Origin of the sequence: Pelistega sp. MC2, from assembly GCF_900099475.1 — a bacterium.
Taxonomy (GTDB): Bacteria; Pseudomonadota; Gammaproteobacteria; order Burkholderiales; family Burkholderiaceae_B; genus Taylorella; species Taylorella indica.
Genome location: NZ_LT628276.1, coordinates 1 through 115,343 on the forward strand (window position 1 = coordinate 1; position 115,343 = coordinate 115,343).

At 39.2% G+C, this 115,343-nt stretch carries 106 protein-coding genes, 8 pseudogenes and 1 CRISPR repeat array (1 of these 115 running past the window's edge); of the genes and pseudogenes, 18 read left to right on the forward strand and 96 right to left on the reverse strand.

The window, feature by feature from the left end:
- From BQ4443_RS12345 to BQ4443_RS10455, 14 genes and pseudogenes are all read right to left on the reverse strand, one after another.
- On the reverse strand, positions 1-114 hold a 114-nt coding region (locus BQ4443_RS12345; protein WP_143000602.1), incomplete at its 3' end, for a helix-turn-helix domain-containing protein.
- A gap of 180 nt (positions 115-294) precedes the next feature.
- Positions 295-498, reverse strand: a pseudogene (locus BQ4443_RS12255) (transposase domain-containing protein); the annotation flags it as partial.
- Positions 499-681: 183 nt separating this feature from the next.
- The gene (locus BQ4443_RS10400; RefSeq protein WP_071058994.1) at positions 682-1,239 is read right to left on the reverse strand and encodes an IS66 family transposase; all 558 of its coding nucleotides are present in this window, start codon (positions 1,237-1,239) and stop codon (positions 682-684) included.
- 81 nt (positions 1,240-1,320) lie between these two features.
- Positions 1,321-2,079 carry an IS66 family transposase gene (locus BQ4443_RS10405; protein ID WP_256331008.1) on the reverse strand — a complete coding sequence of 253 codons (759 nt, stop codon included), beginning with the start codon at positions 2,077-2,079 and terminating at the stop codon, positions 1,321-1,323.
- Positions 2,080-2,178: 99 nt separating this feature from the next.
- The gene (locus BQ4443_RS10410; RefSeq protein WP_023953100.1) at positions 2,179-2,616 is read right to left on the reverse strand and encodes a F0F1 ATP synthase subunit epsilon; all 438 of its coding nucleotides are present in this window, start codon (positions 2,614-2,616) and stop codon (positions 2,179-2,181) included.
- Positions 2,617-2,628: 12 nt separating this feature from the next.
- Entirely contained in the window at positions 2,629-4,029 is a 1,401-nt protein-coding gene (gene atpD / locus BQ4443_RS10415) for a F0F1 ATP synthase subunit beta (protein ID WP_023953098.1), read from the reverse strand.
- 42 nt (positions 4,030-4,071) lie between these two features.
- Positions 4,072-4,980, reverse strand: coding sequence for a F0F1 ATP synthase subunit gamma (atpG, locus tag BQ4443_RS10420; RefSeq protein WP_071058996.1), 909 nt, complete (start codon positions 4,978-4,980; stop codon positions 4,072-4,074).
- 67 nt (positions 4,981-5,047) lie between these two features.
- Positions 5,048-6,589 (reverse strand): F0F1 ATP synthase subunit alpha, encoded by a 1,542-nt coding sequence (atpA, locus tag BQ4443_RS10425; protein ID WP_023953094.1) that lies wholly within the window; start codon positions 6,587-6,589, stop codon positions 5,048-5,050.
- A gap of 36 nt (positions 6,590-6,625) precedes the next feature.
- Positions 6,626-7,165, reverse strand: a complete 540-nt coding sequence (locus BQ4443_RS10430; RefSeq protein WP_023953092.1) for a F0F1 ATP synthase subunit delta — start codon at positions 7,163-7,165, stop codon at positions 6,626-6,628.
- Positions 7,166-7,177: 12 nt separating this feature from the next.
- A complete protein-coding gene (locus BQ4443_RS10435) occupies positions 7,178-7,648 on the reverse strand; it encodes a F0F1 ATP synthase subunit B (protein ID WP_023953090.1) in 471 nt (156 codons plus the stop codon).
- 152 nt (positions 7,649-7,800) lie between these two features.
- Positions 7,801-8,043: a F0F1 ATP synthase subunit C gene (gene atpE, locus BQ4443_RS10440; protein WP_023953087.1), complete on the reverse strand. Its 243-nt coding sequence runs from the start codon at positions 8,041-8,043 to the stop codon at positions 7,801-7,803.
- 130 nt (positions 8,044-8,173) lie between these two features.
- Positions 8,174-9,061 carry a F0F1 ATP synthase subunit A gene (gene atpB / locus BQ4443_RS10445; protein WP_071058998.1) on the reverse strand — a complete coding sequence of 296 codons (888 nt, stop codon included), beginning with the start codon at positions 9,059-9,061 and terminating at the stop codon, positions 8,174-8,176.
- 59 nt (positions 9,062-9,120) lie between these two features.
- On the reverse strand, positions 9,121-9,531 hold the full coding sequence (locus tag BQ4443_RS10450) for an ATP synthase subunit I (protein ID WP_023953085.1): 411 nt from the start codon (positions 9,529-9,531) through the stop codon (positions 9,121-9,123).
- A 145-nt stretch (positions 9,532-9,676) separates the two neighbouring features.
- Positions 9,677-10,456 (reverse strand): enoyl-CoA hydratase, encoded by a 780-nt coding sequence (locus BQ4443_RS10455; RefSeq protein WP_023953084.1) that lies wholly within the window; start codon positions 10,454-10,456, stop codon positions 9,677-9,679.
- A gap of 154 nt (positions 10,457-10,610) precedes the next feature.
- Between BQ4443_RS10455 and BQ4443_RS10460 the strand changes: the two genes are divergently transcribed.
- Positions 10,611-12,371, forward strand: a complete 1,761-nt coding sequence (locus BQ4443_RS10460; RefSeq protein ID WP_071059000.1) for a M61 family metallopeptidase — start codon at positions 10,611-10,613, stop codon at positions 12,369-12,371.
- A gap of 31 nt (positions 12,372-12,402) precedes the next feature.
- On the opposite strand, the gene BQ4443_RS10465 is transcribed toward BQ4443_RS10460, so the two are convergent.
- The 4 genes from BQ4443_RS10465 to gpmA are packed head-to-tail and all read right to left on the reverse strand — an operon-like array spanning position 12,403 to position 17,111.
- Positions 12,403-13,146 carry a HesA/MoeB/ThiF family protein gene (locus BQ4443_RS10465; protein ID WP_071059002.1) on the reverse strand — a complete coding sequence of 248 codons (744 nt, stop codon included), beginning with the start codon at positions 13,144-13,146 and terminating at the stop codon, positions 12,403-12,405.
- Positions 13,147-13,152: 6 nt separating this feature from the next.
- Complete coding sequence (locus tag BQ4443_RS10470) at positions 13,153-14,748, reverse strand: S41 family peptidase (protein ID WP_071059004.1); 1,596 nt, start codon at positions 14,746-14,748, stop codon at positions 13,153-13,155.
- 12 nt (positions 14,749-14,760) lie between these two features.
- Positions 14,761-16,362: a murein hydrolase activator EnvC family protein gene (locus BQ4443_RS10475; protein ID WP_083331924.1), complete on the reverse strand. Its 1,602-nt coding sequence runs from the start codon at positions 16,360-16,362 to the stop codon at positions 14,761-14,763.
- Between the two features lie 2 nt (positions 16,363-16,364).
- Positions 16,365-17,111, reverse strand: coding sequence for a 2,3-diphosphoglycerate-dependent phosphoglycerate mutase (gene gpmA / locus BQ4443_RS10480; protein WP_071059006.1), 747 nt, complete (start codon positions 17,109-17,111; stop codon positions 16,365-16,367).
- Between the two features lie 119 nt (positions 17,112-17,230).
- On the opposite strand from gpmA, the gene BQ4443_RS10485 reads away from it, so the two are divergent.
- From BQ4443_RS10485 to BQ4443_RS10505, 5 genes are read left to right on the forward strand one after another with little or no spacing between them, the layout of a single operon-like run.
- Positions 17,231-17,653, forward strand: coding sequence for a rhodanese-like domain-containing protein (locus BQ4443_RS10485; RefSeq protein ID WP_071059008.1), 423 nt, complete (start codon positions 17,231-17,233; stop codon positions 17,651-17,653).
- 28 nt (positions 17,654-17,681) lie between these two features.
- The gene (gene grxC, locus BQ4443_RS10490; RefSeq protein WP_071059010.1) at positions 17,682-17,942 is read left to right on the forward strand and encodes a glutaredoxin 3; all 261 of its coding nucleotides are present in this window, start codon (positions 17,682-17,684) and stop codon (positions 17,940-17,942) included.
- A 30-nt stretch (positions 17,943-17,972) separates the two neighbouring features.
- A complete protein-coding gene (secB, locus tag BQ4443_RS10495) occupies positions 17,973-18,458 on the forward strand; it encodes a protein-export chaperone SecB (RefSeq protein WP_071059012.1) in 486 nt (161 codons plus the stop codon).
- A gap of 1 nt (position 18,459) precedes the next feature.
- A complete protein-coding gene (locus BQ4443_RS10500) occupies positions 18,460-19,500 on the forward strand; it encodes an NAD(P)H-dependent glycerol-3-phosphate dehydrogenase (protein ID WP_071059014.1) in 1,041 nt (346 codons plus the stop codon).
- A 16-nt stretch (positions 19,501-19,516) separates the two neighbouring features.
- Entirely contained in the window at positions 19,517-20,707 is a 1,191-nt protein-coding gene (locus tag BQ4443_RS10505) for an amino acid aminotransferase (RefSeq protein ID WP_071059016.1), read from the forward strand.
- A gap of 286 nt (positions 20,708-20,993) precedes the next feature.
- Here the strand turns inward: BQ4443_RS10505 and BQ4443_RS10510 are convergent, their stop codons facing one another.
- The 32 genes and pseudogenes from BQ4443_RS10510 to BQ4443_RS12810 all read right to left on the reverse strand — a co-directional run bounded on the left by BQ4443_RS10510 (position 20,994) and on the right by BQ4443_RS12810 (position 47,378).
- Positions 20,994-21,773, reverse strand: a complete 780-nt coding sequence (locus tag BQ4443_RS10510; protein WP_071059018.1) for a hypothetical protein — start codon at positions 21,771-21,773, stop codon at positions 20,994-20,996.
- Between the two features lie 142 nt (positions 21,774-21,915).
- Positions 21,916-22,401 (reverse strand): hypothetical protein, encoded by a 486-nt coding sequence (locus tag BQ4443_RS10515; protein ID WP_071059020.1) that lies wholly within the window; start codon positions 22,399-22,401, stop codon positions 21,916-21,918.
- 47 nt (positions 22,402-22,448) lie between these two features.
- Positions 22,449-23,198 carry a hypothetical protein gene (locus BQ4443_RS10520; protein ID WP_071059022.1) on the reverse strand — a complete coding sequence of 250 codons (750 nt, stop codon included), beginning with the start codon at positions 23,196-23,198 and terminating at the stop codon, positions 22,449-22,451.
- 123 nt (positions 23,199-23,321) lie between these two features.
- On the reverse strand, positions 23,322-24,059 hold the full coding sequence (locus BQ4443_RS10525; protein ID WP_071059025.1) for a DUF3540 domain-containing protein: 738 nt from the start codon (positions 24,057-24,059) through the stop codon (positions 23,322-23,324).
- Positions 24,044-25,174: a pentapeptide repeat-containing protein gene (locus BQ4443_RS10530; RefSeq protein ID WP_083331925.1), complete on the reverse strand. Its 1,131-nt coding sequence runs from the start codon at positions 25,172-25,174 to the stop codon at positions 24,044-24,046. Before BQ4443_RS10530 ends, BQ4443_RS10525 begins: the two co-directional genes overlap by 16 nt.
- Complete coding sequence (locus tag BQ4443_RS10535; RefSeq protein WP_071059027.1) at positions 25,174-28,008, reverse strand: DUF2169 domain-containing protein; 2,835 nt, start codon at positions 28,006-28,008, stop codon at positions 25,174-25,176. The genes BQ4443_RS10530 and BQ4443_RS10535 overlap by 1 nt, the downstream gene beginning before the upstream one ends.
- Positions 28,009-28,085: 77 nt before the next feature.
- On the reverse strand, positions 28,086-28,469 hold the full coding sequence (locus tag BQ4443_RS10540) for a PAAR-like domain-containing protein (protein WP_071059028.1): 384 nt from the start codon (positions 28,467-28,469) through the stop codon (positions 28,086-28,088).
- A gap of 73 nt (positions 28,470-28,542) precedes the next feature.
- Complete coding sequence (locus tag BQ4443_RS10545) at positions 28,543-29,331, reverse strand: hypothetical protein (RefSeq protein ID WP_071059029.1); 789 nt, start codon at positions 29,329-29,331, stop codon at positions 28,543-28,545.
- Positions 29,332-29,503: 172 nt separating this feature from the next.
- On the reverse strand, positions 29,504-31,936 hold the full coding sequence (locus BQ4443_RS10550) for a type VI secretion system Vgr family protein (protein WP_071059030.1): 2,433 nt from the start codon (positions 31,934-31,936) through the stop codon (positions 29,504-29,506).
- A 261-nt stretch (positions 31,937-32,197) separates the two neighbouring features.
- Positions 32,198-33,121, reverse strand: a complete 924-nt coding sequence (locus tag BQ4443_RS10555) for a hypothetical protein (RefSeq protein ID WP_071059031.1) — start codon at positions 33,119-33,121, stop codon at positions 32,198-32,200.
- 324 nt (positions 33,122-33,445) lie between these two features.
- Complete coding sequence (locus BQ4443_RS10560; RefSeq protein ID WP_371128787.1) at positions 33,446-34,738, reverse strand: RHS repeat domain-containing protein; 1,293 nt, start codon at positions 34,736-34,738, stop codon at positions 33,446-33,448.
- A 71-nt stretch (positions 34,739-34,809) separates the two neighbouring features.
- Positions 34,810-35,304, reverse strand: a complete 495-nt coding sequence (locus tag BQ4443_RS10565) for a DUF2750 domain-containing protein (RefSeq protein ID WP_176752472.1) — start codon at positions 35,302-35,304, stop codon at positions 34,810-34,812.
- Positions 35,288-35,764: pseudogene (locus tag BQ4443_RS12705) on the reverse strand (polymorphic toxin type 8 domain-containing protein); the annotation flags it as partial. The gene BQ4443_RS10565 and the pseudogene BQ4443_RS12705, both read right to left, overlap by 17 nt.
- A gap of 200 nt (positions 35,765-35,964) precedes the next feature.
- A complete protein-coding gene (locus BQ4443_RS10575; protein WP_071059034.1) occupies positions 35,965-36,555 on the reverse strand; it encodes a DUF8184 family protein in 591 nt (196 codons plus the stop codon).
- A gap of 39 nt (positions 36,556-36,594) precedes the next feature.
- Positions 36,595-38,145, reverse strand: a pseudogene (locus BQ4443_RS10580) (RHS repeat domain-containing protein); the annotation flags it as partial.
- A gap of 84 nt (positions 38,146-38,229) precedes the next feature.
- Positions 38,230-38,703 (reverse strand): SMI1/KNR4 family protein, encoded by a 474-nt coding sequence (locus BQ4443_RS10585; RefSeq protein WP_071059036.1) that lies wholly within the window; start codon positions 38,701-38,703, stop codon positions 38,230-38,232.
- On the reverse strand, positions 38,696-38,956 hold the full coding sequence (locus BQ4443_RS12480; protein ID WP_176752473.1) for an HNH/ENDO VII family nuclease: 261 nt from the start codon (positions 38,954-38,956) through the stop codon (positions 38,696-38,698). Before BQ4443_RS12480 ends, BQ4443_RS10585 begins: the two co-directional genes overlap by 8 nt.
- Before the next feature lie 88 nt (positions 38,957-39,044).
- On the reverse strand, positions 39,045-39,701 hold the full coding sequence (locus BQ4443_RS10595; RefSeq protein ID WP_071059038.1) for an imm11 family protein: 657 nt from the start codon (positions 39,699-39,701) through the stop codon (positions 39,045-39,047).
- A complete protein-coding gene (locus BQ4443_RS12800; protein ID WP_071059285.1) occupies positions 39,698-40,042 on the reverse strand; it encodes an AHH domain-containing protein in 345 nt (114 codons plus the stop codon). Before BQ4443_RS12800 ends, BQ4443_RS10595 begins: the two co-directional genes overlap by 4 nt.
- A 45-nt stretch (positions 40,043-40,087) precedes the next feature.
- Positions 40,088-40,204: pseudogene (locus tag BQ4443_RS12805) on the reverse strand (RHS repeat-associated core domain-containing protein); the annotation flags it as partial.
- Between the two features lie 117 nt (positions 40,205-40,321).
- Entirely contained in the window at positions 40,322-41,167 is an 846-nt protein-coding gene (locus BQ4443_RS10605) for a YwqG family protein (RefSeq protein ID WP_023949579.1), read from the reverse strand.
- Positions 41,168-41,202: 35 nt separating this feature from the next.
- Positions 41,203-41,373 carry a hypothetical protein gene (locus BQ4443_RS12485; protein WP_176752474.1) on the reverse strand — a complete coding sequence of 57 codons (171 nt, stop codon included), beginning with the start codon at positions 41,371-41,373 and terminating at the stop codon, positions 41,203-41,205.
- A gap of 48 nt (positions 41,374-41,421) precedes the next feature.
- Complete coding sequence (locus BQ4443_RS10610; RefSeq protein ID WP_071059039.1) at positions 41,422-41,706, reverse strand: hypothetical protein; 285 nt, start codon at positions 41,704-41,706, stop codon at positions 41,422-41,424.
- A 28-nt stretch (positions 41,707-41,734) separates the two neighbouring features.
- A complete protein-coding gene (locus BQ4443_RS12350; protein ID WP_143000605.1) occupies positions 41,735-41,935 on the reverse strand; it encodes a hypothetical protein in 201 nt (66 codons plus the stop codon).
- Positions 41,916-42,308, reverse strand: a complete 393-nt coding sequence (locus BQ4443_RS10615; protein WP_023949748.1) for a hypothetical protein — start codon at positions 42,306-42,308, stop codon at positions 41,916-41,918. Before BQ4443_RS10615 ends, BQ4443_RS12350 begins: the two co-directional genes overlap by 20 nt.
- Before the next feature lie 812 nt (positions 42,309-43,120).
- On the reverse strand, positions 43,121-43,669 hold the full coding sequence (locus BQ4443_RS10625) for a hypothetical protein (RefSeq protein WP_023949751.1): 549 nt from the start codon (positions 43,667-43,669) through the stop codon (positions 43,121-43,123).
- 18 nt (positions 43,670-43,687) lie between these two features.
- Complete coding sequence (locus BQ4443_RS10630) at positions 43,688-44,047, reverse strand: AHH domain-containing protein (RefSeq protein ID WP_071059041.1); 360 nt, start codon at positions 44,045-44,047, stop codon at positions 43,688-43,690.
- Positions 44,048-44,190: 143 nt separating this feature from the next.
- Complete coding sequence (locus tag BQ4443_RS10635) at positions 44,191-45,003, reverse strand: hypothetical protein (RefSeq protein WP_071059042.1); 813 nt, start codon at positions 45,001-45,003, stop codon at positions 44,191-44,193.
- Positions 45,004-45,051: 48 nt separating this feature from the next.
- A pseudogene (locus BQ4443_RS10640) lies at positions 45,052-45,339 on the reverse strand (hypothetical protein); the annotation flags it as partial.
- 167 nt (positions 45,340-45,506) lie between these two features.
- Positions 45,507-45,926, reverse strand: coding sequence for a hypothetical protein (locus BQ4443_RS10645; protein ID WP_143000607.1), 420 nt, complete (start codon positions 45,924-45,926; stop codon positions 45,507-45,509).
- 13 nt (positions 45,927-45,939) lie between these two features.
- On the reverse strand, positions 45,940-46,326 hold the full coding sequence (locus BQ4443_RS10650) for a hypothetical protein (RefSeq protein ID WP_048767591.1): 387 nt from the start codon (positions 46,324-46,326) through the stop codon (positions 45,940-45,942).
- Between the two features lie 20 nt (positions 46,327-46,346).
- The gene (locus BQ4443_RS12810) at positions 46,347-47,378 is read right to left on the reverse strand and encodes an RHS repeat domain-containing protein (RefSeq protein ID WP_371128788.1); all 1,032 of its coding nucleotides are present in this window, start codon (positions 47,376-47,378) and stop codon (positions 46,347-46,349) included.
- 278 nt (positions 47,379-47,656) lie between these two features.
- Here BQ4443_RS12810 and BQ4443_RS10660 point away from each other — a divergent pair.
- From BQ4443_RS10660 to BQ4443_RS12710, 4 genes and pseudogenes are all read left to right on the forward strand, one after another.
- Positions 47,657-47,968: pseudogene (locus BQ4443_RS10660) on the forward strand (transposase); the annotation flags it as partial.
- Between the two features lie 78 nt (positions 47,969-48,046).
- Positions 48,047-48,439, forward strand: coding sequence for an IS66 family insertion sequence element accessory protein TnpB (tnpB, locus tag BQ4443_RS10665; RefSeq protein WP_083331814.1), 393 nt, complete (start codon positions 48,047-48,049; stop codon positions 48,437-48,439).
- 275 nt (positions 48,440-48,714) lie between these two features.
- A complete protein-coding gene (locus tag BQ4443_RS10670; RefSeq protein WP_256331036.1) occupies positions 48,715-49,152 on the forward strand; it encodes an IS66 family transposase zinc-finger binding domain-containing protein in 438 nt (145 codons plus the stop codon).
- Positions 49,142-49,624: pseudogene (locus BQ4443_RS12710) on the forward strand (transposase); the annotation flags it as partial. The gene BQ4443_RS10670 and the pseudogene BQ4443_RS12710, both read left to right, overlap by 11 nt.
- 67 nt (positions 49,625-49,691) lie before the next feature.
- On the opposite strand, the gene BQ4443_RS10675 reads toward BQ4443_RS12710, so the two are convergent.
- The 26 genes and pseudogenes from BQ4443_RS10675 to tssJ all read right to left on the reverse strand — a co-directional run bounded on the left by BQ4443_RS10675 (position 49,692) and on the right by tssJ (position 87,395).
- Complete coding sequence (locus tag BQ4443_RS10675; protein WP_071059047.1) at positions 49,692-50,111, reverse strand: Imm44 family immunity protein; 420 nt, start codon at positions 50,109-50,111, stop codon at positions 49,692-49,694.
- A gap of 177 nt (positions 50,112-50,288) precedes the next feature.
- Complete coding sequence (locus BQ4443_RS10680; RefSeq protein ID WP_071059048.1) at positions 50,289-50,591, reverse strand: hypothetical protein; 303 nt, start codon at positions 50,589-50,591, stop codon at positions 50,289-50,291.
- Positions 50,592-50,656: 65 nt separating this feature from the next.
- Positions 50,657-51,469 carry a hypothetical protein gene (locus BQ4443_RS10685; protein ID WP_071059049.1) on the reverse strand — a complete coding sequence of 271 codons (813 nt, stop codon included), beginning with the start codon at positions 51,467-51,469 and terminating at the stop codon, positions 50,657-50,659.
- 48 nt (positions 51,470-51,517) lie between these two features.
- A pseudogene (locus BQ4443_RS10690) lies at positions 51,518-52,114 on the reverse strand (RHS repeat-associated core domain-containing protein); the annotation flags it as partial.
- A gap of 8 nt (positions 52,115-52,122) precedes the next feature.
- The gene (locus tag BQ4443_RS10695; protein ID WP_071059051.1) at positions 52,123-52,551 is read right to left on the reverse strand and encodes a DUF4265 domain-containing protein; all 429 of its coding nucleotides are present in this window, start codon (positions 52,549-52,551) and stop codon (positions 52,123-52,125) included.
- Between the two features lie 9 nt (positions 52,552-52,560).
- A complete protein-coding gene (gene tssI / locus BQ4443_RS10700) occupies positions 52,561-58,575 on the reverse strand; it encodes a type VI secretion system tip protein TssI/VgrG (RefSeq protein ID WP_071059052.1) in 6,015 nt (2,004 codons plus the stop codon).
- Between the two features lie 26 nt (positions 58,576-58,601).
- A complete protein-coding gene (locus BQ4443_RS10705) occupies positions 58,602-59,663 on the reverse strand; it encodes a pentapeptide repeat-containing protein (RefSeq protein ID WP_071059053.1) in 1,062 nt (353 codons plus the stop codon).
- Positions 59,663-62,263 (reverse strand): DUF2169 family type VI secretion system accessory protein, encoded by a 2,601-nt coding sequence (locus BQ4443_RS10710; protein ID WP_071059054.1) that lies wholly within the window; start codon positions 62,261-62,263, stop codon positions 59,663-59,665. The genes BQ4443_RS10705 and BQ4443_RS10710 overlap by 1 nt, the downstream gene beginning before the upstream one ends.
- A gap of 3 nt (positions 62,264-62,266) precedes the next feature.
- On the reverse strand, positions 62,267-64,618 hold the full coding sequence (locus BQ4443_RS10715; RefSeq protein WP_071059055.1) for a type VI secretion system Vgr family protein: 2,352 nt from the start codon (positions 64,616-64,618) through the stop codon (positions 62,267-62,269).
- A gap of 9 nt (positions 64,619-64,627) precedes the next feature.
- The gene (locus BQ4443_RS10720; RefSeq protein WP_023953461.1) at positions 64,628-65,017 is read right to left on the reverse strand and encodes a DUF4150 domain-containing protein; all 390 of its coding nucleotides are present in this window, start codon (positions 65,015-65,017) and stop codon (positions 64,628-64,630) included.
- A 15-nt stretch (positions 65,018-65,032) separates the two neighbouring features.
- Positions 65,033-67,375 (reverse strand): type VI secretion system Vgr family protein, encoded by a 2,343-nt coding sequence (locus BQ4443_RS10725; RefSeq protein WP_023952843.1) that lies wholly within the window; start codon positions 67,373-67,375, stop codon positions 65,033-65,035.
- Positions 67,376-67,397: 22 nt separating this feature from the next.
- Positions 67,398-68,096: a DUF3540 domain-containing protein gene (locus tag BQ4443_RS10730; RefSeq protein WP_023952845.1), complete on the reverse strand. Its 699-nt coding sequence runs from the start codon at positions 68,094-68,096 to the stop codon at positions 67,398-67,400.
- Positions 68,097-68,103: 7 nt separating this feature from the next.
- A complete protein-coding gene (tssF, locus tag BQ4443_RS10735) occupies positions 68,104-69,972 on the reverse strand; it encodes a type VI secretion system baseplate subunit TssF (RefSeq protein ID WP_083331932.1) in 1,869 nt (622 codons plus the stop codon).
- Between the two features lie 123 nt (positions 69,973-70,095).
- A complete protein-coding gene (tssF, locus tag BQ4443_RS10740; RefSeq protein ID WP_071059057.1) occupies positions 70,096-71,982 on the reverse strand; it encodes a type VI secretion system baseplate subunit TssF in 1,887 nt (628 codons plus the stop codon).
- A gap of 2 nt (positions 71,983-71,984) precedes the next feature.
- Positions 71,985-72,527: a type VI secretion system baseplate subunit TssE gene (gene tssE, locus BQ4443_RS10745; RefSeq protein ID WP_023952854.1), complete on the reverse strand. Its 543-nt coding sequence runs from the start codon at positions 72,525-72,527 to the stop codon at positions 71,985-71,987.
- 14 nt (positions 72,528-72,541) lie between these two features.
- On the reverse strand, positions 72,542-73,354 hold the full coding sequence (locus BQ4443_RS10750; RefSeq protein ID WP_071059058.1) for a type VI secretion system accessory protein TagJ: 813 nt from the start codon (positions 73,352-73,354) through the stop codon (positions 72,542-72,544).
- A 97-nt stretch (positions 73,355-73,451) separates the two neighbouring features.
- Positions 73,452-73,937, reverse strand: a complete 486-nt coding sequence (locus tag BQ4443_RS10755) for an Hcp family type VI secretion system effector (RefSeq protein WP_023952858.1) — start codon at positions 73,935-73,937, stop codon at positions 73,452-73,454.
- A 58-nt stretch (positions 73,938-73,995) separates the two neighbouring features.
- A complete protein-coding gene (gene tssC, locus BQ4443_RS10760; protein ID WP_173391513.1) occupies positions 73,996-75,483 on the reverse strand; it encodes a type VI secretion system contractile sheath large subunit in 1,488 nt (495 codons plus the stop codon).
- 21 nt (positions 75,484-75,504) lie between these two features.
- Positions 75,505-76,056 (reverse strand): type VI secretion system contractile sheath small subunit, encoded by a 552-nt coding sequence (tssB, locus tag BQ4443_RS10765; protein WP_071059059.1) that lies wholly within the window; start codon positions 76,054-76,056, stop codon positions 75,505-75,507.
- Between the two features lie 42 nt (positions 76,057-76,098).
- A complete protein-coding gene (gene tssA / locus BQ4443_RS10770; protein ID WP_071059060.1) occupies positions 76,099-77,142 on the reverse strand; it encodes a type VI secretion system protein TssA in 1,044 nt (347 codons plus the stop codon).
- A gap of 114 nt (positions 77,143-77,256) precedes the next feature.
- Positions 77,257-79,881: a hypothetical protein gene (locus tag BQ4443_RS10775; RefSeq protein ID WP_071059061.1), complete on the reverse strand. Its 2,625-nt coding sequence runs from the start codon at positions 79,879-79,881 to the stop codon at positions 77,257-77,259.
- 9 nt (positions 79,882-79,890) lie between these two features.
- Positions 79,891-80,601 carry a type VI secretion system-associated protein TagF gene (gene tagF / locus BQ4443_RS10780; protein ID WP_023953198.1) on the reverse strand — a complete coding sequence of 237 codons (711 nt, stop codon included), beginning with the start codon at positions 80,599-80,601 and terminating at the stop codon, positions 79,891-79,893.
- A 3-nt stretch (positions 80,602-80,604) separates the two neighbouring features.
- Positions 80,605-84,234 carry a type VI secretion system membrane subunit TssM gene (gene tssM, locus BQ4443_RS10785; protein ID WP_023953196.1) on the reverse strand — a complete coding sequence of 1,210 codons (3,630 nt, stop codon included), beginning with the start codon at positions 84,232-84,234 and terminating at the stop codon, positions 80,605-80,607.
- Between the two features lie 30 nt (positions 84,235-84,264).
- On the reverse strand, positions 84,265-85,527 hold the full coding sequence (locus BQ4443_RS10790) for a DotU family type VI secretion system protein (protein ID WP_031274888.1): 1,263 nt from the start codon (positions 85,525-85,527) through the stop codon (positions 84,265-84,267).
- 5 nt (positions 85,528-85,532) lie between these two features.
- Positions 85,533-86,870, reverse strand: a complete 1,338-nt coding sequence (gene tssK / locus BQ4443_RS10795) for a type VI secretion system baseplate subunit TssK (protein WP_071059062.1) — start codon at positions 86,868-86,870, stop codon at positions 85,533-85,535.
- Between the two features lie 15 nt (positions 86,871-86,885).
- Positions 86,886-87,395, reverse strand: a complete 510-nt coding sequence (tssJ, locus tag BQ4443_RS10800) for a type VI secretion system lipoprotein TssJ (RefSeq protein ID WP_023953190.1) — start codon at positions 87,393-87,395, stop codon at positions 86,886-86,888.
- A gap of 220 nt (positions 87,396-87,615) precedes the next feature.
- Here tssJ and BQ4443_RS10805 point away from each other — a divergent pair, with 220 nt between their 5' ends.
- Together BQ4443_RS10805 and BQ4443_RS10810 are read left to right on the forward strand one after the other, a co-directional pair.
- Complete coding sequence (locus BQ4443_RS10805) at positions 87,616-88,065, forward strand: TssQ family T6SS-associated lipoprotein (RefSeq protein ID WP_071059063.1); 450 nt, start codon at positions 87,616-87,618, stop codon at positions 88,063-88,065.
- 36 nt (positions 88,066-88,101) lie between these two features.
- Positions 88,102-88,890 carry an FHA domain-containing protein gene (locus BQ4443_RS10810; RefSeq protein WP_023953186.1) on the forward strand — a complete coding sequence of 263 codons (789 nt, stop codon included), beginning with the start codon at positions 88,102-88,104 and terminating at the stop codon, positions 88,888-88,890.
- Between the two features lie 108 nt (positions 88,891-88,998).
- Here the strand turns inward: BQ4443_RS10810 and tssH are convergent, their stop codons facing one another.
- A complete protein-coding gene (gene tssH / locus BQ4443_RS10815) occupies positions 88,999-91,620 on the reverse strand; it encodes a type VI secretion system ATPase TssH (protein ID WP_071059064.1) in 2,622 nt (873 codons plus the stop codon).
- Between the two features lie 160 nt (positions 91,621-91,780).
- On the opposite strand from tssH, the gene tssG reads away from it, so the two are divergent.
- Positions 91,781-92,806 (forward strand): type VI secretion system baseplate subunit TssG, encoded by a 1,026-nt coding sequence (tssG, locus tag BQ4443_RS10820; RefSeq protein WP_023953184.1) that lies wholly within the window; start codon positions 91,781-91,783, stop codon positions 92,804-92,806.
- A 40-nt stretch (positions 92,807-92,846) separates the two neighbouring features.
- On the opposite strand, the gene BQ4443_RS10825 is transcribed toward tssG, so the two are convergent.
- The gene (locus tag BQ4443_RS10825) at positions 92,847-93,770 is read right to left on the reverse strand and encodes a methyltransferase domain-containing protein (protein WP_023953182.1); all 924 of its coding nucleotides are present in this window, start codon (positions 93,768-93,770) and stop codon (positions 92,847-92,849) included.
- A gap of 82 nt (positions 93,771-93,852) precedes the next feature.
- Between BQ4443_RS10825 and BQ4443_RS10830 the strand changes: the two genes are divergently transcribed.
- Together BQ4443_RS10830 and BQ4443_RS10835 are read left to right on the forward strand one after the other, a co-directional pair.
- Positions 93,853-94,551 (forward strand): ComF family protein, encoded by a 699-nt coding sequence (locus tag BQ4443_RS10830; RefSeq protein ID WP_023953180.1) that lies wholly within the window; start codon positions 93,853-93,855, stop codon positions 94,549-94,551.
- Positions 94,552-94,557: 6 nt separating this feature from the next.
- The gene (locus tag BQ4443_RS10835; protein WP_071059065.1) at positions 94,558-95,028 is read left to right on the forward strand and encodes a tRNA (cytidine(34)-2'-O)-methyltransferase; all 471 of its coding nucleotides are present in this window, start codon (positions 94,558-94,560) and stop codon (positions 95,026-95,028) included.
- Positions 95,029-95,128: 100 nt separating this feature from the next.
- On the opposite strand, the gene BQ4443_RS10840 is transcribed toward BQ4443_RS10835, so the two are convergent.
- From BQ4443_RS10840 to rsmB, 6 genes are all read right to left on the reverse strand, one after another.
- Entirely contained in the window at positions 95,129-96,598 is a 1,470-nt protein-coding gene (locus tag BQ4443_RS10840; RefSeq protein ID WP_071059066.1) for a TrkH family potassium uptake protein, read from the reverse strand.
- A 9-nt stretch (positions 96,599-96,607) separates the two neighbouring features.
- A complete protein-coding gene (gene trkA, locus BQ4443_RS10845; RefSeq protein ID WP_023952576.1) occupies positions 96,608-97,984 on the reverse strand; it encodes a Trk system potassium transporter TrkA in 1,377 nt (458 codons plus the stop codon).
- 17 nt (positions 97,985-98,001) lie between these two features.
- On the reverse strand, positions 98,002-98,763 hold the full coding sequence (locus BQ4443_RS10850; protein WP_023952578.1) for a response regulator: 762 nt from the start codon (positions 98,761-98,763) through the stop codon (positions 98,002-98,004).
- Positions 98,764-98,875: 112 nt separating this feature from the next.
- Entirely contained in the window at positions 98,876-101,197 is a 2,322-nt protein-coding gene (locus BQ4443_RS10855; protein WP_071059067.1) for a sensor histidine kinase, read from the reverse strand.
- Entirely contained in the window at positions 101,152-101,706 is a 555-nt protein-coding gene (locus tag BQ4443_RS10860; RefSeq protein ID WP_176752476.1) for a DUF4390 domain-containing protein, read from the reverse strand. The genes BQ4443_RS10855 and BQ4443_RS10860 overlap by 46 nt, the downstream gene beginning before the upstream one ends.
- 85 nt (positions 101,707-101,791) lie before the next feature.
- A complete protein-coding gene (rsmB, locus tag BQ4443_RS10865) occupies positions 101,792-103,144 on the reverse strand; it encodes a 16S rRNA (cytosine(967)-C(5))-methyltransferase RsmB (protein ID WP_071059069.1) in 1,353 nt (450 codons plus the stop codon).
- A gap of 125 nt (positions 103,145-103,269) precedes the next feature.
- On the opposite strand from rsmB, the gene rimO reads away from it, so the two are divergent.
- Entirely contained in the window at positions 103,270-104,616 is a 1,347-nt protein-coding gene (rimO, locus tag BQ4443_RS10870) for a 30S ribosomal protein S12 methylthiotransferase RimO (RefSeq protein ID WP_023952586.1), read from the forward strand.
- Between the two features lie 156 nt (positions 104,617-104,772).
- On the opposite strand, the gene fmt is transcribed toward rimO, so the two are convergent.
- Positions 104,773-105,717, reverse strand: a complete 945-nt coding sequence (gene fmt / locus BQ4443_RS10875; RefSeq protein WP_023952588.1) for a methionyl-tRNA formyltransferase — start codon at positions 105,715-105,717, stop codon at positions 104,773-104,775.
- 123 nt (positions 105,718-105,840) lie between these two features.
- Between fmt and BQ4443_RS10880 the strand changes: the two genes are divergently transcribed.
- Positions 105,841-106,725: a cation diffusion facilitator family transporter gene (locus BQ4443_RS10880; protein ID WP_071059070.1), complete on the forward strand. Its 885-nt coding sequence runs from the start codon at positions 105,841-105,843 to the stop codon at positions 106,723-106,725.
- 2 nt (positions 106,726-106,727) lie between these two features.
- Here BQ4443_RS10880 and BQ4443_RS10885 read toward each other — a convergent pair whose 3' ends face one another.
- The 10 genes from BQ4443_RS10885 to cas6 all read right to left on the reverse strand — a co-directional run bounded on the left by BQ4443_RS10885 (position 106,728) and on the right by cas6 (position 113,606).
- Positions 106,728-107,204, reverse strand: coding sequence for a hypothetical protein (locus BQ4443_RS10885; RefSeq protein WP_023952592.1), 477 nt, complete (start codon positions 107,202-107,204; stop codon positions 106,728-106,730).
- 170 nt (positions 107,205-107,374) lie between these two features.
- On the reverse strand, positions 107,375-107,533 hold the full coding sequence (locus BQ4443_RS12490; RefSeq protein ID WP_176752477.1) for a hypothetical protein: 159 nt from the start codon (positions 107,531-107,533) through the stop codon (positions 107,375-107,377).
- A 98-nt stretch (positions 107,534-107,631) separates the two neighbouring features.
- Positions 107,632-108,015 carry a hypothetical protein gene (locus tag BQ4443_RS10890; protein ID WP_071059071.1) on the reverse strand — a complete coding sequence of 128 codons (384 nt, stop codon included), beginning with the start codon at positions 108,013-108,015 and terminating at the stop codon, positions 107,632-107,634.
- 240 nt (positions 108,016-108,255) lie between these two features.
- A complete protein-coding gene (locus tag BQ4443_RS10895) occupies positions 108,256-108,936 on the reverse strand; it encodes a DarT ssDNA thymidine ADP-ribosyltransferase family protein (protein WP_071059072.1) in 681 nt (226 codons plus the stop codon).
- 228 nt (positions 108,937-109,164) lie between these two features.
- Positions 109,165-109,506, reverse strand: coding sequence for a hypothetical protein (locus tag BQ4443_RS10900; RefSeq protein ID WP_071059073.1), 342 nt, complete (start codon positions 109,504-109,506; stop codon positions 109,165-109,167).
- Between the two features lie 133 nt (positions 109,507-109,639).
- A complete protein-coding gene (locus BQ4443_RS10905; RefSeq protein ID WP_071059074.1) occupies positions 109,640-109,951 on the reverse strand; it encodes a hypothetical protein in 312 nt (103 codons plus the stop codon).
- A gap of 107 nt (positions 109,952-110,058) precedes the next feature.
- Positions 110,059-110,790: a CRISPR direct-repeat array (repeat unit 36 nt; unit sequence GTCGTAATCCTCTTATGTTGAGGAATTTTTTTCCAC).
- Positions 110,791-110,918: 128 nt separating this feature from the next.
- On the reverse strand, positions 110,919-111,230 hold the full coding sequence (gene cas2 / locus BQ4443_RS10910; protein ID WP_071059075.1) for a CRISPR-associated endonuclease Cas2: 312 nt from the start codon (positions 111,228-111,230) through the stop codon (positions 110,919-110,921).
- Complete coding sequence (gene cas1, locus BQ4443_RS10915) at positions 111,230-112,210, reverse strand: CRISPR-associated endonuclease Cas1 (RefSeq protein WP_071059076.1); 981 nt, start codon at positions 112,208-112,210, stop codon at positions 111,230-111,232. The genes cas2 (BQ4443_RS10910) and cas1 overlap by 1 nt, the downstream gene beginning before the upstream one ends.
- Before the next feature lie 19 nt (positions 112,211-112,229).
- Positions 112,230-112,505: a CRISPR-associated endonuclease Cas2 gene (gene cas2, locus BQ4443_RS10920; RefSeq protein ID WP_071059077.1), complete on the reverse strand. Its 276-nt coding sequence runs from the start codon at positions 112,503-112,505 to the stop codon at positions 112,230-112,232.
- A 138-nt stretch (positions 112,506-112,643) separates the two neighbouring features.
- Positions 112,644-113,606 carry a CRISPR system precrRNA processing endoribonuclease RAMP protein Cas6 gene (gene cas6 / locus BQ4443_RS10925; protein WP_176752478.1) on the reverse strand — a complete coding sequence of 321 codons (963 nt, stop codon included), beginning with the start codon at positions 113,604-113,606 and terminating at the stop codon, positions 112,644-112,646.
- 139 nt (positions 113,607-113,745) lie between these two features.
- Here cas6 and csm6 point away from each other — a divergent pair, with 139 nt between their 5' ends.
- Entirely contained in the window at positions 113,746-114,864 is a 1,119-nt protein-coding gene (gene csm6 / locus BQ4443_RS10930) for a CRISPR-associated ring nuclease Csm6 (protein ID WP_071059078.1), read from the forward strand.
- Between the two features lie 253 nt (positions 114,865-115,117).
- Here csm6 and BQ4443_RS10935 read toward each other — a convergent pair whose 3' ends face one another.
- A protein-coding gene (locus BQ4443_RS10935; RefSeq protein WP_031274817.1) for a hydroxymethylglutaryl-CoA lyase crosses the window boundary here: on the reverse strand, positions 115,118-115,343 show its 3' end. 671 nt of this gene lie beyond the right edge of the window; only the last 226 of its 897 coding nucleotides appear in the window; its start codon lies off the right edge, out of view; its stop codon occupies positions 115,118-115,120.

The window sequence follows — 115,343 nt, forward strand, 5'->3', positions numbered from 1 at the left end:
TGTATCCCTCGATACGCCCATAATTTTGCATGCTTGCGACACATTTTTTAATTGCTCTGCTAAATTAAGCAGTCCTGCTTTATGTTTAATCACATTATTGGTAGTATGTAACATGAGAGTTTCCTTTTGTTTGTTTAAAAGATTCGCACCTCTTATTCAAACGGGAAACTCTCTTTTTGCAACTCATTTGTCAGATTTGGTCTGAACTTCTACATATTAAAGTAAGCGTCCGGTGAACTCCGATTGACTTCCGTTTTTAAACGTTCAATGCCCCGATTTTGTCGGGGCATTGTGTTAATTCTTGGTGTCGTTTGGCGCTTGCCAACGATGAGGCAGAAGCTCAGTAATGTCCTTCGCTTTCTGTGTCGGCAATCGTTCCAACACATCCTTAAGGTAAGCATAAGGGTCATGGCCATTGAGCTTAGCCGATTGAATTAACGACATCACCGCAGCCGCACGTCGACCCGCTTTCTCTGAACCTACAAAGAGCCAATTCTTGNGCGTCTTAAGATCGCCAACTCCATCTTCACTTGTTCGTAAGCGCTCAGAACACGACGATAGGCCAGATCCTTTTCTTCCACCTGTGCTGCTTTTTTTACAATCAATGCGTCTTGTTGAGCAATTAAGGCTTGTTGTTGCAGCACGAGTTCGCGCAACTGCTCAGCAGTTAACTGGGATAAATCAGAGGAAAGAAAAGCAAAAGAATTCGGCATAAGACGTAGTATGCCTTATGCCGATAAAANTCGCGAGTGGACGTATCAAATTCTCTACCGCATTATTATCCATCGGCAGTTGAGCGTCTTCCAAGAGGCGCGTCAAGGCAAGCCAATTGTTCAGGCTGTAACGAATGGCTTTGGCGATCGCCGAGTTCGGCGGCACCAGCTCAAACTGACTACGCAACCACCTTTCTAATTGCTTAAGTGCCGGCTCCATGTGGCGTTGTCGATGGGCTAATCGCTCCGGTGGACTTAAGTTCCTGGCCTCGGCCTCGTAGTGATAAAGTCGTTGGATTTGTTGTAAGGCCTGTTCAGCCACTGAGCTGCCGTTGGCTTGGTAAGTATCGTGGAATTTGCGACGCGCATGCGCCCAACATCCCCCCTCAATCACTTGCTCATCGGCAAAGAGGGCTTTATAACCGGCGTAATCATCACACATCAGACTACCGCGCCAATCGCCTAAGAATTCGCGGGCATGAGCGCCTGAGCGACCTGGCTTAAAGTCATAAATCACCGCTTTCATCTGCTCANGTAAGCGTCCGGTGAACTCCGATTGACTTCCGTTTTTAAATGTTCAATGCCCCGATTTTGTCGGGGCATTGTGTTAATTCTTGGTGTCGTTTGGCGCTTGCCAACGATGAGGCAGAAGCTCAGCAATGTCCTTCGCTTTCTGTGTCGGCAATCGTTCCAACACATCCTTAAGGTAAGCATAAGGGTCATGGCCATTGAGCTTAGCCGATTGAATTAACGACATCACCGCAGCCGCACGTCGACCCGCTTTCTCTGAACCTACAAAGAGCCAATTCTTGCGACCAATCGCGAGTGGACGTATCAAATTCTCTACCGCATTATTATCCATCGGCAGTTGAGCGTCTTCCAAGAGGCGCGTCAAGGCAAGCCAATTGTTCAGGCTGTAACGAATGGCTTTGGCGATCGCCGAGTTCGGCGGCACCAGCTCAAACTGACTACGCAACCACCTTTCTAATTGCTTAAGTGCCGGCTCCATGTGGCGTTGTCGATGGGCTAATCGCTCCGGTGGACTTAAGTTCCTGGCCTCGGCCTCGTAGTGATAAAGTCGTTGGATTTGTTGTAAGGCCTGTTCAGCCACTGAGCTGCCGTTGGCTTGGTAAATATCGTGGAATTTGCGACGCGCATGCGCCCAACATCCCCCCTCAATCACTTGCTCATCGGCAAAGAGGGCTTTATAACCGGCGTAATCATCACACATCAGACTACCGCGCCAATCGCCTAAGAATTCGCGGGCATGAGCGCCTGAGCGACCTGGCTTAAAGTCATANCATGTGTTCACCGGACGCTTACCACAAAACCTTAGTGTCGCGCAATTTAGCAGGAATGAATACATGTATTCACCGGACGCTTACTTAAATATCACCATAAACAAAACCCACATCCATTCAACACAGATGTGGGTTTGTACAATTAAATGCAACAATTACACTAATTATTGATGATGGCGTTGTTTACTTTTTGCATAGTGACGAGCCACTTGTGCTTGCGCCGCTAACATAGCCAATTCAGCTTCAACAACAGCAATTTCTTCTTTAGTCTTAGCATTACGACGAGACTCTTCAGCTTTTTCTCGAGCAGCTAACGCTTTAGCTTCATCAAGATCAGCACCACGAATCGCCGTATCAGCTAACACAGTTACTGCATATGGTTGAACCTCTAAAAGACCACCAGCCACAAAAACTAGTTCTTCCGAACCATCCACATGAACAATTTTTACTTGCCCTGGACGAATACGTGAAATCAGTGGCGTATGACCTGGAAGAATACCTAATTCACCAGATTCACCAGGTAGAACAATCATCTTTGCCTCACCAGAAAAGATAGATTCTTCTACACTGACCACGTCAACTTTAATTGATTTAGTCGACATACTTAATCCTTATTATAAGGTTTTAGCTTTCTCAAAGGCTTCGTCAATTGAACCAACCATGTAGAAGGCTTGTTCTGGTAATGCATCACACTCACCTTCAACAATCATTTTGAAACCACGGATTGTTTCAGAAAGTGGAACATATTTACCAGGAGAACCAGTAAATACTTCAGCAACGTGGAACGGTTGTGATAAGAAACGTTGAATCTTACGAGCACGTGCCACCGCTTGTTTATCTTCTGGAGATAACTCATCCATACCAAGAATAGCGATAATATCGCGTAATTCTTTATAACGTTGTAGTGTTTGTTGAACAGCACGAGCTACGTTATAGTGCTCTTCACCTACTACGTGTGGGTCTAACTGACGGCTAGTTGAATCTAGAGGGTCAACCGCTGGATAAATACCTAAAGAAGCAATATCACGTGACAATACCACAGTAGAGTCTAAGTGTAAGAACGTTGTTGCTGGAGATGGGTCTGTTAAGTCATCCGCAGGTACATAAACCGCTTGGATAGACGTAATAGAACCAGTCTTAGTTGATGTAATACGCTCTTGTAATACACCCATCTCCTCTGCTAGTGTTGGTTGGTAACCTACAGCAGATGGCATACGACCTAACAGTGCTGATACCTCAGTACCTGCAAGTGTATAACGATAGATATTATCTACGAAGAATAAAATGTCACGACCTTCGTCACGGAATTTTTCAGCCATGGTCAAACCAGTCAAGGCAACACGTAAACGGTTTCCTGGTGGTTCGTTCATTTGACCAAATACCATCGCTACCTTGTCAAGTACGTTAGACTCTTCCATTTCGTGGTAGAAGTCATTACCTTCACGAGTACGCTCACCAACACCTGCGAATACAGATAAACCTGAATGTTGCTTAGCGATGTTATTAATTAATTCCATCATGTTTACGGTTTTACCTACACCGGCACCACCGAATAGACCTACTTTACCACCTTTAGCGAATGGGCAAACTAAGTCAATTACTTTAATACCTGTTTCTAACAGTTCAACAGATGGTGATAATTCATCAAACTTAGGAGCTGCTTGGTGAATACTACGTTTCTCTTCGTGAGCGATTGGACCAGCCTCATCAATTGGGCGGCCTAATACGTCCATAATACGACCAAGTGTACCGTTACCTACTGGCACAGAGATTGGTGCATTAGTACGCTCTACTGACATACCACGACGTAAACCGTCGCTTGAACCAAGTGCAATTGTACGTACAACACCGTCACCAAGTTGTTGTTGTACTTCTAATGTTAAACCTTTTTCAGCATATCCACTTTCATTGGTGTCTGCTAGAACAAGTGCTTCATAAATATGAGGCATATTGTCGCGTGGGAACTGAATATCCACCACGGCGCCGATGCACTGAACGATGGTTCCGTTACTCATGTTGTTTCCTTACTGTTAACGCTATGAAAGTAACCGTACGGACTAAACCGCAGCGGCTCCTCCCACGATTTCTGAAATTTCTTTGGTAATTGCCGCTTGACGTGTTTTGTTGTACACCAATTGTAAATCACCAATAACCTTTTTAGCATTGTCTGATGCAGCCTTCATCGCTACCATACGAGCAGATTGCTCAGACGCCATATTCTCGGCTACTGCTTGATATACCACACCCTCAACATAGCGGTGTAGCAAACTATCAATAACCTCTTTTGCTCCTGGTTCAAAAATATAATCCCAGCTATATTCTTGTTTTGAACCTTCGTCTGCCACTAAACTACCCGCCTCTGTGTTAAACGGATCAGGCAAACCATCAGGTAATGGTAGCAAACGAACAAAAGTAGGAACTTGACGCATTGTATTAACGAAATCACTCGTCGCAATGTACAAGGCATCAATTTTGCCATTGATGTAGTCATCAAGCTGCACTTTTAGTGCACCGATTAATAATTCTAAATTTGGTTTATCACCAAGATTTACTTGCTGAGAAACTAAGTTCACACCTAAACGAGTAAGGAAGCCAACACCTTTGTTTCCAAAAGCCGTTGCTTGAACGCTAATTCCTTTTGCATTAAATTCCTTTAAGCGATTTAATACTAAACGAGTAATGTTTGTATTTAAACCACCGCATAAACCTTTATCTGTGGTTACCAGCACGATACCAACGCTCTTAACCTCTTTACGCTCTTCCAAATATGGGTGAGTGTAATCAGGGTTCGTCATCATCATGTGCATGGCAATCTCACGTACTTTTTCCGTGTATGGACGACCAGCACGCATTCTATCTTGCGCTTTACGCATTTTAGATGCTGCTACCATTTCCATCGCTTTTGTGATCTTACGTGTATTTTGTACACTTTTGATCTTAGTACGGATTTCCTTAATTCCAGCCATGTCGCTTTCCTAGGAGATTGCTAACCTAGGCATACCTAATTACTTAGGTATGCCCCACCTTGAGTCTTTAGAAAGAGCTCGATTTTTTGAAGTTCGCTAAAATATCTTTTAACGCCGCTTCATCATCTTTTGAAAGCTCTTTTGTGCTCTCGATGCGATCTACTAAGTCAGCGTGATTGTGTCTTAGTTCGTCTTTTAACGTTTTCTCGAAAGCCAATACATTGCTCACCTCTACGTCATCTAGGTAACCATTATTCACTGCATATAGTGATACAGCAAGTTCCCAAACTTTTTGTGGCTCGTATTGAGGTTGTTTTAATAATTCAACCACACGTTTACCACGTTCTAGTTGACGGCGAGTAGCTTCATCAAGATCTGATGCGAATTGAGCGAATGCCGCTAACTCTCTATACTGAGCTAAGTCAGTACGGATACCACCAGAAAGTTTTTTAACAACTTTAGTTTGTGCTGCACCACCTACACGAGAAACCGAAATACCCGCGTTAATCGCTGGACGTACACCTGCGTTAAATAAGTCTGTTTCTAGGAAGATTTGACCGTCAGTAATAGAAATCACGTTTGTCGGTACGAAAGCAGAAACGTCACCAGCTTGTGTTTCAATAATTGGCAACGCTGTTAGTGAGCCTGTTTTGCCAGTAACTTCACCATTAGTGAATTTTTCTACATATTCAGCATTTACACGAGCAGCACGCTCTAATAAACGAGAGTGTAAGTAGAATACGTCACCAGGATACGCTTCACGTCCAGGTGGGCGACGTAATAATAATGATACTTGACGATATGCCCATGCTTGTTTTGTTAAATCGTCATAAACGATTAGAGCGTCTTCACCACGATCGCGGAAGTATTCACCCATTGTACAACCAGCATAAGCAGCTAAGTATTGCATTGCTGCAGAATCAGATGCAGCAGCAGCAACAACAATTGTATACTCAAGAGCACCATGCTCTTCTAACTTACGCACAACGTTGTTGATTGTAGAAGCTTTTTGACCAATCGCAACATACACGCATTTAACACCTGTACCTTTCTGATTGATAATAGCGTCAACAGCAACAGCTGTTTTACCTGTTTGACGGTCACCAATAATCAACTCACGTTGCCCACGACCAATAGGTACCATAGAGTCAATAGACTTAATACCTGTTTGCATTGGTTGTGATACTGATTGACGCGCAATAACGCCTGGCGCTACTTTTTCAATAATATCTGTTTGTTTTGCGTTGATAGGTCCTTTACCATCAATTGGTTGACCTAATGTATTTACCACACGACCTAAAAGTTCTGGACCAACAGGCACTTCTAAAATACGACCTGTTGTTTTAACTGAGTCACCTTCAGATACGCCAGTGTAATCGCCTAGAATAACCGCACCAACTGAGTCGCGCTCTAAGTTAAGAGCTAGACCAAACACGTTGTTTGGAAATTCAAGCATTTCACCTTGCATCACATCTGATAGACCATGGATACGTGTAATACCGTCGGTTACTGAAACTACAGTACCCTGTGTACGAACATCGGCAGAAGCACCCAAGCCTTCGATTCGGCTTTTTAGCAATTCGCTGATTTCTGACGGATTGAGTTGCATATTCAAGACTCCTGAAATCCTGTTATTCTATGGCGCTTATTGAGCTGCCAATGTATCGCGCAAACGTATTAATTGTGCTTGCACGGATGTATCTAATACCTGATCACCCACGGTAACGCGTACGCCACCGATAATTGAGTTATCTACTGTTACTTCGGGCTTAAGTTTAACACCAAATTTTTTCTCTAAACCCACTAATAATTCATTAACTTGCTCATCACTTAATGCATAAGCACTAACGATTTTTGCAATAGCAGAACCTTCATGGCGATTTTTCAAAACCTCAAATTGCTCTGCGATCTCGGGTAAAGTGATTACTCGATCATTTTCGACTAATAGATCGATAAAATTTGATGCATCTGCTGGCATAGCACTTTTCACTAAACCAAGCAATAAGTCCTTGCGCTGCACCTTAGATAATCGTGGGTCAGTCATCACTTCTCTAACATCTTCATTTGAAGATATCTGAGCTAGTTCATTCAATGCAGTAGACCATTGCGAAATGGTATTTTTCGCACTAGCAGCCTCATACAAGGCTTCAGCATATGGACGAGCAATTGTTGATAATTCAGCCATGATGATCCTAGATTAAAGCTGTGCTTTAAGTTGATTTAACAACTCAGCATGGGTTTTTGCATCGACTTCACGACGAAGAATTTGCTCTGCACCTTTAACGGCAAGAGCAGCTACTTCATCACGTAAGCTACCACGTAAACGTTCTATCTCTAATTCAGCATCTTGTTTTGCTTGAGCTAGAATACGAGCACGTTCTGCTTCCGCTTCTTCGCGAGCAGCACTCACAATAGAAGTCGCTTGTTTCTCAGCTTCGACTAATCTTGATTGATTATCAGCTTTGGCTGATTGCTCAATTTGACTAATACGAGCTTGTGCTTGGGCCAAATCAGACTTACCTTTATCGGCAGCCGCTAAGCCTTCAGCAATTTTTTGTCGACGATCGTCAATTGCCTTGATTAGCGGAGGCCACACAAATTTCATTGTGAACCAAGCTAAGATGAAAAAGACAATCATCTGGAAAAAGAGCGTCGCGTTTAAATTCACGGTCGTTTCCCTTTTGCTATTGTTAAGGTGCCACTAGCACGCAACACCTGGAATTCTCTTACTGAATTGAGTGGGATGAGGACTTTTTTAGTCCTACATCACTTCATCCAGTTCACTAACCACCAAACTGATGGTAAATTTCTTGCTAGTTATTAAGCACCAAATGGGCTAGCAAACGCAAATAACATCGCAATACCAACACCGATTAGGAACGCAGCGTCGATAAGACCAGCTAACAAGAACATTTTAGTTTGTAATGCATTCATCAACTCTGGTTGACGAGCAGAAGCTTCTAAATATTTGCCTCCCATGATTCCGATACCGATGCACGCACCGATAGCACCTAAACCAATAATAAAAGCGCAAGCAAGAGCTACGAAAGCTGATGTGGCCATAACAACTCCTTGTGGTAATGAACCTAAATAAAAAAGATGAAAAAACTACTTAAATTAACTAAGACAATCAATAAATCGCCTTACCGAAGAGCCTATAGACAAAGAATACCCCGTCTATAGGCACAAACCTTTAGTGACCCTCATGCGCCTGGCCTAAATAGACCAGTGTAAGCATCATAAAAATGAATGCTTGCAACAAGATAATCAAAATATGGAAAATAGCCCAGATTGATCCCGCTAACACGTGCCCCACGCCCAAGCTAAGACTCAATGCATTAAAGCCAGTCCACGCACCACCCAACAAGGCAATAAGCATGAACACCAATTCACCCGCGAACATGTTACCAAAAAGTCGCATACCTAACGAAACGGTTTTTGCAGCATATTCAATCAAATTTAATAAAAAGTTAGCTGGAACTAATAAGATAGCGCCCACACCATGAGCATGGAATGGCGCAGTAAACAATTCTTTAACAAAATGACCACCACCTTTTACTTTGATACCATAGTAAAAAGAAAGAAGCAAAATACATAAAGACATGCCTAACGGAATATTTAAATCCGCTGTAGGAAGAATACGATGATAATACAAAGGACCATGATGATGGTGATCACCAGCTAGCCCAATCCATGAGAATACTTGAACCAACAAATCCACCGGAACCAAGTCCAGCGCATTCATAGCAACAATCCATAAGAACACTGTTAACGCCAATGGAGCAATAAATTTGCGAGACTCTGCGTTATTGACAATGCTTTTTGCTTGATCAGCAACCATTTCAACAACCATTTCAACACCAGCTTGGAATCTACCTGGAACACCATTAGTTGCTTTACGAGCAGCCAAATAAAGCACAAAAATAACAACTAATCCAGTAGCAATAGACCAAAACAAAGAGTCATAGTTAATAATACCAAAATCAGCAATATTGGTTTGCTTCTCACCTACATTATTAAAATGTACTAAATGGTGCTGAATATAATACTGCTGTGGTGATACGCCTTCTGCTGCAGCCATTTGCCCTATTCCCCCAAAGACCAATCTCTTAAAGACCAAAGATAAATTTTTAACCTTGCTTATATCTTGCGAAACATAAGCAACAATACATATGCTTTCATGACCGAAATCAAACCAAGCAACAACGCCGGCCAAACAATAAAACCAGCAGCAAACTTTGCCAGCAATACTAGTAACAGAATGGTACCAACAATTTTTATGCCCTCAGCAATAAAAAGCGTACCAGCTGATGCATCTGCATTTGCATATAACCGCATCAACATCCTCACTACCACTAATGCTGTTGGAATGAAATACGCCATCCCACCCGCAAAAGCCGATAACATAGGCAACTTACCTGAAATTAGCCCAGCCAACAGAGACACCACAATCAGCAAAGCTAATTGTGCCATCAGTATCTGCACCAGCCCTTTTGCTGCATGTGCATTCATACGAATGCGTTCTTCTGTGCTTAGCTTTACGGCTGTCAAACCAGATTCCTATGTTAACGCCTGCGTTTATTTGATCACAAAATCAATACATTAAGTGTCAAATAAGTTACACTTGATTCAAAAACTCAATCTTGTAGAGTATAGCCTGTTTCGGCCTCAAAAGCAAATATTTCAAGTAATTTCGTTACATATTTTTGAAGTTTGGCGCACGTTTTTCTACAAATGCTGACATCCCTTCTTTTTGATCCTCTAAGGCAAATGTTGCATGAAATACACGACGCTCATAAGCTAAGCCTTGCTCCAAGGTTGTTTCTAGTGCCGCATTAACACATTGCTTGGCCATCATTAGTACTGGCGAAGAGAAATTTGCCATACCGTCAGCAATCTTGATAACCTCATCCAAGAAATTCTCATTAGGCAATATCCTTGCAACTAAACCAGCACTTTCGGCTTCTTGAGCATCCATAAAACGACCTGTTAACACCAAGTCCATTGCCTTAGCTTTACCTACGGCACGAGTAAGCCGTTGAGTACCACCAAGACCAGGAATCGTACCTAGCTTAATTTCTGGCTGACCAAATTTGGCGTTTTCAGCAGCATAAATCAAATCACACATCATGGCTAATTCACAACCACCACCTAGCGCATACCCTGAGACAGCAGCGATAACGGGCTTACGAATGCTAGTCTTCATTGTCTCCCAGAAGCCACCAATATAATCAGATTTGTAAACATCCATATATGACCATTTTTGCATCGCCGAAATATCAGCACCTGCAGCAAATGCTTTTTCACTACCTGTTAGCACAATAACATGTACGTTTTCATTTTTCTCTAATGCTAACAACTCATTACTTAGGGCAAGCATAATGTCATTATTTAATGCATTTAGCACTTTAGGACGATTAAGCGTAAGAATACCTACCTTACCTTGGATAGTTGAGAGTACTAACTGTTCTGACATAATGGCCTCCGATAATTTATACACCACAAAAAGTAAACTATTTTAAATATAAATCAACAATTATTATCCCGAAAAGCATTTGACTATGCAATTAGTGAAATTCAGGATATATTCATAATATATAACCATTTTAACGATATCTTTTTTAGAAGAAATTCACATGAAAGACATTTTGTACCGTATTTTTCCTGCCGATGTAGCTGGACACCTTTTTTCTATTGAAATCCACATTAAAAAACCTGAAAAAAATGGTCAAATTCTTAGTTTGCCCACCTGGATTCCTGGTTCATATTTAGTGCGTGATTTTTCTCGTCATATTCAAAAACTCACCGCTCGTACCGATAAAAAAGTTCTGGATATTACCAAGTTAGATAACCATAGCTGGCAAATCGAAAGCACTAAGCATCCCATCACTATCTCTTATCTCGTCTATGCATGGGACTTATCTGTACGTGCTGCTCATTTAGATGAAACTCATGGTTTTTTTAATGGTAGTAGTGTGTTTTTACAAGTACATGGACAAGAAGACTCTCCTTGTTATCTGGATATTAATCCTCCTACCCACCGTCAAGACTGGAAAGTCTATACCAGCCTCCCAGAGGCAAATAAAGAAAAAGGGGGAGCAAAACATCATGGCTTTGGTTTATATGTTGCCCCAAATTACGATGCCTTAATTGACCACCCCGTCGAAATGGGGACGCCGCAGGTTATCAGTTTTGTTGTCTGTGGTGCTCGTCACGAAATGGTCTTTACGGGAATTATCCCAAATGTAGACTTAGAACGAATTGCGAGAGATACAGCCAAAATTTGTGAGTATCAAATTAAATTCTTTGAGCCTAAAACACTTCAAGCTCCCTTTTTAGACAGTAGTGACCGTTATGTATTTATGACGATGGTGACAGGAACAGATTATGGTGGACTGGAGCATCGCTCAAGCACGGCCTTAGTTGCCTCTCGTGGCGATTTGCCAGTTATTGGAAAAGAAGACATGACTGATGGTTATTGCCAATTCTTGGGTTTAATTAGTCATGAGTATTTCCACACATGGAATGTCAAACGCATAAAACCACAACGCTTTGCTCCCTACAATCTCACACAAGCGACTCCAACACCGCTATTATGGATTTTTGAAGGCTTTACTTCTTATTACGATGACTTAGTGCTCTTACGCACAGGCATCATTGATGAAACACGCTATTTAAGCCTACTCCAAAAAACGATTAACTCAGTATATACAAGTCCTGGGCGTTTAAAACAAAGTGTCGCTGAGAGCTCTTTTGACGCATGGACCAAATACTACAAGCAAGATGAAAATTCACTTAACGCCATTATCAGTTATTACACGAAAGGATCGCTAGTGGCACTAGGGTTAGACTTACTGATTCGGCATAAAACAGAAAGCAAAAAATCTCTTGATGACTTTATGCGTTTACTCTGGAAGAAATATGGACGTGACTTCTATAAAAAAGCCACGCAAAAAGGGTTAAAAGAAGAAAACGTCATTGATTTAATTCATGAAGCAACAGGAGTAAATACACAATCTTTCGTTCAACGCTATGCACTTGGAACAGAAGATATTCCATTAGATACTCTTTGGTCACCATTTAAAGTCGAACTTCAAAAAGCAAACATAGATGACAACAGCCTACAAATAAAGACCAAAAATATCAATGGTCAATGCCAAATTACACATGTCATTGAAGGGGGTAATGCCCATGTAGCTGGATTATCTGCCGGAGATATTTTGGTAGCTATTGATCATATCCGTGTTGATGGACAAAATCTAGATACATTACTCAAACGATATCGCCCAGATGATACCCTAGATATCCATGTTTTTAGACGCGATGAATTAAGACATTTTAAATGTACATTACTCACTAAAGATAGTAAGTTTATACTTAAAAAACTTTAAGCTATCACATTATTAAGCACATCAAGAACACTTATTGACACACAGTACAATAAGTGTTCTTTTTTATATCGAGATAGCGCCAATTACTTGTTTTGGCATTGAAAATGGCTAATTTCCCAACTAGCGTATCACCCTCGCCAATCAACAGTTTAATAGCTTCCACCGCTTGCATACTGCCGATTACACCCAATAATGGTGAGAAAACGCCTAATGTCGCACAATTATCAGGGGCTAGATTATCTTCAGGATCAAATAGACAGGCATAGCAAGGACTCGTAGGTTCCCTAAAATCAAAACTAGTTACCATACCTTCCCACTTTATGGCTGCTCCAGCGACTAATGGCTTTTTTAAGTCAACACAAATTTTATTAAGTACCTGACGAGTATTATAGTTATCACTACAATCCAAAACTAAATCCACCCCTTCTATCAGTGCCGTTATTTCATCTACAGATGGTCTATCAGGAAAAGTTTTTATTTGAACTAAAGGATTAAGTGCTAATAACGTTTGACGAGCAGAGTCAACTTTTTTTAAGCCTATATTGTCAGTTTTATGAATAATTTGACGCTGTAAATTACTTAATTCTACGTTATCATCATCAACCAACGTCAAATGCCCCACTCCAGCAGCGGCTAAATACATGGCAACTGGTGACCCCAAACCACCAAGCCCCAATATCAACACTTTGCTATTAGTTAAACGCTCTTGCCCTTCAAACCCAAAACCGTCCAACATGAGGTGACGTGCATAGCGCAACATGAACTCATCATTCATTTTTGCTCAATCACCTTTATGCTCAAGCACTTTATCAATAGCTTTATCCAACGCTTTTTCTGGTGTTTTATTTAAATTTGAAGAAGGCAACGAGGTAGAAGAACCTTTATCTGAGGTGTCTTTATTTTTAACACCTTTAGTCACTTCTTTAGCATCACCATTTTCATGTTTCATCCCTACTCGAGAATCTACACCATTCCCCGTAGCACCCTCTGACTGAGCTTGAATAACGCCTTGATTAACTTTTTCACCTTTCAAGAATCGAATGGCTTGCTGAAGCTGGAAATCCTGATCCGAACCAAACTCATACAGATTCTTAACATCAACAACTTTTAATTCTGTATTCTCAACAGGTTTAGTTTCCGCTTTTTTCTCAGGGACAGATTCATGCAATAAATGATCATCTAAATCCACTTCCCTTGGAGAGGAAAATAAATCCCCTTTTTCTGTATCAGACACAACTACATCAGGTGTAATGCCTGTCGCCTGAATTGAACGCCCACTAGGTGTATAGTAGCGTGCTGTTGTGAGTTTGATACCTGTCTCATCATCTATTGGCATGACAACCTGAACAGATCCTTTACCAAAACTGCGGTTACCCATAATAGTGGCTCGTTTAAAGTCTTGTAAAGCACCTGCTACAATCTCTGAGGCTGAAGCGGAACCAACATTAATTAATACCACCATTGGTACAAAGTGCAACCATGTTGGCAAGTTTTTAAGCACTGCTGTGTTTTGCAAAATATTATCTGGTATATACCGAGAAAACTCTTCTACCACCTGATTTCTAGCCTTGGTTGATACAATTGCACCTTGCGTATTTGCAAAAATCTGTACCACCCCTACCGATACATTCAACAATCCCCCAGGGTTATTCCGCAAATCCAACACCATTGCTTTCGGGGTTGTTTTAATAGACCTAATCTGTGCCACTAAGTCATTAACAGTATTTGTTTGAAATTGCGATAATCTAAAATAAGCAATATCACCCACTAACCTACTACGGACACTTTTAACTTTAATCAGCTCTCTTTTTAGATGGATATCTAATAGCTTACCTTGTCGGCTCACTTTTAATGTTACAGCTGACCCTGGCTCACCACGTAACATTTTAATGACATCACTAATATCTTTTTCTTTTGTATTAACATCATTAACACTTACCACTAAGTCTCCTGGCAATACCCCAGCCTTTGCTGCTGGTGTACCTTCAATAGGTGAAATAATTTTTATATAACCTTTGTCTTCACCAATCTCAATCCCCAAGCCACCAAACTCACCTTCCGTTTCTTCTTGTAAATCAACCATGTCTTCTTTATCAAGATAAGCCGAGTGCGGATCTAATTTGTCCACCATACCGGCTATAGCGGCATCAATTAGCTCTTTATCGCTAACAGGCTCAACATATTGATTCTTAACCAACGAAAAAGCTCGTGCAAATCGACGCAACTCTTCATAAGCTTGGGCTGGATCATGCTCAGCATCTACTGGTGTCGCTTGCAATGAATCAGGAATAGTAGTTCCTTTAACCTCTTCCTGAGCATAGACTAAGCCACTAGAGAAAAGCCCTATAATAATTATTCGATATAATCGGCTTAACATTTAATTCTCCTCTTATTGTGCTAACCATTGTAATGGATCGACAGGTCTACTGCCTTGTCTAATTTCAAAATAGACAGCAGGTTCAACTTGCCCACCAGTTGAGCCAGCCCTAGCAACAACTTGACCCGTTTTTACCGTATCACCAACGCCTTTTGACAAACTCTGGTTATAACCGTAAACGCTCATATAGCCACCGCCATGATCGACAATAATCAAATTCCCAAAACCTCTTACCCAATTAGCAAATACCACTTGACCACTTGCGACCGCCTTAACTGGTGCTCCAGCCGATGCATTAATTAAAATGCCCCGCCACACATCTCCCGTATCAGGTCGTGTCTGACCAAATCTACCCGCCAAACTACCACGGATAGGCCATGGAGATCCACGTGATAACCCTTTACTAATATCACTACTAGAAGAAGCTTCTGCACGTCTATCATCTTCCTTAGCTTTGGCTAATAATAACTGTGCCTCTCTCGCTTTCTCTTGGGCAATCCTTGCTTTTGCTCTCTCAATTTCTGCCTCTTCCGACTGTTGGCGCACCAATGTGATAGATTGTTGCGCGTGTTTTTGTTGATCAAGCGCTTCTTGAATTTTTTTCTTAGCGATTTCTTGCTCTGCTGGACTTAAGGCAAAACCAAATGCTTGCTCTGCTTTTTTAACATTCGCAGCAGCAGCTCGTTGTCTTGCTATTGCTTCCATCTGAGCTTGTCTTGCTTTCTCTTTTAATTCTTTCGCTTTTTGTAACTGTTCTTGCGCTAATTTAGCTTGTTCTTGTGCAATAGCCGCTTTTCGTTCACGCTCTGCGGCAATCAGCTTACGTCTCTCTTCTGCCTGCTTTTGTCGGCGAATTTCCGCTTGCCTTAATGCCTCTCTCTGTGTACGGATATTATTTTCAATACCAGCGATAATGCGTGTTAAACGGGCATCATCCTCTTTTAACTGACCCGCTTGTTGACGGCGCTTTTTGATATCCCCTTCGATTTTACTCAGCTTATTCTGATAACTTTGTTGCTCTTTTTCTAAGTCTTTTTTAGCTTTAGCTGCTTGACTCGCTAAATTACTCAAATTTTTCTGATGACTTTGAGCTTTCTTTTTAACGGCTGCTAAACGGTTTAACTCTTTTTTAAGATTTTCTGCTGACTTAGCGCGTGCTTTAGAAATATAGCTAAGATAAATAAAGTCGCGACTAATTTTTTGCGCATCTTTTCCTGATAACAAGGCCGCCCATGGTGATATACCACTCGTATATTGCTCTTTTAGCTGCTCCGCTAAATCATTGAGGCTTTCCTCTAGAATAGTTTGCTGTATTTTTTCTTCCTCTTTTACGTCACTTAAATCGTTTTTAGCTTCTTGCTCTTTGTCTAGCAAACTATCAAGCTTACGACTCATATCAGAAATGGCACTTTCTGATTGACGTAAATCCTCAAGGACATCTTTACGATTTGTCTCTTGTTTATTAATTTGAGTGTTAAGTTTATTAATCTGACTTTGTAGTTCGGCTCGTTGCTTTTCTACTTGTGCTTGTTGAGCATTCAGACTAGAGATAGACTGTGCGTAAACAGGCACAGTCCAACCTAACATTGTTAAAACAAAAATACAGCGTTTCACGTTTACTTAGCTTTACCTTGTGCAGCAACAGCAGCTAATGCCGCTGCAATAGCTTCCTGATCACCTAAATAATAATGACGAATTGGCTTTAAATTTTCATCCAACTCATAAACCAGTGGTTGCCCCGTTGGGATATTTAGTTTCAAAATTTCTTCTTCACTCATATCCTCTAAATACTTGATTAATGCCCTGATACTATTACCATGAGCCGTAATCAAGACTTTTTTGCCTGCTTTAATATCTGCAGCAATTTCATCATTCCAAATTGGAATCACGCGAGCCACTGTATCTTTTAAACACTCAGTACGTGGCAACTCCTCTGGTTTCAAATCTGCATAACGTGCATCAAAGCGAGGATGACGCTCATCATCCAAACTTAATGGGTTTGGTGCAATCGCATAAGCACGACGCCAAATCAGCACTTGCTCCTCACCATATTCTGCCGCCGTTTCTGCCTTATTTAACCCTTGCAAAGCACCATAGTGGCGCTCATTTAATCGCCAGCTTTTCTTCACTGGTAAATACATCATATCCATAGCATCAAGTGCTGTCCACAACGTCCGAATGGCACGTTTTAAGACAGAGACATAAGCCACATCAAATGTATAACCTTCATTTTTCAATAGCTTACCAGCATCCCAAGCTTGTTGACGACCAGTTTCGGTAATATCAACATCAGCCCAACCCGTAAAACGGTTTTCTAAGTTCCATTGGCTTTCACCATGACGCATCAACACAATTTTATACATTTTTATTTCCAAAAAAGTAAACAATTTTCGTATATTTTAGCGAACTATTCTCTATAAATCTTTAGCTACTTTATAATCACTAAATTAAGTTCAAAAATTACCCTAAATAGGACAAAGCTGTGGATTTTTTATATTATCAAAACACTATTTTTTATATTATTTTTGGCGCTATTGCTGGTTTCATGCTACTTTTTACAGCCAAAAGAGGGGCTAACGGTCAGGGTGCACTTTCAGCCAAAGAAGCCATCCAGCTTTCAAATACCGAAAAAGCTCAATTTATTGACATTCGCCCCGAAGAAGACTTTAAAAAATCATCTATACCCCAATCTAAGAATTTTCCCAAGGATAGTATCGAAAGCAAAATAGCCGATCTTCCTAAAAAACCTTTGATTCTCGTCTGCGACAAAGGCATGACAGCACAACAAACCGCTAAACTGTTAAAAAAGCAAAATGTTGAGAATGTCTATTGGATTAAAGGTGGGTTAAATGAATGGTTGAGTGAAGGTTTACCTGTTAAAAGTCGATCTTCTTCAAAAGCATAACTCTACAATGACTCTAAAGGTGACAACGATGAGTAAAGTAACGATGTACTACAAAACAACCTGCCCTTATTGTATGCGTGCAGAAAAACTGTTAAAAGAGCGGGGCGTAACAGATTTAGAAAAAATCAATATCGAAACAAATCGTGATGCTCGTGCAGAAATGATTGAGCGTTCATCAGGTCGTACCACTGTTCCTCAAATCTTTATCAACGGAACTCACGTTGGTGGCTGTGATGATATTCATGCCTTAGACGCAGAAGGCAAACTTGTACCTATGCTTTCAGCATAGTCCGACCATTTATATCTATAAGGAATTAAGATGACAACCGAAAATACAGCTCAAACACCAGCTTCAGAACAAAATCAGCAAGCTGAACAAGCGTTCGCCCTACAGCGCGTCTACTTAAAAGATGTATCATTAGAAATGCCTAATGCTCCTCACGTTTTCTTAGAGCAAGAAGCACCAAATGTAGAAATTGCTCTTAATGTTGGTGGTCAACGTCTTGCAGACACCGTGTTTGAATCAACTGTACGCGTTACCATCACAACAAAGATTGCTGATCAAGTTGTTTACTTATTAGAGACCACTCAAGCAGGTATCTTTGAAATTGCCAACTTTGATGACGGACAACTTGACCCACTATTAGGTATTGTTTGTCCTTCTATGTTATTCCCTTACCTACGTGCTAATGTTGCCGATATTATCAATCGTACGTCATTACCTCCATTGCACTTAGCGGAGGTTAATTTCCAAACACTATACGAGCAAAATATCCAAGCCGCTCAACAAGAAACAAAACAGTAATATGAAAAAAACAACCGCTGCCGATTTACGTACTCTCGTTATTGGTGCGGGCAGCTGGGGCACTGCCCTAGCTGCAGCGTCTTCTGTCAAGAGTGACACTTTATTATGGTGTCGCCATCAAGAGCAAGCTGAGTATATCAACCAGCATCATGCCAACCCACGTTATTTACGTGACCTACCTCTCCCCTCATCATTACAAGCCACTCATGATGAACAACGTGCTATCCGTTTTTTGGCAGAAATGCCCAATCAAGCACTCATTATTCTTGGCATCCCTGTCGTTGCCATGCGTGAAACGGTTGCTCATTGGTATCGGTTATTATCCGACCAACAATTAAGCCATATTCCAATTATTTGGACATGCAAAGGCTTTGAACAAAGCAGTGGTTTACTGCCTCACGAAGTGGTAAGCACTGTCAGCCGATTTCCACATTGTGGGGTATTATCGGGTCCATCATTTGCCAAAGAAGTAGTGCAACAATTACCTGTGGCGCTAACTATAGCAAGTCATAGTACAGTAGTCAAAGATCGTACGACCCAAGTATTACATAATCATTTTTGTCGTATTTACCAAAGTGATGATATTGTTGGTGTTGAAGTAGGTGGAGCCCTAAAAAATATTATCGCTATTGCCTGTGGTATTGCTGATGGCTTAGGCTTAGGGCACAATGCTCGTGCGGCACTCATTACACGTGGACTTGCCGAAATTACTCGCTTAGGTTTAGCAATGGGAGGACACGCGCAGACATTTGCTGGCTTAACAGGACTTGGAGATTTAGTGCTTACGGCAACGGGTGATTTATCACGCAATCGCCAAGTGGGGCTAGCCTTAGCAAAAGGACAAACTCTCGCCGATATCTTAGCCTCAGGGATTACGGCTGAGGGGGTTCGCAGCGCCAGAGATACCTTTTTACGAGCCCAACAACTCCATATTGATATGCCAATTACCCAAGCTGTATGTCATATACTATTTGACCACTATCCTCCGACAAAAGCTGTTCATGAGTTATTGACTAGAGAAGCAAAACCAGAAATTCGTTAAGTTACAGGAAAAGATTATGTTTGAACATATTGAGTTTTATCCAGGAGATCCCATTCTCAGCTTAGTTGAAAAATTCAATGCTGACCCTAGAGCACATAAAGTCAATCTAAGTATAGGTATTTATTTTGATGAGAATGGCAAACTACCCGTTCTTTCTAGTGTAAGAAAAGCTGAAATCGACAGAGCAAAACAAGCACACCCTCGTGGCTATTTACCCATGGAGGGTTTAGCTACCTATCGCACTGGCGTACAAAACCTTCTATTTGGTGCTGACCATCCAGCGTTAAAAGAAAATCGCATCGCTACTATCCAAACACTAGGTGGATCTGGTGCCCTAAAAATTGGGGCTGATTTCCTAAAAAAATGGTTCCCACAGTCCAAAGCCTATGTTAGTGACCCAACGTGGGATAATCATAGAAGTATTTTTGAAGGGGCTGGTTTTGATGTAGGCATATACCCATACTATGATGCAGAAAAAATTGATGTGAAATTTAAAGACATGCTAGATTTTTTTAAATCATTAGCACCACAAAGCATTCTTATTCTGCATCCTTGCTGCCATAATCCGACAGGTGTTGACCTAAGCCATGAACAATGGGATATCGTTTTACAAGTCATCAAAGACAAACAACTGATTCCATTCATGGATATTGCCTATCAAGGCTTTGGAGATGATCTTAAACAAGATACTTTTGCGATTCAAAAAGCGATTGAGCTAGGCTTATCACTCTTTATCAGCAACTCTTTCTCAAAAAATCTTTCTTTCTATGGTGAACGTGTTGGTGGTTTAAGCGTTGTATGTCCAAGCAGTGAAGAAGCTGCCCTTGTCTTTGGTCAATTAAAAGCAGGCGTCCGCCGAGTATATTCTAGCCCTCCTGCTCATGGTGGCTTTATCACCGCTCAAGTACTGAATACGCCAGAGCTATTTGCAGAGTGGGAAAGCGAAGTCGCCACTATGCGAGAGCGGATTAAACGCATGCGTCAAAAATTACACCAAGCATTAACGGCAAAACAACCAAACCGTCAGTTTGATTACTTTATTAAACAACGGGGCATGTTTAGTTATACAGGGTTAAACCCTGCTCAAGTACAACGTTTACAAGATGAATTTGCGATTTATTTAGTAGGCTCTGGACGTATGTGTGTCGCAGGACTCAATGAGTCTAATATTGACTATGTCGCGGATGCTTTTGCACAAGTCATGTAATTACACTCCTGAGATGTCACCCTTCCCCATCTGATACTTACTCGCATGGGGAAGTTTGTTAGTCTCATTCAGGGTAAAGACTAAGGTTATTTTAATTTCATACTTAAGCACTTTAAGCTCTGCCAGTGAAATATACTATCAACATATGAGGCACAACAATCATTGGTAATGCTAACCACCAGCGATTTAGAATAAAGATAAGAATACTGATAACTTCTTCCAATTAGATTTTCCAAATAATTTTATTCAAGAGACACAATACATTGAATACTATCTTTTTTAACCACTACTCTTGGCAATAATCATCACCTTCAAGCAAATCTCGATAACTACTAATCCTTGTTCCTAGCAGACTCGTCTCCTCACTTAAATCCTTGTATTGTTGCTCCTCTGCTGTTAAATCACTGCCTCTACGAATTTTTCGTTGTAATGCCGCTCTTTCAACATTGGATAAACCCGCATTCACTACTTGAAGCAATAGTTGTTCCTTTTTCCTTAACACAGTTTGTTCTTGTTCCAATTGACTCAACTTTTCCTGAATTACAGGACATATTTTTTGTCTATCTGTAGCAGATAGTTCTGCCATAAAAATGAACTCACTAGGCAAAGAAGGTAAATATTTGATGATGAAACTTTTACCTACCGATCCGGGAACCATATAAATTTTGCTAGAAGAAAAATTAGGCAAACCACCAGCCCTCTTAGAAACAGGATAAACCCCTCTAGTAGAGAATACATCTCCCGTATAACTTAATGTTTTTTGATTTCCTTCTTCAGTCTTGAAACTCGCTGTCACAAAAGATATTGGCCAACCTTCCTTGACAGAAACCACCTCTGCAATTGCTAATTTTCCATAATACTTATTCGCTAATGGTACGACTAAATGGTGGTGAAAGAAGATTAGAACAATTTGTACCAAGAAAAATAAAACAATGATTCCGCCAAGTACATTATTTACTTTTTTATCTTCTAGACTAAAAATCAAAAAAATAGTCGCCAAAAGTAATGGAAAGGACAACCACCACCGGTCATAAACAAATAAAACCAAAGTAACAATATGTTCCATCTTCACTTTCCGCTTCTGACAAAATAATAAATACCGACGGTCGATATTTTAAATATTTGATAGTAACCACATCACCCTTTATTGGTAATCGATAACTATTGCGTACAGCGCTAAAAGTTGAGTCACATTACCCTCTTATCATCTATTGCAAAATCACAAAATAACGGGGAATAGAAGGTAAATATTTCACCTTAAATTCTTGGCCAACTTTTGGATAGATACCACTCTTATAACTAGGATAAAAGTTAAATTCATCAGTCCTAAATGAGCTTTCCTGTAACTCTCCATTAGCCTTGGGATAAATGACATTTAATTTAAACACTCGCTGATTATTTCTTAACGTTGAGGTCTGCTCTTGAGAGATAACCTTCGCTAGTGCGTCAGTACCCGCATAATTAATCAAAGGACTTGTGATATGTGACCCAAATAAAAATACCACTCCTGGCAATAACACAACAAAAGCTTGAAAAAAACTCTTCCACTTTTGTCGACGCTTCCTCTCCTCTGGCGATAAATCAGGTTCAAGCTGAAAATGATGAGTTCCCCACCACCCTATCAGAAAACCAATCATCACAAATGGCCAAATTTGTTTAATTGAAAAAACAATGCTTGCAATAAGAAATGACAATTAAAAAATACCTCATTATACGCAAAGTTGCTATTTCAAACTACGACTTACTCTCGACAAAAACGGTCGCCTTGAATCAAGTCATTCTGAATAGATTGAATATTCCTATCAAGTGTAGCAAACTTTTCATTCAATACCATTAAGTGTTGCTCATCTGCTGTTAAGTCTTCCCCTCTGCGCATCTTGCGAGTAAGCTTGTCACTTTCCTCTGCCGTTAGTCCTTGATATACCTTTATTCTTAAGGGTGCAAGCTCTCCATCCAATGCCGTTTTTTGCGCCTGATAATCACTTAACTTACCTTTCAGAACAGGACAAATGGCTTGCCTCTCTGCATCTGTCAGCTCTGCCAGAAAAATAAACTCTTTCTGCTGCTTGGGCAAGTATTTAATGACAAAAATATCCCCTTTCTTGGTTGGTATATAGTAGCGACTAAATAGAGGATACACAGGACGACTATCATCCCTATAGGTAATTGTCTGCGTTATCCCCTGTTCATCCACATACTGCGCTGTCATAGCAGAAATATTGCCATATTCCTCTTGTATCATCATGGTAGTCTCAGACTTTACCACCTCAGCAATCGCCAGTTTACCGTAATGATTAATTAACGGAGTCAGAAAAAAGCTGGAAAAAACACTACTAAAAAATAGTCCAAAAACAACGATTATCCCTAAAAGTAGCCTGAAAAAAGAAAAGCTCGGTAGAAAAGTGATTAAACCACCCAACAACAGCGCTAATGGCAAAGCTAACCACCAGCGATTTAGAATAAAGATGAGGGTACTGATAATTTCTTCCAATTAAGTTTTCCAAATAATTTTATTCAAGTTCGGAATCATCTTCAATTTGTCCCATAACGAGCAATTACTCTTAGGTCTGTACCGGAAACAAAATAATACCCCCTAGGATATAATTGTCTAAGTCTATCCAACTACCATTAATTTCCCATCTGATTTTAATAACTCACGACCGTTTAACATGGTCACACTACCAGACAATTTAGCTACGGCTTCTGCAGAGTAATTAATGTTTAAAGCTTTAACACGGTCTGTTCCAGCAACAATTCTCTCAGCATTAACAACTTTCGTCGTTGATTGTTCAGCAACCATTTCAGTTGTTTGGGCACTTTGTTTGATCCTGTTTGCATCAATAGTCAAGGTAACGCCCGTCTGTTGATAAGCAACTGAGTTAATTGATGTAGTCGTACTATTAACAAAAAAATGCTGACTTGATAATTGAAATTTTTTCGTATCAAATATAACCCCTTGAGCTTTAAAAACAGTATTATCCGGCAATTTCAGTACCACTACATCACCTACCTGATTAGATTCTAAAATTGCCATAATGTAGGCTGATTTATCAGAAAATACCTGTATATGAACAATATCCCCTACACAAGGAACTTGGAGACACGAGGATGCTAACTTGACATAAAACGTTTGATTGGTCTGTGTTTCTTCGACTAAAAATCTATACGACTCGTTGTCCTGTGTTTTTATTGTTGCTTTACACGAGATAACCGCTGCTGTGACCGTTAACTCCTCACTGACATTTTTTCTTAACAAGGTCAAAAAATCATTAGAAAGCTCAAATTCAGATTCTTCTGATTGTTTATGTACATTCTCTGCTTCTTTTATTTGTTGATTTAACTCTGTAACCATAAATCCGCCTTCACTTGTTGCTTATCTTCGTCCAAAACCCCTACTTTACTACTATATCTTGTTTGATTATCTACCACGGACTGATGTCTTGAGTAATAAAAACTCACCTGACGAAAATCTGCAAGACTAATATCCGCATAGCTAAAATCAGTGTATTTCATCATCGCTTTTTGAAAATTACAATTAATAAATTGACCTCCACTCATATTGCTAAACTCCATATTCGTTTCGCTAAAATCCGATTGAAGCGCAGAGGACTCACTCAAATTGGCACCCACCATCTGAGCCCACTTAAAACTGGATTTCGCTATTTTTGCCTTTAGAAGTAACGCATAATTAAGAGATGCTGAAGTAAAATTCGTTCCATTTAGATTACAACCAATAAAGCTACATTGATCAACTTTAGCCTTAGTAAAATTAGCTCCCGCCAAATTTGACTCAGTAAATTGACTCATCGTTAAATCCATATGACTAAAATCATAATTTGCTGCCTCAGACCATAAAGCGATAATATTTTTATGCTGACAATTTTTATTCACCCATTGATTAAAATCATATTTAAATAACACTAAATGACGAGAGCAACAACCCTCGGTTTCAAACTGATGAAAAGGGTCTTCCACTTCCTGAAAAGGGTGCGTTGGAAAAGCAGCCTTATCTTCATCAGACAAGCAAATAATACTTGATGTTTCCAGATGACAATTAATCGCCTTAACTGAAAAACGCTGACAATCATTAAAGTCCATGGTATCAATGTTGCAGTCTTGATAAATAATATCCTGTAGTGTACATGCGTTAAAACCGATATCTTGAAATTGAGTAGCCTTGTATTGACAATGTTTTAAACGAGAGACATCAAACTCCACTTCTGTCAATTCACACTGCTCCCAAATACAATTGACAAAAATGCATTCACTAAAAGAACACTCTGAAAACTGACAATTCCTAAAGACCACTTGTTCAAAAATACACTCTAGAAAATCACCACCCACAATTTCACACCCCTCCCATATCATTGAGTTAATATGCATGCCCTCAACATCGGCACCATCCTCAATTTCATCTAGGATATGTTGCTGTACTAATGCTTTTGATTCATCACCCGATAACATCATCACCTCAAACTTGGTACAGTATTTGCTCTTTCCATATAGCAATCATCAAATACTGTTTGACTATCAATATCAATATAAGATAATTCAGCCGAAAAAAATGACACATGTTTAAAATAACACTCTACTGATTTGAAGCCCATCATCACCGCTTCAGCAAAATCAACATTATTCAATTTTGCATGTGACAACAGCGAACTCATCCACATAGAATCTTTGAAGGACGTATCTTTAATACTAGCGTGATTCAATGTTGTTTTAGAAAAATCATTATTTTCCATTTTTGATTGAAAAATAAAAGCGTTGTCAATCGTTAATTCACGCCATGAGGATTCTCTATCTGTACAACGCTCCAACTTCAAATCCCTAATCCTCGTACCTGCTTTAATGAATACTTTAGACATTTGACATTGGCTCATATCAAGTTTCTTAATCAATGAATCAACAATAATTGCCATTGACTCAATCTTACTTTGATCAAAACTCAAATCCTGTAATAATCCTTTGGTAAAACCAAATTGTTTTATCTCACTTTGTATAAACCGCAATTGTCTAAGTCGAGCACGTATAAAGTCGCACATTTCTAATTGCGACTCTTCAAACACGACCTGCGTATAAGTGCCAGAGTCAAAATCAGATGTTTTTATATCACACTGTTTAAACTCCGTAGTTGAGAAAATACATTTTTCCCATTCAGTACCGATAAACTGACAATTCCTGAACTGACAATACTCAAAAAAACTTTTTTCAAACTGGTTACCAATAAAACGACAATTTTCAAATTGACAATGCTTGAAATGTGTATTAATGAATTGTGCATGACTAAAATCACAACGAATAAATTGACTCTTTGCTACTGATAATTCAACTATAAGCGCCCCTTGATAGCTCTCATCCTCTGCGCTATGATCCGCTAAGCTAAAATCAAGGTTATCACTTGACAATTCGTCAGAACCACTTAAAAAAAACTGCAAAGAATCAATAGACTTACTTGAATTAATAGGCTCATCAGCAAAAAAGTCTGCAGGCATACTCATTGAAGAAGAACCTTGCATCGTTTCCAACAACTTCTTTTTTTTCTCAGCATAGAAAGCAAATGTTTGATAATGTTCATTTACTTCATTAGGAGATGCGCTTGAATTTAAGATTTGAAAATTTCTCTCGGGCAATAGATTACCACTCACTTGAAAAGCTAAAAACTGTTCCGGTGTGTATCCATGGAATAATTTCGCCATTTCTTTATTTTTTGATAACTCGGCAAGGACTTTTTCGGCTGACGCAAGATTTTCAGGCATATTCGTCAACTCATTGCGCACTTCTTTCACAAACTTAGCTTGTTCTTTTTGAGCCTGTATAAATTCAGCACGAGTCATCTTCAGGCTATCTTTATTGGCTTCTTCACGTTGTTTTTCTGCTTTTTTTATTTCTTTGCGCGCTTCACGGACTTGAGTCAATACTGATTTTTCTTGCAGTTCTCCCTCTAATTGCTTTTGATTCTCTTTTTCAAGATCAATTCCATTGTCTAACCACTGTTCTAAGTCATCCAAACTTTGAACATCTTCCCCAAAGTTCTCTTGCAAAAAAGATTTAACATCAAAATCTTCAATCTCATAACCTTCTTTTCGTAGTTCAATTATCCGCTCTTGATTGTCAGTGTATGATTGTTCAATTGGTCGTAAATCCTTGATTAAACGTTTTAATTTTTGTTTAAGCGCTATGCCTACTGGTATACGCTTTGACGGCGGTAAAAACACCTCATCAACCAACTGCCTATCTAGTGAAGCGTAATGCATGGATGTTTTATCATCCGTTCGTAACCTAAAAATTTCCTCATAATAACTCAGTGGTTTTGATCGCTCAGTATGCTCTATTGCACCCATCAATTCAGCAACAATATCATCTACAAAAAACCACCTAGGAATTTCCAAGACCCCTTCATAAATTAAAAAAGCCTTCTCTACATGAGGAAATGCCCATAAGGTTGTTAATGATAAATCAACGGAGTGTAGAAAATTCGCTTGTTTATCCTTTTCTTTGACCAAACGAACAAATGCTTTTGACACAATGGGTGGTATAGTCATCGTGCAGGTCGCTTTTTCAGGATGCATATGGATAAAAGTGGCTTGATCCCCTACCTCAAGCTGCGCTAGCCGTTGATCCATCGGCGATTGATTAAAATAGGACCAATCTACATCCTTGGCTAAACCGGGAAACTCTTCTTGTCTCCATCGCTCATCATAGCTTCCCATCAACTTGTTGCGATCAGGGTATTCAACGGGTAAGGCAGTCAGGGTAATTGGAGGAGGTTCATCTCTTTCACTACGAATAGGGTACGACGGATGCTCAATATTCGGTAAGGGCTTAACCCTTAATTGAGCCTCACCAATTTCCATATAATCACGCCCTTTCCCCTTAGGGTTTTTATCAAAATCGGCACCTCCATAGGCATTTCGCCAATTAATCGGAATTTTATCAAAAGATTCAGGCGTAGACGGCTTACCATCAATCCAATAACGATTGCCCCATATTTCTAAGGTTTTGGAAACATTGTTTAATTTAAGTTGAACTAAGGTTTTGCCTCCTTCGGCGTACTTACCATATGCATAAGCGTTAACTACAATTTCTGGTGTCTTTTTTTTTCCAATAATATCTAAAATTTCTACATCAAACTGCTGCTGACACTCCTCACCAAAGTGCTGCCACAGGTCTTGCTCTGAACATAGTGTTTGTGTTTTAAAATCAAAAAAAACAGCCCCTACTATTGATATAAAACTCTTTTTATCATAATCAAACTTACGATGAAGTAAGCTCTGAGTTAACGGCTTAATAACTCTCATAATATCAACAAAAAATAATATTAAATCCTTTTACCTACTCATCGTTAGACCAGACAGGCGTATACCAAGAAAACAAACTATGCACAAAGAACCAGCTCTTTGAAATTAACTGTAAATGCTTCTATATCCGGACAATTCATTTGATTAGTAATGCCAAAAGTGGTCACTCTCGTGGTAGGTGTACCCTTGCATATATATGTAAAGGCGCCTGCCAAACTTTTATGCTTTGCTGCAAATCGCTGCGAAACAAGACCACCGCCCACGCCTGCCGTATCGGCTAAGGTAATTGGTTTTTTACTCGCCATATTATGCTTAGGTCCACCAATTGTTAATACCTGAACTGGCACCGGCACTGTCATTAGAGCCATACCAACATTGGGATGTGGCACAGGGGGGACCGGTGTTTTGCATACATCAGGAAACCCTGCACTAATACCACCAACTTGACAACATGAAAACATAATTTCTTCCTTTATCCGATTAACTACTAGTAAAAGATAGTCTTATTACATTGAATACTATCTTTTTTAACCACTACTCTTGGCAATAATCATCACCTTCAAGCAAATCTCGATAACTACTAATCCTTGTTCCTAGCAGACTCGTCTCCTCACTTAAATCCTTGTATTGTTGCTCCTCTGCTGTTAAATCACTGCCTCTACGAATTTTTCGTTGCAATGCCGCTCTTTCAACATCGGATAAACCCGCATTCACTGCTTGAAGCAATAGTTGTTCTTTTTCCCTTAACACAGTTTGTTCTTGTTCCAATTGACTCAACTTTTCCTGAATTACAGGACATATTTTTTGTCTATCTGTAGCAGATAGTTCTGCCATAAAAATAAAAGCACTTGGCAAAGAAGGTAAATATTTGATGATAAAGCTTTGACCTACCCTACTAGGCGCAAGATACTGAACGCCATGTATCACGCTCATTTTTTTAGAGACGGGATAGACACCCCTAGAACTCAATCTATCCCACAAAATATAGTCCAATGTTTGTGTATCAGCATTTCCTGCTTCATAACTTGCACTTACAAACTCTAAATAATTCCCCATAATATTTCGGCTCTTTGAAGAAACCACTTCAGCAATTGCCAATCTTCCATAATGCTTATTAATCGACGGCACTAACAGATGATGATGAAAGAAAGCCAAAACAACTTGTATACACAATAACAAAAGAGCTATCAACAACACGAGTTTGCTCTTTTCTGATACCCAAAGCACAAACACAAATACAGCAGTCACTAGAAGTAATGGATAAGATAGCCATGCACGCTCGTAAACAAAATAAACATGACTGAGGACGTATTCAACACTCATTAAAAAACCTCTCTAATCCTTTCAATATCCACAAACTGTAATACTTCCACGCAATTAGAATAGAACTTTTGAATTCACAAAAATCTATTTTCATCAATAGTCTGAAGATTGTTTTCGTTATCTGTGCATCAGCTTTTAAATATTTGGCTACTCCGAATTTAATTTCTATCTATTAGATAATAATAGATAGAGCTTTTTTCACCTTTTTGAACATCCCCGTTTCAGCTTTAATTGCCGCTTTTTCGTTTTTTGCCACGACCTTGACCTTATTCACAAAACCCTTCACATCCTTGAGGGCAGCCTTGTGCTTATCACTCAAATACGCACCATTCTTAGCGAGGCCATTTTCTCTTTTAAAGCCAAAAATACCATGAGCCAATCCCGTTTGCTCCGTTTTGGTTGCATTAGTTGAGCCGTTATAAGTATAAAATTGATGCTTTATTTTAGCCACATCCAAAAAATTGGTGGATTTCATACTTACTTTTGGTGCCGTAAATTTAATATTTCCTGTTGCCGTTACATCCCACGACGCCCCCAACGTATCCGTTATCGCACCATCATAATTTCTTGTGCTCGTTCCCGTAACATGATCGGTTAAATTACCATTAATTGTCCTTTTAGTTGGACCATTGATGGTCTGTGTATATTGAGTTTTATATGTTTCAGTTACACCAGCAGTAACTGTTTCATCACGAGCACCTGTCACCTTAATAGTATCATTACCACCAATCGTCTCTTCATGATTACCATCAATGGTTGTTTTCTGATTACCACCAACCTTAATAGTATCATTACCACCAATCGTCTCTTCATGATTACCATCAATGGTTGTTTTCTGATTACCACCAACCTTAAAGGTATCATCAGAGGTCACTTCGATTTTTTGCGTGCCAGTCACTTTCTCTTCACGGCTCGCATTAAAATCACCTTTTTCAAAGCCGTCAATGACCGTTGTTCTACTGCTATGTACGGTACGTTCTTCGGTATTATCAACGGTTGTTTTAAGATTATTTTTAATATGCTCGGTACGATTATTTCCCACCGTAATGGTTAAATCATGCAACACATTCACAATCATATCGTACTGTGCACGTAAATCAACTAACTCTTTACCTAACTGGTCAATGAAAAGCATGTGATTTTCTGTGCTAGAGTCGCCGTACACTGACTGTGTTCTAAAGCCACTAATATTCGCTTCTGCTGGCAAATTAACTGGCGGCATATTATTTTCATTATAAACACGTCCTAAAATAATTGGACGGTCTGGATTTCCCCCAATAAAATCCACCACAACCTCATCATTAATACGAGGCAATTGCAAGCCACCAAAACCACCACCAGCCCAAGGGCTAGATACACGAATCCAACATGAGCTATTTTCATCGCTTTTACCATCTCTATCCCAATGGAATTGGACTTTTACACGACCATATTTATCCGTATAAATTTCTTGCCCTGCTGGACCCACTACTTTAGCTGTTTGTGGGCCATAAGTTTTAGGCTTAGGTGTATTTCGTTCTGCACGGAATTGAATATTTGCCGGGAAACAAGAGAATGTCGTCACAAATTTGTCTTTACGATCCGTTCCCGTAGAATATCCTGCAACAGCCATATCATGAGAGGCTTTAAAAATCAGATATTTTTTATTTTCTTTCACAAAAGGATGATTATGCAAACGGAACGTATATCCTGGGACTACTGATCGAACTGTTGTGGTCGCAGTCGCTATTTCTTTTAAATAGGCATATTCTTGTAAACGCAGCGCTGAGTAACTATCTCCATGATCTAATTCTTGATAGCCACCAATCCACTCATATACTTCAATGGTGTCTTGTTCACCATGCTTGTCACCCTGTGCCATAGCATCAAGAGAAACACTTGGCTTACGGAAATCATAATCCACTGTAGAATAAAGTGATGGCTGAGTATCACTACTACGCTGCCATTTCGTCACAATCTCTTCATTAGACTCCACATGGGATTGCTGGTCATTGTACTTAAAGACATCATACATAGGATAAGATTTATGAGCCGCCAAATCATCTGTAACGACCATCACATGATGACCTTTTTTATGCTCAAACCAATAATAGAGCCCCTCATGCTCCATCAAACGACTAATAAAATTAAACGTTGACTCATCATATTGGACACAATATTCCCATTCTCTATGACTATTAAAAAGACGCAAGTCAGCTTCAATACCATAACGATCAAATACGTCTTTTAAGATATCTGGTACGGTTTTATGTTGGTAAATTTTGTAGCTTTTATCTTTGGTTAATGCCCAAAGTTGAGGTCTCACTGTAGCCTTATAGATGTAGTACTGCGAGTTAGGCATTTCACGCCCAACTAATTCCAATTTAAAGATACGCCCATTTAAGAAACGAGGTATTTTATGATACTGCTCAATCTGAATAGAAATCTTACTTCCTATCAAAGAGTGAATATCAAGGGTTGAGGTTTTTGCAACTAACTCTACTTCAAATTCAAAAAGTGTTGAAAGACCTTCTTTTCCTTTTAGACTCAGAAAAAACAAAACACCTGGCAATGCCGTATGTGCAACGATAGGGCGATTAAAGCCTAAACTAGCTGGGATATCCATACAAAATCATTCCATAAAATTTGAGACAACTATAGTCGAACGCCAGTCACTATAACAAACTTATATGTCATCTAAATGACTGATTTATGACGATTTTTCACCAAAACAGTGAAAATATAAGGCTCTTTTATGGCTAATAGAAAGTATTTAAAGGCTTTTCAACGCTTTTTTTAATTTATCTTCTCATCATTAATTGAGTAAAAAACTAGGGTTTATCCCTATTAAATAGTCGTTTAATATTCATCAACAACAAGCAAATTTTTAAAAATCTAGCACTTTAACTACTGTCGGATTGTCTGGTAAATATAATATTTCCACTTCCCCTCGTTGTAATTTATGCAAGTCTGTCAGTAATACGATTTGTTTATAGGTTGTACTTATTTGCTGTAACTTATCATCCTCAAATGAGATAGTGAAGCTAATTTGAGGTTGTTCATTAATAAAAGTGCCCGTTTGGTGATAGTCCTCAAGTGTCGCACTGGTTTTTTTGCCATACAGAATAAGTTGATCAATGGACTGACTTCTTCCCATCCTTGATGCAAAACCCATTACGTTAAATATAAACAATGCTCCCAATGGTATTAATATCCATGGATGTAATAGACTTAAGTATTGAATACTAAACTGCCCTGATAGCATGGATGTCCAATAAGCGAATGTGACCAAGGCATAACAAAGGGTAAATAACCAGAATAACACGCCAAACATTAATGAATGGGTGCTCGTTTCGGCACCCTCAACAATTAATAGTGGATGCCCCCCCTGAGAATTTAAAAACACATCAATAACGCGACCTTTATCAAAGCGCCTCATCGTTGGCTGTGTATCCTTAAGTTCAACATAAGTCGTTACATCAGTACCTTGAAAATTAGGAAAAGACACTAAAATTTTAATCAGCTGATAATCAGATTTTTCTTGTAAAAGTATTTTGCTTAAGACTTCTGCCTTTACTTGTTTTCCATGTTGGCGAACGGACTGGCTTTGTTTAATCGCAGTTAAAGGAGCAAAAATAAACTTTTTGGCTATATATCCTAAATAAAGTAACCATGCGACGATACCGATACCTAACGCCATTTGAGCTACTAATGGTGATGAGCTCCCCCCACCAATAAGCATAACAAAAAATAGAGGGAAAATATAAATAAAAAAACAAAGATAGGCAAACCAGAAATAGGATAATTGCATGTTAATACTTATGTCTCAATAATTAAAATAAAATTTTTAAGTGCTTTCCTATATAGTCTAAATCACAATAATGACTAAAATATAACAACATCATAACAGCGTCCATCTACAAGCACATATTGATTAGTGAACTAGCTAATCTTTTCTTTATATAAATAGACCGTTATTTTACTTTAACCTAGTTTTGATAAAAACTCTGTTACTAGTAATGTATATCATGATAGTTTCATTTTAATTGTGTAAAAATTCATGATCCTGAACTACATAAAAACTTTTTTAGGTGTTAACTAATTCTTACATGCCTTGGTTGAGTTAAATCAGTAGCTAATGCACGAATTCGTTGTTGCTTGCCTGCATAACTTCTAGCCCCCACGGATCGACCCACTCCACTGGGTTCGGAGCGTATTGATAGAGGTTAATCCCTCCCATCAACCCTATCGGGTCTTGGCTGATAAAGCGACCTAGCTCTGGGTCATAATACCTAAACGTATTATAATGTAGCTCACTCTCCTCATCATAGTACTGCCCTTGGAAACGGTGGTTATTCACCACACCCTCTTTCACCTCTCTAGGCTCCACATAGGTCTCTCCCCATGCCTTGGACTCGGCCTCCCACACCACCTCTTGGGATTGGTTCAGCAATAGTTGCGGCGTGCCTATCTGGTCACACACATAGTGATATAGTTTAGGGGGAGAGGCTGAGGCTTCTCGTGGAGCCGACTCAGCCCCCCATGCCATCGGGCTAATATGCTCTGTCTCGCCTGTGCTGCTATTGATATACTGGGCTAACGGAACAAAGCTACCGTCTTCATATACGTACTGCACATCTCTGGCTAGTGCGACTCCCTGTGTCGTAGAAAGATTCGTTGCATTGGCTGTGCGCAACGGCTCTTCAGAGGCAACACTTAACCCCTCCCAGTCATACAACGTTTGGCTGACCACCCGATGATGCTCTCCCGATTCCACTCGCTTGGCTATACGTCGCCCAAACGCATCATAGAGGTACTCCGTGCGTAAGCTCTCCCGAGCTCCACCTTGCCATCCACTCTGCCGTAATTGGTTATGCGCATCCCATTGGAAGGTCTGTATCCCTTTGAGCCCCTCTTTACGCGTCATATTCCCACGCGCATCATAGCTAAAGTGTATCCCCGCTATCCCTTTTAACAGATTACCAACGACACTTGACACCCCTGACGGTAACGTACTCAATGGCGTATCACCAGACGAGCTCTGGCTAGTTTTACTTAGTATATTATGTGCCGGGTCAAAGCTAAAACGCTCCTCACCGAGTGGACCATTGGCCTTAAGCAAACGTCCGATGGGATCATACTGATAGCTAAGCTCTCCCTTACGACTATCCTTAATCCCTGTTAATCGATTGGCGCCGTCGTAGTCATAGACTCGTTGCAAGACGGTTTGTTTAACATATTTACCTGTTTGCGTATGTTGTTGACTGAGTCTGCCGGCTATATCGTACTCAGTGCTCTGCATCAAATCGTTTGCCCAGTGTCGCTTCACTTCTCGGTGATTACTATCACGCTCCACATCAATCAAGCGCTCTTTATCTAGCAACATCCCATGCAGGTGTCCTGATCCATAGCGCAGATAGTCCACCACACGACCATCGGGACGCGTCGTCGTTATCAGATTGGATAATTCGCTTGACAGACACCGTTATAGACTTGAATTCAATTATTGTTCAATGACGATATATACTCCTTTAACTCTTCTAAGTCTTTGAAATTCTTGAACTCAATATTAATTAGATTTTGCTCTAATTGCTGAATAAGGTCCTCCGCAAGTTCTAAAGAAGTTACTTCTTTACCAAACATATGTTGGTCAAAATTTACCCCTACAATTACACCATCAAAAAACATGCCTAAGCACCAATTCTCTATGAACTCTTCCAAGGGAATAACCTTAAGCTTAAAGTTTTTCCAACCCTCTTTTTTGTGATAACTAGCCAATGCTTCTGAAGACCAAACACATAAGACAGGAGCTTCATTACCCTCTTCATCTAAAAAATGTAATGAGGTACTCAAGGCACTTTCACCCTCACCCATAAGAGTAAAAACCCTTTTTGATTGAGCCACCGATTCAATAAAACTTATATATTGACCAGCAATATCGATCGCATTTTTTAGCATAAGATCACCTTTCCTATCATTAATTACATCTGACATTTCCTCCCCCTTCTTGACGAGACTTGATAATTTCATCTCTACTTTTACCCCCTGCCTTTCCAGAACCTTCACGTGGTTGTAAACCACCACCCTTATCAAATCTATGTTGAATCTTATGATTTCTTTTGAAATTTAAATCAGTGTATGTGTAATCAAAACCTTTCGCATTTTCATATCCTCGCCAATGCGCCAAATCATATCCTAGTGGCACTCTAATCCTCTTTTTAGTTCCCTTTATTCTATTTAACTCCTGTTGAATCCAACCTCTAATATGCTTTGGAGCTTTAACATCATTTAGTAAAGCTCTTAATCTCTGTTGCTTACCTGCTGTACTACGGCGCCACCCCCACGGATCGACCCACTCTACTGGGTTCGGCGCATACTGGTACACATTTATCCCTCCCATCAAGCCGATCGGGTCTTGGCTGATAAAGCGTCCTAGCTCTGGGTCATAATACTGACCTTGGAACTAGAGGTGTTAACCAGTGAGAAATATCACGATCAGCCACCGACTCAGGATAATACAGCCTACTAGGCAAAGGAATTTATCTATGCCCCATCAGCAGCATGCATTGCGTATTACGTGAGGAGACGGAAGATATCAACCCAATCCGAGTTTATGCTGAAAGTATTAAACTTTATCTGCAAATCAATTAATATCTAACTGAAAAAGCATTTTAAAATACGCTGTATCTCCGATTGGAGAAAAAAAGGATAAACAATTTGTGAATCAGTATTTATATTGACAATGATTTTGTCATTTTCTATTGAAACATTATGCACAAACACCGCCTCAGTCTCCGAAAGAGGGAACTGTCCGGAATATAAATTTCCGTTTTCTGCGCGTATAAGTTTAAAAAATTGAGGTTCTTCACTAGGAAGATAAGTTGACATCCTTAGAGCAACCAAAAAATCAGAGGTATACTCTATTGAAATGTTTGTTTTGCTTTTTTCCGTAAAAGTAAAAGCATTGACTATCTGTATTAGATTCTTTGTTAGTTTGTTTTCAAGAATGCTATTATCCTCTCCTGAGTAACGTTCACCATTACAATAAAACTCATACCCTTTTTCAGTAAGTTGAAAACCCCGAATAGGGACAACAAGCGGTTCTCCTAACGGTGATAAATTCATACCGAAGCCACCTAACTTCTTACTAAAACTAATACAATGGTGGTGATAAAAGTCAAACCCATAAGTAGGTTGAATTGCTATATATCCACTTTTAAAGTTCTCAATATCAAACGATTCCATAATAATTCCATAGTAAATAACACTCACATATTCAATATATTAGTTAGAAAATTTCTTTAATATTTCCCATGCCATATCTGATGTTTTTCTAGTACCTAAACCCTTATTTAAGAGACTGGATAAAGCCTCCTGAGCAGCGCGAAAGTTTTCCTTTGGAATTTTTAAATTTCCAATGACTTTGTTAGATCTAGTTTCGGGAATACTAACACTCTTTGCGCCACCACTAATTAAACTATCAAACATTTCTGCCCGACATTTACTACACATACCAATTGTCTGTTTTGAACCATCATCAAAAAAGCCTTCAATATTATCAATAACAACATCTTGATCTTTTAACTGCCCTTTTTCGTTCATCTTCTGTAAGTTTAAAATTTCTGAGTGTGTTTTTCTTGGATCATTTTTTAAATTACTCGTTCCTTTCTTTGTAGTAACTCGAGAAATTGCTCCAATTACTCTCCTTAGCCCCCACGGATCCACCCACTCCACAGGGTTCGGCGCATACTGGTACACATTTATCCCTCCCATCAACCCTATCGGGTCTTGGCTGATAAAGCGTCCTAGCTCTGGGTCATAATACCTAAAGGTATTGTAATGTAACGACGTCTCGGCATCATAATACTGACCTTGAAAACGATGATTATTAATCACCTGCTCATCTGCAGCAGTTCGGCTCATGACACGGGTTTCACCCCACGCCTTGGCCTCCGCTTCCCACACCACTTCCTGACCTTGGTTCATCAACAGTTGTGGGGTGCCGAGGTGATCGCACACATAATGATAAAGTTTCGGCGCTGCTTGAGTTTCTTCTGCTAACTCGGTCTGCCACCCCCGTGAGCTCAGTAGTTCCGCTTGTCCATCACTGCTATTGATGTATTGCGCCAAGGGCACAAACTGACCATCTTCGTAGAGATACTGCACATTCAAGGCCAAGGCCGGTGCATTCTGCCAATCACGTCCCGGATTGGCTGCATGTTTGCCCAGTTGCTGACCGATACGCTCTTCTGAGGCAATGGTTAAACCTTCCCAATCATAGAGTGTTTGTTCTATGACTGTGTGACGGTGTTCATCCACCACCCGCTTGGCAATCCGGCGACCAAACACATCATACAGATAATCGGTACACAGCTTAGGCTCAGTGGCACTGCTAAAGGACGTGCTACGTGTTAATTGATTGTGTGCATCCCAACTAAAGGTCTGAATGCCTTTGTGGCTTTCTTTACGGGTTAAATTAACACGGGCGTCGTAATCAAAATGATAGCCGCTAATGCGCTTGAGTAGATTACCAACCACCTTGGAGACACCACTCGGCAAGGTATTGTCCGGTGTATAGTGACTTGACTGAGCGTCGCTTTTACTTAAAAGATTATGCGCCGGGTCAAAGCTAAAACGCTCCTCACCGAGTGGACCATTGGCCTTACGCAAACGTCCAATGGGATCATACTGATAGCTTAACTTCCCTTTACGACTGTCCTTAATGCCGGTTAATTGATTGGCTCCATCATAGTGATAATCACGCTGCAGAATGCTCTGTTTAACATACTGACCCGACTGGATATGTTGTTGTGCCAAACACCCTAGTGGATCGTAACGATATTGACCGTATGATTCAAAGCATCAATGTGCGCCTATTCTCACTCCACCAGGCTATAGTAATAAGTCATTTCGATAAATTCACTCACAATAAAAAATTTCTAAAGAACTAACAACATCAGAAAAAAACGCATCAGTAAAAACAACTGTGCCTTCGTCATGTAAAAATCTAGCTATCTTATTATTGTTTCTACCATCAAAAAACAAAATATCTCCTTCATCATCTGCAAAAGCAAAAAAATTTGAAACATCACTCTTATCAAGTATACGACCACTATTCGTTTGCATTGATTTTCCCGCCCATCTCATCACTTCGAAATAAGAGCTAAGAATTCTGAACCATGGTCTTTCTTCTTTTGCATTCTGTATTTTCACCTTTTTCGAAAGAAAATCAATCCCACCGAACGCCCAGTCATCACTATTAAGCATTTCGTTCTCTGAACTCAATTCGGCTCTAACCCAACTCTTAAACCCACTCAAAAACTCAACATACTCTTCGGGAAGTGATAGTTGATATTCTTTCAAAAAATCTTGAACCAGATTTTTATTATTCACACTTGCCTCCTTTCGCTTGCATTTGTTTTAACCTTTCCTCCCAATAATTATTTCTATACTCTTCATACTGTTGTACTAATTTTTTGTCCTTCCTAAAAGACTCACCATTACCAATAAAAAAATGTAAATCGCCATGCAATTTTTGATGTAATGACGCACTGATTTCCAACATTGGCCCCGGTTCCTTACCAGACAGGTGATGTAAATTAACTTTTTGCCCATCCCACCCAAAAGGCGCTTTCCCATTAGACATCAACGTTATATTTGACTTCGTTAGCTCAAACAATGAATCATCTTGATAAACAACCCTACCCCCAAAATCAACTTTTCTCTTATTAAGGTTATATATTATTGTTGAACATAGGTGGCCAGAACTCCATTGGATCGTATTTAAAGCCATCCACCAACTCAGAAAATCTTATACCAATAATCCCTCTTTCTTCACATGCTACCTTAAATTTTTCAGTACAAACCTCTTGTTGTAATTCTTGACAAATAAAAAAATCAGGAAAATTTTCATCTTTTTTAATTGAAAACTTTTCTATTGAATCATAGACAGGTTCTTCAGGAAAAAACTCTTCAAAAAGTTGTTTACTCCTATCATTAGGATTCATCGCTATTGTATAGATTGAACTCACCTTATCTAAAAGAAACACTCTACCTTTTAAAAGTAAATAAAAATAAGCTTTTTCAGTTTTTTTTCCTTGTCGTAAAAAAATCTCCAAAGGAATAGCTCTATACTCCACCTCGTATTCATCTAATATTTTTAAAAAATTTTCTGATACATACATATGTCCTGAATAGTCTAAATTTAAACTACTCTCGTCCATTTTGAGTGAGTACTTAGATGTGATACGATATGCGTCAGGATTTGGATCATCAACATTCCATTCATGATCTCCTGTCCAGATATTATCTTTATAAAATTTTCCACCTACAAATGCAGGACAACCCTGACAAGTATCATCATATTCGATAAGAAACAATTTCTGTATCATATTAATCTCCCTCTTGAATCAGTTGCAAATCCACCATGAACAAGCCCACATCGAGCATTTTCCTGAATAGTTCTAATTGCAGCAAGTAGCGTATCATCATCCCATTGCTCTTTTCTTTTGTCCACTATATCAAGATATTTACTTATATCCTTGGTATACTGTTTATGGTTTGACCAATGCCCTGGTAACGGAGAGCCGTTACTTTTTAGTTTTTTTCCTGGTAATAAAATACCATTTGCCGCATCATCTCCATCCCAACCAATATTTTTTAACCGTGTAAATAAATCCTTATATCTTGGATCTCTAATTAGTTGCTCAGGAATCAAATGATGCGCTTGCATACCATCACCAGATACTTTCCCTAAGTTCTTCCCGAGTACTTTACTACTCCACCCCCACGGATCCACCCACTCCACTGGGTTCAGGGCATACTGATACACATTTATCCCTCCCATCAAACCTATCGGGTCTTGGCTGATAAAGCGTCCTAGCTCTGGGTTGTAGAGAAATTCGTTTCGGAGGTGATGCTTAACCCCTCCTTGCCTCACAGTGCTTAGCTAACCAACCGATGATGTTCACCCGTCTCACCATAATTACGGTTATACGAATGAAACAATCAATTAGTAAGACTGTAAAATCTGCCAAGCGTAATCAAAACGACCTGCTTTAAGGTCTTCTGCTCGAATCCAGAAATAAAGATTCCCATCATCTCCCCATTTCATATCTGTCTCTTCATTACTGGCTATCTGAAATAATAATTGCCAATCAAGTCTCCCTGGCGCCAACTCTGGCACTCGTGGATCATGGTATGCAGCAGATGAACCACAGTAAATACCATGCCTTACCAACTCACACTGCAACTCCATACCGTTTTGGATATTATTAGAGTGTCCTAAAAGCTTATTATCCACCACCAGTTCCAATGACTCCTGCAAATCCAGATAACGTTCATACTCATCATCTGATAATGTAGTCTGTATCAACTGACTACTGTATTCTGGTAAATCAATTTGATTAGAAAAAGTAAGTGTACAAGGTGTAAATCGTTTAATTCCAGCTGGACAAGGTCTAGTTTCTAAATTTTCAAATGAACCATCGTAAAAGTACACTCGGCTACCTACATAATCCTTCTGGTCAAAGCCCCATAGAAAGGCATCTACATCATAGAAAAAATACAAAATCCCATGTGTGGGTAACTTATTATCCTGATCAAATGGCGTCAAATCTGCACAATTTAGTTGCGCCACAAAATTTAACGGAGCACCGCTCTCCTCATTATTAAACCATTCCAGTTCGGCTGGCAAATCAGGATCTCCACCAAAACGTGATGCGCCAATTACCTGTTCATCACTTTCACCATTTAGTTCAATTACGATACTGTTTTTGGCATAATGTTGCATTTCTTCAAAGAGTTTAGTTAATCCTACATTTTCAAAAGCTATTTTTAAATCTTGTAAAGTATACATTTCAACATATTCCTTAATTAAACACTTATTAAGTTTTAACCACAAAGTGCATTTTCTTCAACAAACTCCATTGCACTATCACGCAACGCCTTTGTTTTTTCTGATGCAAAAATCTTTGCATTTTTAGGATCCCAGCCTCTATCTCCAACTAAAGCATCATAAATTCCTTGTTCCGTGTGTTTAGTATTTATATTAATATTATCCATTACTGATTGATTAGTAAGATTTCTCAAATTAGGATCTGTGTTCTGTAATTAAGTTATTCGTCTATGCATATCAGGTTCCAAGGCAATAGCCGGATTCTGTCTTGAAATTCCTTGACCTCGTTTCGAAATATGACCATTATTTTTTAGCCATGCATTTTGTAATAGTTCATCTGCCTCAAAACCATCACCAACATGAAGTTTGCTCTTATAAGGGGCAATACCAAACTCATTAATCCACCCCCACGTATCGACCCACTCCACCTCTTGGGCTTGGTTCAGCAACAGTTGCGGCGTGCATATCTGGTCACATACAGCATATCTGGTCACATACATAGTGATACTTGCTCTTGAACGCAACCTACTAGGTTGTAGTGATGTGTTGGGTTGTCTTGCGAGCCAAATTCTCAATAAATTTTAATGAACGACCCTCGGAAACATGTTCCAAATAAATTGTCTTAACACCACTTCGTCCTACCTTAGCAGATAATCCATAGCAATCATCAAGTATGACATAGGGAAAGGCGGTATTAATTAAGCGGTTGTTAGAAAAAAAGTGCCACATCAGCATTACCATAATCAATAATAGCAAAATCACTATGTCTAATCTTCATCCCTCTACCATGCTCTATGTCTTCTGATACCCAAAACTGAAGTCCAAACACCAAATCTTCTTCATCTAGTTCTGACAAAATATTTATACGCAATAATTGCCCTTCAACGCTAGGAAGTTCTTCTTTGATTCTAGCTTTCGCAGGGTCCAACCATATCCCTGATTGATCTATAAAATGCCATATTCTAAGTTGATTCTCCTCACTAATTGCCTGATAAGCAGAATCTAAATCATCCGAAATACTTAAAAATATTTGCTTCTTTTCCAGAGGAAAATCAATTAACATTTCAAAATCATTGCTCTCATTCAAAATTATTGACTGCATATATCACCTTTTAAATAATCAAATTGCACACGTAACTTTATTTAATTCATCTGCCATCTTTTTAGCTTCACTTGTTTCATATTTGACACCATGATAATTTTCAAATTCACTCACTGAACCACTGTGTGGGAAAGCCTCCTCCACTTGCTTGGCTATACGTCGCCCAAACGCATCATAGAGGTACTCCTACTCCGTGCGTAAGCTATCCCTTACAACTATCCTTAATCCCTGTTAACCAATTGGCAACAGTGATATCTGTATACTATCGTCATAGATAAGTACCAGACATCAGTTGGCAACCAAGCGTCTTTGATAAATTTTTGAATATTTTCAGATTTAATAAAAAAAAGGACATTGTCTGAGTTTTTATCGTAGAACAAGTAATCTTCGTTGTCAAAGTTAAACAATGAATAATAATTACATGGCAGATTCAACTGCTTTCTTAAAATAACTGTTAGACTTTTACTAAAATCCCTAACTTCATACGCAAATGGGTACAGCGCTCCAATTTTCCCTGTAATTTCATCATTATATTGAGTCCAAAACATAACAAAGTTACCATTGCTCCCATCAAAACCCAACTCCAGAAACTTTAATTTATAGTCCTCTTCGTATTTTGGCAAAACTTTACCCAATTTTTATCTAAAAATTTAATAAATTTTTCACAAATATTTGTAAGTCTTTTTTAAATTAAAAAAATTAATTTGATTTTTGCTACGGCTGTTTATTGTTTCTTTCTGGAGTCAACATTTAAAAGCACCTTGAAGAGTATGGCATTGATTAAATCCCGTTAAATCAAAAAGTTGAATAAATTATTGTTTAACCTCCCGAAAATCAATTTTTAAACCTTGATTTTCTACCTGTTGTTTAAACAACTCTGTAAATCCTACAATATTTTGTCTGGATGTGTTTTTAACACAATAAACAGTATTGTGAATCTCTTTCATAAATACTGGCGTTTCTACAAAAGGCTCATCTTCATCCCCTAACCACTCATCATATTCTGATTTCTCTTCATTTAAAATACTTTGAATGTTAATTATTTTCCCAATATAACAATTAATGATTTCATTACCTACCATTAGCTCTGCTTCAAAAAACTGCATTTCGTCTTTGAGTAGAAGATTCATTTTTTCATAAAAATCAGTAGAAAACACCAACAGACTATCTATGCTGTCATATTTATCAGTAAGTTTAATATTCTTAGTATTAAAACCTTCCTGTCCCCTAAATTTAGGCTTTGTATTTAATTCGCCTTCATCATATAAGAAATAAAATTTTATCTCCGTTCTATCGCGATTCATCAGCTCTATGTAAGCCTCTGAATTAAGCAGTTTACTGTAAATGGAATATAACTTCATTCTTGACTCCTTGTTCATTCAAATAGGGGATGCACAACTGTACTTGCCAGTATTAAATCCTTTTCTAAGTTTATTTTGAAGTGTTTTAACTTCTTCATCTATACGACCTTGTGACCATTTTTCACGAACAGCCTTATCCTGTAATCTATCGAGCATAGCCTTAACTTTTTCATTATATTCACGATGCTCTACCGTCCATCCTCTATGCAATCCTTTTTGAGGATTTGGATCTATACCTCTATTAACTGGCAGATACATCATATTTGTAGCATTATTTATTGATCTCCCAGAAGCTTGAAAGAATGGGTGGTTTCTTAAAGAGTAAGGTATTAGATGCTGTCTTTGATATCCTTGTATAGAAGGCATCCAACTTGGCATTCTTGAAAGGCCAAAAGGATCGACCCACTCCACAGGATTCGGGGCATATTGGTAGCTTAACTCACCTTTTTGTGACTATCCTTAATCCCAGTGAGACAATTAGTACCATTAATGTCTGTACACTATTGTTATAACTAACATTTCTAATCAAAAGATAAGCTCAAAGCTGGTCTTAGCACAGCAGTTCCATCCACTAAATCCCCTGATGGCATTCGCATTGCACATAAACACCAACCCCACTCATCAGCTTGCCAGGGCCAAAAATAAGCACCACCACCTTTAATCACATATTCACCTATTTTTATCTCAGCATTTTTATGATGACTATTCTTAAATAGGTCTCCACACCATTCACCAAAAAACAAACCAGATAGTCCATTTCCAGTTGCCTTCTTCATAAAAGATTGAGAGTCAAAGCTGAGCCACAAGTCTAATTCTCCAGCATCAGGTAAGCTGTTTCCAAAAGGAAATAATATATCTTTCCCTTGCTTGACAACCGCTTCCCACTCTACCTCTGAGAGAAATCTAGCTCCTATTGTATTAAGAAAATTGGCAGCACCTGAATAGTCAAAAAATGCAGGTGTATTATTGGACGAAAAAGGTTTTCCAATGATTTTATATGCTTCCACCTCTAGTATAGGATGTTCAGCCACGGCAAATAAATTGACTGCCATCTTAATAAAAGGTTTCATTTCTGAAAGTGTTATTGAAGGTTGTGGGCTAATTTTTAGAAGTCTATTATAGCAATCATCACTTAACCCTAAACCCGTCTGATGATGAAATATCACTCTGTAATTTAGGACGACTTCTCCAATAGCTTGTGAAATACGAGGATAATCGCTTGTCAGTGAAGATTCGTCAACAGTAAAAAGCCCTTTTCCTAAAGGCCGAATGAGCAGGGTTAAATATTCATTTCTTTCTAATAAACTTAATTGTTTCAAATTCTGTATATCCATCCAGTTTCCTTAACTGTTAGCCACTATGATTACTCTACAATAGACAAATCAAGTATCACAAACTCCAAATGTCCATTCATTATCAGTTGTCATATAAATTACTTTAATATCATTCTGTCTTGCAAAGCTTGACATAGCAGCTTGACAGCCTCTCCCTCCAGGATTACAAGGTGGTTTTTCCCCTAAAATTCTTAGAGTATCTCCTGGTTCTACTATATGGGAAACTTTATCCATAATTTTTCTTTCTGTATGGACAGCTAATTGTTCACTCCAGCTTAGCCTTCTACCTGGTGGTATATCACTTCCACTAAACTCAATACCATACCCTTTAACAAGTGTATTCCCGTTATCCCTTTTAACAGATTACCAACGACACTTGACACCCCTGACGGTAAGGTACTGAGAACATATCATGACCTTGAGCCGAATAACCATACTTGGCAAATCACATAGAATTACTTATAGCATTGTGGATATGCACTCTACACTTCCAACTAGCTAAGCTACCAACTTGTAATAGGTCTTTCTAAATCTTTCCAAAATTCCAGCAGGCTTTTATCAAAAAAATAAATCGTTCGTAAATCTTTCCATACCGTCATCCCTAATACTAGAAATGTCACTCTGAAATTATTCTCAATATAATCATAGCGAGACATCAAGGTATTTAATCCTTGTATTGAGTTCACAAGCACATCATTAAACATCACTTGATAATCTAGAATATTTTCTGTTATTTGAATCTGCGTTAATCGGTCATTATCAAATCGAATATAAAAATCTTGAAAATCGCTAAATGCTTTATTATTAGGTTTCGCTCTCGTTGGGATTCCTGTAAGTTTTGTGAACTCTTGAGGTGTCTCTCCAAAATGAAACACCCCGAGTCTTTTATACGGCAAGAAACACAATTGCGTATTTCTCAACACAATCATCTCCTCGTCATTTCTTAAGATTCAAATAATAATCATCATACGACTCTTCATAAAGTTCTTTGACACTCTCATCGTATACTAAAATCTCCGCAAATAACTTCCCTTTAAAATCTGGAATCAATGTTAGGTTATATTTAGGAAATACAAGAATATTGTCATCAACAAACGGGTTTTCTTCCTCTAAAAATGTCTCCAAATTATCAAAATTAATTTCTTTGTCGTTTAATTTAAAACCTTTAATATCTCGCACTGAAATTGTTACCAGAACCTGACGACCATTTTGCTCTTCGAATTCTAGATAGTATAGAGATTTATCAAATTCTGTTTTATCTATTTCCTCTTTACTTTGTCCTAACGTAATACCATCAAAACTATTTTTTTCAATATTAAACATTATATATTTCCTTTAAAATTTTAATTACAAACTTTACTATTCAATCTATTTCTTTCAGAATCACTAATATAACCTCGAGAAAATGCTTCTTCAATCATATCTGTTAAACCAGTGTTATATTTGGTTCCGAATTTCTTTTTAATATCTACAATATCCATTTCCATCGCATGAGAAAATCTACCAGAATCAATTAGTTTTGTTTGTGCCTGTCGCCAACGCCTTGCTTGGGTTAACGATCCCCAACTAGCTGTTTGTCTATGATCAGATGTTTCCATCCAAAGAGAAGGAACTATTCCCCGACTTAAATCGGAAATAGAGTTTCTTACAGCAGACCATGCAGGCATATGATTAACCTCACCTCCTTTTGCTAGTTGACGAACTAACCAATAAACACCTCCTTTAGAACTACTCCACCCCCACGGATCCACCCACTCCACCGGGTTCGGAGCGTATTGATAGAGGTTAATCCCTCCCATCAAGCCGATCGGGTCTTGGCTGATAAAGCGACCTAGCTCTGGGTCATAATACCTAAAGGTATTGTAATGTAACGACGTCTCGGCATCATAATACTGACCTTGAAAACGATGATTATTAATCACCTGCTCATCTGCAGCAGTTCGGCTCATGACACGGGTTTCACCCCACGCCTTGGCCTCCGCTTCCCACACCACTTCCTGACCTTGGTTCATCAACAGTTGTGGGGTGCCGAGGTGATCGCACACATAATGATAAAGTTTCGGCGCTGCTTGAGTTTCTTCTGCTAACTCGGTCTGCCACCCCCGTGAGCTCAGTAGTTCCGCTTGTCCATCATTGCTATTAATGTATTGCGCCAAGGGCACAAACTGACCATCTTCGTAGAGATACTGCACATTCAAGGCCAAGGCCGGTGCATTCTGCCAGTCACGTCCCGGATTGGCTGCATGTTTGCCCAGTTGCTGACCGATACGCTCTTCTGAGGCAATGGTTAAACCTTCCCAATCATAGAGTGTTTGTTCTATGACTGTGTGACGGTGTTCATCCACCACCCGCTTGGCAATCCGGCGACCAAACACATCATACAGATAATCGGTACACAGCTTAGGCTCAGTGGCACTGCTAAAGGACGTGCTACGTGTTAATTGATTGTGTGCATCCCAACTAAAGGTCTGAATGCCTTTGTGGCTTTCTTTACGGGTTAAATTAACACGGGCGTCGTAATCAAAATGATAGCCGCTAATGCGCTTGAGTAGATTACCTGTATGAACCCACAATAAAAGTTAGAACGATTTTTTAATACTGTTTCTACCTAAAATTGCTACTAAGAATGGGGTAGGTTCAGGGGGACTACAATGTCACGGATAAGGTGATTGATGAGTTGACCGAGTGGCAGAATCGCCCGCTAGACGCCATCTACCCTATTGTCTACCTGGATTGCATTGTGCTGAAGGTTAGAGAGAATCAACGCATCGTCAACAAGTTCATCTCTATCGCTCTTGGCGTCAATTTGGAAGGTCATAAGGAGCTCTTAGGGCTCTGGATTGCCCAGAGCGAGGGCTCACGCTTCTGGTTAGGCATACTAACGGAACTTAAGAATCGAGGCCTTGAGGATATCTTAATCGCTTGTGTGGACGGTCTTAAGGGCTTTCCTGAGGCGATTGAAGCGTAAGCGTCCGGTGAATACATGTATTCATTCCTGCTAAATTGCGCGACACTATGGTTTTGTGTATGTTAGGAGAAATCAATGCCGTCTTTAATGCGTATCGAGACCGCCCAACGAGTGGGAATTCAAGAGCAAGCGTCTAGCCTACTGGCACTAGATAAAATCATCCTGGTGAGTGAGGCGACAGATTTACGAGCGGGGATGGATACCTTGCGCACTAAGGCAATTCAGCGCTTTGGTCAGGTGGCACCTCACGAAGCCTATGTGTTTATGAATCGCACGCACACGCTTCTTAAATTACTCATGCACGATGCGATGGGGTCGTGGCTATGTGTTCGTCGACTACATGAAGGACGCTTTCACGGTGCAGGCTCACGGATGAATCCGGCACTGTCAGCAGAACAACTGCAGGCCTTAGCCTTGGGGCTGCCTTGGCATCGTTTAGGTGAAGCCGGTATCTATCGTTATTGTTAGTTTGATCGTGAGCTAAGTGGGGCGATCTTGTCAATTAGGTATTCTCGGGATCGCTTATTTTATCGGCATAAGGCATACTACGTCTTATGCCGAATTCTTTTGCTTTTCTTTCCTCTGATTTATCCCAGTTAACTGCTGAGCAGTTGCGCGAACTCGTGCTGCAACAACAAGCCTTAATTGCTCAACAAGACGCATTGATTGTAAAAAAAGCAGCACAGGTGGAAGAAAAGGATCTGGCCTATCGTCGTGTTCTGAGCGCTTACGAACAAGTGAAGATGGAGTTGGCGATCTTAAGACGCATCAACTTTGCTAAACGTAGCGAACAGCTCCCTGACCTACAAGCGAAACTTTTTGAAGATGACGCCCATGAGGATCTGGCTGAGCTAGAAACGATGTTAGACAACATCGGCCAGCAATTAACGTCCATGAGTGGTCAAGAGCACACACCTCGCACACCGTCTCGTATGCGTTTGCCGGCGGAATTGCCCTCGGTGGATATTCATTATACGTTGGAAAGCACGACCTGTGGTTGTGGTGCTGAGATGCGTCATCTTGGGGATGAGGTGAGTCAGAAACTGGATTATGTGCCCGGTACTTTTAGCGTGGAGAATCACATTCGTCCGAAATACGTGTGTGATTGTTGCAAGACCCTCAATCAAGCGCCGGTACCTCCTCACATCATTGATAAGGGGTTGGCAACGACCGGACTNTGAAGCCGTCTACCCTCAGACCAAGGTGCAGCTATGCATTGTGCATATGGTACGCAACACCATGCGCTTTGTGTCATGGAAAGATGCTAGAGCGGTCACTCAAGACCTCAGAGCCATATACCAAGCGGCTACGGAATCACAGGGCTTGGACGCCTTTGAGAAGAAGTGACCTAATTACGCACTAGCCGTGCAGTCGTGGCGCAACAACTGGCATCATGTGGCAACGCTCTTTGCTTATCCTGAGGACATCCGACGGGCGATCTATACCACCAACGCCATTGAGTCCCTTAACAGCGTCATTCGCAAGGCCACGAAGCGTCACAAGCTCTTCCCGAACGACGAGGCCGCCATGAAGGTGGTGTTTTTAGCCATCCATGAGGCAAGTAAACGGTGGACAAGGCCGATTAAGAACAGGCATCAAGCGTTAAATCAGTTTAGTATGGAGTTTAGGGAAAGCGTTCTGAACCACTTGTAAAAAATCAAGCTACACAAAATACCTTACACCCTCTCTTACACCCTCTGTCGTTATAAAAGACCCATCTTTAATTCTTTCTCATTTGCTTTTCTGCCTCCTGTAATGCTTCTTTTAAAACAACAATGTCCCCTTCAGCTACTTTCCAAGTTTTTTTCATTTTCGGATGTTCTAAACAACGATTTAAAGAATCTATAATCAGTTTTAAGCGTTGATTATAATCACCATCAAGAAAAGACTGATAATCAATTTTCAATCGGAACTCCAAAACTTTTCGTTTAATGCTACGTCGCACAATCTCTGGTAAGTCCATTGTCTTCATGATTGGCCCCTCCAACATAGCAATATAAGCCCAACGCCAATCTTTATAGGCATCAGAAAATTGTTTATCCTCTATATAGGAATTCACTATCTTTTCAATTCCTCTCACAATCTTACTGTACTCTTGCCCTACCGTATGTTCAGCCTCAGCAGAAGTCCATAATCTCATTCTACATTCTCCTCAATATTCACGTTATCTTACCAATCAGACTTATTTAATCGTGGTCGACATCCATCATGAGCTTTTTTATAGTTAAGTATTTCTGTGTGTTGCCATTGATGCATATCTTTTTTAGACCCTGATGTGACAACATCCATCGTTGCATTCTCCCCATTCAAGTAAGATTCAGAGTATCTTTTTTTTAGGACTTATTGTTTCACCATACTTTAAAATTTCATCAGTATCTCTATCTCTTAGTACATATCCATAAGTCGTTCTACTACATTGAAGACTATTTCTATGCTCATCTGCTTTCTGAGGCTTGGGACCCGGTTTTTTAGCAAATTGCCCTTTTTTATTAAAGTATAATTTCCTAGCTACACCCGCAACGACAGCGGTAACAATCTTGGCATACGCCAACCCCCACGGATCGACCCACTCCACAGGGTTCGGCGCATACTGGTAGCTGATCTCACCTTTTTGTGACAATCCTTAATCCCAGTGAGACAATTAGTACCATTAATGTCTGTACACTATTGTTATAACTAAAATTGCTAATCAAAAGATAAGCTCAAAGCAGGTCTTAGCACAGCGGTTCCATCCACTAAATCCCCTGATGGCATTCGCATTGCACATAAACACCAAACCCACTCATCAGCTTGCCAGGGCCAAAAATAAGCACCGCCACCTTTAATCACATATTCACCTATTTTTATCTCAGCATTTTTATGATGACTATTCTTAAATAGGTCTCCACACCATTCACCAAAAAACAAACCGGATAGTCCATTTCCAGTTGCCTTCTTCATAAAAGATTGAGAGTCAAAGCTGAGCCACAAGTCTAATTCTCCAGCATCAGGTAAGCTGTTTCCAAAAGGAAATAATATATCTTCCCCTTGCTTGACGCCCGCTTCCCACTCCACCTCTGAGAGAAATCTAGCTCCTATTGTATTAAGAAAATTGACGGCACCTGAATAGTCAAAAAATGCAGGTGTATTATTTGACGAAAAAGGTTTTCCAATAATTTTATATGCTTCCACCTCTAGTATAGGATGTTCAGCCACGGCAAATAAATTGACTTCCATCTTAATAAACGGTTTCATTTCTGAAAGTGTTATTGAAGGTTGTGGATTAATTTTTAAAAGTCTATTATAGCAATCATCACTTAACCCTAAACCCGTCTGATGATGAAATATCACTCTGTAATTTAGGACGACTTCTCCAATAGCTTGTGAAATACGAGGATAATCGCTTGTCAGTGAAGATTCGTCAACAGTAAAAAGCCCTTTCCCTAAAGGCCGAATGAGCAGGGTTAAATATTCATTTCTTTCTAATAGACTTAATTGTTTCCAATTCTGTATATCCATCCAGTTTCCTTAACTGTTAGCCACTATGATTACTCTACAATAGACAAATCAAGTATCACAAACTCCAAATGTCCATTCATTATCAGTTGTCATATAAATTACTTTAATATCATTCTGTCTTGCAAAGCTTGACATAGCAGCTTGACAGCCTCTCCCTCCAGGATTACAAGGTGGTTTTTCCCCTAAAATTCTTAGAGTATCTCCTGGTTCTACTATATGGGAAACTTTATCCATAATTTTTCTTTCTGTATGGACAGCTAATTGTTCACTCCAGCTTAGCCTTCTACCTGGTGGTATATCACTCCCACTAAACTCAATACCATACCCTTTAACCTTACCCAGACTATCAATAAGCTCCCAAATAGCCGTATGCTTCCACCCCCACGGATCGACCCACTCCACAGGATTCGGCGCATACTGGTACACATTTATCCCGCCCATCAACCCTATCGGGTCTTGGCTGATAAAGCGTCCTAGCTCGGGATCATAATACCTAAACGTATTATAATGTAGCTCACTCTCCTCATCATAGTACTGCCCTTGGAAACGATGGTTATTCACCACCCCCTCTTTTACCTCTCTCGGCTCCACATAGGTCTCTCCCCATGCCACCTCTTGGGCTTGGTTCAGCAATATAGATTGCGTTTGGGTTTTTATAAGTTTAGTTTTCCAGTTTCATAGTCAAGAATCCCTTGTTCACTCATAAGCTCTAAATACTCTAGAACAGATGCTAAGACATCCAAGTTATCAACTGATAACGCCATGAACTTTTCAGAGAATTTCTCTATTTCACACCCCAACTGAGTTAAATATTGAGATACTGTCACCACGAACTCATCGCTCCTCAGAAATATTACTCGAAGTGTGTTATTTGCAGAATTTTTTTCAACTTTTTTAAAATACAAAACATCATCTTTACGAACTGTAGATACTAAGTCGCCCAATGAAACTTCTTTTGTATAAAAAGGAATATTATCAATTTCAAATAAGCCATTCTGCAATTCCTTTGCCCATAAACTTTCTTCGTCAACGGGCGGATAATTATTCACTACTTCTAGTTTAAAAAAAATCTTCTTATCCATAATTGATACCTATTTGTTACTTTTTTCTAAGTTACATACTCTACACAATATTTGTCCGTTTTCTATCGTTCCTGAACCCCCTTTACTTTTAGGCTTAATATGATCCACGTGTGCCTCATTACTGGGAGGAGTAACTCCTTTTTTGTGTTGCTGTGCATCTATTACTTCTTGACCACAATTGGCACACTTCATAGCTCCCGCATTAGTTATTTTATTCTGCTCTTTAACTGCAGCCTTACCGGCTTTCGTAAAATCCTTGCCTGCACGTGTTCCCTGCTTTAATAACTGTCTAATAATTAGCGAAGAAATCAACCCCCACGGATCGACCCACTCCACAGGGTTCGGCGCATATTGGTACACATTTATCCCGCCCATCAACCCTATCGGGTCTTGGCTGATAAAGCGTCCTAGCTCGGGATCATAATACCTAAACGTATTATAATGTAGCTCACTCTCCTCATCATAGTACTGCCCTTGGAAACGATGGTTATTCACCACCCCCTCTTTTACCTCTCTCGGCTCCACATAGGTCTCTCCCCATGCCCTGGACTCTGCCTCCCACACCACCTCTTGGGATTGGTTCAGCAATAGTTGCGGCGTGCCTATCTGGTCACATACATAGTGATAGAGTTTAGGGGGAGTAGTGGTTAGGGCTTCTCTCGGCTCACACTCACTCGTTAGCCTCATCGGGCTAATATGCTCTGCCTCGCCTGTACTGCTATTGATATACTGGGCTAGCGGAACAAAGCTACCGTCCTCATACACATACTGTACATCTCTAGCTAGCGCGACCCCCTGTGTCGTAGAGAGACTCCTTGCATGGGCTGTACGCAACGGCTCCTCGGAGGCAATGCTTAATCCCTCCCAGTCATACAACGTTTGGCTGACCACCCGATGATGCTCACCCGCCTCCACTCGCTTGGCTATACGTCGCCCAAACGCATCATAGAGGTACACTGTGCGTAAGCTCTCCCGAGCTCCCCCTTGCCATCCACTCTGCCGTAATTGATTATGTCCATCCCATTGGAAGGTCTGTATCCCTTTGACCCCCTCTTTACGCGTCATATTCCCTCGCGCATCATAGCTAAAGTGTGTCCCCGCTATCCCTTTTAAGAGATTGCCTAATACACTTGACACCCCTGACGGTAAGGTACTCGATGGCGTGTAATCATACGAATTTTGGGTGCTCTTACTTAAGATATTATGTGCCGGGTCAAAACTAAATCGCTCTTCTCCTAATGGCCCTCTCGCCTGTAATAATCGCCCTATCGGGTCATACTGATAGCTTAGCTCTCCCTTGCGACTATCCTTAATCCCTATTAACCGATTGGCGCCGTCATAGTCATAGACTCGTTGCAAGACGGTTTGTTTGACATATTTACCTGTTTGCGTATGTTGCTGACTGAGTCGGCCGGCTATATCGTACTCAGTACTCTGCATCAAATCGTTTGCCCAGTGTCGCTTCACTTCGCGGTGATTACTATCACGCTCCACATCAATCAAACGCTCTTTATCTAGCAACATCCCATGCAGGTGACCTGACCCATAGCGCAAGTAATCCACCACACGACCGTCGGGACGCGTCGTCGTGATCAGATTGGATAATTCATCGTAGGCAAATGCCCAGTGCTTACTCACCTGATGATCAAACACCGTATAGTCGTGATCTTCGGCAATCACATTACCCAGCGCGTCTAGCGTAAACTGATGGCGGGCATGAGGGTTTTCGGCGAAAATGAGACGTCCATTCATATCATACCCATACGATCGTGTCTCATCCGCACTCATGACCTTCGTCACTCGTCCCATCACATCATACTGATAACGTATCGTTTGGTCTTCAAACGTCACCCCGTCCAAACGACCCGTTTGCTTATTCACATGATAGTGTTTTTGCTTACCATCAAACGCTTGCTCATGCACTAAACGACCCTGTGGATCGTAGGCAAATGTATAGCGGTCTTGATTCTCATTGAGTAATTGACTTAATCGACCCAGTGGATCATAACGATACGCTACCTCATGATTCAGTGCATCAATCCTCGCCTGAACCCGTCCTGCTTCGTTATAACGGTATGAGGTCGTATGGGATAAGCCATCCACAAACGTCAATAGTCGCCCCTCTTCATCATGGGTCAAATAGACGGGATTAGTACCTGAACGCTCTACTTTGGCTAACTGTCCTTTCACATCATAGGTATAGTGCTCTGTTGTGCCACTCGGCTCAATAAGTTCTATTAAGCGATCAAAGGCATCATAACGATACTGCGTAGTTTTACCCGAACAATCTCGATAGGCAGCGAGCTGACCCGTCGGCGTATACATGAGGTGTTTAACACCTCCCTTGGCATCAATAACACGCGTCACATAGCCCTGAGCCGAATAGCCATACTCGGTCACATGTCCTAAGGGGTCAGTCTCTGCTATCACCTGATGGAATTGATCATAATCACGTAACCAACGACTACCATTAGGCTCTTCTAACACGCGTAAATGATTATCTGTATCGTATGTATAGCGGATTCGACTACCGTCTGGATTGATGGTTTCAATCAGATTATCAAAGGCATCATAAACAAAGTTTGCCACTGTGCCATCTGCGTATTTAACCTGTGTAATATTATTGAATTCATCACGTTGACTAATTCGTGAGGTACCGTCACTATAATAAATGCCCAGTAAATAATTTTCTTTATTAAAGGTATATTTGGTTGTCTGCCCTAAAGCATCCGTGACATAAGTTGTCAAATTCTCTCGATCATAACGCAGGCTATATGCCATGGTGCCGTCATCTAATACCTCATAAATACAGCGAGGGACGGCACCTGTGGTATCCCAACGTAAACTCACGCCACGATTGGTTTTATCGGTATAGCGAGTGACCAAGTGCTGTTCGTATTGATAATGATTACTTGAGCCAAACTGATCCGTCGCCTGTACTAAATCCCCCTGAACATCATAGCGATACTGTGCCACAATAATTGTCTGCGGAGTATCACTTTCTGGTGTTAGTCCTTGATAACTAATCTGGGTCACACGATGATCTTGGTCATAGACAAACTGTAATTGGTAGAGTGGCGATGATAAGGTGTCAAGCTGACCTGTTTTATCATAAGCCAAGACTATTTTATTACCATTGGCATCTCGTATAGACGTGAGTCGATACACCCCTGCCATCGCTTCATAATGCTCTACCGTATGATTTTTATAACGGATTTCAATATGACCTTCTGCCACTATTTCCCAGTACAGCTCTTCTTTACGGTCATACCATACTTCATTAAGCGCTAAATTGTCTCTGCTCTCAACTAAGCGACCTAATTTATCAATATATACAAAATGATTACCATCACGATAAATATACCGTGTGTATTCAGTCAACCAACGAGGACCTAATGGGCTTAAAACCCCTGCCGTATCAAACGCATAACAGTTGGAAACATAACGACGCTCCCACGTAATAGGAATCGCATCACCTAAACTAAAATCCGTATGCTCAAATTGCTCATCACCTAGGGCATAACCAATAGATCCGTCGCCACGAGCTAATTTTTGACATTCTTTGCATTCATTATGTTTCTTCTCTGGGTTTTTATTTTGACCACTTCCATCTTTATCTTTTGGATTACCACCATCAGATCCATCGCCATCACTCTTTTTACCACCACCTTTACCATTCTTACCTTTACCGAGACTAGTTATCCATTGCTGAAAGCCTGTCTCAAGCGAAAGTCCTGTAAACTTCAGATCTGCAAAACCAGATTTATCTTCAGCACCTAGCATCTGGAAATTCAGACCTGTTGCCCCCATAGTCGCTAATTGTACATTCGTTGAGTTAGCATGAACCCCGATAGAGCATACATTTTTGGAGAGCACATCAGCTGCCATACTATCTTTCAAGGCAGTCAACGAAAGACCAACATTAACGGTTTTATCACTACTTGCCGAGACCGTCGTATCTAATAGAGACATTGTTAATAGCGTTGGTGCCTTATGCTCAATTTTATCTTTGGCATCAAAATACGCTCCCGCCGCTGGTTTAATAGAATAATCCGTTGTATCTACGGTGGTTTCACTTTGATCAGACACAACATCGTAGGTCTGTGCTTTAAAATCAATATCCCCTGTCTTTAATGATGCACCGTTCTGAATTTGGCTGACTTCTTGTCCGCCAATCGTTTCACTCACTGTACCCGTCACTTCCTCATCATCAGAAGCATCAGTATTAATATGCAAGCCTTTAACGGTATGTGTTGCCACCCCTGCAACACTGCTGGTTAAAGAACCGGTAATGGTTTCATCTACACCGTCTAAGTAGTTTTCTTCTAAATTCCCACCCACTTCTTCTGTTAATTGCGTCTGAATACTTCTCTGATGGTCACTTTCATAGGTATTCTCTCGACCAGAAGCGAGCTCAGTATCGGAGGTGCTATGAGCGGTATGCGATCTAAATCCACTAATCGCTGACACGGTATTACCGACAATCTTTTGCGTCTGGTTATTTTTCACCTGTGTATTTAAATCTTTCTCTGCTTGCAATGACAGCATCTCTTGCCCAGGGCGATCTTCAAACATTAAATGATTAGATTGACTGGTATCCCCATAACGGCTCTTGGTAAAAAAGCCACTCTTAGTCGCCTCATCAGGAAGGTTAACAGGAGGCATATTTAAATCGTTATAGACTCGTCCAATCACCACTGGTCTATCCGGTTGCCCATCAACAAAATCAACCACCACTTCTTCACCAATTCGTGGAATTTGCACGCCACCAAAACCATCTCCTGCCCACGGGGTAGAGACACGTACCCAGCAAGAGCTCTCTTCATTTTTTTTGCCCTCTCTATCCCAGTGAAACTGAATTTTAATACGTCCATATTTATCGGTATAAATTTCCTCTCCTTCTGGTCCCACTACTTGAGCAGTTTGAGGACCAGACATTTTAGGCTCTTTATGGACTCTTGGTGCTCGGTATTGTACCGTCGCCGGAATTTGTAGCGTATCAATTTCTACTAAACTCGTTTGCTCATCCGTAACATAAGATTGCACCCGAATATCATACGTTGCCTGAATCACCAGATATTTACTATTCTCTGCGGCAATAGGAAACCCTTTGAGTGTAAAGGTATAACCCGGTGCCAAATCACGCAGCCGTGTTTTAGCTATCGTATGGTGTTGTAGTGCTTGTAAAGCCTCCAAGTGCACTTGAGCATAATGTTTGGACTCGGCATAACTAGCATACCCACCAAAAGGCTCATAAATTTCTAAGTCAACCCCAAACGTATACTGCTCAGCTTTGGTCACCATTCCTCTCATATCATCGCGGGGATTTTCAAAGTTATAGTCTTGTGTACTATAACTACTAGGCGTGAGTTCTTCTATGCTATTCCATTCAAAGATATGCTGTTCAGTAGGCGTCGCTACGCCATTTTCTTCTACAAAGTGTGCTTGTGCATTCACGGCTAAGGCAGGATGACTATTTTTATGATCTGTTAATACCAGCGTATGATCATCCGCTGTATGTTTAAACCAATAGTAAATCCCCTCATGCTCCATTAAGCGACTGATAAAGTCAAAATCAGTTTCTTCGTATTGGACACAATATACCCATGTGCGATAACTTTCTAAGGTTTTGTCCTCAAACTTAATGTGATGTTCAGCTAATACTTCTTTAACAATATCTAAGGCTGATTTTTCCTGAAAAATCCGACTATTATTAACCTGCGTCAAATACCATAATTCAGGGCGTAAAGTCAGCTTGTATATATAATGTTTTTTCTCTTGATGGAATTTTTCATTGACCAACTCAACCTTGGTAATGACACCATTGAAATAACGTGACTGATGGTTATTTTCAAGAGCAATACTCGCTACCGTCCCTAACAAGCTTTCTGGCTGAATAGGCAATCTTTCTGCAACGACGGTTACCTGATAATCATAACTGTCTGATAGTTTTTCATGACCTTGTAACGATAAAAAGGCTAATTGCTGCCCAAGTACTGTTTCTATATTAGCAATACGATTCATATCATCCTCTACACTTGCTCAAGACATTAAGCGTGATATTGTTCACTCCATAACTCAGCTTCAAATAAAGCATCATCTTTTTCACGAACACCAGCTCGTTTTTTCAGCTGTTGATCGGTAGTGATTGCACGGTGAAAGCGCGTCTCCTTAAACATTGCTCCATCAAAAGAAGCCTCGCTAAGATTGGCGTAAGAAAAATCAGTAAAATAAAATTGGCAATTGTCGAAATTTGCCTTAACGGCATTCGCTTTTTGCCAAACAGATAACGACAAATTACTTTGACTAAAATCGGCCTGCTCAAAAAAGCCTTCGACAAAAATACTCTGTTCAAAATCAGCATTTTTCGCACTCAGGTGGTCTGCCTGTGCCTCTAGGAATATGGCATATTTGCCCTGTACCTCATCCATACAAACAAACGACATTTTTGCCTCATTAAACGATGCTTGCAGTAAATTGGCTTTTTTAAATGAGGCACCCGTTAAATCTGCCTCTGTAAATACACTTTGCGATAAATTCACCCCATCAAACCGATGGTGTGCCAGATTTGATTTGGTCCACACCATATTTTGTAACTCACAGTGTGAAAATAAACATGTCCTTAAATCTAACTGATAAAAAATTGATTTATATAAATTACACTGATCAAAAACCGTCTCCTCTAACTGTGTATCAGTACACACAAGTTCGGTAGCGGTTAACTGCTGAAATCTTGCCTTATAAAAGTCGCTTTTGATAAAGGCAGCTTTTTGATATACCCCATCATGAAATTGGGTACTTATAAACTGACTTTCTGACCAGCTGGTTTTAGTGATTTGACAATTGATATGGTTAACACCCGAACAATTACACTGGTTAAACAGCGTTGCATTTAATTCACATTCAATAAAACGGGCGTTTTCAAAATCACAGTCATTAAAAATACTTTCATCAAATGCATTACGGTGGAACAGTGTATTTTTTAAATTAACATTCTCAAAAATAACTCCTCGCATATCCATATGTGAAAAATCCATGCCTGAGCAATCAACATTCACTATCGTGATACCATTATCTAGCCACTCTTTTAATTGCTGTTCTGATACTCTCATCAAGTAGCCTCCCGTTGACTAGGCTCTAGTTGAGCAAGCACCATATAATTTTCATGTTCAATACAATCATCTGAGAAATGACTCAATGCTAGCTCTGTCCTAAAAAAATTCACATGTGTAAAATTAACTGCCTCAAAGACGCAACGCCCCATCAATGAGTGAGATAAGTTTGCACCAGTAAAATCCACCCGTAAAAACTTAGCTCGACCAAAAATAGACTGTGGTGTTTGTGAATGGTTAAACGCTGCATTTTTAAAAATACTAAGTGAAAAATCAGTATTATCTAAAATAGCTTCACTAAAATTTACCTGTTCAAAAATCTGTTGCCTTAATGAACTATTTTTAATATAAACCTGTGTGAAGTCATTATTTGCCAATACCTGATCTACCTTAACAGAGATAGCTTCTAACCATGACTTGGTAAATTGTGTGTGTACAATCGCCCCATCATTAATGGCTAACCGTACTATATGGCAGTCAATAAATGCACTCTTCTCAATGGAGGTATTCATAAAGGCACATTTATTCATTTGCGTCTCGGTAAACTCAACACCCACCAAAGAACTTTCTACAAATACGGTTCCTTCTAATACCCCTACATTAAACGCACTCTGTTGAAACTCACCTTGTTGAATAAAAATTTCAGAAAAATCACAATGTTTAAAATAACTGTGCTGTACTTTCAACTGCTCAATCGTCATTTTCTGGAATTGACATGACTCAAAAAGACAGTGATCCATCGTACATAAGCTAATGTTACTCATTTCAAAAGTACACTGTTCAAACTTACTTGCTGTCAATTCTGCATAACAAAGCGCACTCATATCAAAACAACAATTTTTAAATGTACTTTGTCGTAAATTAGCTTTCTTTAAAACACTGGCTTTAAAACTTACCCCATCAAACACTAAGCCACTTAAATCTGCTCCCGTTAAATCCATATGTTCTAACGGTTTCTGTTCATTGATAGCCTGTAACACCAGTTCTCTTAAGACGTTAGCTTTTGTCTTATCTTCAATGAATGTATTACCGTGTAAATGGGCACTCATTGCATAGAGCTGTTGCTGACGTTGTTGTGTTTTCTCCATTTGAACAGTATCTATACCCTCAAAAGACTCTGCGAATGTGCTTAATGCTGTCTCTTGACGACTAACATTAGCCCCATCTCCTTGGGTGATGATTTGCTTCAAATAGTCCTCACCCCCCAACAGTTCTAGGACTGTTTTGTCTTTTCCTGCCGTTCTTTTGAACCTAATCGAGGCCTCTTTCACCTCTTTTAAATGTTCTTTCATTTGCTGAAGTTGTTGCTCTCTAAGCTTCTGCTCTTCAGGTAACATCCGCATATCTACTAAAGGAGATGGCATAGGCCCAACTATTTCAGGTAAAAAATGATTAGCATCAACCCCCATAGTTGTTAGCTGCTCTCTCGCCATGGAGTACATATACTTTTGTAATTGGCTTAATTTAGTTGCTAAATGCCCTTTCATCTCACTTGTCGGAGCAATCGTATCAATCTGTACATTTTCAGGTAATAAATCTTCATCTAAATAAGCTAATAAGGCAGATTCATCATGGTTCTCTCTGGTGCGCATAAAGGACGTATAATGCGCCGCCTCTTTGGGTGAATGCTTCCATTCTACGGCTGCCAATACATGCTTAATTTCTGCACCATCCTCATACCAACAAGGCACAGAGCCTTGGAAAATCACGATATAACTTTCTAAATGAGGAATCAGCCATAATGTTTTTAACGATAAAAATACATCTCTTATTAATGGCTCTGTGGTTTCATTTTCTTGCAGTTCAATCAAACACCTTCCTCTCCACGCAGGTACAATGCCTGACCATTGAGGCTTCTCTGGATGCATATTCTTAACGTTAAACAGAGTATTATCCGTAAACTCCACCTGATCAAACCATATCTGTTCATCTTGTGCTGCATTAAACAGACTAGGATCCATATCGTCAAAAAAACCCGGGAAATCCGTTTTTTGCCATTTTTCAGTATATGACCCTACTTTAGAAAATCTGATTGGCCAGGTAATAGACTGTGCCCCAAAATTCACTGCTCTATAGATTTTCTGCCTATCAATCACTTGCTGAGTAGGATCCTCAATATTAGGCAACTCTCTGATAGCCACATTCTCTCTGAGAATGTCCTCTGCTCCTCGGCCTAAAGGATTATTCTCATAATTTCCCCCTCCATAGCTATTTGCCCAAGAAAGAGGCAGGCTTTCAAATGCAAGAGGGTTAGAAATCTTATCACCGTCAAAATAGCGGTCACCCGTCACAAGTAATTCGCGTTTTTTATCATTAACCTCTACCGCAACACGGATAGATGTTTTATCTTGTTGATGCGCTGTATAGGCATAGCCTGATACCAAAAATTCTGGATAAACTTTTGGAATACCATATTCTATAATCCCTTGTGAATCTAGATGCTCTGCCGCCACTTTCCATAACTTACTCTCAGACTCAATAACCGGTGCACCAGATTTGGTATTGACGAGTAACATTAGACTTAACCCTATGCGTGACTGACCTTTCCAACGATAGGGACGTACTAATAGACTAGAGGCAATTGACTTGGATATTTTCATAAACTATACATTCAATTTAAGTGCATACTTGTCCAATTTTTTACCATAGTGTTTTAAATCTACACCGGTAAAACTAACCGCCATACCTTCTGATACTTCTGTACGGGCAAGGATTTTTGCTTGTAGTCCTACAGCGGACATCTTAATAGCGCTCATAGCATCATTAGTTACACCCAAAGCCACCTTCACCATATTACTATCGCTTACTTTACTACTTGACTTACTATCCATAAGTGCGACACCCAATTGAAATGCCGTCACTTTTTTATTGTGAGCAGCGGCAGGTAATTTATTCTTACTAATCGTTGCTTGTTTCTCTATACTGCCTGCATTCAATACTAGCTTCGTATCAACTAAGTTTAAATATTTAGCAACAGAGCTTAAGGTAAAGGCCGATGCCGCCGTAATTTGATGAATAGGCGCAAAGAAACCCATTGCTCCAGACGTAACAATTGTCTGCAATAATCCACCAATCTCAACGTTGGAACCTGCCTCAAGCGTATTAATCTTATCGGCGGCAATCTTATCATTACGAAACGCATTAATCGTTTGCTTTATCCCTGTTGCATAGTGATGTATCGAAGGTTCTTGTGCAACTGTCAATGATTCTGTTCCTGCTGTTGTTTCTGCATTCGTACCTGTGTACTGACGATATTGGCGTTGATGTACGGTGTCTTTACTATCTCCAGCTACTTTTAGAGTATGCCCATTTTCATGCTGATACGTCGCGTTTCCTTGTACTTTTTTATCCACCTTGCCGCCAAACTTCCATTGATGAGCACCGGTAATATTTGTTGCAGATGACCCTCCTACACTATGATTGCTATCATTCTTAACCAAAAGGTCCATGTCTTTTTGAGCAACCATTTTGAGCAATTCTTGACCTAAATCATCCTCAAATAATAAAGAGTTAGCTTGATCAGGATTACCATCTTTGGTACGCGTATGAAAACCACTTTTTGTTGCTTGCTCTGGCAATTTAACTGGTGGCATATTTTCAGCATTATAAAGTCGTCCAACAACGATAGGTCTATCCGGTCTACCCCCTAAAAAGTCCACAATCACTTCTTCATTAACACGTGGAATTTGAATACCACCAAACCCACCACCAGCCCATGGATTTGAGACCCTCACCCAGCATGAACTATCCTCATTGTATTGACCATATCTATCCCAATGAAATTGGACACGAACCCGACCAAACTCATCTGTCCAAATGGTTTCCCCATCTGGCCCAACAACGCGTGCCGTCTGCGGACCATATGTATAGGGTTTGGGGGTAACGATAGGGTGTCGGTATTGCACATCAGATGGCATTAACTCTACTTGTAAGGCTAAGCGAGACTGATGATCCTCATGACTCATATAAGGAGCTTCAGCAAAATCATATGCAAGTCGAGTGATTAAGTATTGTTGATTCTGTTTACTATTTGGATGTTTCTCTAACCCTACTGTTGACCCAACCGCTAAGAAACAAGCATTTGAGGTAGCTCTCACTTTGCTACGTTGAGCATCTGCAATTTCGACCTGAATTTTTGCTAATTGTTGCCCCTCTTCTACATCAGTATAATCACCCATAGGTTTATAAATCTCAAGTGATAAGCCGTGATTATTCTGCAACCCAGACTGCTTATTGACCTCTAATGAAACACTGGGTTTATTTAGATTGTAATCAGTCGATGCGAACTGGTTACTTCCCAAGGATACAGATGGCTGCCAACGATAAAAATGTGGTTGGACATGATTCTCACCTAAGCTATTAGGGTAGAAATTAAGTGTACTCTTACCTTTTACCGCTTGGTGTGCTTGCATATTATCGGCGATTACCAAACGGTGCTCTCCATTCTCATGCTTAAACCAATAATAGAGCCCCTCATGTTCCATTAATCGACTAATAAAATTAAAATCTGTCTCATCGTACTGAACACAATATCCCCATTCTCTATACGTGCCCGTTAATTTAGTTTCTAGTTTGAATGGATAATTTTTTAAGACATCGCGAATAATTTCTATCGCGGTTTTTTCTTGATAAACTTTATAATGGTTTGTTTGGGTTGCCAACCATAGCCAAGGTCTCACAGTAGCCTCATAGCTAAAATAACGCTTTGTCTTGGTCTCTTCTGCAACTCTCTGTACCTTTGTCACAATACCGTTCAATACTTTTTGATATTGATTTTCCTTTACCTCAACGGTAATATCATGCCCCAATAATTGTTTAGTATCAAACCCACGATTCTCTACTAAAAAAGCAACCTTAAACTCAAATAATCCCGACAGGTACTCCTCACCTGTTAATGATTTAAACAAGATTTCTTCACTGACCGAAGGCGCATTAATATGAAAAATTCGATTCATTATTGACTCCTATGCCGCCAAAATACTAATATGAGGACAACTCGGAATAATCGTAAAACCAAATGTATTAATCATATTCTGAGGTCCACCTGCACACATTCGATTCGCTGGAGTACCAAACAATAATGTGGTATAGGAATTTAATACTAGCCTTCTACTTTGTGAAGCCACAGTCTGAGAAATAACTCCCAATGCAACACCTGGCAAATCACCTAAGGTCAAAGGAATGGTTGTCATCATATTATGTGCAAACGCATTATTAAATAAAATTTTGATCGCCACTGGTATCGCCGCCATAGGAAAAGCCATATCAGGTAAAGGTATGGGAACTAATGCAGGTGATTTACACACATCTGGAAAAGCAAAATCCATTCCTATCATTTGATTTGTCGCAAACATAAATGTCACCTCTCTTTATGCATTCTTAATGGTTATAGCTGTAAATTCAGCAGGACTTGCATAGGCTTTATCACTTTTTCCAACGCCTTTTAGTGCTACACCTACCGCTTCATACTTTATCAACTGAGTATCCAAGGTATTTAGACCTGCCACCACTTTGATCGCTGACAGCTCTCTTGCTGAAAGATACATACCTTCATTAGCCCCATATAAATTAATTGATGCGGTATAAGAAGTAGACACATTCTGTATATCAGCTGATTTTATAAGGGTCAAATTGATTTTATTGTTATAGTCTTCTTTAACCTGTTGAGTATTCTCATCAATGCTTGCAGGCGTGGAAACACTAATACTTGATCCTGCTGTTACTTGAGTATCTGTCTTACTTACTGCAGTAGCATCCCCCGCCGTAGTGGTAACTGTCATCGTACCCGTTTCAATTGTCTGAGGACCACCTTGTACAGTAGTACTCTGAGCACTATTTATCGTGACTGTTTCACTGCCACTCACTTTACGTGTAAAGGGTCCTGTAGCGGTACGTGTATATTCCGTTTCTACTGTTCTATCTCGACCCGCTCCATAGGTATAATCAGCCAAACCACCACTCACACTTTGTACATATCCTCTAGACATAAGGATATTTGCATTACCGGACAAAGTATGTGTTCTAGGACCGGTAACTGTTTCACTAGACGTTCCTTTAATCGTTCTAACTTGGTTAGCCTGATTAGTTTCTGTAGAGCTATCTTTGAAAATATTATCGTCATATCCACCAACAGATAAGTCAGTAGTGCCTCCATGCTCCCCGGTTTGTGTCCCTGATACAGCAAGGTCTTCATTATTTTTAACCTTAGTATTCATATCTTTTTGGGCTTGGAAACCTAACATTTCTTCATTAGGCTTATCCTGCAACCGCATAAAATTCGCGGTGGATGCATCACCAAATTTTGTGCGGGTAACAGTCCCCATTTGCGTAGCATCATCTGGGAAATTCCATGTTGGCATATTATCTGCGTTATATACCCGTCCGACTACGATGGGTCTATCGATAAACCCACCCACAAAGCCAACGATAACTTCATCATTGATACGCGGAATTTGTACACCACCAAAACCACCGCCTGCCCAAGGACTAGAGACACGCAACCAGCAAGAACTATTTTCATTTCTCTGACCTTCCCTATCCCAGTGGAATTGCACTTTGATTCGCCCATACTTATCCGTAAAGATTTCTTCTCCTCGCGTTCCTACCACTCTGGCCGTCATAGGCCCATAGGCTTTAGGCACTGGCGTAATTTTAGGATGTCGATATGGTACATCTGTGGGGATAGCCTGACATGTCATTTCAATATGAAAGTCACGCTCATCTGCTTGTGTTGATCTAGCTGACTGAGATAAATAAATGTGTGTCCCAATAATCCATAATTTATCAGGCGTATTCTCTCGGTTTTTTAAGCTAAACGTTTTGCCTGTGGCAAGCATGGCATAATTTGCTTGCACTTGAATCACATGCCCTTGCCACGCATAGCTTTCTGCCATTACTTGAACATACTTATCACCGTCACTACGCTCGAAATATCCCCCTAATGGATCATAAATTTCTAACTGCTTATTAGCTGGTTGTGTAATCGTATAATCTACATCCAGAGCTTGTGCTGATTTCTCAAAAAAGTAGTCAGCCATGGTATGTTTATTACTGAAAAACTGCTGACTTTCTTGCCAATTTTGTACAATAATTCCCTGTGGAGGTAACGACTGATCTACACTGTAATAAGGTAAGACCGACTCTCCATCAATAGGTTTATAGGCAGTAGATGAGTCTGCTAAATTGAGAATATGTTTTCCGTCTTTATGTTCAAACCAATAAAAAATACCCTCTTGCTCCATGAGTCGCGCTATAAACTGAAAATCAGTTTCATCATATTGAACACAATATGGCCAACTTCGATAGCTTTCTGATAATTGCCACTTCAACTCGAATGGATACTCAGCAACAACTTTTTTAATCATATCCGGCACAGATTGCTCTTGAAAAATACGACTATTACTTTTTTGAGAGGTATACCATAACCAAGGAGCTAACTTAACCGCATAGATATGCTCACGTTCGGTATCTGAAGAGGGCGAAACATATTCAGCACGAATAACGATGCCATTAATATAACGGGTAGCATTTTCCTGTTTTATTGTTACCGTCATAGTCGTCCCTAATAGACGCTCTAAATCTACATCTTCCTGAGGCGCAATCAATTCAATATCATAATCAAATAGTGTAGATACAGTTTCATTGCCCCTTAACTGTTTCAATGCAAAATACTGCGCACCCAAAACGGTTTGTACTTCAATATGTCTTGTCATCGCTTACCCCTACACAATATCTCTATCCCATATGGATTTGGTCACTATCCACTTTCACCAAATCTTTTGCTGTTACCATCGTATATTTAGCATGTATTCTGGCGCTATTTTCCGCCTGATAATCGAGTGTCCCTACGCGTACTTGCTCCGTCTGCTCTGTAATACGGAAAGCACGTTTACTCATATGTGAAAGTCTATCGACAATTGCCTCATAGACCTTACCTACTAATTGCACCAAACCAATAGTCGCTTTCATTTCCTTACCCACAAACTGCGTCTGTTCAACAACGCAGTGAGCTTCTTGTGCCTTAAGTGTTATTTGTGCTGACTCCATGCTGAGTAATTGCTCACTTTTAAACGTAAGCGAAGATGCTGACACTAGCACATTACCCGCGATGGCTATTTCTTGTTGGGCTGTATTGGCTTGTTCCAAAACGGCAATAACATAAGCCTGATTGATATCAGCTCCGCTAACTAACACTACATCATTCACTGCAGGCATTAGCAAACAACTTGCCGCTTTTTTTATACTGATAACAGCACCATCCAAACAGACTTCTATCGCCTGAGTTTCCTTATGAATACCCACAACTTTTGCTGCTGTGTGTATGGGGACTAATACATGCGCTCTTTCAGACTGTCCATGATGCAATAATCTTGCTAGTTCATTCTCAGCGGCTACAAATGACTGATTTACACTCTCTCTTTCTTCTCTACTCATCCCACCCTCATATAATTGGACGTCTGCCTTGTAAGACGCTTCCTTTATTAATAACACCTCTCTGGATGCTACACAGCTCTACTTGGTACGCCATTTGTTGTGATACAAACGAGCCAATAAACTGTTCTAAAACGCAACCAAACAAATATGGACTTACACCAGCAAAAAATAACTCATCCATCTCAATACGAATAACAACAACTCTAGCAATAAATATTTCACCAAGAATCGGCGAGCGATCATGAGTCGCATACATAGTCACATTCGTAATCGCCGAAATCTGTTTGGATAACAACGGGTCAGCAATGTATGTATAGATATGCAAGATATCTTTCAGTGCATCTGCGGCGTTTTTCTCATCACCTTGCTGCAAAAAATCCAAATACTGTAAATTTAAATGATTAATCAATGCCCAAGCATTACTCAATTCAGCCAATGGTGGGCGAGGTTTTGTCATCTGTCCGAGCAACTGAATAGTATCTACAGGCACATATTTATCCAGCTTAAAATCTATTTTTCTCTCTTTATTCAATTCCAAAGGAAGCCATCCATTAGTACACAAGGTATAAACATTGATATGGCTAATCTGATGTTTTTCCTGTAACGCCTCTAATTGATGAATAGTTAATTCTGTCCGACTATAATCTTGTTTTTTTTCGACACCAAACGTATAAGTATTACGTTGCGTGGTATATCCTTCCCGATTCCCTTGACGATAAGTCGCTAAGTTAGGAATATCTATTCGAGTTTTATACTTATCCTCTGAAACCCCTTCTACTTTAGTCACACTAAAGATTTCCATATGGTTCGGTCGTGAGGTGTCTGCCACTAATGGATAGTGCGGCGTTAATTGTTCAAGAAAAATATTCTTAATATCTTGTCGAAAGAGATTCACGATTGGGGTACAAAACAGTAAGAAATTATTTTTATCTAATGCCCCCTCCAGCTCTACAAATTTTTTATCTAAGAAAAAAGTAATTTTAATGGTTGATAATCCCGATTTTTCTTGTCGTTCTTTAGGGATTTTGAGTGCTTTCCGCAATCCTTTTAATTGAATAAATCTGAATTTTTCAGGTAATAAAAAATATTCGTATGCAAGACGATGCCCAATGTGCATCGTATCCGACAAGGGAAATAGAGATACATCCTTACTTATACCACCTTGCTCAATATAGTCTTTACCAAGTAAATTACTCCAGCAACTAGGCCCTTCAGCATCCTGATAAAGTATAGATACGGTATGCCCCAAAATCGCTTCTAAAATAAGACTTGCTAAATCCGTGTCACCATTGATATAAACATCCAAATTTTCTAATTTAGATAACTCATTCAATCTAACGCTTCCCGTTAAATTTAGCTGAACCGTGATAGCTTGTTTAATTTTTTTATTTTTTAATACAGGATATTTAGCAAATATTACATTCAGGTTATCAGAAACCGTCTTTGCTGATGTTACTTCGAGTGGCCATAATTTAACCGCTTGACTGGTCGTAAAGAGCACTTCTTCATCGTGCGGAAGTCGAGCACGCAAGCTAAGCCCTCTAGGAATATCTACACCTTCGTTAAGATTACCCTTTTTATTATTAATCTGAAATTGTACTAAACCCATTGAAGGCGCAACGGCTATATATTCAGGACATAACTTTTCTAAATAATGATGAGTAAACTGCGGAAACTCAGCATCCATCTTCATGTGAATGGGTGCTGTCAGAAAGCTTAGCCCTTGGAGTAGTCGCTCAACATATGGATCACTATTATCAGAAAAGCCCATGGACAAACGATTGGCAACTTTAGGGTAATTCTCAGCAAACTCCCTAGCCATCTCGTGCATGTAAACCAATTCCTGATGATAGTATTCGATAAATTTATTACTCATACAACCATTAATACTCTATCCAAAACAAACTCTTACGCTTTAACAACGCTCAATAGTAACAAGAGTGCACGCAATCTTTATGACAAGTAGACGTTAATTTGTATCTTTAAGATACAAATCACCCTAGACTGAAGGACGACCTCCACGTTGAGGTTTCCAACAAGCAATCATGCCAGACTGTAAGCTATTGAGCTGTAATTCCGTCATCATATTGATAGAGACATGCCTAGCAAAGAACTGATTAAGCACCGCCCCAAAAAGGTATGGACTAATACCAGCAAATTCATTTTCATCGACTTCTACACTAATTTTTACACCTCGACCAAACACGATAGGCCCAGGAATAGGCATACGTTGATATGTTGGGGATATCGCTATATGTTTAATACTCTGAATTTGTTTTGCTAATAATGGATCACCTAATTCAGCATAAATACTGAGAATATCTCTAATAGCCTGAGCACCCTCATCCGGACTACTATCTAATAAACTTAAATAGTTTAGACTCAAATGACTAATCAAGCGCCATGCCGTATCTCCTTTAGCTAAAGCAGCTCGAGGACGTGTTGGTAATTTGATAAAAGCAATATCCGTAATAGGAATAGAATTGTTATAGCGGAAATCTACTTTAGCACCCGTATTAAAAATTAAAGGCACGTCACGATTTGTGCACATAGCTTTAATCTCTAAACTCACAATATCTTGACTAAATGGAGGAGCATTTTTATCCACAAGAGCGATAAATACTTCACTGCCTAAATAACTAGATCTTCCCCCATCACGACTCGCTATATCAGATATTTTTCGAGGCTCACGGCGAATAGAATAATAAGCAGCCGCATTTTTATCTTCAACACCTAAAGAGTCAAACATAGGCGTAAACTCTTGGCTAGTATTCTTATCCAACATCGCTCCTTTCACAGAAAGTAAGCGATACACCTCATAATCTAGTGGTTTCGTTCGGTCAATCACTACATGATACTCATGTAAATGTGAATCGACCGTAATTCGATTGGCATTGATAGGGAATAAATTGATTACTGGTACACAATGCAATTGCAAATTTTCCTCAGTAATATTTCCCTCTAATTCATGACAAACCTTATCTAGTAAAAAAATTAATTCAAAGGTTTTGCTCTCTAGTACATCGGCATGCTTTTTAAAAACATCCTTTAATCCGTGAAGACTAAAAAACATAAATTTAGCAGGACAAGCAAAATACTCTTGCAGAATCCTATAACCATGGAATACCCTTGCATCAGCAGGTAATAAAGCTTCATCAAGACTGAACCCATCATGCGTAATATGTTGTGAATCTAGATAATCAAACCATGGTGACACTGAATCTGTCTGACGACAAATCACCCCAGCACTATGGGCAAGAATCATTTCTAACAGCTTATGGGTATAAACACTTTCACCATTTAGAAAAAACTGAATACTATCTAGGTTTTCTAAATCTTTAAGTGTTGCGCCACCCACTATTTTAAATTGCACTTTTAGTACACCACGTACCGTTTTATTATTAGTTAATGTCTTTATCGTATTAACAGGTAAGTCACCCAGTGTATTTACATATTGTGCGGAGGTAATAGTAATAGGATGAATGTTAATAGCATTACCCGTCACAAATCGACATTCTGTATTTTGAATACGTGCACGTAACAGTGTATTTTTTTCAATACAAGCACCATCACTTGCCCCTTTGGTTTTATTATTTGGCTCAAACCGAACCACGCCCATAGAAGGGGTAGGCGCTGTAAACCCAGGATACAACACTTCCAATAAATTCTGTGTAAATTGGGGAAACTCAGCATCCATTTTCATATGGATACGAGCTGTCAGGAAACTAAACCCCTCCATCAGTCTTTCGACATAAGGATCAGCCACTTCCAAGCCTTGCATTCCCAAACGTCCAGCAATTTTTGGGTATTGATTTGCAAACTCTTTACCCATCTCATGCATATAGGCTAATTCTTTATTGTAATAGTCTAAAAAGTCGTCCTGCATGCTTAGTTACCATCCTCTTTCATCTCAATATGACCAGACTCTAAATCAATTTCTGTTTTTACATAAAACTCTACTGGATATGGGTTACACCAAAGCATGCCTTTAATAATCAAAAACAGCACATTGTAATGTTCCAAGTCATGGGTTTCCTGAACACATGTCACTTCTAAATCATCAGGTAACAATCGAGGCTCAAAATTCAAAATAGCTTGTAATACTTTCTCCTCAATTTCGTGAGGATCAATCTCAGACATACGTTGACCAGCCATAGGGGTTATCCCAAAATTAATACTGGACTGTTTCACATATTCCAAGCCATCTAACTCTTTAATAGATTCTAAGTTCACTGTATTTAACAGCCACGCTAAATCTCTCAACACAGCTCTTTTAAGTTGATCGGCATTCATTATGTTGCTATCAAGGGCTTCTGTCTTTTTTTCAGGGGCGTTATCCGTTAAACGATCCAATAACACTGGCAATAACTTGTCCTCATTAGCCTGCCCGCCCTTGGATATTTGCCTAAATGCTTTATTTCTTGTATACATAAACCTATCAATGCTTAAGCATCACTTGGATGATTAAACACCATTTCTTTTATATCTAATAAGGCAACATCACCTTCATCAGTAATCAGCATTTTCTGCCCAATACCCTGATAATGATCTTCCGATAAAAGTACCCACTCTGTTCTATGACTTAGATTAGCTTGATCGTCTTGTTCGGTATAAGACACTAACGGTACGTAACGAACAGGTATAAGTCCTACTAAGGTTCGACCGTCTAATAAAAGTAACTCTACTTGTGCCCAGACTAAATCACTTAAACCCTGAGCCTGAATAAAACGAATTTTCTCGATCAATGTAAAAGGAATCCAACCATAACGACCATTATTGATAAACTCACAAATCGGACCTAAACGGCTATCCCCATCACATATCCATTCAAATGTTTTATTTTCATCTGAAAACAAGGTTAAACTGCCTGCAACTTCTGGAGCCATCTCTAACGCCTGTTGGCGTAGCATAGCAGCCTTTTCTTTGTCTTGTTCTTCTAATGCCGCCATAAGCAATGCCATCCACTCTTCTGCCTCACCAAAAATGGCTGGTCTTTCCTTACCCTGCAACACTTGCTCACGTTGACTCTCTGCATTAATAGCGCCGACATATACCAACGCAAGTGGTTGAGCTTGAGTATTCATTTCAGCACTTAATTTAATTTGTTCTACCGCCTTAGCCCAATTTCCCTGTAATGAAAATAGCTGAAATAAATACGCACGCAAATCAGCATCTTGAGGTTTTTTGCGAACTTTATCTTTTACCTCATCAAGTACTTCTTGAATAGATTTTGTCTTAAATATTTGTACATTGATCATTAAAATACCCTCAAAAAAGAGAAAAGCTAACCTAACTAATATGCTTTAGATTAGGTTAGCTCCATTTCAAACTAGCTACTTAGAGCTTTAGACTCAATTAAGCAACTGCTTTGTTTTGCTTAATGTCATAAGCAACAACAGATTCAGCACCTTTGCCACCTTTATCAGATTGCTCCCAGTACTGTTGTTTGATTTTCGCAGCTTGGAATGCATAGCTAACCATCATTGCATCACCATCTTTATCACCAGTGTATTGAACAGATGTTACTAATACATCTTCTAAAGTGATACGAGAGTATTCGATTTGTTCGCCACCAGCTTTGCAAACTGATACTTCGATTTTGCTTAGGTGTTTACCAGTTGCACAATGTTTCATTACTGCTGGAGCAGCACGATCAATACGAGCAACAATGTGTAAATCGTTGAAACTGGCTTTACCAGTACCACCGCCACCACCAGTAGCCATAGAGCCAGGTTGTGTAGCACCCCAAGCAAAAGATTCAATATCAGTCCAGTCTTTATGGTTAGAATCTTTAGATTCGCCATTAGCACCTTCGATTTTCATATACATATCAACTGCCATAATTTTTCCCCAAAAAAAAGTTAAATTAATACACTTTTACAAGTACGAAAATAATAAATTACCCTTCATTTTGTTTAAGAGAAGGTAATTTTGATACTAACCGTAAGGAAACGGTTAATCCTTCCAACTGATAATGAGGACGCAAGAAGAATTTTGCCGCATAGTAACCAGGATTATCTTCAATCTCTGTTACTTGAACCTCAGCTGCCGCTAAAGGTTTGCGTGCTTTTGTTTCTTGCGATGAGTTAATTGGGTCCCCATCAACATAGTTCATAATCCAATTATTTAGCCAACGTTCCATATCATCACGTTCACTAAATGAGCCTACTTTATCTCGCACAATACATTTCAAGTAATGGGCAAAACGACAGCAAGCAAATAAATAAGGTAATCGAGCCGCTAAGCGAGCATTAGCCGTTGCATCTGGATCATCAAATTCTGCGGGTTTTTGTAAAGATTGAGCACCAATAAAGGCAGCAAAATCAGAGTTTTTACGATGAACCAATGGCATAAAACCATTTTTAGCTAACTCAGCCTCACGTCTATCACTAATCGCAATTTCCGTTGGACACTTCATGTCCACACCACCGTCATCAGTTGGGAAGGTGTGGCAAGGTAAGTTATCTACTGCTCCACCAGACTCAACCCCACGAATAGAGGTGCACCAGCCATACTCTTTGAATGAGCGATTAATATTGGTTGCCATTGCATAAGCAGAATTTGCCCATGTATAGTGGTCATGTGATGCACTATCCGTATCCTCTTCAAAATCAAACTCATCTACAGGGTTTGTATGAGCACCATACGGTAAGCGTGCTAAGAATCTTGGCATTGTCAAGCCTAAGTAACGAGAATCATCAGATTCTCTCAAGCTTCTCCATGCCGCATATTCCGTATTACTAAAGATTTTTGTTAAATCACGTGGATTAGAAAGCTCTTGCCAACTATCCATTTGCATTACAGATGGTGATGCACCAGAGATAAATGGACAATGTGCTGCCGCACCAATACGAGCCATTTCACCTAATAATTCCACATCTGGAGGACTATGATCAAAATGATAATCACCCACAATACAACCAATTGGCTCTCCACCAAATTGACCATACTCTTCTTCATAAATACGTTTAAAGATGGGGCTTTGATCCCAAGCAACCCCTTTATGGCGTTTTAAGGTACGACCTAGTTCTTTTTTACTGATGCACATAAAACGTATTTTTAGTTGCTCATCCGTTTCTGTGTTATTTACTAGATAGTGCAAACCTCTCCAAGCACCTTCTAATTGTTGAAAATCAGCATGATGTAGAATTTGATTAATTTGATCCGATAATTTACGATCAATTTCCGCAATAATATTTTGAATAGTCGTATAAGAATCAGAGCTCATTGTCACTGCGTTTTCTAATGCTTGCGCTGCCAATGTTTTTACTGCACTCTCAACTGCTTCACGAGCCTGATCTGTTTTAGGTTTAAACTCTTTTTTCAATAAAGACGATAAACCATCGGCTTCAAGTTTGTTACTACTTAACTCTTGTTGAGCATTCATTTTAGTCATAACACATTATCCTTATTCTTCAGTATCTTGCCGCACATCTTTTACTTCTTCAGTCGGTTTAGGTGTAGCAGCTAGTGTTTTTAACAGGGCTGGATTTTCTAATAGCTGGTTAATTAAATTTTCTGCGCCTGTCTTACCATCCATATACGTCAATAAGTTAGCTAACTCAGTTCTTGCCTCTAATAATTTAGCTAAAGGCTCTACTTTTTTAGCAATATGTGCTGGATTAAAATCATCCATACTTTCAAATGTCATATCAATGCTTAATACACCTTCACCAGAGAGTGTATTGGGAACTTGAAATGCCACGCGAGGCTGTACGGCTTTCATTCTTTCATCAAAGTTATCTACATCGATATCTAAGAATTTTCTTTCACCGACATCAGCTTGCTCTTGCAATGACTTACCTGTTAAATCTGCCATCACAGCCATTACAAATGGTAATTGAACAGTACGCTCAGCACCATAAATCTCCACATCGTATTCAATCTGAACACGTGGCGCACGATTTCTAGCAATAAATTTTTGCCCACTAGTTTTTTTCTTGCGACTTAGATTTGACATTTTTTCTCCGTAGTTTTAATTTATGACTGTTCTATATAACCCTTAATCTTCTTCCTTTGGAAGCCACATATCAAATTGCTCATGGCTATTTGGCGTTAGATTTTTTAGCATTTCATAGAAATTCAAAGGAATAGTCTGCTGAACCCTTTTAATTAAAAACGGAGCTGGATGACTAGGCTCAAAAACCTCAAAATATGCACTCGCCTTCTCTAAAGCTAACATAGCATCCGCTCTGGTCTTAATTTGCACCTCACGCCAAGAAGTCACTTTTATACTCTCAGTAGCAGGAGCAGACTCTGCATCAGTAACAACATCAACCGTATTACCACTCTCTACCTGATTATCAGTAGACTCCTCATCCTCACTTGACTCTACATTCTCCAACAAACCAACCAAGGACTTGAATAACTCACTCACCCCTTTGAAATCAGGAGCCCATTCAAAACCTAATTTCTCAGCAACCAACTCTTTAATCTGCTCAAGAGCAGAGTTAACCTCTTCAATAGCTAAAACCAAAGGATCACTAGATTGCTTTCCTTGATAAAGCATTTGCCCCAAACGAACTTTACCCCCAGGAAAATCATCCGCTCTATTTCCTTCAATAATTTGTTCGGCATCTCTTAACGTTAATTTTTCGTATGATTCTGTCAAAATTAACGACTGCTTTAAACTCGGCACAATACTTTGCAAATCCACTAATGCCAGAATGGTATTCATTCTTGGCATAGGGTCTTCATACCCATCATCCTCTACGACTAGTGGATAAACAGCATCCCAAAATTCATTGAGTGCATGCCTAACAATTGTTAGCCCTTGTGCATATCCAATTATGCCTCTTTGCGCTGTCCATGCCCATGTCAAAATTGCAAGAATGCGTAAATCACAAGTTCTCGCGCATAAACTAATCGCCAAGTTTTCAACCTTCGACCAATCAGGGGCTTGAGCCTCAATAATTGTATTTCCAAATTGTTGCTCTGGTCTTAGCTGCGCCAATTGGTTTAAGCTTAAAAAATCTGCGTCATACTCAAGATTAGAGCCACAATCGGTATTACTAAATTGAGCAAATAATTCTTCAAATGTCATCATATTTAAAGCACTTTTTCAACTTGTATATATCGCTTTCCTACAAGTTATTAAAAACGTTAACAATATACAAAACTGTTATTACAGAAATGTTTCTCTTTACAATTTTTAACTATTTTAAAATTTATGAATCACTGTCGTAGTCTCTCCAGCCTTCACGGTAATGTTATATCTAACAGGCAAATCATTACCATTGTTAATCACAATACTATAGTTACCCTCTTTCAACGTAATACTATTTAACGGTGGGCTTGCTCCACGTGTTTTACCATTCACAGAAATATTGCCCCATGGATGAATCTTAAAGACTACAGTGCCTTCTTTGGCCGCTATAGCTTGAGACTTTTTATGTTTTTGTTCAGTTAATGTCCGCTCTTTGTTATTAGTCAACTCTTGTTTCTGACTCTCAAGATTTTTTTGTTTCATCTCTTTATCAGCAACCAAAGCCGTGGAACTCGTTAGCTTGTCTACGGATGTTTTTGCATTATTCGCTCGTAAGGCCTCTTGCTCCGCCTTTTCTTGCTCCGCTTGTTCTCTTGCAAGACGCTTTTTAACTTCTTCTGCTTTGATTTTGTCTGCTTTTATTTGAGCCTCAAGTTTCTCTTCCGCCTTTTGTTTTGCTGCTTCTTCATCGGCTAAGCGTTTTTCTTCTTCAGCCTTTTGTTTAGCCGCTTGTTCATCCGCTAAACGTTTTTCTTCTTCCGCCTTTTGTTTGGCTGCTTGCTCATCCGCCAAACGTTTTTCTTCTTCAGCCTTTTGTTTGGCCGCTTGCTCATCGGCTAAGTGTTTTTCTTCCTCAGCCTTTTGTTTAGCCGCTTGCTCATCCGCTAAACGTTTTTCTTCTTCCGCTTTTTGTTTCGCCACTTGCTCATCCGCTAAGCGTTTTTCTTCTTCCGCCTTTTGTTTGGCTGCTTGCTCATCCGCCAAACGTTTTTCTTCCTCAGCCTTTTGTTTGGCTGCTTGCTCATCCGCTAAACGTTTTTCTTCCTCAGCCTTTTGTTGGGCCGCTTGCTCATCCGCTAAGCGTTTTTCTTCCTCAGCCTTTTGTTTGGCCGCTTGCTCATCCGCTAAACGTTTTTCTTCTTCAGCCTTTTGCTTTGCGGCTTGCTCATCGGCTAAACGTTTTTCTTCTTCCGCCTTTTGTTGTTCTGTCTCAGACGGTTTATTAGCATCTTCTGGCTGGGCTTTATTTTCAGATGCTAATGTTGACTCTTTACTGGACATAAAAGGCAGTCCTTTTTGTATCGCATAAAGTAGTCCTCCAATGACTAGTGCCAATAAAGCAATCCAAACGGGTAGCTTAGAAGATTTATTTTTTTGATTCTTTTTTAAATAAGCTTGTTGCATTTTTAAGGCATCGAATTGCTCATCATTTTCTTCATCCTCAGATTCTTGACTTGTTGTTATTGGTTTAGCATCACTCGCTGGCTTATTTTCTGATGTTGTTGCTTGCTCAACAGTTTCCTCGCTCTCATTGGCACGTTGCAACTGTTGTTCATATAAACTTTGTTCACGACTTTTAGTGATAGATGGTGCATTTAGATTGGTATTAGTTGCGGTTTCACTAACACTCAAGCCTTCACTAAATTGTTCATTTGGTACATTCGCCCCTTTTGTACTAACTGGCGTCTCATGTCCTGTTGTTTGATTAACATTAGCAGATTGAGTAGGTACTTTATGGACCTCAGTAGGTGGGGTAGCGATTGCACTTGTTCCCTGATTCTCCCCCATAGAAAGCGTCGCTAAAATATCCGCGATATCATTATTTTCTACTTGACCATCTGTACTATCAGCTATTGGTGTTTCTGTTTCGCTATTTACTGGTACTGAACTCAGCTCTGTTGAATCTTTTGCGTGTTGTGCTAAGGTTTCTGTAGATAAAGTATCCTCTAACACGATGTTTTCATTTACACTATTCTTAACAGACTCTTCTTGTACATCATTGAGCTGCTTAGTTTCAATACCATGATAAAAATCTTTTTCTGATACAGTTGGCTCAGAAACATCAACTTTAGGCAAACTATTTTCTATTCCTGCTGTATCTGCAATAGAGTTTTCTGTATTTTCAGACGTATTCGTACCAGTAGCTATAGTAGCTCCAGCTATGGCTGCTCCAGTAGCGATTGTAGCACCACTAACCGCTGCAACATTTGTAGACTTAACCTTAACAGTTTCTTCTACCTCCACCCCTAAGAGATCAGCAAACTCAGCAAACGTATCTAGTCTATTGGCTTGCTCAATCCCCGTAGCCATATCAATTACACGTAAAGTCTGGCGATTAATCCCAACTTCTTTAAACTGACTTAATCGTGGTTGATCTTGCAAAAGACGATCAATTGCACTTTGTGGTGGTGTTTTTAGAATCAACGTCCTAATTAACATCCCTAAGCCGTAGACATCAGTTTGTTGATTTATTTGCCAAGCTGCATCATCCGTCATTAATTCAAACGCAGCGTAGTCAGGATATATAGCTGTTTGATTGGGTGTTTTAACATCACTAATACCAAAATTTGGAATAAGATGGTAGCGTCCTAGTTTATCTACGAAAACCGTGTCTAAAGACCAAACTCCATAGATTTTATGTTGTTGATATAAGGCAACTAGCTCGCCACTAATATCACTTACTAAGTCTTGGATATTTTCAATATTTACAGGATTTTTCCAGATATCAGCCTCTTTCAATGGTTGCCAAAGAGGATTCACCGTTTTCAAAATCTCTTCAAATTGTGTATTAATTGACATAAATATCACCTAACTAAATAATGTATTAAATAAACTCATATTGGGCATTCCACCATGTACAAATGACTTGTACGCTGCGCCGGTCGCTTGACTTGTCCACCAAAAACTATTTGATCCTTCTGGACGAAAAACAGCGTTTAAATCTCGCCATGTCAGCTCCGGATGATTTAAATTTTCTATCGGTGGTTTTTCATGTCCCTCATTAAGAATAGACAAAATATCACCTGCATTGTCCATTGGTTTTTCTGATGTTGCACGAGGTAACATACCCGTCATACTTAAATGAGCAGCACTCACCAGACGCTCAAACTGTTCTGGATTGCAGCCATGTGAGACAGCACTTTTTAAAGCACTTCCCAAATTTGTATAAAATCTCACTGATCCAAGTAAAATCTCTTCGTGATAGGCTTCTGGTGGAATAGACAATGTACACAACAAAGGATATAGTCGCCCCACTCTATCTCTACTCGGTGCGATACAACCTAATTGAACAGTACGACTTCCAAAATTTGCAGGAATAATAAAATTCCAGATAGGTGCATGTAAGAAATTCCTCACATTTTTCTCATCACTTTTGATTACAATCAAGCCTTGCTCTAACCATCGATGCCACCACTCCACCACATCAATAGGTAAACGTCTTTGAAAGAAGTCTCCACCCGCTGGTAACTTTCCATACCACCCTAATTTTGAAATCAACTGATCAATAGATAATGTCATAGATTAATTTTTCCCCGGGCAAGTAAACCCTCGCATTTCAGCAAGACGGAAAGGACTTTTTGCTGAATAAGAAGTGAATTCTAGTGTTACCGCCCTCCCGCCGAGATTGAATGTTGCATACACGACTTCTGGCGATTTTCCTGGACGTAATCTGGCACGATCTAGCAACCGATTAAGCGCCCAAGGACCTGAGGTACTGAGTCCAGATGTACCTACTTGCGGACTCACATTCATGGACACTTGATTGCTACCTTGTTTTCCTGGCCACTCCACTGTAATCCCAACCTGTGGTCCATGCTCATATGTCAATACTTGACCATCCACATTTAAAATAAATTGAGTAATACTGGCATCCATCTCGATAGGTTTGATAGCCACCTTAAATGATGGCTCATTTCTACCTGCCGCAAAATAAACGTCCCTAATCACACTTGCTTTTTCAAATGAGGTTAAGAATTGTGCCATTCCTCCAAGATTTCCATCAATACTTGGTTTAAAACGCCATGGCCGAGTAGACATATCAACCATATCCATTAAATTTTGTTGAAAAAAAGTATCCATCATTTGCCCAGGCGCAAAAAATCTAGCGAAATCATTAGGCGCAATATCTCTACCAGAATTAGCAAAGGGATAGCGTCCTGCTATGGCTCTACGACAAAAAGTCCCAAGCACCGCATTCACATTAGCACCGACATTTTCCTGCTGTTCTGCACTAATTTTCTTTGTAGCCGCTGACGATAGCGTATCAAGCATTCCCCCTATCACAGGAGGTAAACGTCCTGCCTCTGCTTGCATTTTTGACACTACCTCACCCGGGGGTAATGTTGTTTTGGTTCTTAAAGACGTATCAGCTGCTGTTAGATATGTATAAAATTCACCGAGTAAGGAAATCGTCCCATCAATCGGTGGCGGAACACCCTGACCACTACTCGTTGCTAACTCATGGTATTCAATAAAATGGTTATCCACCATTTCTTCTAGTTTTTCAGGCTCTGCATCCTTTCTCACTAAATTCGCTGTTTGCACTGGTCCAACAATACTCGTCAATGATGATGAAAGACCTGTAGCACTATCTTTCGCCCTATCAATAATTGATTTCTCATTATTCGTATCATTTCTTAAAAGAGTGGTTTCATTAGCCACACCTTTAATAAATTTAGTCAACGGTGAATTAGTGGAAGATAGGCTACGCACCACTTCGATACTACGCACTAATGAATCCGGCTTAATCAGAACAATATCGTCTAAATACTTATCCCACTCTTTAATGTAATCATTAAAATATAATTTACGAACATCACCTACTAGTTTTTTATCACTACCGTCAGCAAACTGTTTGTTATCAATGTTCAATACCCACGTATCGTCTTTGCGTAAACGGATAGTCTCCTCTTCAATACGTTTATTAAAAACATTCCAATAGCCATTAAAAGAATATAGTGCATTCACCCCCTCATTCAGAGGTTTTCCACTTTTCCGGGTAAAAACCGTAGGTGCTTGTACACCTCCTAGCGTCACCACAGTCACATCAGAACTCTTTGCACTAGAAAGAATACGTTTAATTCGACTATAAGCTCGTACGGAAATATCATGAGCATCTAAATTGTCTCTAACTTGTTGAATGAGCTTTTCATCCTTAGGAAAGGGAGATACAAAAATACCTTGATCTAATAAGTAATCAATATGTTTTTCTAATGACTGATACTGCTCCGTTGTAAAGTCAGGTGGCAATGTCTTACTTAAATCAACCATTAACCATGTCTTCATGTAAGAACGATCAAAATGCGATGAATCATACATCATTAGATACGCCCTTAATGCCTCATACGAGGTCTCTAAATCAGCTGGACTAACTTGCCTTAATGAGGTTTCAACTCTTCTTGCTAAACCAGGAACCAAAACATATTTGATAGTTTCGTCATAAACACTCTTAGCGGCTGAATACAGTTTATTCCCTTGGTATAAACCAAATTGATACGTCATCGGCTCATCATCGACAACAAAATTCTCTCCATCGGGCAGGGTTGAAACTTTATTTAGAAAAGGTAATAACGCTAATACATCTGAATCTTGGTTAGCTTTTATATCATCGCCAACTTTGACTACGGCAGGTATTTTGTCATTCACATAGTCAATATACTGGCTATTATTGCTATAGCTTAATCCCCAAGCAATCAACGCTAGAAGCAATGCTCCCCCTACACCACAATAGCCTAGCCATTGTATTTTGCGATAACGTTTTTCCCATTTAAGATTTAGCCCAGCTAAACCAGACTCTCTAAATACAATTTCTTGTAAAAGACTCTTTAAGAAATAACTTTTACCTTGACTACTTGGGTGCAGTTTATCTTGTGAAGAAATACCATCAATGCGTAAATATTGTTTTAATTGCGATGTTACTTTATCGAAACTCAAACCGCCTTGTGTACCACTCGTAAAATAAACACCTCGTGGAATAATCTTGGATTCAAATTTACTGACAGAGAATACATCTGCCAAAAACATTCCCAATACCATACGTAAATTCGCAAATTGTTGTGGCAATATATAAGCAGAAGCACGTTGCTCATCTGATTGATTTCGAATTAACACATCAGGCAAGGCATCAAATAAACGCTCTTGCAATAAAGTAAACTCTTTATCAAATGCTGGTAAGAATTTAAAACCAGCCTCTTGGGATTGTTCATACGGTAACGTAAAGCCCCATACTTGAGCCTGCTCTTCCAAACTTAAATCATGGAAATAAGCTTCAAATCCATGTAATAGGTCAACCTTGGTAACCATGACATAAACAGGAAAATGAATTCCGAGCTCATCTCTTAACTCTTGCAAGCGTCTTTTTAATACCAACGCATGTTGTGCTCTATCTGTCGCATTAGACCCTAATAAATCAGACACACTAACAGTCAAAATCACGCCATTAATTGGTTGGCGTGTCCGATATTTCGTTAATAAATCTAAGAATCCCTTCCACTCTTGTTCATCACCTGTAGGATCACTTTCATGTGTGGTATACCGTCCTGCTGTATCTAATAACACCGCTTCATCTGTAAACCACCAATCACAGTTTTTAGTACCACCAACGCCCTTTAAAGCCACCTTACCAAATTTTTCAGCAAGTGGAAACGTTAATCCTGAGTTAATTAATGCTGTCGTTTTACCTGAACCCGGTGCGCCAATAAACACATACCAAGGTAATTGATATAAATATTGTTTTGAAAAGTCGCCACCAAATAAGCTACGCTCTTTACCTTCAAATTTAGATTGTTTGAGTAGTTGGATAGCCTCATCGAATCGTTCTGACAGTAACTTTATTTCTGCTCTTTCTTCTTCTGGAAGTTCTTCTATTTTTTTACTGTTTTTAGATTTATGCAATTGACCTAAGAGCTGTGAATTAAGTCTCGCCTCACGCCATTTACGCCAAATAAATCGTATCAACCATATACCAAAAATGGCACTGATAACATAGATACGAATTAATTCATCCTCAAGTGGATACCATTGACCCACTGCTATTGACGGACCGATAAACCAAATCAACCAAGCCAAAATGAGAAGACCCACAAATGTCCACAAACTTCGACTAAATAAGAAACTAAAAATTCTATTGATAAAATTGACAAAAAAATTCATGTATTTGCTCTTTTACGTTAACTTATTCGCCTATTTAACTGGTGACACAAGAAGAGTAATTTCCACTCGTCTATTTTTCGCACGATTCTCTGCTGTATCATTTGGAGCAACAGGATTAGCCTCACCCTTACCCTCTGCCCTCACACGATTTTTGTTGTTAAGTCTGACTTCAAGTAATTGCTTAACCGCATCTGCTCGTGCTTGAGATAATTCCCAGTTTGATGGGAAACGCAATGTTTTGATAGGAACGTTATCACTATAACCTGAGACTAAAATATTGCCTTCTACACCATTTAAAGCATCTGCTACCCTAGATAGAACAGGGAGGTATTGCTGACGAATTTGATTAGATCCAGATTCAAACAAACCATCGCCACGTAAAATCACCACACTACGGTCAGCCTCATCTCGCACAACAAGGAGATCTTCACGAATTTCTGATGCTAAAAAATTAGCTAAACGATCTGGGACTGGTGCTTGAGAAACGATTGCTTTTTTCTCAACCAATTGAGGAGGCTGAATTTTTACAATATCTCTAAACAATGCATCAGACTTATCACCTAATGACCAAGAGAATCCCCAATATAAAAGAATACCTGCCATGAGAGCAGCTAAAGCAACTACCCATAAAGATATCGGTAACCGTTTTAACTGGTTGACAATTTCTTCCGCTTGCCAATTCAGCGATAATTTCTGTGGGTATTTCCCTCGGGTGTTATTCAGCAGCAATAGTAAACGTTGTTTCAGTGTTTCAAGTTGCGAACGCCCATTATCAATGACACGATATCTACCCTCAAACCCAAGCATTAAGCAGTAATACATGAGCTCTAGAAAATTAAGATGAGCTGGCGCATTTTGTGATAATTTGGCTAATAATTGGAAAAACTTTTCACCACCCCATGTTTCATTATGAAAAGTAACCAATAAACTTTTTCCTGACCATTGCCCATTCATACCCCATGGCGTTAAGGCACATGCCTCATCTAAGGCTGTACATAGACAATAACGAGCCCCAAGAATCGTTTCATTATTAATGCCCATGGCTTGTGCACGTAACTCAAATTGACGAATCTCATCAATCAAACGATCACGTAATAAATCAATATTTTCATGCTCTTTAGAATGACGTATTTGTGGCAATAAAGTTAGCAGAGAGTTAGCTGCTGCTACTAAAGGATTAGAGCCACTTATCACATAATCATCTGGTCGCAACTCTACTTGTTGCGCAGAATCAGGCATGGCTACCTGATTCCAAACTCCCATCTTGGAGTCCATATAATCCGAAGAGGACATTACAATCACCTATTAGTTTTTACAGCCCAAAATCTCATATCCAGACCAGGGAAATCCCCTGCTAAATGCAGTGCTAATGCGGCACTTCTCTCAAATTGTTGCCACATATCCCCTTTCTTCTCAAGGCTAAAATAGGTATAGCCCGCATGATAAGGTAGAGCAGAAGGTACCTGATCGATTTGACGTAAATGAATACCTGGTAATTGCAAATGCACCAATTCTTTCATCTTCTCTGTTGAGCCCAGTTTGACTTGCGTTGGGAATGTTTTGCGTAATATGTCATCAGGCATATCCGCCTTAACAGCCAAGATAAAGTCAGATGTCTTAAATAAGCCCTTGTCTTTAACATTACCTGTGCGTAAACCGTGTCCTTTGTCATCAAGCGGAATGACGATATAAGCATCTTCAAAGACAATATTCAGTGCATTATTCAGTTGTGACATCAAGCTTTCTAAACTTGGCTTTAAATCATCATGTACATAGACAGGAATATCATCCAAAGAAATACTCTCTGGATGGAACATTGCCATTTCAGCCACTAGCATCACTAGATGACGGAAAAATATTTCTGGGTGCAAATACTTTAATGTGTTTAAATGCTTAAACAGGATAAGATTGCGATTAATAATCCCCAAAATAATCGTTTCCACATAGGTGCTTGAACTCGTTCTATTTTTAGGGGTGATTCGCTCTGATAATTTCTCAGAACGATAACTTAATAATGAAATAACATCTTGCAAATGGTTTTTTAATGTATTCTTCACAAGGTGACAATTTAATGTTGGCTGAATATATGAGAAATTCATTAATACAGAATTATCATTTGCCCTGCCTTGGAAATCAGCGATAGGCAAGATTTCCCAGTTTGAGTCAATTTCCTGTTGAGTCAATAGGCGATAAACAGGTTTCGCAAACTGAATAGTTACTTCGTTTAATGCCACATTAGTAACATCTACCACCTCTTGTTCAACAACACGATACCTTGCCAATGAATTATCTTTTTCCTCATAATCCACTTCTTGAAGTGATGCCTTTTTAGAGGGAATAGCTAAGTAGAGCATTTGATTATTTTTCAAATTCTCTAAGGGATAACTTGCTAAATCTGTATCCTTTAGCTCAAACACAGTACCGTCAGGAAAAACGCCCGTTGCCTTAATAATATTAAATTTATTTTGTTTTAATAAATGTGTATCTATCTCTAATTCTGAAAATCCCCAATAGTAATGACCCAAGGTCTGCAACATAAGAAACTGTTGGTTGCTAAGAAGACTTTCTTGTTGTTGAAAATGTTGAGGGCGTAAAAACATCCCCTCAGTCCACAATATTTTTTTATTTTCATTCATTCTTTAATATTTCCTTTATTTTTTTGTCGGCACTACGCTTAAGCCTTGTTCACCCACCTCAAGCTGAATCCTGACTTCATCTGGTGAAAACTGCCAGAACTTATAAAAATTTGTTGTTTCCGCTTCTGGTAAATCAATCAATAATCGCCATTTTGCATTATGGATATCTCGATAACCAGCAATAATGCCTAGCATTTTGGCTTGTAAATTTCCTTCTGACTTAAACTCTTTTGTCTCTCCCGGTGATAGCACAACACTGCTTACTCCCAACATTTGATCACCCAATGCTTGTCTTGCATCTTTCTGTAAAGAGAAATAATCGCTTTGATTAAAAGCGTTAGAACTGTTTAATTCATAAACAATCACTTTGATAGGGTGTGCTTTCCCTGTTTGACCCGCATTGACATTATTCGTGGCTTTAAGCTCCAATACATACGGAACAGCCAATTTACTCTCAGTTGATGCACAAGCAACCAATAAAAAAGTACTCATACATAAAGCAATATATCTAATCCAAATTTTCATATTCTCTTTTCAAAAACTGTTGTGTATATCGAACAAAAAAAGTTATGATTTCTACCGTCAAAAAATGGTAAATATAACCATCTATAATTGAATAGGTTATGTTTTTAATTTGCGACGCCATATATGATGCGCTTAAATTAATAACTAAAAACAATCCCTTTCTTATTATTCACAATAATTGTTATAGTATCGTTACGAAAATATTACTTTGGAGTTAAAAATGAGACAAAATCGTTCACTTCTAATTGGTGTTTTAATGTCATCTCTGCTATTAGTAGGGTGTGCAAGCAAACAAATGGCGGATATCGATCCTAATTCTCCATTCAGTCCAGCTGAACAAATTATCTTAAAAGATATCAATTCAAACTTTACAGCAGCCAATTATGACAACGTCATTGATAAAGTAAATAACACACCTGAAGTCTCAACAGGGACACTTGCATTCCGCTCCGAAGCGCTTAAATACAAGGCTTTCAGTGAGTGTTTATTAGAAAAGACCAAAGATTGCGCCTCTTCTTTCAAAAAAATTCTTAAAGCCGATCCAACGTTTGAATTAGCGGACTCTGAAAAAAACCATCCTATGTGGGGCAAAGTTTTTGCGAAAGAAAAACGCATGTTAACTAGAAAATCAACTAAAGCAAAATCAAAAAAACGCGCTAAAAGAAAATAAACATTTAGTCACTAATTATTTTAAATTTTAATTATTATGCAATTATCTATTACAGATAAAAGCCATAGTGTTTCTGTTCATCAAGTAACTCCTCCTGGAGTTACTTTGGGCAGAGCAAGTACTAATCATATTGTTTTGACGGATGAGTCAAAACAAATTAGTTTGATGCAAGCCATTATCAGAGTACAAAATAGAGAAACTTTAATTTTAAAGAATATGGGCTCTCTGGAAATCCAAGTCAATCAAACATCTCTCCCTCTCGGCAAAGAGATAGTAGTACATGCTGGCGATAACATTAGAATTGGCGATTATACCTGTACAGTATCAAAATTACCCTCAGCACCAACAGTAATGCCCATGCCAAATCAACCAGCCATGACGGGGCACTATACAGCCATATCGCCTAAAAATACTGGATTTATCCCTGAAAAAACAACACCTACTCAAGCCATTGAGGAAGATATATTGGGGTTAAACAGTACTGCACCTACAACTCAGCAGCCGATTAATTACACAAAAGATATCTTTGCTGAACTACTGGGTGTTGATGCTGTTCCAATAGGTGCTTCACATGCTAATTTACATCCCTTTGAATTTAATTCAAAACTAGATAAAAATTTTCATGACCCGCTAAGCAATTTAGATACGAGAATTAGCATTGAACAAGAAAATGACCCTTTAAAAATCATCGCATCTGATGGAAATGAGCATCTAAATAAAAATATTTTCAGTAATCCAAAACCATCGACACTTAATATTGATGACTCAAGAGTCAATTTGACAGAATTAGATCGCCTATTAGATGAGATTAATCAAAAGCACTAATCATTACTAATAAAGCCTAATCAGTAATAAACTGATTAGGCTTTAAATCACGGCCACTATTCTTTAGTAATAATTTGGGTAAACTGCCCTTCTTTATATTTAAAGCTTTTATGCGTAGTGATATACAAACTCGCCGTCTTTAGCATCTAGTGTCAAAGACGTAATCTGTTCACCATTCATAGTGCTTTCTAAAATGCGATGGCTTACATTTGGCAAGACAGTATTTGTTAAAATCGCATCCACCATGCGCCCACCAGACTCCACCTCAGTACAACGATTCACAATCAATTGGACAGCCTCTGGTGAAACAGTAAACTGAATACCATGGTTTTGAAGTAAGCGTTTTTCAATGCGTGATAATTGCAACTTAACAATATTTCCTAGCATTTCATCAGACAATGGGAAATACGGCACTACCACTAGTCTACCAAGTAAGGCAGCAGGGAATGTTTTTAATAATGGTTCCCTAAGAACGGCTGTTAATCCTTCAGCATCTGGCATCAGGTCAGGATCCTTACAAACATCCATAATGCGATCAGTTCCAACATTAGAGGTCAATATAATAACTGTGTTTTTAAAATCAATATAACGACCTTCTCCATCTTCCATCCAGCCTTTATCAAAGACTTGGAAAAATATCTCATGTACATCTGGATGTGCTTTTTCTACCTCATCTAATAGCACCACACTATAGGGACGACGACGTACAGCCTCAGTTAATACACCCCCCTCACCATAACCAACATATCCTGGTGGGGCACCTTTTAGTGTGGAAACAGTATGAGCCTCTTGGAACTCACTCATATTGATAGTGATTAAATTTTGTTCACCCCCATAAAGTGATTCCGCTAATGCTAATGCCGTTTCAGTCTTACCCACACCACTCGGACCACAAAGCATGAATACGCCTACAGGTTTATTAGGATCTGTTAATTTAGCCCTAGATGTTTGAATTCTGCGTACAATAGTATCTAAACCATGACGTTGTCCAATAACACGCTTTTCTAGTGTATCAGCAAGCTGTAATACCGAATTTGCCTCATCTTTCACCATACGTCCAACAGGAATACCCGTCCAATCAGCCACAACAGAGGCAATAGCATTGGCATCAACAGACGGGAAAATCAATGGTTGATCTCCTTGTAGCACCAATAACTCTTGCTGTACCTGTTGTAATTCTTGTCTTGCTTGTTCTTTTTCTTGCTGATCTTCTAAATTCTCATCTTGAAGAATCGCTCTTAATTCAAACACTTTTTCCGTTAATTCTTTTTCTTTTTCCCATTTCTCTTGATAGACCACTAAGTCCTCTCTCAAGGCTTTAAGTTCAGCCTCTATCTCAACAAGCCTAGCCGATCTATCCATGCCTAAACGAAGCTCTCGTTCAGTAATTTGCTTTTCCGTTTCTAAATGCTCAATTCTGCGCTCTGTATCTTCTAATTCCGCTGGTTTGGCATACTGACTCACCGCAACCCGTGCACACGCTGTATCTAATAAAGCGACTGCCTTATCCGGTAATTGACGCGCAGGAATATAACGATGCGATAAACGAACAGCCGCATCAATAGCTTCATCTAGTAATAACACCTTATGATGCTTTTCTAAATAAGCACTGATACCTCGCAACATAATGATTGCCTTTTGTTCATCTGGCTCGTGTACTTGTACCACTTGGAAGCGACGCGTTAAGGCAGGATCTTTTTCAATATATTTTTTATATTCCGCCCATGTTGTTGCACCAATAGTACGTAATTGACCTCGTGCCAATACAGGTTTTAATAGATTAGCCGCATCACTCGTGCCTGCATTACCACCTGCGCCAATGAGTGTATGAATTTCATCAATAAACAACACTATTGGTTTTTCACTTGATTGCACCTCATCAATGACTTGACGCAATCGTGCTTCAAACTCCCCTTTCATACTTGCTCCTGCTTGTAATAAGCCGATATCAAGTAAGTACAGAGAAACATCTCGTAAACTTTCTGGCACATCACCTTGTGCTAGGCGCAAGGCTAAGCCCTCTACAACTGCTGTTTTACCAACACCTGCTTCACCAGTTAAAAGAGGATTATTTTGACGACGACGCATCAAAATATCAATCATTTGACGGATTTCCTCATCACGACCAGACACAGGGTCAATCTCGTGATTTCTTGCCTTCTCCGTCATATCTACCGCATATTGTTTTAATGCCGTTTGTTCTTTAGCGCCTGGGGCAACTTTTTGCTCAGATAAGCCAACGCTATCTTTTTCTTCAGCCGATCCTTTGACAATGCTTAATAACTTATCCGCAAGAACGTCTGGAATGATTTTTTTAAACTCAGCACTGATGCTATATAAAACGTTGCGTAATGAATTAGTTTTTAGAATACCTAATAATAAATAAGCACTGCGAATTCTAGCATCGCCATACTTTAGCGAACCATATACCCAAGCTCTTTCAGTAGCACTATCGATATGCTCTGACAAATCAGATACTGAACTCGCTCCAGTTGGTAGCTCACCCAAAGCAGTAACAATGCCTTCCTCTATCAAGTTAACTCTAACCTCAAAAAACTGCATGATTTTTTGCCAGTCACTATTATGTTCATGCATAATTTGATGAAACCAGTGTACTAATTCAACATAAGGATTACCGCGCAATTTACAAAATGATGTAGCCCCTTCTAATGATTTATAGAGCAAAGGATTAAGCTTCCCAAATAATTCAGTACGATTAATTTCTGACATAACAATAAACAAAAAGAAATGGATAATTTGAGAAATATACCAACAGAAGTTTATTATTTTATGACAATTATTAAACTTGTCTTATTACTAATTTTGTTACGAATATGAAATATTATTGTCTTTTTCATCTGTTAAGATAGCTTTCTTATTGAGGTTTAAGATGACGACGATAAAAAAAGAGTTACCTGAAAAATTTTGGGAAGACTTACAATCTTTTCCATACAATTACAACTTCTATCATGTCATGCGGTCAATTGATGCTTATTATCAATTGAGAAAACCTGTTGGTCGTAACAGCCAACCTAGTCATGAGCCTGTTCGTTTACGCCAAGAACCCTCCATGTCGTTTGCTCCCTCTAACCTTACCAATGTAAGTCGTAAGGACGGCAGTAATACGATTAATATTTCTTTACTTGGCTTCGGTCTATTTGGACCTAACGGTCCATTACCCCTTCATATCACGGAATATGTACGAGAGCGAATTTTTCACCACAAAGATGCAACCCTCTCTGCCTTTGCGGATATTTTTCATCATCGCTTAATCTCTCTTTTTTATAGAGCTTGGGCAAATGCACAAAGCACTATTAACATAGAGTTAAAAGACGAATCTTTTTCTCGTCACATCGCCAGTCTTATCGGATTGGGGTTTAATTCTAGTCGTAATAGGGATAGTATTGATGACTATACTAAGTTTTACTTCTCTGGGCATTTAACTCGACAAACGAGAAACCCTGAAGGACTGATTCAAATACTACGCCGTTACTTTAATATCCCTGTACGTTTACAAGAATATATTCCACAATGGATTAAGATTCCTGAACATCAACAATTTCGTCTTAATGGTGACTGTAGTTTAGGCTCTTTTGCTGTCATTGGAAGCCAAATCAAAGATGTTCAGCATAAGTTTAGATTATTGCTTGGCCCGCTCTCTCAGCAAAAATTTAATAGCTTTCTACCTAACCACGAAAACAGTCAGCAACTGATTGATTGGGTTCGTCTATATATAGGATTTGAGTTTGCATGGGATGTATGCTTAATTCTGAAGAATGAAGAAATCAAAGGTATTCAATTAGGCGATCAAAGTGCTCTTGGTTTCTCAAGTTTCTTAGGGACTCGAAAAACAGCAATTGACGACTTTAAAGAATTAATTATTGACTACGAATCTCGCCTAACACCGGCAATATAAAACTAAATACGATTGGAAGTTCATATTTCCCAATATACGTTTATATACGTCCGATACTATGGATAGAGACTCTTGTTTCTCCAGGTATATTCCCTTTTATGGTGCCACTTTTCCAGGCATGACCATACGCTACTTCTAATGTAAGGTGCAACATACCGTCAGCTTTACGCCCTTGTTCAAGACTATTTAATAGTTTCTCATACCAACCTCGCCCCTTAAGTCCATTACTTCTTTGTACACTTGGATTACCACCCAAGCTATACACATCAGCCAATAATTTTTCAGGTGTTTTATAGGTCAAGGTAATCATTTCTTGATCCATCACGGGATCTAAAAAACCATTCTCTAGCATGATGTCCCCAAAATCATGCATATCGACAAAACTCATCATTTGTGTTTTAAGATTAGCTCGAATCATTGCTTCCCTAAGCTCTATCAATGTATGAGGGCCAAAACAAGAAAACATACATAGTCCACCCACCGTTAATAGTCGACGCCATTCCTTGATGACATATTCTGGACAAGGATGCCAATGTAATGCCAAATTTGACCAGACTAATTCCGCAGACTCTGGTGCCAAACCAGTATCAGCCATATCTTTAAGTAAAAAACTTGGTTGCTTTTTAGCAATAATTTTATTAATTAATGCATTAAAACCTTTTGAACCTAAACTATTATTTGCCTCATCAATGTAGTCATGACAACTATCAACACCAATATAATGTACATTCGGATAACGTGCTTGCAAAGCCTTTACCCGATAACCAGGACCACACCCCATATCAATTAATGTATTCGGCTCTAAACGAATATATTGCAATCGCTCTAGCATGCGGTTTGCAATTTCATCCAATATAAATCTTGCCCCCTCTAATTTTTTGCGACGACTAAATTGCTGTGCTACGTGCTTAGGATTAATAGGGAGAAACTGTATAGAACTAGTAGGCATATTGGAGAAGGACATTTTTATCTTCCTAAGGTTGATAATCTGTAGCTTATCGCTTAGGCTCTATTGTAAATTTATCCTTTCATCTACGGTTGAGATAGTGAATATTTTCAATAATTTAGTTAAAGGGGTTTGTCCTCTCTGTCGAGAAAGTGCTACGCTAGGGCAGTTTTGTTACGCTTGTAAAGAAGATATTTTGGCAAGCATTCACTATCACTCTCCCCGTTGTTCCTATTGTCAACTACCTCTCAATGACAAAGGCTTGTGTGATAATTGCCACTATTACCATTTGTCGCTGACCGTATATTCTGCATTTGATTATGCACCCCCTTTAGATAGCCTAGTATTACGCTTTAAAAATAATGGACAAACCCATTTAAGCACTTGTTTTGCTCAGTTAATCTTCGAACAATTAATAAAAAAGAATCACTTGCCTGATAAGCGCACGGTACTAATACCAATTCCTAGTAAGAAAAACTCTCTTAAAAAAAGAGCGTATAATCCTGCTAGTCTATTTGCTAAAAGTCTGGCTAAGAAATTACAATGTCAACTTGATTTAAGCACTTTACGCTGTCGCCAACAAGCCAATGCCGATCAAAAAACGCTATCTCGCCTTGATCGCTTTGTAAGTAGTCGTGATCAATATTATTGTTCTCGTCGTGTTAATTACACTGACGTCATATTAATAGATGATATTTTAACGACAGGCAGTACCCTAGAAAGTGCCTCGCGTGCCTTACTTGCAGCGGGAGCACAAAATGTACAGGCAATAGTCATTGCTAGAACGATAACTACTTAATTTATTATGTTTCACATTATTTTAGTTTCTCCTGAGATGCCTGCCAATACAGGCAATATCATTCGCTTATCGGCTAATACAGGCGTACAGCTTCATTTAGTACGTCCATTTATTTTTTCCCTTGATGATAAGCGATTGCGACGTGCTGGTTTGGATTATCATGAATATGCCTCCTTAAAAGTACATGACTCATTACAAGAAGCGATTGAATCAACTGGTGCCCCTAAAAGCCGTGTTTTTGCTATTTCCACAAAAGGGAAAAAACGTATCGGAGAAATAGCATTCCAAGCAGGAGACTGTTTTATTTTTGGACGAGAAACAGCCGGATTAAAACCCGAAGAATGGGAGATTATTGGTCTAGAGGCGGCTATTCGTTTACCCATGCAAGCAAACTCTCGTAGTCTAAATCTTTCCAATGCTGTTGCTGTTACTATTTATGAAGCATGGCGACAAACTGGTTTTGAAGGTGGGATTTAGTCATATCAGCAAGCATTAAGACGTTAATGACTTATCCCTATGATAAAAAAGGGTTTTTCAATATTTCTTGAAAAACCCTTTCTTTGTTTTATCACTATTTCTACTTACGCCAATACACGGGGGCGAACATCACTAATATGGTGAATAATTCCAACCGACCAACTAGCATCATAAATGTGCATACCCAAATAGCAAAATCGTTTAAACTACCATAGCTACTCATTGGACCAACTTGCCCCACCCCCGGACCAGCATTACTGATACTTGCTAGAATAGCTGAAATTGCCGTCGCATAATCTAATCCCGCAATCAGTAATAGAGACACACCCAAAATAATTAATAATGTATAAAGAATTAGATGCAACAAAATAGCGGTTGTTACTGATTTATCGATAATTTTACCTTTCACGAGCAAAAGGAATACGCCATTAGGATGTATTAACTGTTTAAACGCAATGCCAAATTGCTTTAGCAAAATGATTATTCGAATCATTTTTACACCACCACCAGTCGATCCTGCAGAACTGGCGAAATTACTCAATACCAGCATCCAAATAGGTAAGCCAATTGGCCATAAGGAATAATCTGCATTAGCAAAACCAGTCGTTGTTGCTAATGAAATTGTATTAAAAAAACCATACCTAAAGGCTGTTGTAATATCCGTATAATAGCCCGACAAAAATAAGTAACTACTAATAATTGTCGCACTAAATAGTACTACTAGCAAAAATGGGATTGCCTCTGGGCTTCTCACATACGCTTTTAGACTTCGCTGTCTAAATGCAGTAAAGTGTGTTGCAAAATTAATGCCTGCAAATAACATAAAACAACAAGCCACCCACTCAGCTTTTGTATTATTGATATCGGCATAACCACTGGAATATGTTGAAAAGCCGCCCAATGCCATCGTAGATCCTGCATGGCACCACGCATCAAACCACTCTAAACCAGCAAGACGATAGCATATGACACATAGAAGAGAAGCGGAAATATAAATTGTATACAGTATTTTCGCCGTTCCTGCGATACGTGGCGTTAATTTTTCCTCTTTCATTGGACCAGCAACTTCCCCACGATAAACCTGGTATCCCCCCACCCCTAATAGAGGAAGTATCGCTACCGCCAACACTAAAATACCCATGCCACCAAACCAAATCAAGGTATGTCGCCAAGCATTAATTGACTTAGGCAAATGAGTTACATCTGGAATAATAGTTGCCCCTGTTGAAGTGAGACCAGACATTACTTCATAATAAGCATGGGTAAAACTTAAAGAAAAATCCCCCGGGTGATAGGGAAGCACAAATGGAATAACACCAATCAAAGGGAAACATACCCATACCATTACCACTAACAGTAAACCGTCACGTAAACGTAATTCTCTTTTGAATGGTGAGCCAATAATCACCATTAATAAACCTGCTAGGGCTGTAATACCAATAGCATAGAGGAAATTAGTTTCCCATCCATCCTGAAAAATAAGCGAAAAAATGTATGGCAACACTAAAATGAGTGACCAACACAGGGTCACTAATCCAAGGCTATGAAATATATACAATATCCGTTTCACGATTGCATCCTAGAAGAACATCGCTGAAACTTGGAACAACTTCTCAATACGTTTCATCGTTGAGCGATTTGCTGCATACACAATCACATGATCCCCTGTCGCAATGACGGTATCATTTTGAGGAATAATAATAGCCTCTTCTCGTAAAATAGCCGCAATACGCGATGAGCTCGGCAAACGAATATCCTCTACACGCTTACCAACAACAGCTGAATTATGCTCATCACCCATCACCTCAAATTCAATAACCTCTGACTCCCCTCGACGTAAACGATGTCCTCTGACAATGGCACCTTGTCTAACCTCATGCAATAGCGCCCCAATTGTTGCTTGTGACGGTGATACGGCAACATCAATCATACTGCCCTGCATTAATTCACCATATGCTTGACGAGAAATTAAGGCAATCACTTTATGAGCTCCCAAGCGTTTTGCCAATAATGAAGACATAATATTATCCTCATCATCATTGGTCACAGCGACCCAAGCATCCATGCCATCAATATTTTCGCTTAATAATAACGACTCATCCGTACCATTACCATATAAAACCAATACATTTTCAGGTAATTTGGCGGCAAGCTGCTCGCAACGTGCCTTATCTTGCTCAATAATTCGCACGTTATAACCAGCTATCGATAATGCTAATGCCAATCGTGATCCAATATTGCCTCCACCAGTAATCATTACTGAGCGAGTACGTTTTTTCTCTTTATTAAACTTTGAAATCGCCTTGACAGCCTCAGTGGTATCCATGGCTAAGACAAGTTCATCATCAACTTTAAGATTAAACAATCTATCTAAAGGTAATGACTCACCATTACGCACTAATTCTAAGATTCGCCCTCTACCTTGAGGCAAATTCAAGTGGTTTTTATCAATTTGATAATCTAATAAAGTACTACGTTTACCAATCTTAATAATCGCAATACTTACCTTACCATCAGCAAAATGTACTACTTGTAGTGCGTCAGGAAATTCAATCAAGCCCTGTAAATATTGAGTGACACTCGCTTCTGGACTAATAATAGAATCAACACCAAAATGTTCTTGTAATACCTCAGGATGTTGAGCATAATAAACGCCTCGTATACGCGAAATACAACGAGGAATATTAAAAAGATCTTTAGCTAATTTACAGGTGACTAGATTAACAGCATCTGTCGCTGCACAAGATACTAATAAGTCCGTATCCTCGGCACCTGCTTGCATTAACACGTCAGGAGAAGAAGCATCGCCATAGACTGCTTTTAAGTCAAATCTCTCCTGTAAATATCTCAACTGCTCTTTATTCGTATCAACAATCGTGATGTCGTTTTTCTCAGACACAAGATTTTCAGCTACACTAGAGCCTACACGTCCTGCACCAATTAGCAGAATTTTCATAGTAAGGAAAAGTAAAATTACGCGTTACGTTTGCGAGAAGAATCGATGCCAAGCTGTCTAAGTTTGCGATACAGATGGGTTCTCTCTAAACCAGTTTTCTCAGAAACACGAGTCATACTATGATTTTCACGTTGTAAGTGATATTCAAAATATACTCGCTCAAACTCATCTCGCGCATCTCGCAGAGGTTGATCTAAAGGAATACTACCTAAATAACCTTGACGAATAGCATCTTCTGTCGTTATTACTGTATTTGCCACAGAATTGGCAACTGGTGCTGTCACTGGCGTATTTAAGGCAGGACGATTAACACCATATCCACCCGTATTTTGTATAGGTGCTACCGATGGATTAACTTGATTGTTTGTGTAAACTGGTTGATGTACTGGCGCTTGTGGTTGAATAGAACGAATTACTGGACGCTGTAAGACCTGCTGTACAGTGGCAAGTAACTTGGCCAACGTAATAGGCTTTTCTAAGAAATCGGCTGCACCGATACGTGTTGCTTCTACGGCAGTATCAAGCGTCGCATGACCGCTCATCATAATCACTGGCATATCCAATAACCCTTGAGAACTCCACTCTCTCAATAGGCTAACACCATCTGCGTCAGGCATCCAAATATCAAGTAGAACGAGGTCCGGTCTGCTGTTTAGGCGAGCAGCACGTGCTTGAGCGACATTTTCTGCTAGCTCTACTGTATGCCCTTGCTCGTATAAAATTTCTTGCAAGAGCTCACGAATACCAATTTCATCATCTACTACCAGAATTCTGGCCATAACGCACCTACCTATCTATGGTTATTCACGCGACTACACAGACACTTAGGATAGCCAAACAATTTAACCATCCGAAAAAAGTGTTGTTTTTTTGATTATAACAAAAAGCACTTTATGAATTTTCGATAATACGTGTCAAAAGAATAGAAATCTTTGCCCCTTCTTCTTTCATATTCGATATATCAATTTTTCCATGATGCTCTTCCACAATCTTTTTCACAATTGCTAAACCTAGACCAGTTCCATGTGCTTTTGTGGTGACATATGGTTCAAAAACCTTTTGCATAATATTTGGAGGAAACCCCGGCCCTCTATCTTTGATCGTAATTAATACTGCTTTTTGATTAGGCATCAACGAATTTTCTAATACCGTTGTTTTAGTTTCTATGGTTACACCAGGCTTATCACCTTCAAGTACTAAACCCTCCATAGCATCACGAGCATTTGACAATAAATTATTAAATACTTGACGCAACTGTGTCGTATCAGCCTCGACCAAAGGCAAATTAGGATCCAACTCCAATTTAATCTGTCTATAAATCAGTTCATCCACATACCCCTCTGGTGTCCATCCATACAACACGGCAATATCGGTAATCAACTCATTCACATTAACTGATTGAAATTGTGCTGGCGGGGTACGTGCATACTCTCTAAAGTCATCCACCATTGTTTTTAAGGAGAATACTTGATTGACAATAGTATTGACTAAACGATCCAAAAATTGACTATCTGATTCATCCAGTTTTGGTGATAATTTCATCTGAATCCGCTCTGCTGATAGTTGGATAGGTGTTAGCGGGTTTTTAATTTCATGCGCCAATCGTCTTGCTACCTCACCCCATGCTACCGCTCTGTTAGCCGAGATAACCTCTGAAATATCATCAAATACCAGTAAATAATTCAAGGCATTATCAGCATTTTTTAAATGAGTCCCTCTGAGCAACAAAGTCAAATCACGAGTATGTCCTTCATCTTCTTTAAGAGATAATTCAATTTGTTCTTGCCAATATAAGCGCTCTGAATCTACAACAGCATGTGATGCAAAAGCACGCTGAATAACATTCGCAAACTCGTCCAAATTAGCTTTGGCCCCAATCGGTAACCCTATCAAATCAGACAAATCTTCATGAAGAATATTCTGTGCACCTTGGTTAACCATATTGACGGAAAAATCATGATTAAGCACAATAACACCTGTAGTCAATCCCTCAAGAACACTTTCTAAATAAAGGTTAGTGCTCTGCAATTGCAAACGACTGTTTTCAGCTTGATTACGAGCTTCTTCAAGTTGCGCCGTCATCAAGTTAAACGAGCGGCTCAATTGTCCAACCTCATCGCTTTGTTTGGGTTCAGGAATACGACGATAGTCACCTACAGCGACCGCTTGCGTTCCCTCTGCTAACGTTAATAGTGGCTCTACCATTCGTTTGGCTAGCCATAAAGCAATCCCCAGGGAAGCAAACACGGTTAATAGCAATGCCATCGTTAACGTAATTGAGAACAGTTGCCTAATCCCTTCTCTTGACAGTGCTAATTCTTCATAATTACGGTAGCCTATTTGCACCTCATTGAGATTATTGGCAAATGTTTCTGGAACCCTCTGTGTTAGTTGTAACCAATGAGGTTCATTATTCCCACTCAACGCTACCTCTAACCGATTACCTGTATAGAACAATGGCACAATTACCCGTATTTGATAATTCGGTCTATTTTGGTCTTGCCCTTCCATCAATACCTCTTCTGTATTCACATACTGACGAGAAATACGTAATTGATTGAGAACAGTAGAAGGTGGTAATTGTGGTAACAAAGAACCAAATGTAGAGGATGAAAAGGCAATTACTTTATTGCCATTCGCAGAAAAAATTAGCGCATCGGCTGTTTGGGAATCCTCACGCAATCGACTCAATGCAGACGATAATTCATTATCTGGAACATTAGTTAAATTAGTGGCTAACCGTCTAGTCGTTGTTAGCAGCTCTTCCTTCATCGTTTCTAACGAAGTTTGCCCTAAATTAAGTCCCGACTCAAGTGCGCTATCAACTTTTACATTAAACCATGACTCCACAGAGCGCGACATAAATTGTACGGATAATAGATAAATAATGACGCCAGGAATAATTGCAATCATCGCAAAAAAGAAGGCAAATCTGGATGTCAGTCTAGCACCAAATTTTTTCTTACGAATCTGTTTAACAATACCTAAAACTAAACTAATGACCCAGGCTAATAATGCCAAAGCCAGAACACCGTTTAACAACAATAAGATATCAAACTGCTCAGCAAATCGCGACGTATTTCCAGCTGAACCAATCAGCAAGGATAACAAGACAAAAATAGCCACGCCCGCAAGGAGTAACCATATGCGAAATACCCATTTCAGTACTAATTGAATTTTTTGTCTGATAAAAGAAAATCGAATTTTTTCCATGATGTTGAAAATGACCAAGCGCTACTACTATTATGAATAGCTGTTATTTGAAAGGGTCTTGCCAATAAGGACGTATCTAAACGCAACCTAATCTTGCCTATATAGTCCTGCTGTGTTGGCATTTGCTCTTTTGTCTCAATCGTCCAGTTATCAATATGCGTAATATACCGAAGTGCCTCATCAAATGAAAATGCCTTATATTCGTGTTGCTCTTGCTTAACTTTCCACTCCCTCAATAACATGTTGTACCACAATTCAGAGGTTTGCGAGGCTTCTAACTTAAGCGTATCAAACCAATAACTGTTAGGCTTATATACTTTGAAATCCAAGGTAAAAAATAATGGCATCCCTTTATTCAACGCTACTTGTAATTCTGAGCTTAATAACAACTCCATATCCAATTTAAGTGCGATGCTTTGAGGATTTACAGACTGAATCTGAATCTCTTTAAAGCGTGCTTGAGATTCATTATTCGCATTAGCAACCGTCATCCAACTGAATGATAGCATTAGCAATAAGACTATAAACGCCTTTTGAAAAGCCGATAGACTAGTTAGTACATCGTATCTATAACTGTTTCTAGTTAAGAAATTATTATTTTTTCTGGAATAATGCATAGAAAAAACCATCCTGCAATGGACGTGGATTATCAACCGTTGCCAAAGGCAATAACTGACCAGGCGCTTCTAAGCGACAAGCATCAGCAAATGTTTGCTCAATAAACTGAGCCTGCTGTTCCCCTTCTTGAGGAAAAACGGAGCAGGTGATATACAGAAAATATCCTCCAGGCTTCAATGTCTGCCAAAGATTTTTAACAATTTTTCGCTGTAGGTCTGCTGTTTTTTGAATATCGCTTTCTTGACGTAACCATTTAATATCAGGGTGCCTTCTCACAATCCCTGAAGCCGTACATGGAACATCTGCCATAATCATATCAAACAACTTACCATCCCACCATGCTGATACATCTGACACATCCTCACTAAGCAATTTCACTTTATCACTATAATGACCCAAATGTTTTAAATTTTGCTCCACACGACTTAAGCGTTTCTGATCAATATCCACGGCTGTCATATAAATATCCGCCCTTTCTAATAGATGGGCTGTTTTTCCTCCAGGCGCAGCACACGCATCTAATACCTGCATGCCATCTTTAACTGGCAACAGCGTACCTGCTAATTGTGCGCCCGCATCTTGTACAGCACATAAACCTTGCTCAAAGCCAGGAATAGCTTGAACTGGCATTGCCTTGTTTAAAATCACAGCATCTTCACCATAGAGCTGATAATCAATCCCAGACTCCGTTAATGTCTGACAAAACTCTTCTCGACGTATTTTCTTGCGATTTACTCGTAGTGTTAAAGGACCGGGCAAATTAGCCGCATTCAGCACATTCTCCCATTGAGTTGGATAACTTTTTTTAATTAACTGAATCCACCATTTAGGATAATTAAATTGACACTCCTCATCATCCTTCAACAACGACCATAGTGCATCTTCTTCTCGTACATAGCGTCGCAAGCAAGCATTTATCAAGCCTTTAAAAGCGGCAGATTTTTTGTGTAATTGGGTTGCCTTAACAGTCTCATCCACAATAGTAAACGCCTGATAAAAAGGGACTGACTCATCCAACTGATCTAACTCTAACGCTTTAGCATGTCGTTTGGGAACACTTAATAAACACAAGCTCACTAGTAATAGTGCATATACTAAGGAATTGGGCGCTTTTTTAGTCAATAGTTGCTGACTTAATTTCTGAGACGACAACAAATGGCGCATACAATAAAAACTAATTGATTGCACCGCAGATTTTTGTTCTTTAGGCACACTTTCCAAAAACTCTGTTAATGACTGACCTGCTAATACTTGCTTAACAGCATTAGACGCATGGAATAACACCTGACAGAGAGGTACTGATGGACTCGATTGATTAGAAACTAACATAAAGTAAAAGATAAGCGATGGAATACCCCTGTAGTTTAGCATTTTGCCTCAAGGACAATTTTTTGGTGCAAATTACTTGCTAAAATAATACTCACTCAATTTTATTTTCATAATGAAGGTTTTTTATGACGACTCCTGCCGCTCCTAAAGTAGGTTTTGTAAGTTTAGGTTGCTCAAAAGCACTTGTTGACTCCGAACGAATTTTGACTCAATTACGTAAAGAAGGCTATGAAATATCGCCCTCTTATGACGGTGCGGATGTTGTGGTCGTCAATACCTGTGGATTTATTGATAGCGCAAAAGCAGAGTCATTGGATGCTATTGGTGAGGCACTTGCTGAGCATGGTAAGGTTATCGTAACTGGCTGTATGGGTGTAGAAGAGGATACGATTCGTAAGGTTCACCCGAGCGTCCTCTCTGTTAGTGGTCCACAACAATATCAAGAAGTGGTGCGCGCTGTACACGAGGTTGTACCTCCAAATATAGACCATAATCCTTTTGTAGACTTAGTTCCACCACAAGGGATTAAATTAACTCCTCGCCATTATGCCTATCTCAAAATTTCTGAAGGATGTAATCATCACTGTAGCTTCTGTATTATCCCAAGTATGCGTGGCGTCCTTGTTAGTCGCCCTGTAGGGGAAGTTATGGAAGAGGCTGAGCGACTTGTTAAATCGGGTGTTAAAGAATTATTGGTTATTTCTCAAGATACCAGCGCCTATGGTGTGGACATGAAATACCGTATGGATTTTTGGGAAGGACGTCCTATCAAAACCAAAATGACATCATTAGCCGAAGCTCTAGGGCAATTGGGTGTTTGGGTGCGCTTGCATTATGTCTATCCGTATCCTAATGTGGATGAGGTTATTCCATTAATGGCAGAGGGCAAAATCCTACCTTATTTAGATATTCCTTTCCAACATGCTAGCCCAAAAATCCTAAAAGCAATGAAACGCCCTGCTTTTGAGGATAAAACCTTAGCTCGTATTAAACAATGGCGTGAAATCTGTCCAGACTTAACCATTCGCTCTACTTTTATCGTGGGTTTCCCGGGCGAAACAGAAGAGGATTTCCAATATTTATTAGATTGGCTAACTGAGGCGCAGCTTGACCGTGTAGGATGTTTTAAATATTCAGATGTAGAAGGCGCAGCCGCTAATGACCTACCTGACCAAGTCAGCGAAGAAGTGAAACAAGATCGTTGGGAACGCTTTATGGCACACCAACAAGCCATTTCTGCGGCTAGACTACAGAATAAAGTAGGTAAAGAAATTGATGTTTTAGTCGATGAGATTGACGAAGATGGCTACCCATTTGGTCGCTCTGCTGCCGACTCCCCCGAAATTGATGGGATTGTTTATTTAAATAAAGATATCAGTGTTAAGCCTGGTGATATGGTAAGAGCAATCGTCACAGAAGCTGATGAATATGATTTATATGCGGATATTCTAGCGGTGAAAGCATCTGCCTAAATAACGATAATCATATATCTTTAGTGGTCAATGTAAAAAACGAGACTTGTTATTGATTGAGCAAGTCTCGTTTTTTTAGCTTTATTTCTTTATTTTATATTTATTTGGCAAGCTTACTTTTTACGATACGATCCAATTAACGTTGGAAGACTTGATTTAGCCTTTCCAACCATTAATAAAATCTCGTGCTATTTGACGCTTACCTCCTGCTTTTTGTAATTCTTGTATACGCAACACACCATCTGCCGCGGCTACATCAATACCCTCTGCACTCATTGCCACGACAGTCCCTGGTGCTACATTTACCGTTTGATGAAGTACCTGTGCTTGCCAAACCTTAACAGGCTCATCCAATCCCGGTAAAGGCAATACCACACCTGGCACAGGATTAAACGCACGAATTTTTCGCCATAAAGTTAATACCGGTAAATCCCAAGAAAGTTTACCCTCAGACTTTTCCAATTTTGCGGCATATGTCACCCCTTCTTCTGATTGAGGAATTGGCGTCAGTTTTCCTGTACCCAATTGTTTTAATACGTCCACAATACCTTGCGCACCTAGTTGAGCCAATTGATCATGCAATTGTGCAGCTGTTTGCATATCTATTTTTTGTGTTTTTTCTAATAAAACATCACCCGTATCTAGCCCAATTGCCATTTGCATAATACCAATACCTGTTTGCTCATCACCTGCTTCAATAGCGCGTTGAATTGGAGCTGCTCCTCGCCAACGTGGCAGCAAACTTGCATGGATATTTAAACAACCATACTTAGGCAAATCTAACACCCATTGTGGCAGAATCAGACCATAAGCAGCCACTACCATCACATCTGGTTGTAACGACTCTAATACTTTCTTGGCTTGTGCTGCCTCTTCAGGATACTTACCATCTAAGCGTAAACTTAATGGTTGAATCACCTCAACACCTTGTACTAGGGCTTCTTGCTTAACAGGACTAGCCTGTAATTTCATCCCCCTACCCGCTGGTCTATCAGGCTGCGTCATCACAAGTGGAACATCAAACCCTGCATCTAAAATGGCTTTGTACGCCAAGCGTGCAAATTCAGGGGTACCTGCAAAGACTATTTTTAATGGTTTCATATGACCTCCAATTTTCTGAGAATAATTCTACATTACGATTTGCCTTTATTGACTCGTTTTCTTACTTTCTCCAATGGATTTACGGTAAATTAATAACTCATTCACTCTTTCTTAAGATTAGTCATGACGGACGCTATACTTTCAGACAAGCAAGCCGCAGCATCCCATTCAACATGGGTCAGCGTAATTGTGAATTTACTACTTAGTATTTTACAAATCGTTATTGGTATCTTTGCATCGTCCAGTAGTTTGATTTCGGACGCTATCCACTCGCTCTCCGATCTTGTATCAGACATTGCTGTTCTTATTGCGAATAAGTTTTCAAATATGCCATCAGACGATACACACCAATATGGGCATTATCGGTTTGAAAATATTGCTAGTCTTTTTATTGGCTTATTACTCATTGGTATTGGACTAAGCATGATTTGGCATGCAGGTGATCGTCTCTTTAATCATACGGACTCAGTTGCTCAAGTGCACTACTATGCTCTGATTGTGGCTGTTTTTGTAGTGGTTGCCAAAGAGCTCCTATTTCGTTATATGCTCGCCATAGGCAAACGCGTTAATTCCACTATGCTTATTACCAATGCATGGCATGCACGCTCAGATGCGCTGTCCTCTCTTATTGTTCTTTTTGCGATTGGTGCTAATTTATTAGGGATTAGTTGGGCTGATATTGTTGCCTCACTGATTGTCGGTGCAATGATTGCCCATATGGGATTAAAGTTTACCTGGAACTCTATTCATGATTTGAGTGACCATGCGGCAACCCAAGAGGAAATTAATACGTTAAGAGCCATTCTTCAAGAGACACCAGGTATTGTGTCCTTTCATGATTTCAAAACACGGAAATCAGCTGATTTTATTCATATTGATGTGCATTTGGACTTCCCGGGATCTATGAGTATTAAAGAAGCACATGATATTGCTTTATTAGCCATTAACCGTCTAAAAGCAAAAGGTAATGTACTCAGTGTCACTACACACTTCGACCCTATGCACTAACGCTAAAGCTGTCTTTGTTTAAATTGCAAAGAAATATGAGCAAAAGCAACTTGTAATTCTTGGTCTGCCCCTTGAAAAATCACCGGGCGACCTTTTTTTACAAATACCATTAACCGTTTAGAGGCCAACATCGGCACAAATTTTGCAAAAGTAACCTCTTCCCAACTCACTTCACGCTTGGTTATCCAACTTTGTTTAATACCTTGCTCACTAATAGTCGTGGTAGAAATACTCATAAAATAGGTCATTACCACCAGTGCAATAAACACAACCAACATTGTGATTCCACCAAGATTTTTGAGCTGATCAATCCCCACTCTATCTACCGTTAACACATACTGCACAACAATCAATACCAACATCACTATAGCCGCACCTTTGACCCACTTCGGCCACGCACTACCAGAAATAGGCAAGTGTCCTAGTGTCGCTTTGATTTGTGCAATTTCTGCGGAAGTAAGTGGAGTAAAAACCATCATTGTTGAGTATTCCTGAAAGAGGCTTTAGAAAAAAATAATCATACAACAAATTTACATTATGCCTCTGCTACACCAGAGCTATCTTATATTTAAAAATCAATAACAGCCCCAACAACGTTACCTACTCATTAGCAAAGTTTCTCTTGATAGGGCAATACTAAAGAATTAATTTATTGACCGTACCAAAAATCACGTTTTTTCTTAAAAATTTTTTGCTGTAATTGGCTTAAAAAATCACCTATTTTAAAGATTAATGTTGCCGAAAATGCAACAATAACAATTAGCACAACCCATGATAAAACAGGACCAAAGATAAACAGCAAAGGCATCTTCATCAACTCCTTACTTTAAATTTAAATAATATAAAATACGATCATAAGAACAGCTACACATATAGCTGGTTTACCCTTATCTGCTAAAAATACGCTTAAAACACTTCATCCTCCTCATCATCATCTGGCATAACAATCGAAATTTGAGTGCCTTTTTTATCTGGTAACGACCGAAACATAACACAGACATCTGCACCGGGTGATAAATGAATAATAGTTCTAATTGTCATCTCACCCAAGTAACTTACTTCATTGATAGGTAAATTCGCTTCCTCTAAAGCGAGTTTAACTAACCTCATGCTAATTTTTACATTACCGGTACTTCGATTATTTGAGATCATATACATCAGTGCATATTTAATTGCCTCATACGCTCTCTTTGCAGTAAGATTTGACCAATAAAACCACCATATAATCACGGCTACCCATAAAGGAGGGAAGAAAAAGGCAGCAATGACCAAAGCTATTAATACAAACATACGTTCTCCAAAACCATTATTAACACAAAATTCAGTTTTTATTTCCTTAAGTAACTTAAGCTACTAATCACTTAAGTTATAAGTATGGCAAAGAAGAACATATATTTACAGCACAACAAATTTGTCGTTATTTTAATTAATTCACTACTATTTTTGATGCCAAAATTTATTTATGCCTTGTATTACGCCTAAGAAATTTTCCTAAAACGAATAGACGAAGATTTATATTTACATAATAAATTATGCGATTTCGGGATAACCATAATTTATATCATTTACAGCCATTTCACGTACTTTTTGACGCTTCCAAAAAAACAGTGGGTTATAGGTAAACAGTCGTTTATATTCCCTATAGCGCTGACACAACTGAAGATATTGCCAATGATTTTCAGCGTTAATCCGTAAAAACTTATTCACCGATATTTGCTCCGTGAACACTAATACTTCTGCTTGCTCATCAGTAGGGTCATTATCTTGCAGATAATACGCCCTATCCTCTTTATGAAACATCTCCCTAAATGCCGAAGCAGTATGACGATTTGTGTTCTCTTTATTCATCACCTCAGTTGTACCACTTGCATTGCAAGGATAAAAAGAGCACTTTTCTTCCCACAAGATACTCGGATCTAATTCAATCACAACCCAATCACCACCTTTCTTATATCTATAATTAGAAAACATATTTTGATTGGGATGCATAACAGATAAGGAGATACTATTTGGATAGCTTGCTAACCGCTTAGGAATATTAAAATCAAATGTCAAAATTGGAGAGTCTTCTAATACCTCTCTTGTCAATAACCCATTGACAAGTATGGAGGATAAATTGGTCACAGGGGTAAAATGAACAAGCTGTCTAATACCACGTTTGTGAACAATATTTTTAATAGCTCTTGCTTTGGCTGATAAAACGTTTGTCATCACACTACTCCTTTTATGCTTAAAGGGATTCACAGTTTTCACTACAAGAGTAGTATGAGGTAATCTGACAAATTTTTATAGTCACACAAATTTGTGAGACAGGTTAGGTAATATCTGCTTGGGTAAGTGTCATCTAAAAAAGAGCACCCATTAACTAAGGAAATTTACAATCTGGGTAAATATAATAGTACTGAGATAATGATGACATCTAAAGCAATCTGGTGATTATTACTCATCATCCTCGTCAGTGGCATCTTCTATCGGACGACCCAGTGCTTTTTGGATAGCTTGATGAGTAAATACGGCGGCTTTAACATTAGGTATTACTCGTTGGCGTACATTGTCTGGCACATAGAATGGCAAGGCATTCATCTCATCATGTAATAACTCTTCTATTTCTTCATTAGTTAACTTCGTCCGTGCCATAGCTTGTACATTGGCATTTGCTTTTAAGCTTACTGCTGTCGCTGTCTCAATAATTAGATATCCCATACTGGCTAAGTACTCTGGGTCTTGCTGTGCTTCCTTTAGAAATGCTTGAAACTGTTCTATAAATGTTTGTTTGTTCATAATTCATTCCTAAGATATAAGAACTATCATTAAGCTGATTAAATGGTTAGTGAACACATACCCCACAAGCTAAATGAATAGGATTAACGATATCATTAGAGCTAGAGCTTGTGGGCAATGAAAAAGAGAGTACTTAGAAAAAAATAAAACTTAAGATAACAGGCCCTAAGAGGAGGATAGAAATAAAGATTATCATCATAATAGTGACTACAATATCTCCACCATCTTGTTTTGCCTCTTTTTCTCGAAACTCTTTGAGGAGAAGATCTACTTCTTTAATGCGTCGTTCAGTTTCATTTAGAGGTTTACCTGCTTCATTTAAAAGTTCTGACTCAGTTAAGTGTTCAATTTCTTGTGGTTCAACTGTTTTATGACGGCTAGCATTCTTATTACGACTAGCATTCGCCGCTGCCAAGACAGCGACAGTAGAAGATACGCTTAACATAGGAACCTCCCCAAAAAAGCCTACCTATACCTCATCATACACTAAAAGCACATAGACTGTTTACAAACTATTCGTTTTTTAGCGTTACTAAAAATTGACTACATAAGGTCGTAATCCTCTTATGTTCAGGGATTTTCTTTCACACAGCCAAAATCTTAGAATTCTAAGACTTTTTATATCGTAATCCTATTATACTGAGGAGTTTTCTTTCATTCAAAACTAGACTTTCTAGTTTTTTCATGGGAGGCGTAATCCTCTTGTTGAGGAATTTTTTTCCACAAGGTACGGCTTCTTTGGTTAGAACATACCGCAAGTCGTAATCCTCTTATGTTGAGGAATTTTTTTCCACCCTTAGAGGGTACCCACACCACTCCAAGCCATGGGTCGTAATCCTCTTATGTTGAGGAATTTTTTTCCACCTATTGTCTAGAAAACGGAATATCTCAGTTTGAGTCGTAATCCTCTTATGTTGAGGAATTTTTTTCCACGAGTATGACCCCTACTCTAATCAAGAGCACATGGTCGTAATCCTCTTATGTTGAGGAATTTTTTTCCACGCAAGTTGGTCTCGTACTGGTGGAGGACTTCGATGTCGTAATCCTCTTATGTTGAGGAATTTTTTTCCACATATTGGCAATATGTATAACGTTAGTTTACTTACGTCGTAATCCTCTTATGTTGAGGAATTTTTTTCCACAGCTCGTACATATGAGAAAGGCTGCCTCACTTTAGGTCGTAATCCTCTTATGTTGAGGAATTTTTTTCCACCAGCTATGGACGATGGGGAAAGCCCAGTACGATTAGTCGTAATCCTCTTATGTTGAGGAATTTTTTTCCACTGCACTATATGTTTTTCTTATTTAAAATCAATAAGTTAAAAATAGCCCAGACGAAAAAAATTATTTTCAAAAAGTTCACTCGTAAATTTCCATTTTTTAAAGAAACAAATTGAAAAACAACCCTCATTTTAACGAGTCCCTGTCAATAATTCAACTGCCTGAACATGTGTTCCACTCCACACAATACCGTCAGGTAATTGCCCTGTTCCTAATAAATCATAGCAAGCTCCTTTATGCGCCAATGTATAGGCTCGTATATCATCTTGTTTTTTATCTATAATTTGACTTAATTGCTGCCAACAAGCTTCAAACTCGCCGGGACTATCATCAAATAGAAAAACACTTTTCTGTATCGGTTGCGCATATTCACTCAAGAGTCGAAAAATTTTCTGTAGCCTGCGAGGGGAGGTAATATCATAAGCAATCAAACAAATCATCATTACTCCAATATCATTTGTTCTACATAATCAAAAGCATTCTTTTCTGTTGAAAATTGTCTTAATGACTGCAAAAAATCTCTACATAACTGACGCATTTTAGGACGCCATTGTTTTGCCTGATCATCATACAGTTGATAAAATAGGGCTCTTCCTGCCTTACCCATCATGCATGCATCAGAAAACATCGTAAAGTAATCAACTCGTAATTCTTTACGCTGAAAAAGTTCAATAATCCATGCATCACATAACGGGCGTAGCGGCTCCACTAAATCGCATGCCAACGACTCTCGACTATACTCTGCTTCATGATAAACCCCGATAAAAGGATCTAATCCTATAAGATGGATTTCACGAACCAACTCAAAATGCAAAAGTGTATAGCACAATGACATTGTGGCGTTGAGTGGATCTAGTGGTGGTCTTTTTGTTCTCCCATTAAACTGCCAATAAGGAGGTAATACTTTTGACCATGTCCCAAAATACCTAGCGGCAGATGCTCCCTCTATACCCCTAAGACTCATTTTATCGATTACTTTTTGAGTATTTTCTATTGCCAACTGTAAACTTTCTACGCCATGTTTAATGGATAGTCTATGCTCTGGATAGTTTTCTTCTAGATTTGTCAATACAGTTAGCTGCTCAGTTAATTTTTGTGTTACCCATTTTTTTGACTGCTGTAAGCAAAACTCTTCTTGCTTAGATGCTTCGTATTGTGCAAGCCTGCGTTGAGCATCCACTCGTAAGCTAGGCATAAAAAGTACTGGCTCTTTTTTACGTCCACTCAAAATAATGACACCAACTCCTTCCTCTCCCATTTTGCCTAAAACAGATGCGTTCATTTCCAAATCACCTCTGATGCACACACGCTCTAGACTCTTTAATGGAATAGTTCCTTTACGCTCATCTTGATCATAAAATGCTAAAGCCGCACCATCCACAGCTAACCGCAACCCTTTTCTATCCACAAATAACGTCGTCATTTTGTTATTCTCCTTTGAGTTAAATCAAACAAAATCGGTCTTGTTGCATGGGTTTAGCGACACCTAATAAATGGGTGGTTTTATCTGTATGTACACGTATATAATGCACAGTGTCTTCATCACATAATAATGTTCGCAAGTCATGACAAAGATCCTTTAATTCACTATCTCTTAATAGGCATTCAAATAAGGATTTTTGACCTCCTATGGAATAACCTACTAATAAATTTCTTGCTTGTCTGCGTCTTTTCGTATCAGCAATATCATATGCAAAAATATATATTTCTCTTTTCATCACAAACTCCCTAAAAATTATTGAGGATTGTTAGGAAATCATACATTTCGTTTAAGCATAAAAAAAGCTCCACAATTTTGTGTGAAGCTTAAGTGGTCGAGAAAATTTTTGATATGTAGGGTTTATAAAAAATCTTAATTAATAAAGTTCATATCTCCCTAAGCCAAATACCGTTTCTTTGCCAACATGTAACCACTGACCAACATATAATAGCTGGCTAAGTGCAGGGGAAATATTTTCTAGGCGTAGTTCGCCAATAACACCTCCCAATTGCATCTCTTGTTTTTGCCGATAAGAATATCGTCTCCAATCTTGCCATGTTAGTGAGTGACTAACTAATTTAACACGCTCCATTTCACTAAATAATTGTTCGATATCTAACGATAATACTCGATGCCAATGTAATGTAGAAATGGCTGATGTACGACGCAAAAGCTGTTTTAACATAAGTTGTACATCAAATGTCTCAGGAGTTATTACCTTGCCTTGATGCACTAATCTTAGTACTGTTTTAAGCTTTATACTTACAGCATCGGGATATTGTTTAGGTAAACAAATATCAGTACTATGCTCTTGAAGGTGTTCTTGTTGGTAGATTGAAAGCCATTTATCTTCGCTGCCTATTCCCTTTAATTCTTGTCTTTCCACCTCTACCTGTATAAGTATACCCTTTGCACCTTGATGTCCTATACCACGTTGGAACATTTGTTGAAAGGCATATATGATAACTGGCAAATGTAGTGTCGCTCCTCCAATCAATACAACATTAAAGCTAAACTCTTCTCCCTTCCCATAGAATTTTTTATTGTTTTCGGGGGCTTCTATGATGTATGGCTGCGGAGGATGTTGTTGCTGGCTTTTATTCAATAAGGTATTGGTCGGTGTAGCAAAAATTTGGGTATATATACAACTGCTCCTTAATGAACAACCATCACATGAAGGTTGCTTTGTTAAACACGTAAGCTTTCTGAGTGCTTGCCCAAAGGCTCCTCGAATAAATGAGCCTGCATAGTCAGGGATTAGCATATCAGTCTCTAACTTAAAGGTTAATCTATAACGAGCTAATGCTAATTGATTAGGCAATATACAAGGAGAATTCATTAGGTAAATTGTCCATTTAAAAATCAGAATATTAATTATCTCGTAAATTATTGAAAGAAAAAAGAGGGAAAGCATTAATATTCAATAGATTTTTTCTCCATTATAGTTTTACCATCATCATTTCTAGCTTCACATACTTATGACCCATACTAAACGTATTCTTGTTGCTGTAACAGGTATGTCTCCACAAATCATTACAGAGACGCTTTATTCCCTTGTTACAGAACATCGCTGGATTCCGCATGAGATTCATGTATTAACTACAGGGATGGGAGCACAAAAAATCACTCAAGCCTTATTGGGAGACTCAGGTTTTTTTGCTCGTATCTGTCAGGAGTATCACTTACCAGAGATACAATTTCCACTTCAAAACATACATATTATTGAGGACAATCAAGGAAATGCACTAGACGACATTCGTTCACCTGAACAAAATAATGCCGCTGCCGATAAAATTGTACGATTTATTCACGATTTATGTCTTATTGATAATACTGAGCTTCACGTGTCTATTGCCGGTGGTCGTAAATCTATGGGGTTTTATATTGGTTATGCTTTATCACTATTTGGAAGAAAACAAGACCGACTCTCTCATGTTTTGGTTGAGGCTGATTTTGAAAATAACCCTCAATTCTTCTATCCTACCTTAACTACTTTTCCATTGGATACTCCTTCGGGTATTCGAGACGCATCTTCTGCCAAAGTAATGTTGGCAAATATCCCTTTTGTTCGTATGAGAGAAGGATTACCAAAACTACAGCTTGCCGACCAGTGGAATTTTACACAAGCTGTTGAGCTTACTCAGCAAAATCTACAACAATTACATCTGATTATTAACCCCAAAAAAGAAAGCATTCAATACCATAATCTTCCCCCTATTAAACTCCAACAGCGTCGGTTCTGCGTCTATTGGGCGGTTGTTTTATTAGCGCTAGAAGGTAAAACTAAAATTGCTCTTCACAATGGCAGCAAAGATTTGACCTACTTTAAGGAAAAATTTGTTTCTTGCCGTGTTCAGCTAGATAAGACATATAAAGGAAATGGTATTGATGCAAAACAAAAACGTAAAGAGCTAGAGAATCTAGATGAAGACGAAATAAAAACCATCCTACAAGAAGAGGTTTCTCGGCTAAAAAAGGAAATTAAAAAATACCTTGGTGATTATGGGTCAGCTATTCTAATTAATAGTGAAGGGAAAAATAACTATAAGTGTTATCACTTCTCTATGCCAATTGAAAATATCCAGATTCTAGAATGAATTATCTAAATAGCTGGATTCGACTTATATGTATTATTCTCAACTAGTTTAGCGTACAACTATTTACTAACACAGATTACTCAACCCCACAATGCACGTATCTGCCCCCCCCTTGAATACTTTATACACATCTGAAATTTATCACTTAGGCATAAATTAATAGGTCTAATACAGCAAATAGCCTTTTCACTAGACTATTCGCTGCAAAATATGCATCACATAAGCACTATAGTCAATCTATATTGCGTTATGTCTATCCACAAACAGCATTCGCTCGTTTATTCAATATTGCACGTCCTACTCTGCTTGCATTCTGACGTTTTAAATAGGTCGAAATAAAATCACCGGCATCAATGACCTTGTCTAAATCAATACCTGTCTCTATGCCCATGCCTTGCAACATATAGAGAACGTCTTCGGTGGCTACATTACCTGTAGCACCTTTGGCATATGGACAGCCGCCAAGACCCGATACGGAA

What these genes read in the sequence shown, in the direction of transcription:
- tssF (WP_083331932.1), bottom strand. Translation starts at nt 69,972, where the DNA reads ATGAGTAATAAATTTATCGAATACTATCATCAGGAATTGGTTTACATG.
- BQ4443_RS10465 (WP_071059002.1), bottom strand. Translation starts at nt 13,146, where the DNA reads ATGAATGATGAGTTCATGTTGCGCTATGCACGTCACCTCATGTTGGAC.
- BQ4443_RS10895 (WP_071059072.1), bottom strand. Translation starts at nt 108,936, where the DNA reads ATGACAAACGTTTTATCAGCCAAAGCAAGAGCTATTAAAAATATTGTT.
- tssF (WP_071059057.1), bottom strand. Translation starts at nt 71,982, where the DNA reads ATGCAGGACGACTTTTTAGACTATTACAATAAAGAATTAGCCTATATG.
- BQ4443_RS10555 (WP_071059031.1), bottom strand. Translation starts at nt 33,121, where the DNA reads ATGCAATTATCCTATTTCTGGTTTGCCTATCTTTGTTTTTTTATTTAT.
- BQ4443_RS10805 (WP_071059063.1), top strand. Translation starts at nt 87,616, where the DNA reads ATGAGACAAAATCGTTCACTTCTAATTGGTGTTTTAATGTCATCTCTG.
- tssJ (WP_023953190.1), bottom strand. Translation starts at nt 87,395, where the DNA reads ATGAAAATTTGGATTAGATATATTGCTTTATGTATGAGTACTTTTTTA.
- BQ4443_RS10885 (WP_023952592.1), bottom strand. Translation starts at nt 107,204, where the DNA reads ATGATGGTTTTTACTCCACTTACTTCCGCAGAAATTGCACAAATCAAA.
- tssE (WP_023952854.1), bottom strand. Translation starts at nt 72,527, where the DNA reads ATGTATACAAGAAATAAAGCATTTAGGCAAATATCCAAGGGCGGGCAG.
- BQ4443_RS12490 (WP_176752477.1), bottom strand. Translation starts at nt 107,533, where the DNA reads ATGCCTTTGCTGTTTATCTTTGGTCCTGTTTTATCATGGGTTGTGCTA.
- BQ4443_RS10730 (WP_023952845.1), bottom strand. Translation starts at nt 68,096, where the DNA reads ATGAGTAGAGAAGAAAGAGAGAGTGTAAATCAGTCATTTGTAGCCGCT.
- cas2 (WP_071059077.1), bottom strand. Translation starts at nt 112,505, where the DNA reads ATGAAAAGAGAAATATATATTTTTGCATATGATATTGCTGATACGAAA.
- BQ4443_RS10860 (WP_176752476.1), bottom strand. Translation starts at nt 101,706, where the DNA reads ATGCTATCATTCAGTTGGATGACGGTTGCTAATGCGAATAATGAATCT.
- grxC (WP_071059010.1), top strand. Translation starts at nt 17,682, where the DNA reads ATGAGTAAAGTAACGATGTACTACAAAACAACCTGCCCTTATTGTATG.
- rimO (WP_023952586.1), top strand. Translation starts at nt 103,270, where the DNA reads ATGACGACTCCTGCCGCTCCTAAAGTAGGTTTTGTAAGTTTAGGTTGC.
- BQ4443_RS10775 (WP_071059061.1), bottom strand. Translation starts at nt 79,881, where the DNA reads ATGTCAATTAATACACAATTTGAAGAGATTTTGAAAACGGTGAATCCT.
- BQ4443_RS10790 (WP_031274888.1), bottom strand. Translation starts at nt 85,527, where the DNA reads ATGTCCTCTTCGGATTATATGGACTCCAAGATGGGAGTTTGGAATCAG.
- atpG (WP_071058996.1), bottom strand. Translation starts at nt 4,980, where the DNA reads ATGGCTGGAATTAAGGAAATCCGTACTAAGATCAAAAGTGTACAAAAT.
- BQ4443_RS10550 (WP_071059030.1), bottom strand. Translation starts at nt 31,936, where the DNA reads ATGGATATCCCAGCTAGTTTAGGCTTTAATCGCCCTATCGTTGCACAT.
- atpB (WP_071058998.1), bottom strand. Translation starts at nt 9,061, where the DNA reads ATGGCTGCAGCAGAAGGCGTATCACCACAGCAGTATTATATTCAGCAC.
- BQ4443_RS10535 (WP_071059027.1), bottom strand. Translation starts at nt 28,008, where the DNA reads ATGAGAGTTATTAAGCCGTTAACTCAGAGCTTACTTCATCGTAAGTTT.
- BQ4443_RS10880 (WP_071059070.1), top strand. Translation starts at nt 105,841, where the DNA reads ATGACGGACGCTATACTTTCAGACAAGCAAGCCGCAGCATCCCATTCA.
- BQ4443_RS10650 (WP_048767591.1), bottom strand. Translation starts at nt 46,326, where the DNA reads ATGTTTAATATTGAAAAAAATAGTTTTGATGGTATTACGTTAGGACAA.
- tssH (WP_071059064.1), bottom strand. Translation starts at nt 91,620, where the DNA reads ATGTCAGAAATTAATCGTACTGAATTATTTGGGAAGCTTAATCCTTTG.
- atpE (WP_023953087.1), bottom strand. Translation starts at nt 8,043, where the DNA reads ATGGCCACATCAGCTTTCGTAGCTCTTGCTTGCGCTTTTATTATTGGT.
- BQ4443_RS10540 (WP_071059028.1), bottom strand. Translation starts at nt 28,469, where the DNA reads ATGTTTTCATGTTGTCAAGTTGGTGGTATTAGTGCAGGGTTTCCTGAT.
- BQ4443_RS10455 (WP_023953084.1), bottom strand. Translation starts at nt 10,456, where the DNA reads ATGTCAGAACAGTTAGTACTCTCAACTATCCAAGGTAAGGTAGGTATT.
- BQ4443_RS10890 (WP_071059071.1), bottom strand. Translation starts at nt 108,015, where the DNA reads ATGTTTGTATTAATAGCTTTGGTCATTGCTGCCTTTTTCTTCCCTCCT.
- tnpB (WP_083331814.1), top strand. Translation starts at nt 48,047, where the DNA reads ATGCCGTCTTTAATGCGTATCGAGACCGCCCAACGAGTGGGAATTCAA.
- BQ4443_RS10755 (WP_023952858.1), bottom strand. Translation starts at nt 73,937, where the DNA reads ATGGCAGTTGATATGTATATGAAAATCGAAGGTGCTAATGGCGAATCT.
- BQ4443_RS10625 (WP_023949751.1), bottom strand. Translation starts at nt 43,669, where the DNA reads ATGAAGTTATATTCCATTTACAGTAAACTGCTTAATTCAGAGGCTTAC.
- BQ4443_RS12480 (WP_176752473.1), bottom strand. Translation starts at nt 38,956, where the DNA reads ATGTCTAATGGGAAAGCGCCTTTTGGGTGGGATGGGCAAAAAGTTAAT.
- tssG (WP_023953184.1), top strand. Translation starts at nt 91,781, where the DNA reads ATGACGACGATAAAAAAAGAGTTACCTGAAAAATTTTGGGAAGACTTA.
- BQ4443_RS10565 (WP_176752472.1), bottom strand. Translation starts at nt 35,304, where the DNA reads ATGTCAGATGTAATTAATGATAGGAAAGGTGATCTTATGCTAAAAAAT.
- BQ4443_RS10615 (WP_023949748.1), bottom strand. Translation starts at nt 42,308, where the DNA reads ATGCAGTCAATAATTTTGAATGAGAGCAATGATTTTGAAATGTTAATT.
- tssM (WP_023953196.1), bottom strand. Translation starts at nt 84,234, where the DNA reads ATGAATTTTTTTGTCAATTTTATCAATAGAATTTTTAGTTTCTTATTT.
- BQ4443_RS10610 (WP_071059039.1), bottom strand. Translation starts at nt 41,706, where the DNA reads ATGTATGTGACCAGATATGCTGTATGTGACCAGATATGCACGCCGCAA.
- BQ4443_RS10725 (WP_023952843.1), bottom strand. Translation starts at nt 67,375, where the DNA reads ATGACAAGACATATTGAAGTACAAACCGTTTTGGGTGCGCAGTATTTT.
- BQ4443_RS10855 (WP_071059067.1), bottom strand. Translation starts at nt 101,197, where the DNA reads ATGGAAAAAATTCGATTTTCTTTTATCAGACAAAAAATTCAATTAGTA.
- BQ4443_RS10430 (WP_023953092.1), bottom strand. Translation starts at nt 7,165, where the DNA reads ATGGCTGAATTATCAACAATTGCTCGTCCATATGCTGAAGCCTTGTAT.
- BQ4443_RS10410 (WP_023953100.1), bottom strand. Translation starts at nt 2,616, where the DNA reads ATGTCGACTAAATCAATTAAAGTTGACGTGGTCAGTGTAGAAGAATCT.
- BQ4443_RS10685 (WP_071059049.1), bottom strand. Translation starts at nt 51,469, where the DNA reads ATGGATATACAGAATTGGAAACAATTAAGTCTATTAGAAAGAAATGAA.
- atpD (WP_023953098.1), bottom strand. Translation starts at nt 4,029, where the DNA reads ATGAGTAACGGAACCATCGTTCAGTGCATCGGCGCCGTGGTGGATATT.
- BQ4443_RS10900 (WP_071059073.1), bottom strand. Translation starts at nt 109,506, where the DNA reads ATGAACAAACAAACATTTATAGAACAGTTTCAAGCATTTCTAAAGGAA.
- BQ4443_RS10575 (WP_071059034.1), bottom strand. Translation starts at nt 36,555, where the DNA reads ATGGAATCGTTTGATATTGAGAACTTTAAAAGTGGATATATAGCAATT.
- BQ4443_RS10635 (WP_071059042.1), bottom strand. Translation starts at nt 45,003, where the DNA reads ATGGATATACAGAATTTGAAACAATTAAGTTTATTAGAAAGAAATGAA.
- cas6 (WP_176752478.1), bottom strand. Translation starts at nt 113,606, where the DNA reads ATGAATTCTCCTTGTATATTGCCTAATCAATTAGCATTAGCTCGTTAT.
- BQ4443_RS10525 (WP_071059025.1), bottom strand. Translation starts at nt 24,059, where the DNA reads ATGGTTACAGAGTTAAATCAACAAATAAAAGAAGCAGAGAATGTACAT.
- BQ4443_RS10810 (WP_023953186.1), top strand. Translation starts at nt 88,102, where the DNA reads ATGCAATTATCTATTACAGATAAAAGCCATAGTGTTTCTGTTCATCAA.
- BQ4443_RS10905 (WP_071059074.1), bottom strand. Translation starts at nt 109,951, where the DNA reads ATGTTAAGCGTATCTTCTACTGTCGCTGTCTTGGCAGCGGCGAATGCT.
- BQ4443_RS10715 (WP_071059055.1), bottom strand. Translation starts at nt 64,618, where the DNA reads ATGAATCGAATTTTTCATATTAATGCGCCTTCGGTCAGTGAAGAAATC.
- BQ4443_RS10470 (WP_071059004.1), bottom strand. Translation starts at nt 14,748, where the DNA reads ATGTTAAGCCGATTATATCGAATAATTATTATAGGGCTTTTCTCTAGT.
- gpmA (WP_071059006.1), bottom strand. Translation starts at nt 17,111, where the DNA reads ATGTATAAAATTGTGTTGATGCGTCATGGTGAAAGCCAATGGAACTTA.
- trkA (WP_023952576.1), bottom strand. Translation starts at nt 97,984, where the DNA reads ATGAAAATTCTGCTAATTGGTGCAGGACGTGTAGGCTCTAGTGTAGCT.
- BQ4443_RS10530 (WP_083331925.1), bottom strand. Translation starts at nt 25,174, where the DNA reads ATGATGTTATCGGGTGATGAATCAAAAGCATTAGTACAGCAACATATC.
- csm6 (WP_071059078.1), top strand. Translation starts at nt 113,746, where the DNA reads ATGACCCATACTAAACGTATTCTTGTTGCTGTAACAGGTATGTCTCCA.
- BQ4443_RS10630 (WP_071059041.1), bottom strand. Translation starts at nt 44,047, where the DNA reads ATGCCAAGTTGGATGCCTTCTATACAAGGATATCAAAGACAGCATCTA.
- secB (WP_071059012.1), top strand. Translation starts at nt 17,973, where the DNA reads ATGACAACCGAAAATACAGCTCAAACACCAGCTTCAGAACAAAATCAG.
- cas2 (WP_071059075.1), bottom strand. Translation starts at nt 111,230, where the DNA reads ATGATGATTTGTTTGATTGCTTATGATATTACCTCCCCTCGCAGGCTA.
- BQ4443_RS10510 (WP_071059018.1), bottom strand. Translation starts at nt 21,773, where the DNA reads ATGGAACATATTGTTACTTTGGTTTTATTTGTTTATGACCGGTGGTGG.
- rsmB (WP_071059069.1), bottom strand. Translation starts at nt 103,144, where the DNA reads ATGTTAGTTTCTAATCAATCGAGTCCATCAGTACCTCTCTGTCAGGTG.
- BQ4443_RS10720 (WP_023953461.1), bottom strand. Translation starts at nt 65,017, where the DNA reads ATGTTTGCGACAAATCAAATGATAGGAATGGATTTTGCTTTTCCAGAT.
- BQ4443_RS12800 (WP_071059285.1), bottom strand. Translation starts at nt 40,042, where the DNA reads ATGCAAGCGCATCATTTGATTCCTGAGCAACTAATTAGAGATCCAAGA.
- tagF (WP_023953198.1), bottom strand. Translation starts at nt 80,601, where the DNA reads ATGACATTATCTATTGATCAGTTGATTTCAAAATTAGGGTGGTATGGA.
- BQ4443_RS10595 (WP_071059038.1), bottom strand. Translation starts at nt 39,701, where the DNA reads ATGATACAGAAATTGTTTCTTATCGAATATGATGATACTTGTCAGGGT.
- BQ4443_RS10750 (WP_071059058.1), bottom strand. Translation starts at nt 73,354, where the DNA reads ATGATCAATGTACAAATATTTAAGACAAAATCTATTCAAGAAGTACTT.
- tssK (WP_071059062.1), bottom strand. Translation starts at nt 86,870, where the DNA reads ATGAATGAAAATAAAAAAATATTGTGGACTGAGGGGATGTTTTTACGC.
- fmt (WP_023952588.1), bottom strand. Translation starts at nt 105,717, where the DNA reads ATGAAACCATTAAAAATAGTCTTTGCAGGTACCCCTGAATTTGCACGC.
- BQ4443_RS10675 (WP_071059047.1), bottom strand. Translation starts at nt 50,111, where the DNA reads ATGAGATTATGGACTTCTGCTGAGGCTGAACATACGGTAGGGCAAGAG.
- cas1 (WP_071059076.1), bottom strand. Translation starts at nt 112,210, where the DNA reads ATGACGACGTTATTTGTGGATAGAAAAGGGTTGCGGTTAGCTGTGGAT.
- tssA (WP_071059060.1), bottom strand. Translation starts at nt 77,142, where the DNA reads ATGATGACATTTGAAGAATTATTTGCTCAATTTAGTAATACCGATTGT.
- BQ4443_RS10605 (WP_023949579.1), bottom strand. Translation starts at nt 41,167, where the DNA reads ATGTATACTTTACAAGATTTAAAAATAGCTTTTGAAAATGTAGGATTA.
- BQ4443_RS10710 (WP_071059054.1), bottom strand. Translation starts at nt 62,263, where the DNA reads ATGAAAATATCCAAGTCAATTGCCTCTAGTCTATTAGTACGTCCCTAT.
- BQ4443_RS10705 (WP_071059053.1), bottom strand. Translation starts at nt 59,663, where the DNA reads ATGAGAGTATCAGAACAGCAATTAAAAGAGTGGCTAGATAATGGTATC.
- BQ4443_RS10835 (WP_071059065.1), top strand. Translation starts at nt 94,558, where the DNA reads ATGTTTCACATTATTTTAGTTTCTCCTGAGATGCCTGCCAATACAGGC.
- BQ4443_RS10545 (WP_071059029.1), bottom strand. Translation starts at nt 29,331, where the DNA reads ATGAGTGTTGAATACGTCCTCAGTCATGTTTATTTTGTTTACGAGCGT.
- BQ4443_RS10695 (WP_071059051.1), bottom strand. Translation starts at nt 52,551, where the DNA reads ATGGATAAGAAGATTTTTTTTAAACTAGAAGTAGTGAATAATTATCCG.
- BQ4443_RS10825 (WP_023953182.1), bottom strand. Translation starts at nt 93,770, where the DNA reads ATGTCCTTCTCCAATATGCCTACTAGTTCTATACAGTTTCTCCCTATT.
- BQ4443_RS10850 (WP_023952578.1), bottom strand. Translation starts at nt 98,763, where the DNA reads ATGGCCAGAATTCTGGTAGTAGATGATGAAATTGGTATTCGTGAGCTC.
- BQ4443_RS10500 (WP_071059014.1), top strand. Translation starts at nt 18,460, where the DNA reads ATGAAAAAAACAACCGCTGCCGATTTACGTACTCTCGTTATTGGTGCG.
- atpA (WP_023953094.1), bottom strand. Translation starts at nt 6,589, where the DNA reads ATGCAACTCAATCCGTCAGAAATCAGCGAATTGCTAAAAAGCCGAATC.
- tssC (WP_173391513.1), bottom strand. Translation starts at nt 75,483, where the DNA reads ATGAATGCTCAACAAGAGTTAAGTAGTAACAAACTTGAAGCCGATGGT.
- BQ4443_RS12485 (WP_176752474.1), bottom strand. Translation starts at nt 41,373, where the DNA reads ATGGATAATATTAATATAAATACTAAACACACGGAACAAGGAATTTAT.
- BQ4443_RS12350 (WP_143000605.1), bottom strand. Translation starts at nt 41,935, where the DNA reads ATGTGGCACTTTTTTTCTAACAACCGCTTAATTAATACCGCCTTTCCC.
- tssI (WP_071059052.1), bottom strand. Translation starts at nt 58,575, where the DNA reads ATGAATCGTATTGCTAATATAGAAACAGTACTTGGGCAGCAATTAGCC.
- tssB (WP_071059059.1), bottom strand. Translation starts at nt 76,056, where the DNA reads ATGTCAAATCTAAGTCGCAAGAAAAAAACTAGTGGGCAAAAATTTATT.
- BQ4443_RS10505 (WP_071059016.1), top strand. Translation starts at nt 19,517, where the DNA reads ATGTTTGAACATATTGAGTTTTATCCAGGAGATCCCATTCTCAGCTTA.